Here is a 115,343-nt window from a genome sequence, read left to right as displayed (position 1 = left end):
ACACCCGCAAGCGGATCGGCATGGTGTTCCAGAAGCCGAACCCGTTCCCCGCCATGTCGATCGGGGAGAACGTGACCGCGGGGCTCAAGCTCACCGGCACCCGCGTACCCCGGGGAGCGAAGGCGGACCTGGTCGAGGAGTGCCTCACCCGCGCCGGGCTGTGGAACGAGGTCCGCGACCGGCTGCGCCAGCCGGGCGGGGCGCTGTCCGGCGGCCAGCAGCAGCGGCTGTGCATCGCGCGCTCGCTGGCCGTGCGCCCGGACGTGCTGCTGATGGACGAGCCGTGCTCGGCGCTGGACCCGACCTCGACCCGGCGGATCGAGGAGACCATCCACGACCTGCGCCGCGACGTGACGATCGTGATCGTCACGCACAACATGCAGCAGGCCGCGCGGGTCTCCCAGCACTGCGCGTTCTTCCTCGCCGAGCAGGGCACCCCCGGCCGGATCGTGGAGGCGGGCCCCACCAGGCTCATCTTCGAGAGCCCGACCGACGAGCGCACCAACGACTACGTGAACGGCCGCTTCGGCTGAGCGGCCGGCAGGGAATGCGGTGCCGGCGAGGCCGGTTGCACCCGGGCATGAAAGCCATTGGTGTCCATGAGTTCGGCGGTCCGGACGTGCTGACCGTCGTGGAGCTACCCGAGCCGCAGGCCGGACCGGGTGAGGTCCGCATCCGGGTGCACGCGGCCGCGGTGAACCCGACCGACGTCATGCTGCGCACCGGCGGCCACGCCGTCCGCCTGCGCGACCGGCCGCCGCCGTACGTGCCCGGGATGGACGCCGCCGGCGTGATCGACCAGCTCGGCCAGGGGGTCGACGACCGGCTGTCGGTCGGCCAACGGGTGGTCGCCATGGTGCTGTTCACCAGTCGCCACGGTGGTGCCTACGCCGAGTGGGTCGTGGTGCCCGCCGCCTCGGTGGTGCCGGCGCCGGCGGGGGTGGATCTCCCCGCCGCGTCCACCCTGCTGATGAACGCGCTGACCGCGCGCCTGGCACTGGACCAGCTCGCCGTGCCACCGGGCGGAACCCCCGCCAGCGGCCTGCGCCCCGGTACCGCAGCGAAGGGTCCCTTCGCTGCGTCCAGCGCAGTGAAGGAGCCCTTCGCTGCACTGGGGACCGGCACCGTCGCGGTGACCGGTGCCGCCGGCGCCGTCGGCGGGTACGCGGTCGAGTTGGCCAAGGCCGACGGACTGACCGTGATCGCCGACGCCGCGCCGGGCGACGTCGACCGGGTGCGCGGGTTCGGCGCCGACCACGTGGTCGCGCGGGGTGCCGAGGTCGCCGCGCGCATTCGCGAGCTGGCGCCCGAGGGGGTGCCCGGCCTGGTGGACGGCTCGCTGCAGACCACCGAGACGGTGCCGGCCATCGCCGACGGCGGTGCGCTGGCCCAGTTGCGTGGCTGGTCCGGGCCGGCCGAGCGCGGCATCCGGGTGTACCCGGTGATGGTCGCCGACGCGATGACCGACACCGATCGGCTGGACCTGTTGCGCCGTCAGGTCGAGGACGGCACGTTGTCGCTGCACGTGGCCGACGTGCTGCCGGCCGAGGAGGCGGCCAGGGCGCACCGCCTGCTGGCGGCCGGCGGGCTGCGTGGCCGGTTGGTGCTCGACTTCTCCTGACGGTCCTATGTGGACTCGATGCGGCCGGGTGGGTCGCTCTGCTCGGCCAGGTGTTTGCGCACCGCCGCCCAGCTCGTGTCCTCGATGTCCAGCGCGTGGCGTAGGTAGGCCAGCGTCACGTGCTGGATCATCGCGACCCGTGCCGGGCTCTCGTCGGTGGTCTCCCTGGCCTCGTAGCCGGGGATCCCGCCCAGGGAGTGCTCGCCGCCGAACACGGTGAGCAGGCTGGTGTCGCCGGGGCTGAGCACGTGCGGGTCGGTGAGCCAGTCCGGGCCGCGCACGGTCAGCGGGGAGTCGTCCCGGTCGCCGGCGACCACGATGGCCGGGGTGGTCAGGTGCGCGAAGCTGGGGTTCATGAACGGGAAGTGCTCGGCGGCGAACGGGGACAGGTCCGCGCCGCCCCGGCCGGCGGTGGCGAGCAGCACACCCGCCGTGACGCGCGGATCGGACAGGTCCTCACCTGGCTCGCCCGCCGGGTCGAGCACCCGCAGCCCGAGCAGGCTTCCCGCGCTCTGGCCACCGAAGGAGTGGCCGGCCGCGGCGACGCGGGACGGGTCGAGCCGGCCGGCGAGACCGGGCACGGCGGCGGCGAGCACGTCGAGGTGGTCCAGGACGCTGGTCAGGTCCGCGACCCGGTGGCGCCAGATCCGGGGCGTGCGGGGGTCGTCGGGCGGCAGGGCGAGCGTCCTGGAGTCGAGGTGGGTCGGTTGCGCCACCACGAACCCATGCGCGGCCCAGAAGTCGACCAGCGGGCCGTAGCCGTCCATGGACGAGCCGAAGCCGTGCGAGAAGACGACGACCGGGAGGTTGTGGCCGGTCGTCGGCGCGGTCACGCGCACGCGCAGGTCCGTGCCGCGGTCTCCGGCCGGCAGGACCACCGGCTTCACGGAGACGATCGTCGTCGCTGGTAGGTCGATACCCATTGCTGTGTTCATCGCGCGCTTCCTGACGGTTGCAAACGGGACACTGTCCCGTTTGACGATATGGGACACTGTCCCGGTTGGCAAACTCCGTGGTGAGAGGACGGACAGGTGACCGATCAGCGGCCAAAGCGGGCCGACGCGCGACGCAACGAGGAGGCCCTGCTCGACGCGGCGGCCGCGGTGTTCGTCGCCGCCGGGGTGGAGGCGCCGATCCGCGACATCGCGACGAAGGCCGGCGTCGGCACGGCCACCATCTACCGCCACTTCCCGACCAGGGCGGACCTGATCGTCGCCGTCTACCGCCACCAGGTCGAGGCGCTCGCCGAGGCTGGCCCGGCCCTGGTGGCCGCCACCGAGAGCCCGCACGCCGCGCTGGCGCGCTGGATCGACCTGTTCGTCGACTTCCTGGTCACCAAGCACGGGCTCGCTGCGGTGTTGCAGTCCGACGACCACTGCTTCGACCCGCTGCACTCCTACTTCCTCGAGCGGCTGGAGCCCGTCTGCGTGCACCTGCTCGACGCCGCGGTCGCGGCGGGGGAGATCCGCCCCGGCCAGGACGCCTACGAGCTGATGCGTGGCGTCGGCGGGCTGTGCGCGGGGGCGGGCAACAGCGCCCGTTACGACGCGCGCCGGCTGGTCGAGCTGCTCATCGCCGGCCTGCGCGTCCCGGGCTAATATGTTAACGGTACGGTGTCGTTAACAAATTGGTGGTGGTGAGATGTCGACCGACGTGGTGGTGGTCGGCGCCGGTCCGACCGGACTGGCGTTGGCCTGTGGCCTGCTGGCGCACGGGGTGTCGGTGCGGGTGGTGGACAAGGCCGACGGCCCGGCGGTGACCTCGCGGGCGAACTTCGTGCACGCGCGCGGCGCTGAGGTGCTCGACCGGTTGGGCGCGCTCGGCGACCTGCCGACGGAGTCGTTGCGCGCCATGCGGATCACGACCTACGCGGGCGACCGGGCGCTGGCCACGCTGTCCTTCGGCGACCCCGGCCTGCGGACCGCGGCGCCGCCGATGGTGATCTCGCAGGCCAGGGTCGAGGCGACGCTGCGCGACCGGCTGGCCAGCCTCGGCGGCACGATCGAGTGGGGCGCCGGACTGGTCGGCCTGCACCAGGACGACGCCGGGGTGCGCGCGGTGCTGGCCACCGGCGAGACCGTCCCCGCCCGCTGGCTGGCCGGCTGCGACGGCACCGGCAGCGCCACCCGCAAGCTCGCCGGCATCGGCTTTCCCGGCGTGCGGATCAGCGAGCGGTACCTGCTGGCCGACCTGCACATCGACTGGGACCTCGACCGCGTCGGCACCTCGGGCTGGGTCAGCCCGGCCGGGATGCTCGGCGTGATGCCGATGCCGGAGCCCGGCGGCGCGGAGGACCTGTGGCGGGTGATCGCGTACGACCCCGGCCAGTCCGCCGCCCGGCCGGGCGACGTGGAGGTCCTCGACCGCGTCCGCCAGATCCTGCCCGAACGCACCGGCCGCACCGACGCGCGGGTCCGGGACGCGGTCTGGACCTCGACGTTCACCGTGCACCGCAGGCTGGCCGACACCTACCGGCACGGCCGGGTGCTGTTGGCCGGCGACGCGGCCCATGTGCACGCGCCCTTCGGCGGGCAGGGCATGCTGACCGGGCTTGGCGACGCGGAGAACCTCGCCTGGAAGCTGGCGCTGGTGGTCCGCGGGTTCGTTGGGGAGTCGCTTGTGGACAGTTACCAGGCGGAGCGGCGGCCACTGGCCGCCGAGGTGCTGCGCGGCACCACCACGGTGACCAAGATCAACATCGCGGACAGTCCGGTCGGGCGGTTCCTGCGCGACCGGGTGATCGTGCCGCTGCTCAACCGCCCCGTGGTGCAGCGCTGGGCGACCTACTCGACGTCCCAGCTGTGGGTGAGCTACCGACGCGGCCCGCTGGGCGCCGGCCGCCTCGCCCGGCTGACCACCCGACCCCGCCAGGGCGACCGGGTCGCCGACCGGCCGGCCACCCGCGCGGACGGCACCCCGACCCGGCTGTACGCCGAACTCGACGGCCGGTTCGCCCTGCTGATCCCGCACGCCGGCGCGGACGACCACGTCCGGGTCGCCAAGGAGCGCCTCGGCGACCGCGTGGTCGCGCTCCCCGGCGACGCCCGGCCTGGCGAGGTCATGCTGGTCCGCCCGGACGCCCACCTGGCGTGGCGCGGCACCGACCCGGCGGGCCTGGACCGCTGGCTGACCGGCACGTTGCACGCCGGGGCGCCGCGATGACCGAATCCGCGTCCCGCGGCCGGGGCCGGCCGAGGGACCCGGCCGTCGAGGCGGCGATCCTGCGGGCCGCGTTCGACCTGTTCCTGGAGCGCGGCGCGGACGGCACGAGCATCGAGCAGGTCGCCAAGCGCGCCGGGGTCGGCAAGCTGACCGTCTACCGGCGGTGGGCGACCAAGGAGGAACTGCTGGCGGGCGCGATCGAGGTGGTGCTCCAGGAACGCGACTGGCCCGACACCGAGCAGATCGCGACCGGCACCCCGGCCGAGGTCGTCGAACGGTTCCTGCCGACCGCCGCCGAGGTCACCGCCAGCCCGCGGTTTCGCGCGCTGGTCTCCCGGGTGTACGGCTGCGCGGTCAGCCATCCCGCGCTGATGGCCACCTACTGGCGCCACTACATCCAGCCCCGGCGCGCGGCCACCTTCGTCATGCTCCGCCACGCCCAACAGGCCGGCACCGTGCCCGCCGACGCCGACCTCGACGTGGTGATCGACATGATCGCCGGCGCGGTGACCTACCGCGTCCTGCAACCGAATCCCCCCGATGTCGCCGAGATGCGCCGCTATCTGGAGGCCATCTACCGCCAGGCCGGGCTGCTCCCGCCCCGGTAGCCACCGGCTGGCAACGCGGTTCCCCGAGTCGGAGTCTTGAGGAGGGCAGGGATTTCCCGACTCTTGAGGAGATTTGGTGGGCCGACGGGGATTATGGCGTGGTGGGGCGGTGGCCGTGCTGGCGGCGGCGCTGGTCGCGGGGGTGGTCGCGAGTGTCGGGCCGACGGCGGTGGCCCAACAGGGCACCGACGCCGGCGGCGAGCCGGTCACGGTCACGCTGGTCAGCGGAGACCGGGTGCAGCTGTGGGGAACCGACCCGGCAGCGCCGCTGCGGGTCGAGCAGACCACGCGCGCCCATCCGGTGCCGTTCCAGGACTACTGGCACGACGGCGACCGGTACGTGCTGCCGGGCGACGCGGCCGAGCTGGTGCGCCGGGGCGTGCTGGACCGTGAGCTGTTCAACGTCACCGGGCTGATCCGGCAGCGCTACGACGACGCGCACACCGAGTCGGTGCCGCTGCTGGTCGAGTACGCGAACGCCCGCGCCAGGGCCGGTGCGGAGGTGCCGGCCGACACCTCGGTGCGCCGGGCACTGCCCGAGTTCCACCTGACCGCGCTCGACCAGCGCAAGGACCGCCCGCCGGCCCTGTTCGGCGACCTGACCGGCACCGCGCCCACCGCGCGCGGTGCCGCCGGGGTGCGCAAGGTCTGGCTGAACAAGCGGGTCCGGGCCACCCTGGACCAGAGCGTGCCGCAGGTCGGCGCGCCGACCGCGTGGGAACGCGGACTGACCGGCGCCGGGGTGCGGGTCGCGGTGCTGGACACCGGGATCGACACCGACCACCCCGATCTGACCGGCAAGGCCGTGCTCAGCAAGGACTTCACCGACTCCGGCGGAGTCGAGGACGGGCACGGGCACGGCACGCACGTCGCGTCGATCATCACCGGGACCGGGGCCGCCTCGGACGGCAAGTACCGCGGGGTGGCGCCCGACGTCGATCTCGCGGTCGGCAAGGTGCTCGACGACAGCGGCTGGGGCACCGACGACAGCGTGCTGGCCGGCATGCGCTGGGCGGCCGCCGAGTCCGGCGCCAAGGTCGTCAACATGAGCCTGGGCAGCGATCCCACCGACGGCCAGGACCCGATGTCGCTCGCGGTGAACACGCTCAGCCGCGAGTACGGCACGCTGTTCGTGATCGCCGCCGGCAACTACGGGAGCGACCGGACGGTCGGCTCCCCGGCGACCGCGGACGACGCGCTCGCCGTCGGCAGCGTGTCCAAGAGCGATGAGCCGAGCGGGTTTTCCAGTCGTGGTCCTCGGCTCGGGGACGGGGCGGCCAAGCCGGAGATCAGCGCGCCGGGTGGGGCCATCGTGGCGGCCAGGCCGGCTGGGGTGCCGCCGCTGGGCGAGCCGGTCGGCGAGGCCTACCAGCGACTTGACGGCACTTCGATGGCGACGCCGCATGTGGCGGGCGCGGCGGCGATCCTGGCCCAGCAGCACCCGGACTGGTCCGCGCCCGCGATGAAGTCGGCTCTGGTCAGCAGCGCGCAACAGGTGCCGGACGCCGGTGTCCACCAGGTCGGTGCCGGCCGGCTGGATCTGGCGCGGGCGACCGCGACCCCGGTGATCGCCACCGCCGCGGTGTCGGCCTACCTGCCGTGGCCCAACACCGGGTCACAGGAGCGCAGGACGGTCACCTGGACCAACTCCGGCGACGCGCCGGTCACCCTGTCGCTGCGCGCCGATCTCGTCGACGAGCGGGGACAGCCCGCGCCCAGCGGCCTGGTCACCCTCGCTGAGGACAGCGTGACCGTGCCGGCCGGGGGCAGTGTGCCGGTTGAGGTGCTTGTCACCGGGCAGGACCGGACCGGGACCTACTCCGGCGTGCTCGTCGCCAGTGCCGGCACGGTCCAGACCCGGACGGCGATCTCGGTGTACCAGCAGGAACAGCGGCACTCGTTCACACCGACCCTGCTGGACCGCAACGGCGCCGAGACCGCGCCGGACGGGCGATCGGCGGCCTACGTCTACGACCTGGAGTCCGGCGACACGTTCCTGGCCATGTCGGGGGAGACGATCACCCTGCCGCGCGGCCGGTACGCGGTGCACGCCTCGATCGCCACCACGGGGCCGGCCGGGTCGTCGTACGCGATGGTCAGCCATCCCGAGCTGACCCTGGACCGCGATGTCACGCAGGTGTTCGACGCCCGGATCGGCCAGCCCGTGACCGCCGAGCCCGACGACCCGGACGCTCGCGGCGGCACCCACGCGTTGTTCGCCATGTCCAGGGTCGAGGCCTGCGACTGCCTGTCCGCGCTCTACGTGGACGTCGACGCGCGGTTCGTGCCGGTGTACGCGGCGACCCTGCCGGGTACCGCCTCGGACGCCTACGCGCTCGGCCACGCCCGCCGGGCCACCCAACCCGCCCTGGAGATGGTGGCCGACGACGGGCAGCCCTTCGACGTCAACCTCCAGCTGCTGTTCGGCACGCCGCCGACCGAGCAGACCGAGCTGACCGTCGTCCACGGCGGCGCGGGCACCACCGAGGACCTCGCCACGATCGACGCCACCGGCAAGCTCGTGGTGATCGAGTTCGACCCGATGCTCGGCCGGGAGGAATGGCTGCGCCGGTCGGTCAACATCGCCGAGGCGGGCGGCAAGCTGGCCCTGTTCCGGTTCGTCGACGAGGGGGCCGAGCCGCTGCCGCCGGGCGACCCGGTCGATGGCGAGCAGGTGCCGGTGTTCTACGGCGACCACGACGCCACGGTGGACCGGTTGGCCGAGCTGGCCAGACGCGGCGAGACCACGGTCGACTACGCCAGCCGGGAGGCCACCGACCTGCGCTACGAGCTGATCCACGGGGTGGCGCGGCAGGTCAGCGCGCCGGTCACCTACCGGCCCAGGACCGAGGACCTGGCCACCATGCGCGCGGCCTACCACGACAACGCGCCGAACGTGGCCGGCTTCGCCGGGTTCGGCAAGCTGTTCGGCCGCTACCTCGGCACCGGGTGGATCGCGTTCACCGCCGCCCAACAGCAACGCGTGGAGTACTTCACGCCGACCGAGTGGGACCTGCTCTGGATCGGCGGCCCCAGCGAACTGTCCGACAGCGCGACGCTCGCCGCGAACCGGCCGCCGACGCCGATCGCGTGGAACAAGGCGGTGATCGGCCCGTCGTTGCGGGGCACCACGATCAACAACCTGGGCGAGCAGCCGCACCCGTGGTCCTGGCGCACCGACGGGCGGATCAGCGTCAAGGTGCCGATGTACGGCGACGCGGCCGGCCGGCCGAGGATGGTCGACGACTTCACCGACGCCACCGGATCGATCACCGTCTACCGGGACGGCGCGGAGCTGGGCACGGTCCCGGTGACCGAGTTCGCCGAGTTCGCGGTGCCCGCCGAGGAATCGGCCTACCGGGTGGTGGCCGAGGCCCGCCGGGACGACGCCGGCTGGCCACTGTCCACAGTGGTCACCGCGGAGTGGGCGTTCGCGTCGTCCTCGGCCGGTGAGGGCAGGGCGCTGCCCATGCTGACCGCCCGGTTCGACCCGGCGGTCGACCTGCGCAACCGGGCGCCGGGCGACCGGACGTTCTCCTTCCCGCTCACCGTGGACCGGCAGGACGGCCCGGCGGAGATCGACTCGGTGTCGGTGGAGGTGTCCTATGACGACGGTGGAACCTGGCAGCCGGCCGAGGTCCGCGCCGACGGGGACCGCTGGACGGTGACCGTGCGCCATCCGCTGGCGGGGCACGCTTCGCTGCGGGCCAATGTGTCCGATGTGGACGGAAACCGGTTGACCCAGACGATCGTCCGGGCGTACCAGATCGGCTGAGCACCCCGGCCCGGCGGCATCACCTGACGGGGGTGCCGCCGGGCCGCGTCCGACGGCATGATGGCCGGATGGCTATGTTGATCAGTCGACGCGTGGTGCTGGCCGCGGCCGCGACGGTGCCCGGCGTCGCCGCCCACGCCGACAGCCGCCACACTGACGGCGTGCGCTTCGACCTCAACGCGGTAACCCTCGACGGTGGCGAGCAGGTCACCTCGGTCACCATCGACACGTCCACGCTCGGGCCGGTCGACCCGGCGAGCCTGACGACCGGCACGTTCAGCGTGCGTGCCAGGGCCACCAGCCCGATCCCCGCCGGCGACGGGCTGCCCGGCTACGACCTCGACCGGCCGGTCACCGCCGCCTGGCTGGCCGGGGACGGCGACATCGTGCTCGACCTGAGCCACGGCGAGAGCCAATCCGGCGCCCGCACCGTCGACTTCCACGAGGGCAGCGGCCGCAACGTCCGACTCCAGCTCGACTACACCATCACCCAGCACGCCCCGATCGTCCTGCGCGACGGCCGGCCGGTCACCATCGCGGACTTCACCCAGGGCGGCGTGCGTAACCCCGAGGTCGACGTGTTCAGCCACCACGTGTCCGCCTCTGGCATGAACTACCGGCTGTACTCAACCCCGTCCTCGGGCCGGCGACCGCTGATCGTCTGGCTGCACGGCGGCGGTGAGGGCGGCTCCCTGCCGGACGACTACTACGACAACGAGACCCCGTTGCGCGGCAACCGCGGCGCCCTCGGCTTCGCCACCGGTGCGGCACAACGGATCTTCGGCGGCGCCCATGTCGTCGCCCCGCAGTGCGCCTCGGCCTGGGTGCTGGACGGTCCCGCGTTCGTCCCACTCGTCGAGGAGATCGTCCGCGAGGTCAGCCGGGACTGGGCCGTCGATCCCGGACGCGTGTATGTCGCGGGCTGCAGCAGCGGGGGCTACCTGGGCATCAAGCTGACCACGGTGTATCCCACGCTGTTCGCCGCGTCCGTGCCGATCTGCGGGGTGGTCGTCCCCTGGGAGCCGGGTGGCCAGCCGCTGGTTCCGGACGCGGACCTGGCCGCGATCAGCACGCCGACCTGGCTGGTCGCCGCGCGCGACGACACCGCGGTGGACCCGCTGGCCAACACCGTGCACGCGCACGAGCTCATCCCCGGTTCGGTGCTGACCCTCTACGACCAGGTCGTCTGGAACGGTCACCAGTTCCCCGGCCACTACTCCTGGATCTACGTTGCCCGCAACGACCCGAGCAACGACGGGACCAGCGTCTGGCAGTGGATGGCCGACTTTTCGCGCCCCGCGCCATAACCGTTCCCCGACGCCGTGCCCGGCAGGCATGATGGCTGGACAGCGTGGCTTTCCCCGACCTGCCCTCGTTCCGTCGTCGTGACGAAGGAGTTCGCATGGCTATGTCGATCAGTCGGCGCACCGTGTTGGCCGCCGGTGCGGGCGTGGCCGCCGGCGTGACGGTGCCCAGCGCCGCCGCGGGCGCCGACCGCACCGCCAGTGTGCGGTTCACCCTCACCGCGGTGACGCTCGACGGCGGTGAGCAGGTCACCTCGGTCACCCTGGACACGTCCCGGCTGGGCCGGATCGACCCGGCGAGCCTGACGACCGGCACGTTCAGCGTGCACGCCACGGCCACCAGCCCGATCCCCACCGGCGACCAGGTCGTCGGCTACGACCTCGACCGCCCGGTGACCGCCGCCCGCCTCGACGACCACGGTGACATCGTGCTCGACCTGAGCCACGGCGAGGGCCAACCCGGCGGTGGCACCCTCGGCTACGTCGTGAGCCGGGGCCGCAACGTCCAACTCGACCTCGTCTACACCATCACCCAGCACGCCCCGCTCACCCTGCGCGGCGGCCGGCCGGTCACCATCGGGCGGTTCACCCAGGGCAGGCTGGTGAACCCCGAGGTCGACGCCTTCAGCTACCACGTGTCCGCCTCGGCGATGAAGTACCGGCTGTACTCACCGACGTCCCCTGGCCGGCGTCCGCTGGTCGTCTGGCTGCACGGCGGCGGTGAGGGCGCGTCCCTGCCGGACGACTACTACGACAACGAGACCACGTTGCGCGCCAACCGCGGCGCCCTCGGCTTCGCCACCCGTGCGGCCCAACTAATCTTCGGCGGCGCGTACGTCGTCGCCCCGCAGAGCACGTCCGCCTGGATGCTGGACGGCCCCGCGTTCGCCCCGCTCATCCACGAGATCGTCCGCGAGGTCAGCCGCCGGCACGCCGTCGATCCCGCGCGGATCTACGTGGCGGGGTGCAGCAACGGCGGCTACATGGGCATCAAGCTGACCACGGTGTATCCCACGCTGTTCGCCGCGTCCGTGCCGATCTGCGGGGTCGTCGCGTCCAGGGCGCCGGGCACCCCGCCGCTGGTTCCCGACGACGAGTTGGTCGCCATCAGCACCCCCACCTGGCTGGTCGCCGCGCGCGACGACACCACGGTCGACCCGCAGGCCAACACCGTGCACGCGCACGACCTCATCCCCGGCGCGCTGCTGACGCTCTACGACCACGTCGTCTGGGACGGCTACCAGTTCCCCGGCCACTGGTCCTGGATCTACGTGGCCCGCAACGACCCGAGCAATGCCGGGACCACTGTCTGGCAGTGGCTGGCCGACCAACGTCGCTGATCCGAACTGGATATTCGTCACGATTGGTCTTCATCGGGACCATCCTCGGCTCCTTCAACGGTCGGCCGCCCTTCCTGGGCGGAGTGCGCGGGGGAGTGTCGCCGCGACCGCGAGACCGCCCGCGGCCATCACGGCGAACACCATGGACACCCCGTACCGGTTGGCCAGGACCTCGGCCGCGCCGAACAGCAGCGGGAAGACCGGGCCGGCACCCGCACCGGCGAGGGCGATCAGCACCAGCGCCTGCCACGCGGCTCCGGACGAGGCCGCCGCGAGCAGCGCGACGAGCATGCACGGTGCGCCAACCGCTCGAGGAGTCCGGCGAGGTCGCCGTGCGGTTGCTGCTCGAACACATCCGCGGGTCCGCTCCCGTCCGGACGACCATGCTCGAACTCGAACTGGTACGCCGCGGCTCGGCGTGAGGTTGTCGTTTCCGTTGCTTGACCCTGACACTGTGACAAGGTGTTTCCTTGGTTCCAGGAGGTGGTCCCGGTCAACACGACACAGACAGACACACCGGACACGCGCCTGGTCGCCGCGTTGGGTGCCCAGCGGTCATCGACCCGGCTCGCGGCGGTGATGGCGGCCGGCACGCATCCCGACCCGGCCCTGGCCGACGTGCTCGTCGCGCGGTGCGCGGTCGAGCCGGACTTCTACGTACGCGACATGCTGACCTGGGCGTTGACCAGGCTCCCGGCGGAGCTCACGGTGCCCAAGCTCGTCGTGGAACTCCAGGCCGAGCGCCCGCAGGCAAGAAGCCAGGCCCTGCACACGCTGTCCAAGATCGGCGACGGCAGCGCCTGGCCCGCGATCACCCGGTCCCTGCTGCACCACGCCGACGAGGAGGTCGCGCGCAGCGCCTGGCGGGCCGCCGTGGTCCTGGTGCCCGACGACAGTCGCCGGGAACTGGCCGAGGACCTGGCCGTACAGCTCGGCCGAGGCGACCGGAACCTGCGCCTGAGTCTCAGCCAGGCACTCGTCGCGCTCGGCGAGGTGTCCGCGGCCGCGCTGCGGCCGGCACTGGCGAGCAAGGACCCGGCGGTACGCGCGCACGCCACGGCCACCGAGGCGCTCCGGCGTGACCCCGACGCCGCGTTCGACCCGGCGGTCGACGAGGCCACCAGGGTCGTCGTGCTCGGTCGGGACGGGGGACAGTGACCAGGTGCTGATCGGCGAGGTGGCCCGGCGTTCCGGGGTGAGCACCCGGATGCTGCGGCACTACGACTCGCTCGGGCTGGTGCGCCCGACCGGGCGCACCGTCGGCGGCTACCGCGAGTACTCGGCCGAGGACATCCGCCGGATCTTCCACGTGGAGAGCCTGCGGTCCCTCGGCCTGTCGCTGCGCCAGATCGGCCGCGCGCTCGCCGATCAGGCGTTCGAGGCGTCCACCCTGGTCGGCGACCTCATCCGGCGGACCGAGGAGCGCCTGGCGTTGCAGCAGGAGCTGCTCGAGCGACTCCGCGCGGTCGACGCCATGGCGCCCGCCGGCTGGCCGGACGTGCTGCGCATCGTGGAGCTGCTGCACGGGCTCAACTCACCGAGCGCCGCGCGCCGGCAGCAGGCCGTGCTGGCCCCCGGCGAGGACGTGCCGGTGCCCACCGAGCTGCTGGCCGGCGCGGTCCTCGCCGAGGCCGATCCGCACGTCGCGGGCGCCCTGCGGTGGGCGCTCGCGCGCGCGGGCGGTGACGGGTTCGCGCGGCTGGCGGCCGGCGTGACCTCGGCGGACGTCGACATCCGGCGGCGCGCGGTGCTGGCGATCGCCGAGCTGTCCGGCGACGAGGCGACCTCGGTACTCACCCACGCGCTCACCGACGCCGACCCGACGGTGCGCCGGCACGCCGCGCTGGCCGCGGGCGCGCGGGGCGTGGTCGCGGCCGTACCGACGCTCGTCGGCATGGTGGTCGACGGCACGAACGACGTCGAGGCGGCCGAGGTGCTCGGCGCACTGGCGCTGGAGGCCGGCAACGCCGACCGGATCACCCGCGCGCTCGACGACGAGCTCGCCGCCCCCACCGCCGACACCGCGGTGCGGATCCGCCTGACGCAGGCGCTCGTCGAGCTGCCGGCGGCCGTGGCGCGCGACGCCCTGCGCCGGTTGACCACCGACGACGATCGCACGATCGCCGCCATCGCCTCGGCCCTGCTCGACGGTCGGTGACCGCTCAGGCAGGCGGGTTGGTGTACACGCGGCGGGGCACGACGAGCACAGCGGCGCGCCGCTCCTTGGCCATCACCCGGTCGTAGTTGTCGTAGTCCTCGTGCGTGCCGCCGGCGGCCTGGAAGATGTCGCGCAGCAGCAGCCGCACCGCGTCGGCGTCGAGTTCGGGGTGCGGGTCGTCCGGGCCGATGATCTCGGCGTCGCCCTCGACGGTGGCCCAGCGCCACTCCGCGCGGGCCACGACCGTGGTGCGGGGGTCGGCGCGCAGGTTGCCCAGTTTGCGGGCGCCGCCGACGGCAACGAGCCCGACGACCTGCCCGCCGCGCACGGGATGGGTCACCACACCGGCGTTGACCACCGATGACTGGATACCGCCATCGCCGCGCAGGGTGTTGAGCACACACAGGCCGTGATCCAGGGGCACCAGTTCGGCGAAAGCGGCGAGATCCGTCACGGTTCCCAGTTGTATCAGGTCATGGCTCCGCCGCGCCCCGGGGACGCGGCGGGCCACGGTGCGCTAGCCGGCCGGCTGGGCCTCGACCCTCGCGGACAGCCGCGACAACTCGGCCTGCTGTCCCGTCAGCTGGCCACTGAGCTTCGCGATGTACAGGTGCGCCTTCTCGAGTTCCTCGAGCAGGCCACGCATGAACGAGCCGTAGTCGACCAGCGGCTGGCCGCTCTCGTCCTGTTGGCGCCGGGGAATGCCGCGCAGCCGGCGCTCGCTCATCATCGCCTCGGCGTGTTCCTCGATGGACTCCAGCGGGTAGTCCGGTTCGAATACGTAGTCGGCGTGAATCTGCGTCGTGCGGTGGACGATCGCGCCGGTGCCGGTGATGCGCAGCACGGGCGTACCGGCGGGCAGGCTGTCCTCGTCGAAGATCTTGAGCAGGTCGTTGTCGCCGGGGCTCCACACGCACATCGTGTTGCCGTTCATGAAGATCCCGCCGGACTCGCCGCCCGGGGCGTCGGTGCCCTCGACCCACAGCCCGCTACGGTCGTTGTCCGGGTTGAAGTTCACCGCCTGCCCGAGTCTGCCTCTGTTGTCATGGTGAATAGAGAAATTGACAGCCATTGGAATGGCCTCCAGTCTGGAAAATGATGGTGATCTGGGCGCGAATTCCCAGAGCATCCCCGAAGGCTTCAGGGGATCGCATGATTCTCGGATGAGTCGAGTCCTGCCTCGAACAATTCTGCCACGATACGGGGATGCGGAGGGAGTTGTTTCGCTCGAACGGGTGATATGCCGACGCCCGGCGTCGCACCGGACGTCCCGGCGCCGACTACCTCATGGGTGCGGTGTCGCCGCCGAGCGCTCTTGACGGATTGTGGCCGCGTCGTGTTTGTTGTTGTTGGACTCCGTTCACCCCTGCGTCTGGAGTTGTCGACGATGACCGTTCCCGCCCGGTTCGTCGCGGTGGTCGCCACCGCCGTGCTGCTCGCCACCAGTGCCCCCGCCACCGCCGACACACCAGCCGAGGTGCCGGACTTCGACACGGCCGTCGCCGGCAACCCGATCTTCGACGGGTGGTACGCCGATCCGGACGTCGCGGTGTACGACGACACCTACTGGGTGTACCCGACCACGTCGAAGTCCTACGACGAACAGACCTACCTGGACGCGTTCTCCTCCACCGACCTGGTCAACTGGACCAGGCACGACCGGGTGCTCAGCACCGAGAACGTCTCCTGGGCGCGCCGGGCGCTGTGGGCGCCCGCGCCGATCGAGCGCGCCGGCAGGTACTACCTGTACTTCGCCGCCAACGACATCCAGGGCGACGACGAGCTCGGCGGGATCGGCGTCGCGGTCGCCGACCAGCCACAGGGTCCCTATCGCGACGCGCTCGGCCACCCGCTGATCGGCCAGTTCCACAACGGCGCCCAGCCGATCGACCAGGACGTGTTCATCGACGACGACGGTCAGGCCTACCTGTACTACGGCGGTTGGGGACACGCCAACGTGGTGCGGCTCAACGAGGACATGACCAGCCTCGGCACGTTCGCCGACGGCAGCACCTTCCGCGAGATCACCCCCGCCCCCGAGTACGTCGAGGGCTCGCAGATGTTCAAGCGCGCCGGCAGGTACTACCTGATGTGGTCGGAGGGCGGCTGGACCGGGCCGAACTACTCGGTCTCCTACGCGATCGCCGACTCGCCGACCGGGCCGTTCACCCGGCTGGACACGGTGCTCGCCCAGGACGCCGCGGTGGCCAGGGGATCGGGCCACAACGCGGTGATCAACGTGCCGGGCACCGACATCTGGTACATCATCTACCACCGCAGGCCGCTGAGCGAGACCGACGGCAACCACCGCCAGGTCGCCTACGACCGCCTGACGTTCACCGCCGACGGCACCATCGCCCCGGTGACCATGCGGGTCCAGGACAACTTCGCCGACGGCAACGCCTTCGGCTGGCGGACCCACGGCGGCGGCTGGTCGGTCGCCGGCCAGCAGTACGCCGCGACCAGGTCCTACGGCGGGAAAGCGTTGCTGGACACCAACTTCGGCGACCTCGTCCAGGACGTCGAGGTCACCGTCACCGGTGGCGGCGGGGACGCCGGGGTGGTGTTCCGGGTGACCGAACCCACCACCGGCACCGACGGCTACCGCGGCTACTACGCCGGCATCTCCCGCCAGGGCAGGGTGTTGCTCGGCCGCGCCGACCACGGCTGGACCCCGCTGGCCGCCGCGCCGCTGCCGGTGCGCGAGGGCCAGCGCTACCACCTGCGGGTCACCGCGTCGGGCGCGGACATCAAGGTGTACGTGGACGACCTGAGCACCCCGAAGCTGACCGCCACCGACGCCACCTATTCCGCTGGCGCCAACGGAGTCCGGGTCCACGACACCTCGGCGACCTTCGACGACCTCGCGGTCGCCCACGGCGGCTCAGCAGTCGTAGGTGACCGGATCCCGGCCGGCGAGCACGTTCCTGGTCGTCTCGTTGCCGGCGAGCACGTCCCTGGCCGTTGACCGGCTGAGGTTCCAGGCGTTCCAGTCGTCGGGGTCGACCCGCACGGCGACCGCCTGCAGCACACACCAGCGCGTCGTCTCCGGCAGCCGCGCGATGGCGGGCACCACGTCGGCGGAGAAGTAACCGAGATAGTCGACGTCCAGCGGCAGGCCGTGCTCGGCCCGGTCGATGTTGCGGTCGGCGACGAACCGTTCCGGGTTCAGCGCCACCAGCGCCAGCAGCGCGGCGGCCGCGGCGCCCACCAGTGCGCGGGGCAGCCAGGCCGGTCGCAGCCGCACCAGGGAGACCAGCACCAGCACGAACACCACACCCAGCCAGAGCTCGCAGGCCTCGACCAGCAGCCGCAGCACGGTGAACCCGTAGGCCTGCTGGTATGTCCACATGCGACTCAACGCGGACGCCACGAGCACCAGGCTGAGCACGCTCAGCGCGCCGAGCAACGCCCGCTGCCAGGTCCGGTCGGCCCGGGTGCTGGTCGGCGCCCACCGCAACGCGGCCCCCACCAGGGCGAGCGTCAGCACCGTGGCCGCGCTCAGCTGCCAGAACCCGCTGCGGGCGTACTCGGCGGCGGTGAGCCCACTGGTCCGCCGCAGGTACTCCTCGCCACCGAACAGGACGACCACGCGCACCGCGACGAACACCGCGAACAACGCCACCAGCACGCCAAGCGGCAACGCCCACTCCACGCGGTGGGCCAGCCGGCGCCGCGCCGTGGCCGCGTCCGCGGGCGCCAGCGGAGACGCCACCAGATAACACGCGCCGACCACGCCGAAACCGGCGACACCGAACACGAACCCCCAGCGGGTGAACGTCGACAGGTCCAGGTCGGGGGTCAGCCGCTCGACCAGGTGCGCGAACGTCGCGTCCGCGCCGCTCAACAGCGGCACGAACACCGCGAGCAGCACCAGCGACGCCAGCACGGAGCGCGAGAGCCGGCGCCGGGCGGCGCTGTCGCCGCGCTCTGGCCGCCACCGGACCGCGCGCATGACCCACGGCAGCGCGCGCAGCGCCGCGATCGGCACCGCGATCACCTCGTAGAGCACCGAACCGGCCGTCCGCCTGCCGACCGCGGCCAGCGACCCGGTCACGCAGGCGGCGAGCACACACAGCACGAACAGCCACTCGGCCGCGCGCACGGCCCCGGCCGCGAGCAACGCGAGCGAGGCGACTGTCCACACCGGACTCATCCGGGTGAAGTGCCGGGGCGTGTCGGCCGCCAGTGACCGGCGGTAGGTGTAGATCACGGCGGCCACCATGAGCAGCCCGGTCAGGAACATGCCGATGCCCGGCCGGTCCAGCGGCAGCAGCACGATGGCGCCGACCCCGGCGACGGCCGCGGCCGCCAGCATCGGCGGCGGCACCGGCACCACCGCCGAGTTCGGCAGCGGCCTCGGGCGTAGGAGCATGGGGGTGGCGGCCACCTCGGCCGCCGGTTTCGTCTCAGCCATAGCAGTCTCCAGACTGTTTTCGGGCAGGGCGGTGCCACCCGGGAACCCGGGTGACACGAAAGGACTTCAGGAAACCGGCAGGACCACGCGGATGCGGCAGCCTTCCGGTTCGCCGGGCGGCAGCTCCGCCGGCGGGACCACGCCGATCGCGCCGCCGTGCAGCTCGACCACCCACCGGGCGATGGCCAGGCCTAGCCCGGTGCCGCCACCGCCGGCGCGCTCGCCGCGGGTGAAGCGTTCGAAGACTCGCTCGCGCTCCTCTGCGGGGATGCCGGGGCCCTCGTCGCGGACCTCGATCACCACGTCGTCGCCCAGGTTCTCGGCGCGCACGTGCACCTTGCCGCCCGCGGGGCCGTGCCGGGCCGCGTTGTCGAGCAGGTTGAGCACGACCTGGTGCAGCCGGCCGCGATCGGCGACCACCTGCGCGCCGGACGGCTGGACGTCGGTGGTGAACCGGACACCCCGGCCGACGGCGGCGGCCATCACCTCGGCCTCGGCGGCGACCTCGTCGAGCAGCAGCTCGAGGTCGAACTCCTCCAGGTCGAGCGGGAACGCCCCGGCGTCTATCCGGGACAGGTCGAGCAGTTCGCTGACCAGCAGGCCAAGACGTTCGGTCTGGGCGAGCGCGGTCCGCAGCGTCGCCGGGTCCGGTTCGGCGACCCCGTCGACGAGGTTCTCCAGCACGCCGTTCAGCGCGGTGATCGGCGTGCGCAGCTCGTGGGAGACGTTCGCGATCAGCTCGCGGCGCTGCTGGTCGGCGGTGTCCAGGTCGGCGGCCATCTGGTTGAACGCGACCGCCAGCTCGCCCACCTCGTCGCGGGCGGTGGCCCGGACGCGGCGGGTGTAGTCGCCCCTGGCCATCGCGCGGGCCGCGGCGGTCATCTCGCGCAGCGGCCTGGTCATCCCGTGCGCCAGGATCTGCGAGGTGATCAGGGCGAGCGCGATCGCGGTGATCGTGGTGCGCGGCGGCAGCCAGCCGATCTGGTAGTTGAAGAAGGTGAACGCGACCCCGCCCGAGCAGACCAGCAGGATGGCGAGCTTCAGCTTGATCGACCGGATCGGGTCCAGCGGCCGCGGCAGCAGGTCGACCAGGTCACGGGCGTGGTCGCGGATGGTCACGGGCCGACCTCCAGCGCGTAGCCGATGCCGTGCACGGTGCGGATGAGGTCCGCGCCGAGCTTGCGGCGTAACGCCTTGACGTGGCTGTCCACCGCGCGGGTGCCCGAGGCGTTGCCGTGCACGTCCCAGTCCCACACCTCGCTGAGCAGCCGCTCCCGGTGCTGCACGGCCCTGGGCCGCCGCGCGAAGTGCACGAGCAGGTCGAACTCGATGGGCGTGAGCTGTGCCTGGACGCCGGCGCGCGCCACCCGCCGCTGGTCGAGGTCGATCTCCAGGTCGCCGAGCACGATCCGCGCCGTCGCGGTGTCCGCGCGCGCCACCCGGCGCAGCAGCGCGTGCACCCGCGCGGTCAGCACCCGCATCGAGAACGGCTTGGTGAGGTAGTCGTCCGCGCCCACCCCGAGGCCGACGAGCATGTCCGTCTCGTCGGCGCGCGCGGTGAGCATGAGGACGGGGACCGGCCGGCGGGCCTGGATCCGGCGACACACCTCGAGCCCGTCGAACCCGGGCAGCATGACGTCGAGGATCACCAGGTCGGGCTCGTAGTCGGTGTCGGTGGCCACCGCGGCCGGCCCGTCGTGCGCGACCTGGACGGCGAACCCCTCGGCGCGCAGCCGCGCCGTGATCGACTCGGCGATGGTGACGTCGTCCTCCACCACGAGGACGCGTCGTCCCGCTGCTTCCATGCGGCTGACTGTAGGCACCGTCCGTGGAGACCGTTGGGGTGAGTTGTGAAGATCCTGTGGAGCCCGCCGAACCGGCGTGCATCGCGGCGTGCGGTTCGGCGTCGCGTAGCCCGCAGTTCGGCTCTGCCGGCGAGCGTCAGCTCGCTGACCGGATAGTGCGTCGTCGAGTATTCGCGGAGCTGTTCCTGTGCCCTTAACGACCAGTCTCGCTTGCCGTCGTCGGCCCACTGGTCGAGCCGCAGGACCGTGCAGAAAGCCCGGACGGCGGACTTGTGTTTGCGAGTACGAAGGGCGCGGAGAAGCCTTTGGCGTGGAAATGTCTAAATCGGGAAGAGGGTAATCGATCGACACTTTCGGTGGATGCGGAAGCTCGAATCATTTGCGGGAGCAAATAGAAGGGAACCGTTGGGGCGGTTGAACACTCAGTTCCGCCGTATTCGTTTCGATTGGGGAGGGTTCTTTTATGTCGACGACCTCAGCCGCGGTCGTGCCGCCGGCGGTGCGCAACGCCACGCTCGCCGTCTGGGCGATTCTTGGACTGCTCGTGCTGCGCGTGATCCTGACTTTCGCGTTCCACGACGACTTGGTGGACGCCTACATCGGCGACCGGGTGATGGCGCGGGAACTGGCCGAGTACGCCGCGCCCGCGTACTCCGGGGTCGCGATCGCCGTCCTGGTCATCGGCGCCATTCTCGCCCTTGCCGCGATCAACCTCGGCCGGGCGGCCCAGTGGGCGCGGATCGTCGCGGTCGTCTTCGCCGGGCTGTGCCTGCTCGGGGTGGTGGCGTCGCTGGTCGCGCCGACGATCGCCGTACTGCTGATCATCAACGTGGTCGTCGGACTGCTCGCGGTCGGCTTCATCGTGCTGATCTTCTCCGGTGAGGCCAACCGGTTCTTCGCCAAGTAGCCGGCTCGGCCACGACCCACCCCTGACGAAAGTCGGGGGTGGTCGTGGCGGATCGGCTGATCTTTTCCCGGCCACCGGTTTCTAGCTTTGCCCCATGAAACGCACGCTGTGCTTGGTAATGGCGGTCCTGTTGGCCACGGCGCCGTCCGCGCGGGCCGCCGGGGAGCCGACCTCGACCGACCTCGACGCCTATCTCGAACAGGCCCTGGAGTCCACCGGCCTGCCGGGGATGTCGGTCGTCGTGACGCATGGGGACGAGGTGGTGCACGCCGCCGGCTACGGCCGCGACGCCAACGATGACCCGGTCACCGAGAACACGCCGATGCGCGTCGCGTCGGTGAGCAAGTCGTTCACCGCGATGGCCGTCATGCTGCTCGTCGAGGACGGCGCGATCGCGCTCGACGAGCCGGTCGCCGACCAGCTGCCGGAGTTCCGCCTGGCCGACGAGCGCGCCGACCGGATCACCGTGCGCCACCTGCTGAACCAGACCTCCGGCCTGTCCGACACCACGGTGGACATTCGCGCGGCCGAGTCCACCGAGACGCTCGTCGACTATGTGTCCACGTTGGACACCGGCGAGCTGGCCGCCGATCCAGGCGAGCGCTACGAGTACTGCAACGTCAACTACGACGTGGCCGCCCGGCTGGTCGAGGTCGTCAGCGGCCGTGGCTTCGACGACTTCCTCGCCGAGCGGGTGTTCGAGCCGTTGGGCATGACCGACAGCGCGGTCAGCGACCGGGTCGTGACCCCACGCGACGGGCTGAACTCGCTGTACGGGGTCTGGGTGTCCCGGCCGGAACTGCCGGGTCACCTCAACGGCGGCGGCGCGGGCGGGGTCATCACCACCGCCGCGGACCTGGGTCCCTGGCTGATCAGCCAGACCGGTCACGGCCGGCAGCTGGTGAGCCCGGCGGGCCTGGCGACCATGCACACCCCGTCGCCGGTGCGGGACTACGGCATGGGCTGGGGCGAGGAGACCGTCGGCGACACCCGGCTGCTCACCCACAGCGGCAACCTGTTCACTTACAGCGCAGTGCAGGCGATCACCCCGGACACCGGGTACGGCTTCGCCGTGCTGACCAACAGCGCCGCACTCTACGACGACACCTACGAGGTGCTGCGCGGGCTGGTCGCGCTGAGTGACGGCCTGACCCCCGAGGTGCCCGGCGGTGGCCGGCAACTGGTCGAACTGGTGCTCGGGCTGATCGCGCTGGCGGCGGTCGGGCTCGCGGTGCTCGGCGTGCTGCGCGCCCGTCGCTGGGCGCGCGGTCGGGCGGGCAGCGCCGGCTGGCGGATCGGGCTGCGGCTGGTTCCGGCGCTGCTGCCGGTCGTGGTGCTCGCCGTGTACCCGGACCTGGTCTCGCTGCTGATGCGGGGCCGGACGGTCACCTGGGAGCAGCTCACCTACTCCGCCGCGCCGCTGACGATCACCGTCGTGGTCGCCGCCGCGGCGGGCCTGACCAGCGTCGTGACCCGGCTGGTGTGCCTGCGGTCGGTAGTGTCGAGCGGATGAGGAACGGCGTGCTCCTGGCGGCGATCGCGGCGGGCGGCCTGCTCAACGGGCTGCACCTGGACGCGATCCCGGTGTGGCGGCAGCTGGTCTTCGTGGTGCTGGCCGTGGCGGCCTACCTGCACGGCCGGCACCTGCCGGTGGGCCGGGGCTGGCTGGTGCTGGCCGTGGTCGCGATCCCCGGGGTGGGGTACGCCGTGCTGGACTTCTGGACCGGGGTCGGCGCGCTGATGGTCTTCGGCCTGTTCGTGGTGCTGCCGTGGCTGGCCGGCCGCTTCCGGCGCCAGCAGGCCGAACTGGTCGCCGCCGGTCTCGCCCGGGTCGGCCAGCTCGAACGGGAGCGGGAGTTGATCGCCGACCACGTCACCCTGGGGGAACGTGCTCGCATCGCCTCGGACATGCACGACTCGCTCGGCCACGAGCTGGCGCTGATCGCGCTGCGGGCCGGTGCGCTGGAGCTGGCCACGGACATGACCGAGCGCAACCGGGAGGCCGCGGCGCAACTGCGCGCCTCCGCGACCACGGCGACCGACCAGCTGCGCCGCACCGTCGGCGTGCTGCGCACGACCACCTCGACCGCGCCCCCCGACGAGTCCGTCGAGGTGCTGGTGAACCGCGCGCGGGTGGCCGGCATGACCGTCGAGCTGCGGCAGAATTCGGCGGTGCTGGCGCCACTGGTGGACCGGGCCGTGCACCGCGTGGTGCAGGAGTCGCTGACCAACGCCGCCCGCCACGCGCCCGGCGCGGACGTGGGGGTCCACATCGACCAGACCCCCGAGGCGGTCACCGTCACGGTGACCAACTCCCCACCGCGCGGGGCCCCGGCCCCGCCGGGCGGCGGAAGCGGCCTGGCGGGTCTGCGGGAGCGGGTGCGGCTGCTGGGTGGCACCCTGCACGCGGGCCAGGACGACGGCGGGTTCACCGTGACGGCCCAGCTCCCGGCCAACCACGAGGAAGCGACCTGATGATCCGGATAGTGCTGGCCGACGACGAGGCGATGATCCGCGCGGGCGTGGCGTCGATCCTGGCCACCGACCCGGAGATCGAGGTGGTGGCCGAGGCCGCCGACGGACGCGAGGCCATCGAGCTGGCGCGCGCCCACCAGCCGGACATCGTGCTGCTGGACATTCGTATGCCGCGCCTCGACGGGTTGTCCGCCGCGGCCGAGCTGCACGCCGCGATGCCGCAGGTCGCGGTCATCATGCTCACCACCTTCGACGAGGACGAGTACGTGTCGACCGCGCTGGCGGCGGGTGCCAGTGGCTTCCTCTTGAAGGCCGCCGATCCCCGGGAGCTGATCCTCGGCGTGCGGGCGGTGGCCGACGGTGCGGCGTACCTGTCCCCTCGGATCGCGCGGAAGGTCATCACCCAGGTGGGTGGCGGCACTCTGGCCCGCGCGAGTACGGCCCGCAAGCAGGTGGCGTCGTTGACCCCGCGGGCGCGGGAGGTGCTGGCGCTGGTCGGCGGTGGACTGTCCAACCAGGACATCGGCCGTGAGTTGTTCCTGTCCGAGGGGACGGTCAAGGCGCACGTCAGCGCCATCCTGGCGCAACTGGACCTGACCAACCGCGTCCAGGCGGCGATCATCGCCTACGAGGCGGGCCTGATAAGCCGACATCGTTCCTGATTGCCGTGACCAACGTGCCCACGTCGACGCTCAGTGTCGGTCCAGTCAGGTTCTTGCTGTCGCGCAGGTACGCGCGGGTTGGGTGCACCTCCACACAACTGTCGTTCTCGTTGCTCCGCCGGGCCTTGCGCCAGGCGTCGTCGTGGTGGGGTCCGTCGCCGTTCATGTCGTCCTTTCGTACTCACTCACAATCTCAGCGATCAGCGCGCGTGACTTCGCGACACTGAGGGCAACTCGAGGGAGATCCTTCTCCGCCGCGTCTCGAAATCCCTGAACGTCGTCACCGCCGTCGTCATCGGAAAGGAACAACGACGAGCGGAGATGCTCCAGCAACACGCTCGGTGGGGTGTCCGGGAACTCGTACAACTCGAACGGTCCCGACAGTCCGTCGTGCGCGCCGTTCCCGATCGGCACGACCTGGATCGTCACGTTCTCGTGCTCGTCATCGACCTTGAGCACGAACCGAAGCTGATCGGCCATGACCTCGGGTCCGCCAACGCCCTGCCGCAGCGCCTGCTCGCCGATGAACGCGCGGTACTCGGGCGCGTTCCTCCGGGTCAAGGTCTCCCGACGGCCAACGCGCAGCTTCACCCGCGACTCGATCTCTGCGATCGAACGGTCACGGCGACCGATGAGCGCGCGTGCGTAATCACCCGATTGGAGCAACCCTGGAATGAACAGGGGTGCCCAGACGGCGAGTCTGTTACATGTCCGCTCGTATTCCAGGATCCCGGAGAGCGCTTGGGAAATTCCCGGGAGGCCCGTCGTCACCCAGTTTGGTTGACGTGCGTGACGGGCGATCTCCATGATCCGCGCGTACCGGCTGCCGGCGACCCCGAGCACCGTCAGCAGTCTCGCGACGTCCTCGGCCGCCGGGACCCGCTTGCCCGTCTCCCATTGGGACAGCGTGGAATGCGAAATGCCGAGCGACAACGCGACGCGACGCAGGCTACCCCGCAGTCGCGTACCGGGAAACGCGTCCTCGCGTGCCTTCCGGAGCGCACTCCCGAGAGCGCGCGAACCAGGAGTCATGGTCACAACCACCCACCAAACTTTAGACGTCAGGTTTCCGGACTGGTACAGGCACCCGATCGGGCCACTTGCGCAGCTACCCGTGACTGGTCACGATGTTCACGATAAACGTGACCGGATGCGCCGCAACGTCGGCAGCCAACCCCCGCGGATCAAGGAGAGCCATCGTGACCTACCTGAACACCGACCAGTACACGACTGTCGACCCCTCCTGTCCTATCCGGACAGAACTTCATGACCCGGACAACGTCGTCGAGGTCACCATCGGAGAGGACCGACGCAACGAGACCACTCTACGAGTCGTCCTCAGTGACCCCGACACCTGTCACCGCCTCGCGCAGGCGTTCCACGACGCAGGACGTCAGCTCGCCATGCATGTCCGCGGGTGAGAGCGCCAGGCGTCGGGCGGCCTTCGCTACTTCCCGTCACAATGTTCTCGATCAGGTGATTCCCTTTTGTGGCAAGGAAGAATCTCGCGATCGAGGGTAGAGTCGAACGCATGTTCACTTCCTTCGTTGCGGTCCCGCCAGGGGACTCCGCGCAAGCGGTGCCCCTGGCGATGGCGCATGGGATGCAGCAGGTCGCCTGGCAGGCAGAGGGGCACGCGCTGGAGCAGTTGGCTGTCTATGCCGCGAACGCGGACGAGGAGTTCGCGGCGTTGGAGGTGGCCGCGTTGTTAGGGATGTCGTTTCGGGCCGCGCAACGCCGACTCGACCTGGCGATCACCCTGGCCACCCGGCTCCCGTTGACCCTGGAGGCGGTGAAGCAGGGTCGAATCGACAGCTACCGGGCAAGCAGGATCGCCGACGCGGTCGCGCACCTGTCCGATCAGGACGCATCCATCGTCGAGGCGGAAGTGGTCGCTCAGGCGGAGAATCTCGCGCCGGCACCGTTGAATCGGTTACTGGGCAGGGTGATCCATCGGATCGACGCCGCCACCATCCAGCGTCGGCATGAGCAGCGGGTGGCCGAGCGGCGGGTTGACGCCTATCCGACCGAGGACGGGTGTGCCGCGTTCACCGTGCACGGTCCGGCTGATCGTGTTCACCTTGCTGATCTGCGGGTGAATGCCATCGCTCACCGTCTCCAGGAGACCGGCGCCGCCGGCGACCGCACTCTTGATCAGTTGCGTGCGGATGTCGCGTTGGATTTGTTGGCGGGCAGAGGTTTCAAGCACGCGAGGGTCACCGTGCAGCTCACGCTGTCGGTCGCGACCGCGCTCGGTGTCGGCACCGCGCCCGCTCAGTTGGCTGGTTATGGGGATCTTCCCGCGCAGCGGGCGTTGGTGCTCGCCGGTCAGAAGGACGCGACCTGGCGGCGTATTCTCACCGACCAGAAGACCGGACAAGCCGTCGATGTCGGCCGACGCCGTTACACCCCACCAACCGCGCTCCGCGACCAGGTACGGGCGGAGCTACCCACTTGCACGGCCCCCGGTTGCATCCGGCCGGCGTATGAGTGCGACCTCGATCATCGGCAGCCATTTCCTGACGGGCCAACCAATCGGGACAACCTCCACCCCGCGTGCAGGCGACATCATCGGGCCAAGACGCACGGCGGCTGGGAGGTCCTCGACCAGGACCGCACCCTGGTGTGGGTTTCTCCGGCGGGGTACCGGTATGCCCACCGTCCAGAACCCATCGCCGACCCGGACCCACCACCCAACACCGGCGCGGGACACCGCGAGACGTCAGTGATCGCTTCGCTGGCGGTAGGCCCCTGGCGTCTCGCCGAAGGTCCGGCGGAAGCCGTCGATGAAGGCGCTGGCCGAGGACCAGCCGCAGCGATGGGCGACCGTGGTGACCGAATGGTCGTCGGCCAGCAGCAACAGTGCGTGGTGCAGGCGCAACTGGGTGCGCCACTGGGGAAAGGTCATGCCGAGGTCAGCGCGGAACAGCCTGCTCAGGGTGCGTTCGCCCGCGCCGACCTGGCGGCCGAGCTCGCCGAGTGTGCGGCCGTCGGCGACATCGTCCCGCAGCAGCTCACACACCGCGCGCACGCGCGGGTCGGCCGGTGCGGGGAGTTGACTGGGCAGCTGACGAGACGCCCGCAACTGATCGAGCAACACCGCGCGCAGTCGGCGGCGCTCGACACCGTCATCGTCCAAGTCCTGCGTGCACGCGAGGATCAGCTCGCGCAGCAGCGGGCTGACGTTGAGCACCGTGGGCGCGGTCAGCCCCAGCGGGTTGGTCGTGGCGGGCAGGCCGAGCAGGTGGAGTTCCAGCGCGCCATGAGCGTGGTGAGCGTGCACGCATCCGGCCGGCACCCAGATCGCGCGGTTGCCCGGGGCGACCCATGTCCCGTCGTCCGTGGTCACGGTCAGCACGCCCGATCCGGCGTAGACGATCTGGTGGTCGTCATGGCGATGGGCGGTGATCCGCTCACCGGGGGCCAGCGACCGGGTGCTGGTGGGCGCTCGGGACAGGTGGCGGATTTCTGACATTAGTTGTCAGGATACTGGAAGCACGCCAGCTGTCGAGCGGGCACGATCAGGCGATGTCCGTTCGCGCCTCCCCGATCACGCTGCTGTCGGTCGGCCACGCCTGCGTTGATGTCTATCAGGGCGCGGTGGCCGCGCTGGTGCCGTTCTTCGTCATCGAGCGCGCGTACAGCTACGCCGCCGCCGCGGGCATCGTGCTGGCCGCGTCGCTGCTGTCCTCGGTCGTGCAGCCCCTGTTCGGCGCGCTCACCGACCGGTGGGCGATGCCCTGGCTGCTTCCGGTGAGCAGCGTCGTCGGTGGTGTCGGGGTCGCGCTCGCCGGGGTGAGCGACAGCTACGCGCTCACGCTGACCGTGGTCGCGGTGTCCGGGATCGGCGTCGCCGCGTTTCACCCGGAGGCCGCCCGGGTGGCCAGGGTCGCCGCCGGGCGCAGCCACCGGGCGATGAGCTGGTTCTCCCTTGGTGGCAATCTCGGCTTCGCCACCGCACCACTGCTCGTCGGCGCGGTCGTGGCCACCGGTGGGCTGGGTGCCTCGCCGTTGTTGGTGGTCCCGGCGCTGGTGGGGGCGGCGTTGTGCGCGGTGGCGCTGCGCTCGCTGACGGCCGCCGCCGCGGCGGCCCCGCCGGCGCCGGCGAACCTCGGCCGCGACGACCGCCGGTCGTTCCTCGTGCTGTCCGGGGCCGTGGTCTGCCGGTCGATCGTCTTCGTCGGGCTGGGTGCCTTCATCGCCCTGTACGCGACCCAGCGGGTCGGCGGCGGCGAGGCGACCGGCACGGCCGCGTTGTTCGTGCTGTACCTCGGCGGCGCGGTCGGCACTGTCGCCGGGGGCAGCCTCGCCACCCGGTTCGGCAGGCTCCCGGTGACGCGGTGGTCCTACGCCATGACCGTGGTCGCGGTCGCCGGGGTCGTCCTGGTTCCCGGGCCGTCGCTGTTCGTCTTCGTCGCGCTCGCCTCGGCGGGGCTCTATGTGCCGTTCTCGTTGCACATCACGCTGGGCCAGGACTATCTGCCCCGGCATGTCGGCACCGCCAGCGGGGTCACGTTGGGGCTGTCGGTGAGTGTCGGCGGCCTGGCCAGTCCCGGGATCGGGGCGTTGGCCGACGCCTTCTCCTTGCAGGTCGCGCTGGTGCCGCTGATCGTGCTGCCGGCGGTCGGCTGGCTGCTCATCCGCACGCTGCGCGAGCCCGGCGCTGACTAACAGAATTCCTGGACAGCTGTGCCCTTTGTTGATCCTCGTCTAAATTCACTGACGGGCCGCGGCTCGATGAAATGATTTACCGCATGAGTCTGTGCCGACCTGACCGCCTGCTACAGCAGGGAGAGGTCCACCACCTGAGCCATTCGTTCCCGGCCGGCGTCGCTCTGGTGCAGGTGGTCGCCGCTGTCGTAAGCCGTTAGCATTCGGCCGGGGTCGGCCGGGTCCCGCAGCGCGGCGTCGAAGTCGACGACCGCGTCGAACTCGCCGCTGGTGCGGATGAACTCGTTGACCTGCTGGCGGATCTGCTCCTTGCCGCCGGCACACGCGGACGCCCCGCCACAGGGGATGAGCGTCGCGCCGACGATCCGCACGCCGCGCGCGTGCGCCCGGTCGATGATCTCCCGGTAGGCGGCGATGAGTGGCGCGGCCTCGGTGACGCTGCGGGAGATGTCGGTGATGCCCTGCAACAGGAACACCGTGCGTACTCCCGGCTGGGCAAGCGCGTCCCCGTCGAGCCTGCTCAGCGTCCTGGGGCCGTAGTCGTCGAGCAGGATGCGGTTGCCGGACATGCCGGCGTTGAGCACCCCGAGCCGCTGGTCGGCCGGCAACTCCTGGAGCCGCCGCGACAGGTGATCCGGCCAGCGCCGGTTGGCATTGACCGAGGTCCCTCCGCCGTCGGTCATCGAGTCGCCGACCATGACGACCGACCCGGGACCGTCCGGGACCACCACGCTGATCCGGTCGAGCCAGTACCAACTGGTGATCGTGGTGTCGTAGGCACGACCGCCGTGCTCGCGGGCGTGGTCGCCCGGAGTGGACACAAAGGACTCCTGGGTGGCCCGCAGGTGTCCGTTGAGCTGCTCGTGGGTCTGGCTGGTGTACACGCTGACCACGACGTTCGTGGCGGCCGGCAGATGGCCGCGCACCGGGTCGCTCTCCGCCGTGCCGCCGACCGGGATGGTGACCGCCGGCCGTCCGCCGAACGTCAGTCGCCGGTTGGTGCCCGGCCGGATCTCGGCGCCGTCCCGCTGGAGTCCGAGATAGGCGCTGCGGAAGGTGACCGGCGCCGTTCCGTGCACATTGGACAGTCGAACGCGTGCGTCCCGGCCGCCGACACTGGTGTGCGCGATCATCCGGACGGTCTGGCCGGCGACCGTGGCGTCCAACCTGGACGGTGCGGCCATCCAGGTCCCGGTGCGATCCCTTTCGGTGGCCCTGCTGGTGAACCGGACCGCGTCGGCGCGGTGGTTGCCGGTGCCGGCGGAGGTCAGGGTGACCGACGCGTCGCCGGCAAGCGCCCAGTCGCCGAGCACCCGCCAGCCACCGCCGCCGGTGCGCTGGTCGATGACGACCTCGTCGCCGTCGACCGTGTAGTGCGCCGCCTCGGTGCTCGCCGGGTTGGTCGGGTACCAGACCGCGACCTCGTACCGTCCACGGGGGACGGATGCGTGCCAGGTCGCGGTGGCTCCGGCGGTGTCGCTGTACCGGGTGCCGCTGCCGTCGAAACCCGTGAGCGCGCTGGCTTTCCAGGTTCCGGTCTCGGTGTAGGACACCGGTGTCTGCTCGTTGGTCACCACCACCGTGCTCGGTCGCGCCGGTGCCTCGGCGGCGGCGGGCATGATGGCGGGCACGGTCGGGGCGAGGACGAGCAGCGCCATGGTCAGGACAAGCGGTCGTGCGCGCATCGGGCTTCCTTTCCCACCGATTCGGGTCAGTGGGTGAGGGGGATGGGGGTGGCGGTGTAGCCGAGGGCGGTGCTGATGGTGTCGGCCGTCTCGATGACGATCTGGGCCAGCTCGTCGCGGCGGGTGCCGAGGTCGAGCGCGGACAGGGAACCGGAGACCGACACGGCGGCGACCACCGCGCCCTCGCGGTCGCGGATCGGGGCGGCGATACACGCGCGACCGAGCGCCAGCTCCTCGATTTCGGTGGCGTAGCCCCGGGCCAGTGCCTGCGCCAGCTCCGCGTCCAACGCCCGCGAGCTGGTGACGGTCCTGGCGGTGAACGCGGTCAGCTCGCCGTCGCCGAGCAGCGCCCGCCGCTGTTCGGCCGAAAGGCCGAGCAGCAGGCATTTGCCCAACCCGGTGGCGTGCAACGGGTTCGACTGGCCGAGCAGGGTGAACGACCGGGGCGCGAGCCGACCCTCGGCGTTGATCAGGTAGACCAGCTGGTCGTCGTGGCGGCGGGCGACGTTGACCCCGAGCCCGAGCCGGGCGGCGAGATCCTGCGCGACCTGCCGCGCCTCCCGGTGGACCGGCGACTGGTTGGCCGCGGCGCCACCGACCCGCAGCGCGAGCGGGCCGAGCCGGTAGAGCGCGGTGCTGGGGTCGCGTTCGACGAAGTCGAGCGCCTCCAGAGTGGCGAGCAGCCGGGTCGCGGTGGACAGCCCGAGCCCGGCCGCGGTGGCCAGGTCCGACGCGCGGACCCTGGTGTGCCCCGCGTCGGCCAGGGCGCGCAGCAGCTGGGCCGCCCGCTCGACGGACTGGTTGTTCCCACTATCTGCCGGCATCGTTGCCCATTCTGCAAGTGCGGTTGCAATCTGGGCAGAGAGTAAGGCTGATCTTGCAAGAGGTCAATCAAAACTGGGGACGCGGCTGATAAAGGCCGAGGAGCGCGTGCGACGCCGCGTCCACGATCTCCTCGGCGCTGGCCCGCAGGGCACCGTCCAGCCAGGCGGTCACCAGCTCGGCCATACCGCCGATGAACAGCAGGCCGGCGGTCTCGTCGTCGGTCTCGGTCCGGTCGCCGGTGTCGAGCCATTCGCGTGCCTCGACCGCCGCCTGGTGGGCGAGGTGGCGCAGCAGTTCGGTCCGGCGCCGCCGCAGCTTGGGCACGGCGACCGACTCCACGATGGCCACCCGGCCCTTGCGCGGATCGTCGAGCAGCAGCTGGACGAACGCGGTGATCGACGCGCGCACCCGCGCTCGTGGATCGTCGCCCGCCCGGTCGGCGGCCCGCCTGCTGGTCTGTTCGATCTCGGCGGCGATGTCGTCGAGCACCGCCTCGAGCAGTTCGTCCAGGCCGGAGAAGCTCTCGTAGAAGTAGCGCTCGGACAGGCCGGCCTCGGTGCAGACCGCGGTCATCGTGGTCCGGGTGTCCTGGTCGGCCCACACCGCGAGCCCGGCCGCCAGCAGTTTGGCCCGGCGCGCGGCGGCCCGTTCGGCGGCGCTCACGCCCCGGTAGACCCCTGACTGCCCGGCCATGGGCCAACCATGCCACACCGGACTCGAGCACCAAGGTTGACAGGACGTCCTTCCTGATTCAGGCTGGGCGTGACCGCCGCCACACCAGCGCGAGGTGAGTTCATGACGGCCGAAACCCTCGAACCGCGCCCGCTGCCGACCCTGCGTCGCGACGACCGCGGCCTGCCCTATGTCGGCAAACTCCTCGAGTACGCCAAGGATCCGGTCGGCCTCTACCAGCGCCACTGGGAGCGCTACGGCCCGGTCGCCCCCTTCGCCTCGATCGGCACGAGAGCGGCGATGCTGCTCGGGCCAGACGCCGTCGGCGAGGCACTGCAGAACAAGGACAAGGCGTTCGCCAACGAGCCGGCCTGGTCCCAGCTCGTCGGGCCGTTCTTCAACCGCGGCCTCATGCTCATCGACTTCGACGAGCACCGGGGACACCGGCGGATCATGCAGGAGGCCTTCACCCGCCCCCGGCTCGCGGCCTACACCCGCGCGCTGCACCCGGCCATCGAGCAGGGCATGGCGCGCTGGGCGGCGGGGGAGGAGTTCCCGGCGTACTGGCGGCTCAAGCAGCTGACCCTGGACATCGCCGCCGACCTGTTCATGGGCGGCGCGCGCGACACCGGCCAGGCCGACATGGACCGGGTGAACAAGGCGTTCATCGCCTGCGTCCAGGCGGCCGCGGGGATCGTCCGCGCGAACGTGCCGTTCACCCGGTGGGGCCGGGCCTACCGCGGCCGCCGGCTGCTCGAGGATTTCCTGCGCCACTACCTGCCGGCCAAACGCGCGCACCAGACCGAGGACATCTTCTCGGTGCTCTGCCACATCGAGACCGACGAGGGCGACCGGTTCACCGACGACGACGTGGTCAACCACATGGTCTTCCTGATGATGGCCGCGCACGACACCTCGACCAGCACCACCACCACGATGCTGCAGTACCTCGGCCAGCACCCGGACTGGCAGGACCGCTGCCGGGCCGAGTCGCTGGCCATCGGCCCGACCCCGTCGATGGCCGAGCTGGAGAGCCTGGTGTCGCTGGATCTGGTGCAGCGCGAGGCGTTGCGGCTGCGCGCGCCGGTCCCGGTCGTGGTCCGGCAGACGGTCAAGGACACCGTCGTGCAGGGCGTCCGCATCCCGGCGGAGACCGCTGTCGCGCTGGGCATCCAGTTCACCCACCTGATGCCCGACTACTGGACCGACCCGCTGGCCTTCGACCCCGACCGGTTCGGGCAGGCGCGGCGCGAGGACAAGTCGCACCGGTTCGCCTGGGTGCCCTTCGGCGGCGGCGTGCACAAGTGCATCGGGCTGTACTTCGCCGGCCTGGAGGTCAAGGCGATCATGCATCGGCTGCTGCGTGACTACCACTGGCGCGTCGACCCGGCCTACCGGCCGCCGATGGACAACCATTCGCTGCCCTTCCCCAAGGACGGTCTGCCGATCACCCTGGTCAGGAACTGAGCATGAACTTCGACGACACTCCGGAAGAGGCCGCCTGGCGCGCGGAGGTGCGCTCGTTCCTCGAGCGGCACCGCGAAGACCTTGGCGCCACTGAGAAAGCTGTTGACCCGGCGAGAGCAAGGATCCGACAGTCCATTGTGTACGATGCCGGGTTCGTCGGTGTCACCTGGCCGGTGGAGGCGGGCGGCCGGGGCGGCACGCCGATGCAGCAGGCGATCGTCGACCAGGAGATGGCTCGGCTGGGGCTGCCCGCGCTGATCAACCTCATCGGCATCGGCATGTGCGGTCCGACCGTGATCGTGCACGGCGGCGACGACCAGAAACAGCGCTACCTCAAGCGGTTGCTGCGGGCCGACGACATCTGGTGCCAGCTGTTCAGCGAGCCGGCCGCGGGCAGCGACCTGGCCGGGCTGCGCACCAGGGCGGTGCGCGAGGGCGACACCTGGCGGGTCACCGGGCAGAAGGTGTGGACGACCCACGCCCAGCTGGCCGACTACGGCATTCTGCTCACCCGGACCGACCCGGACGTGCCCAAGCACCGAGGGCTGACCATGTTCGTGGTGGACATGAAGGCCGCCGGGGTGACCGTCCGGCCGTTGCGGCAGATGAGCGGTGGCACGGACTTCAACGAGGTCTTCTTCGACGACGTGGTCATCCCCGACGCCGAACGGCTCGGCGCGGTCGGCGACGGCTGGCGGGTGGCGCTGACCACGTTGATGAGCGAGCGGCTCTCCCTCGGTGGCGGCGGCTCCGAGATCGGCCCCCGGTTCGAGACGGTGGCCCGGCACGTCGCCGACCACCTCGACGCGCTGTCACCCGACCGGCAGGTGCTTGCCCGCCAGGAGCTCGGCCGGGCCTATGTGGCCGTGCTCGGTGCCCGCTACACCGGCTACCGCCAGCTCTCCAAGCTGAGCCGGGGCGAGCTGCCGGGTCCGGAGGCCTCGGCCGGGAAGCTGTCCGGCACCCGGTCGGCGCGGGCGCTGGCCGACCTGGCGGTGCGCGTGCTCGGCGACGACGCGGCCGTCGCGACCTCCCGCGAGGGCGGCGGGTTCTGGCAGGAGCTGCAGGCGGGGCTGCCCGGGATGGCGATCGCCGGCGGCACCGACCAGGTGCTGCGCAACATCATCGGCGAGCGCGTGCTCGGACTGCCCGCCGAGCCGCGCGCAGACAAGGGCGTCACGTTCGAGGAGAGCCTCGCCGCCGAGAGGACAGCCGAGAGGACAGCTGAGAGGACACGGTCGTGAACTTCGATCTCGATCAGGAGCACCTCGACCTGGCCGACGCGGCGCGGGACTTCCTGTCCGCCAGCGGGTTGCCGGCCGCGGCCAGGGCGATGCTGGACGGGCGGGCCGCGGTGGCGCCGGGGCGCGCGGAGCTGGTCAAGAGCGGCTTCGCGACCATCACGGTCCCCGAGCACGCCGGTGGGGGCGGCGGCAGCGTGCTGGACCTGGCCGTGGTGGCCGAGCAGGCCGGGCGGGTGCTCGCCGGCCCGTCGCTGGTGAGCTTCGCGCGGGCGGCCGTGCTGCTGGCCGACGACGCCCGGCTGGCCGACTTCGCCGGCGGTGAGCTGGCCGTCGCCGTCGTGGACGACACCGGAGACCACACCGGAGACCGCACCGGACCGGTGCTGGACGCGGTCGGCGCCGACACGTTCCTGGCCCTGCGCGACGGCGCCCTGGTGTGCGGCCAGGGCACGGTCACCGCCCGCGAGCCGATCGACCCGACCCGCGGCCTCGGTGACGTCACCCTCGGCGAGACCACCGAGCTGGTGGCCGACGCGACCGCGCGGTGGCGGCGCGGCGAGCAGGTCGGCCGGACGATCCTGGCCGCCGAGGGCCTCGGCGCGGCCGCCCGCATCCTGGACATCGGGGTGGCGTATGCCAGGCAGCGGTACGCCTTCGGCCGCGCGATCGGGTCCTACCAAGCGGTCAAGCACCTGCTCGTGGACGTCTACGTCGAGGTGGAGCAGCTGCGCTCGCTGGTCTGGTGGGCGGCCTGGGCCGCCGACCACGCGCCGGACGAGCTGCCGCTGGCCTCGGCGGCGGCCAAGGCGGCCGCGGCCGGCGCGCTGGAGCGGGCGGCGGAGTCGGTGGTCCAGGTGCACGGCGGCATCGGGTTCACCTGGGAGCACGACGCGCACCTGTACTGGCGCCGGGCCAAAGTGGACCGTTTCCTGCTCGGCGACGACATCGCGGCCTACGACGAGGTCGCACGGCTCGCGTTGGCGCGGGCGCGATGACCGGCCAGGGCGAGCACAATCTCGCCGTGCTGGCCGAGCAAGCCTTCGAGCGGCTCGGCGACTACGAGTCGCTGTTGTTCGAAGGCCGGTGGCTGACCTCGCGGGAGATCCACGAACGGGCGGCGGTGGTCGCCGGCGGACTGCGCGCCCACGGTGTCGCGCCGGGCGACCGGGTGGTGGTGCTGATGATGAACACCCCCGAGGTGTTCATCTCCTACCGGGCGATCTGGCGGGCGGGCGCGGTGGTCACCCCGGTGATCTTCCTGCAGACCGCGCCCGAGCTGCGGCACATCCTGACCGACTCCGGCGCCACGGCCGCGATCGTCAGCGCGGAGCTGGTGGCCCTGTTCCAGGGCGCGGCCGACGGCCTGGACATCACCACCTTCGTGGTCGGTGGCGAGGACGGCATCCCGTTCGCCGACCTGGAGCGCGGCGAGCCGGCCGGGATCGAGCCCCGCGCCGATGACGACCTCGCCGCCCTGCTCTACACCGGCGGCACCACCGGGCGGGCCAAGGGCGTCATGCTCAGCCATCGTGGGCTGTGGGAGTCCGGCCGGGGCCTCAGCCTGATCGCCAGGAACACCGACACCACCAGGACGCTGCTGCCGTTGCCGCTCTCGCACGCCTACGGGCTGATCGTCACCATCGGCGGCCTGCACGCCGAGCGGCGACCGGTGTCGGTGCTGCAGCGCTGGTTCGACCCGGTCAGCTGGTTGACCCTGGTCGCCGAGCACAAGCTGGAGAGCAGCCCGGTCGTGCCCGCCATGCTGCAGGCGCTGCTCGCCCAGCCGCTGGCCGACCACGACCTGTCCTCGCTGCGGACGTTCGGCTCCGGCGGCGCGACCCTGCCGGCGGCGGTGCGCACGAAGGTGGAGCAGGTGTTCGGGGTGACCGTGCTGCAGGGCTACGGCCTCACCGAGGCCAGCGCGGCGGTGACCGCGGAGTCGCTGGCCGACCACCGGCCGGGCAGCGTCGGCAAACCGTTGCCGCACGCCGAGGTGGCCGTCCTCGACCCCGACGGGAACGCGGTGCCGGCCGGTGTGGAGGGCGAGATCTGTGTGCGTGGCCCCGGCGTGATGCTCGGCTACTGGCACGCCCCCGAGCTGACCGCGCGGACCGTGCGCGACGGGTGGCTGCACACCGGCGACCTCGGCCGGCTGGACGAGGACGGCTTCCTGTATGTCGTGGACCGGTTGAAGGACCTGATCATTCGCGGTGGCTTCAACGTGTATCCGGTCGATGTCGAGGACGTGTTGCACGAGCATCCGGCGGTGCGGGTGGCCGCGTGTGTCGGGCGGCCGGATCCGGAGCGCGGCGAGGAGGTGGTCGCGGCCGTAGCGCTGGCCGCCGGCCAGCAGGTGACCGGTGTGGAACTGGTCGAGTTCGCCAAGCAGCGGTTGGCCAGGTACAAGTATCCGCGCGAGGTGCTCGTGGTGGACGCGGTGCCGCTGACCAGCGTCGGCAAGATCAACCGGAGGGCCGTGCGCGAGCTGTTCACCCGCTGATTCATCCGCTGAGGCGGGGTGTGCGCCGCATCAGGGCCAGGACGGCGGCGGCGAGCACGATGGCCGCGGGCAGCAGCATGCTCATGGCGCCGTCGGGGGAGACCACCAGCGCGACCAGCACCGCGCCGGCCACGGCCACGAGCAGGCGACTGCGCTCGTAGCGGGCCAGGACGAGCAGGCCGGCCGCGATGAGCACGGGTTCGAGCAGTCCCGGCGACCACGTGCCCAGGATCGTGCCGACGCCGGCGATCAGCGCGGCCGCGCTGACCGTCGCCGCGGTCCGGCTTCGCCGGTGGTAGGCCCACATTCCAGTCAGCGCGCCGAGTCCGAGTAACGGCAACCCGACCGCGGTGGTCAGCCCGCCCGGGTCGTCGGTCGTGTCGCTGATGGCGGTGATGACATAGCAGGCCGGCACCGCGATGGCGCCGCCCAACGCCAGCAGCACGTGCGCACGCACCGAGCCGCCATCCCGGCGGGCCTGCCGGGCGTACCAGGCCACCGTGCCGACCAGCGTCACCGTGATCAGCACCGCCCACGGCCAGTCCCGCAGCGGGGATCGCTCCCAGCCCGAGGGCAGCGGGGCGTTGAAGTAGGCCGTTGCCTGCATGGTGCCCTCGACAGTGTTCTCGCCAGTGCCCTCGACGGCGCCCTGGCCCGTTCTCGGTGGCGTCACGGGGTAGCCGACGTTCTCATGGGTGTCCAGGCTGTCCAGGACGAGCAGTGTGAGCAGCCCGAAACCCAGCAACACCAACGGAAACCAGTATCCGTACCGGTTCCCGGCCCGATCACCCATCCCGGAGAGGCTACACCGGGGAGTGCGCGGCGGACCGTCAGCCAACCGTCAGCCGCACGGGCGCCGAGTCGTCAGGCGCGGGCGGTGTGCTGAGGCTCCTTGACCCATAACCCTGGGAGCACACCGTCATGGCCGCACTGCTCTACCGGCTCGGCGCCCTGGCCTACCGGCGCCGCCGGATCGTCCTGGTGGTCTGGCTGGCCGTCCTCGTCGGGCTCGGCGCGCTCGCCGGTGCCGCGAGCGGCTCCTACGAGGACGACTTCACGATCCCCGGCTCGCGCGCCCAACAGGTCCTGGACACCGTCGACGCCCAGTTCCCCGCCGCGGCGGGCACCTCGGCGCAGGTGGTGTTCCGCGCACCATCGGGCCGGCCGATCGCCGACCACGAAGCCGTCATCGCGCGCACCGTCGCCGCCGCGGCGACCGTGCCGCAGGTGGCCGGCGTGCTGGACCCGTTCACCGCGCGCACGATCTCGCCGGACGGCAGCGCCGCCCTGGCCTACGTGAACTATCGCGAGGAGCGCGCCACCGTGGCCGACGCCTCCCTCGACGCGTTGGCCGCGACGTTCCAACCGGCCCGCGACGCCGGGCTGCGGGTGGAGCTGGGCGGCGAGGTCTACCGCGACCGCACCGCCGACAGCACCGACGACAGCGGCGGCGGGGCCGAGGCCGTGGGGTTGCTGATCGCGCTGGTCGTTCTGGTCATCACGTTCGGCTCGCTGGTGGCCGCCGGGCTGCCGCTGCTCACCGCGCTGCTCGGGGTCGGCGCCACGGTCGCCGGCCTGGCCACGGTCGCCGGCCTGCTGACCCTGCCGACGACCGCGCCCGCGATGGCGCTCATGCTCGGGCTGGCGGTCGGCATCGACTACGCGTTGTTCATCGTCGCGCGGCACCGCTCGCAGCTGGCCGCCGGCATGCCCGTCGCCGAGTCGGTCGCCAGCGCGATCGGCACGGCGGGCGCGGCCGTGGTGTTCGCCGGTCTCACCGTGGTCATCGCGCTGGCCGGGCTGGCCGTCGTGGGCATCCCGTTCCTGACCGCGATGGGCCTGGCCGCGGCCGCCGCGGTGGTCGTCGCGGTGCTGGTGGCGGTCACCCTGATCCCGGCGGTACTCGGCCTCGCCGGCCACCGGCTGCGCCCCAGGCCCGGCTCCCGGGCCGTGCGGCGCGAGGTGGGCGACCGGCCGACCATGGGCGCGCGCTGGGTCCGGCTGGTCACCCGCCGGCCGCTGGTCACCACCCTCGCCGTGGTCGCGGCACTGGCCGTGCTGGCGATCCCGGCGGCCGGCCTGCGGCTCGCGCTCACCGACAACGGCTCCGCCCCGGCGGCCAGCACCCAGCGCCAGGCCCACGACCTGACCGCCGAGGCGTTCGGCCCCGGCTTCAACGGCCCACTGCTGGTCCTGGCCGACCTGGCCGGCGAACCCGACCGCCAGGCCGCCGCCACGGCGCTGGCCGACCGGCTCGGCGCGGTGGCCGGCGTGGCCGCCACCGGGGTGCCGGAGCTGTCCGCCGACGGCCGATACGCGCTGATGACGGTGATCCCCGAGACCGGGCCGAGGGACGAGCGCACCCAGCAGGTGGTGGCCGACCTCGAGGCCGAGGGCGGGGCGTCGGTCGGGGTCACCGGCGTGACCGCCATCGGCATCGACATCTCCGAGCTGGTTGGCGCCGCGCTGGTGCCGTTCGCGCTGATCGTGGTCGGGCTCGCGTTCCTGTTGTTGCTGGTGGCCTTCCGGTCGCTGGTGGTGCCGGTGAAGGCGACCCTGGGGTTCCTGCTGTCGGTCGGCGCGACGCTGGGCGTGGTGGTCGCGGTGTTCCAGTGGGGCTGGCTCGCCGGGCTGGTCGGGGTGGAAAGCACCGGGCCGGTGATCAGCTTCCTGCCGGTCATCCTCATCGCGGTGCTGTTCGGCCTGGCGATGGACTACGAGGTCTTCCTGGTCAGCCGCATGCACGAGGAGTACACCACCAGCCGCGACCCGCACCGCGCGGTCAGCCACGGGTTCCAGGCCTCGGCCCGCGCGGTCGCGGCGGCGGCGCTGATCATGGTCGCGGTCTTCGCGAGCTTCGTCCCCGACGGCGACGCCACGTTGCGGCCCATCGCCTTCGCGCTCGCGGTCGGCGTGCTGCTGGACGCGTTCCTGGTCCGGATGACGCTCGTGCCGGCGGTGCTCGCGCTGACCAGGCACGGCGCCTGGTGGCTGCCGCGCTGGCTGGACCGGGTGCTGCCGAACGTGGACGTCGAGGGCAGGCGGGTGGCCGAGGTGATGGTGAGATAGCGGGCGTGGACAGCATTCTGGTCGTGGACGACGACCCCGGACTGCGGGAGCTGCTGTTGTCCGCGCTGCGGTTCGCCGGCTTCGCGGTCGAGGCGGTCGGCGACGTGCCGGCCGCGCTCACCGCGATCGCCGAACGCCCGCCCGACGCGATCGTGCTCGACGTGCTGCTGCCGGGCACGGACGGCTTCGACCTGGTACAGCTGTTGCGCGCCAAGGGAGTGCAGGTGCCGGTGATGTTCCTGACCGCCCGCGACGAGCTCGACGACCGGGTGCGCGGGCTGCGCATGGGCGGCGACGACTACCTGACCAAACCGTTCAACGTGGTGGAGGTCGCCGCCCGGCTGGAGGCGCTGCTGCGGCGGGCCCGCCAGGTGCCGCCGTCGGCGCCCGCGGGCGTGCTGCGCTGCGGCGACCTGGAGCTGGACGAGGATCGGCACCTGGTGACCAGGGGCGGGCGGGCGGTCGAGCTGTCGCCGACCGAGTTCCGGCTGTTGCGCTACCTGCTGGCCAACACCGGGCGGGTGGTGTCCAAGGCCCAGATCCTCGACCACGTCTGGCAGTACGACTTCGGCGGCGACGCGGGCGTGGTCGAGCGGTTCGTCTCCAACCTCCGCCGCAAGATCGACTTCGGGGGACCGTCGATGATCCACACCGTGCGGGGGTTCGGGTACAGCCTGCGGCCGGTGCGGTCGTGACCCGGTCCTCCCGGTGGCGGCTGGCCATGATCACGCTGCTCGCCGGCCCGGAGACCGCGATCGCCACCGAGGTGAGGAAGGCGTTCGACGCCCAGCGGCGGGCACAGGACCGGCTGCGCAGCTTCGTCGCCGACGCCAGCCATGAGCTGCGCACGCCGCTGGCGACCATGCACGGCTGGATCGACCTGTACGTCCAGGGTGGGCTGCGGGACCCCGACCAGCTCGACCACGCGATGGAACGGATGCAGACCGAGGTCGGCCGGATGCGCCTGCTGGTCGACGAGTTGGCGCTGCTGGCCCGCCTCGACGGAGCCCGGCCGCTTGACCGCGCGCCCGTGGACGTGGTGGCCCTGGCCGCCGAGGTGGTGGACGACGCCAGGGTGGTCAGCGCCGACCGGGCCATCGCGCTGCGCGGCGTGCCGACGGCGGTCGTCGACGGCGACGGCCCGCGCATCCAGCAGGTGCTGCGCAACCTCGTCGGCAACGCGGTGCAGCACACCGGCCCGGGCACCCCCGTCACGGTGACCGTCAGCGTCCCCGCCGGGGAGGTGGTGGTCGAGGTCCTGGACGAGGGCGCCGGGATCGCGCCGGAGCACCTGCCGTACGTGTTCGAGCGGTTCTACCGCGCCGACCCCAGCCGCGGCCGCGACAGCGGTGGCTCGTCGGGCCTCGGGCTGGCCATCGTCGAGGCGATCGTGACCGCGCACGGCGGCACGGCCGGCGTCACCTCAACGACCGGCGGCACCACCGTCCGGGTCACCTTCCCGGCCTGACCGACTGTCGCGCTACCCGGTGACCTTGACTCCCTGTGCGCGCTCCTTGGCCAGGCGAAGCTCCTCGGCCGACAGGCTGCGGTTGGTCTCGATCACCGCGACGGTCTCGGCACCCTCGTCGGCCAGGTCCCGGCCGCCGCGCGGGCAACCGGGACGAGGCCAGGCGCGCCCTGCGGGCGGCGCTCAACTGGGCGCCGGACTACGAGAAGGCGACCAGCCTGCTGCACGAGCTCGGTCAACGCCGGCTGCCGTGATCGGCTGTGCCCGAGGGCTCGGGGGCGAGCCGGCGGGAGAGGGCCGCGACGACGGCGAGCGCGGCGGCGGTCGCCCACAGCACCCCGGCCGTCCCGGCCCCGGCGGCGATCGCGCCGACCCCGCTGGGAATCACCACCTGGCCGAGGCGGTTTCCGGTCAGCCGCAACGACATCGCGCGACCGCGCAGACCGGCGGGCGCCGAGGAGGCCAGCCAGGCCATGGTGACCGGCTGTCCGACACCGAGCCCGAGCCCGAGCAGGACCACCAGACAGGCCAGCACGACCGGCGGGAGCGGCAACCCGATGGCGGCCATCGACAACGCCGACAGGATCGCCGTGCCGATCATCAGCCGGCGGCGGCCGAGCAGGGTGACCAGCCGGCCGAGAAAGAGCCGCGAGGTCATCGACGCGACCGCCCGCAGGGTCAGCAACAGGCCGACGAAGCCCGCCGCGAGCCCACGGTCGGCGCCGAGCGCGGGCAGGTAGACCAGCGTGATGTCGACCGCGGCGAGCACCACACAGCTGACCACCAGCGCGCGCGGCAACCCGGGCAGCCGGAGTAACGTCCGCATCCCGCCGGCGACCGGCGCCCGTGACGCCGCCGGCCGGGCCGGCGGCCGGATGGTCAGGGCGCTGAGCGTGAGCAACACCCCGATGCCGCCCGAGACGAGGAAAAGGGCGGTGGTGTCGGGCACCGCCTGCCGGCCACCGGCGACGATGATCAGCCCGGGGCCGATGGCCTGGCCGAGCGAGGCGGCGAAGGTGTAGTAGCCGAACGCGGCGTCGAACGTCCCGGCCGGCGCCGCGTTGGCGACCGCGGCCTGCTGGCCGACCACACAGAGCAGATGACCGGTGCCCAGCACGGCGACCCCGGCGACCAGACCGGCCGGGGACGAGCCGGCGAGCAGCAACACCGCGGCCGACGCGGTCAGCAGCACCGCCCCGGCGACCAGCACCCGCCGCTCGCCGAACCGGTCGGTCGCCTGCCCGGCGGGCACCGCGACCAGCAGCGGGACCACCGCGAACGAGGCGGCCAGCGCGCCGAGCCACTCGCCGGGCACGCCCAGCTCGATGGCCCGGTAGGTGACCGCCGGCCGCAGGACGAAGGTGACGACCGGGGTGAGGACCGAGTGGGCGAGCAGCCGGGCCGGCGGCCGACGCCCCGCATGACCTGGATCGGGCCACCTCACCGGTGCGGCCGAACCCACACCCGCAGGCCGCCGATCGGCTCGAAGCCGGTGCGCACCGCCGCCGCCAACGCGTCCCCGTGCTCGTACCCGACGACCGGCAGCCCAGGGTGATGCCGCGCGGCCAACCCCAGCACGCCCGGCCACGCCGCGTCCAGGTCACCGTCGGCGGCGAACACGTTGGACACCCCGACGACCGTCGACCCGCTGCTCAGCACGGCCCCGGCGACCACCCGCCCGTCCCGGTACCCGGCCACGACGAGCACCGAGGGCTCGTCGAGCAGCTGTCGGCGAAACGGCCCCGGCTCGTCGTCGGCGCCCCAGGCGTCCTGCCACGCGGCCAGCGCGACGTCGTCGCGGATCACCGACCACCGCACGCCCTCGGCGCCGGTCGGCAGGGCGCGCGCCCGCCGATGGATCCACTCCGCCTCCAACAGCACCTCGAACCCCGCCGGTGCCAGGTCGAGGCGGTGGAAGCTGTCCTTGACCGAACAGCCGGCCGCGGTGTCGATCCACGGCAGGACATCGGCCGGGGTGGCCGCCTCGGACAGCGTGACCGCGTCCGGGTAGTTGGCCGGGGTGCGCCGGGCGCAGGTCCAGGACGAGGCCCGGAACTCCCCGGTCACACCGTGTGTCCGGCAGACGATGTCGCACCAGCGCGCGTTGTCGCGGGCGGCGTCGTGGACGCGCCGATCCATGCGCCCAACTCTGCCATGCCACCCGATCAGCCAGATCCCCAACGTTCGCCGGCGCGCGGTGCTCTACCGTTGTCTCCGAGATTCAGTACCCGCGAATCGGGAATCCTCGCCGGTTGCCCGGCGTTCTAGTCGAGAACTACCTGACAACCTGGGAGGCCTGAGGTGGCGTTGGACCCGGAGGAGCTGGTCGAGGTCGACTCCGACGTCCCGGACCTGACCGGAGCGGTGTTCCTGCACCACTTCGACGGCTTCATGGACGCCGGTTCGGCCGGATCGACGCTCGTCGACCACCTGCTGGACAAGCACGAGCACCGCGTGGTCGCGCGGTTCGACATCGACGAGCTGATCGACTACCGGGCCCGCCGGCCCGCCATGACCTACGACACCGACCGCTGGGAGCACTACGCCGCCCCCGAGCTGGTCGTCCACCTGCTGCACGACACGATCGGCACCCCGTTCCTGCTGATGACCGGCCCGGAGCCGGACCGGCGGTGGGAAGCGGTCGCGGCGGCGGTGCGCGCGCTGGTCGAGCGGTGGGGCGTGCGGCTGACCGTCGGGTTCCACGGCATCCCGATGGGGGTACCGCACACCCGCAAGCTTCTGGTGATCTCGCACGCCACCCGGCCAGAGCTGATCACCGAGAAGTCCCCGTTCAGCCGCGTGCAGGTGCCTGGTCACCTGTCGGCGCTGCTGGAGATGCGTCTTGGCGAGGCGGGCCAGGACGCCATGGGCTTCGCCGCCTACGTGCCGCACTACCTCGCGCAGGGCACCTACCCGGCCGCGGCGGTCGGGCTGCTGGACGCGCTGACGAGGTCGACGGACCTGGCGATCGAGGGCAGCGCCCTGCACGAGTCGGCCAAGCGCACCGACGCGGAGATCGCGCGCCAGGTGGCCGAGTCGACGGAGGTCGCGGACATGGTCGCGGCGCTGGAGCGCCAGTACGACACGTTCAGCGAGGCGTCGGGCAACCTGCTGGTCGGCGAGGGCGAGCCGGTGCCGAGCGCGGACGAGCTGGCCGCCGAGTTCGAACGCTTCCTGGCCGACCAACAACCGGACAACTAACCCGCCCCCCAAACGCAGCGAAGGGCTCCTTCACTGCGGTGGGCGCAGCGAAGGGACCCTTCACTGCGGTGGGCGGGTGACTGTTGACAGTGTGGTCTAGACCACACACCATGGAACGCATGTCCGCACCCTGCAAGCGGCTGGTCGTCGGTGTGCTCGCACTGTTGCTGGTGCTCGGCGCCCAGTCCGTGCCCGCGACCGCCGCCCCGCCGACCTTCACCCACCCCGGCGTCCTCGTCAGCCGCCCGATGCTGGACTTCGTCCGCGACCGGGTCGACGCGAACGCCCAACCATGGGCCGCCGCCTACGACCAGGTGGCCGCCTCGAAGTACGCGTCGTTGTCGCGCACCCCCAAGCCCCGCGCGGTCGTCGAGTGCGGCTCGTACTCCAACCCCAACCACGGCTGCACCGACGAACGCGAGGACGCGATCGCCGCGTACACCCTCGCGCTGCTGTGGTACCTCACCGAGGACACCCGCTACGCCACCAAGGCCATCCAGCTCATGGACGCCTGGTCGAGCACGATCACCGACCACACCAACAGCAACGCGCCCCTACAGACCGCGTGGGCCGGGGTGTCCTGGGCGCAGGCGGCCGAACTGGTCAAGTACGCCTATGGCGACTGGCCCAACTCGGGCCGGTTCGCCACCATGCTGCGCGAGGTCTACCTGCCGGAGATCATCGACGGCCGGGCCACCAGCAACGGCAACTGGGAGCTGGTGATGATGGAGGCGAGCCTCGGCATCGCGGTGTTCCTCGAGGACCGCGCGGTGTACGACCGCGCGGTGGCCAAGTACCGCACGCGGGTGCCGGCGTTCGTGTACCTCGCGAGTGACGGCGCGTTGCCGCACGCGCCGCCCGACAGCGGCATCGACACCCGCGACGAGATCATCCGGTACTGGCAGAACCAGAGCACCTTCGCCGAGGGCCTCACCCAGGAGACCTGCCGGGACTTCACCCACACCGGCTACGGCATCGCGTCGATCGCGAACTTCGCCGAGACGACCAGGATCCAGGGCCAGAGCCTGTACCCGGAGATCCAGGACCGGCTGCGCACCGCGATCGGCTTCCAGTCCCGGTACGAGCTGGAGTCGCCGCCGTCGTGGCTGTGTGGCGGGACGGTGCACCGCGGTCTCGGCCCGGTGACCGAGGTCGGCTACAACCACCTCAACACCCGGCTGGGCGTCACCATGCCCAACAGCCGGATCTACACCGAGAGCCACCGTCCACAGGGGACGAACAACCTGTTCGTCGCGTGGCAGACGCTCACCCACGCGCGGAATCCGAACTAACCGGTCACATCACGGCCGCGGGACGGTTCATAGGGGTGACAACATCCCGATGAACCAATGGAGGACCCCGTGGCACCACGGATGGCCGACGCCAGCACCTACCTGCCCGAGATCGGCGAGCTGGCCGGCACGATGGTCCGGGCCGTCGGCAACGGCTCGGTGCCGGCGACCACGACCAGCCTGGTCTACCTGCGGGCCGGCCAGCTCGTCGGCAGCACCTACCAGGTGCTGCGGCACTCGGTCGACCTGCGCCAGACCGGCGAGTCCGAGACCAGGATCGCCGCCGTGGCGACCTGGTGGGACGCGCCGTGCTTCACCGACGCCGAGCGGGCCGCGCTGACGTTGACCGACGCCGTCTTCCAGCCCGCCGCGCGCGGTGCCGAACGGGTGCCGGACGACCTGTACGCCGAGATCGCCAAGCACTACGACGACAAGGCGATGGCCACCCTGATGCTGGTGCTCGCCACGGCCGGCTTCTGGATGAACATCGCGCTGGTCTCCGCGCCCGCGCCGGTCTGACCAGCGGCGTGGGGATGCCCTCGGGCATCCCCACGCCCTCACACCGGTGGCACGAGGGTGAAGTAGCGGTCGACCGCGTCGCCGGTCACGACGTCGAGCCGGTCGGCCGGGATCCGCTGCCAGAGGAACAACATCAGGTCCGAGGCCGTGCCGGCCAACTCCACGTCGCCGGGGCCCTCGGCGAGCCGGACGTCCTCGCCGTCGAAGCACACGGTCCACTCGCCGGGACCGTCGGTCCGGCGGAACCGGAACCGCTCACCGGCGCCGGGCGGGGCCGATCTGCTGGCCCGCCGGAACGGCGCCATGACCGTGAAGGTCTGCTCGACCGCGTCCGCGGCCAGCGCGCCGTCGATCGGCCGGGCGGGCCCGATCGCGTTCTCGGCGTCCCAGCGGTGCACGGCGGCCTCGATGGTCTGCATCCGCAGCCAGAACCCTGTGGTCCGCTCCCGCGACCAGGTCCACACCGGATCGTCCGGCGCGCGCGTGCCGAACAGCGCCGCCAGCGCGGCCGCCCCGGCGGCGAACCAGTCGACCAGGCTCGCCGGCACCGGCGCGCGGTTCGGCGCGTGCTCGGGCAGCGGCCAGTCGTGGGTGTCGGCCGGCAGGTCCAGATACGCGCGGTCGGCGGGGTCCGGCGGCGTCGTCAGCCGGTCGGCGACGACGTGGATCACGAACCGGTGCACCGTGGCCAGATGCACGACCAGGTCGGACACCGACCAGCCGGCACAGGAAGGGACCAGCGGCGCGTCGCCGGACACCTGCCGGGCCGCCTCCTCGAAGGCCTGGATCTCCCGATGAAAGTGCGTCAGGTGGTCCACGGGCTCACTGTGCCACTCATCCGGTTGGCCCGCGCGGGCAACCACATCCGGGTCTGGTGCGTATGCCTCGGGAACTGTCCTTCTCATCTGGGGGAGTGATGTGCTGTGAGCAGACCGTTGACCAGACTCGGCGTGGCACTGACCGCGGCGGTACTCGGGCTGGGTATGGCGACCACCGGGGCGGTCGCCGAGGCCGGCGCGCCGTCCATTCGCGACGTGCGGATGACGACCACGTTCGACAAGCCGTCCTACGACACCGGCGAGACCATCACCATGACGGTGACGGTCACCAACACCGGCGCCCGACCGGTGACCCTGGACGCGTACTTCTTCTCGAGCCCGCCCGACGCGATCGCCGTGGACTACCCGAACCCCTTCGAATCCGCCAGCCCGTTCACCCTCGACGCCGGTGCGAGCCGCACCCACGAGCTGACCGGCACGATGGGCAACCCGGACGTGACCACCGCGACGCTGCACGCCTGGCTGTCGGACCCGTCCGGCACCGCCCAGCCGTTCGAGTTCACGGTGCCGGTCACGCCGACCTTCGGCCACGCCGCCGGCATCGTGTGGGTGGACCGCGACCACAACGAGGCCTATGACGCCGGCGAAGGTCAGGGCGGCGTCGTCGTGACCTTCGCCGGCGCGACCGGGGAGACGGTCACGACGACGGCCGCCGACGGCCGGTTCGCCATCGACCGGCTGGCTGGCGGGCGGTACTTCGTCAGCGGCCGGGACGCCGACGGCCTGACGATCGCCTACCGCACCGTCACGGTCAGCGGCGCCGGCGTGGACGACCTGTCGTTCCGCGCCTACGAGCCACTCACGGAGCTGACCGCCGACCTGGAGTTCACCAGGGAGACCTACGCGCGGGACGAGGCGCCCGTCGTCACGGTGAGCCTCACCAACGACACCGACCACGCCCTGGTCGGCATCGTCGCGAACTGCGACCGCGGCGACTTCGGCACGAGCCTGGACGGCCGGAGCCCGGGTTGGGGCGCGCTCATCGGCGACGGCGTGACCATCGCGGCGAACTCGACGCTGGTCCTCGAGGTCACCGAACCCATGCCCGCCGCCGCCTACGAGCACGGCTTCGTCGCGGTGGGGTGCGACTTCGGCTACCGGGATGTCGAGGACTTCGAGCACATGCCGAGCGACAACGACCGCGCGCTGGTGCCGGGCCAGGTCGGTGACGCCGGCGGCCACGTCGTGCACGAGGACACCGGCATCGCGCTGGTGCGGCTGGTGCTGGTCCCGGAGACCGGCGGCTGCCCGACCGCCGAGACGACCACCGACGCGGCCGGCGAGTTCGCGTTCCACCAGGTGCCGGTCGGTGAGTACGACCTGTACCTGTTCCCGCCGGCGGGCTGGCACGTCACCGGCAACCCCACCCACCTCGGTGTGGTCGGCAACGAGCCCGCGACCCTCTACATCGACCTCACACCGGGCGACCAGCCACCACCGACCCTGCCCGACTGCCCGGCACACCGGTAGCCACCCCGGTCAGGTCACGTGCGCGGGGTGCGTGACCTGACCGTCGTGGTGTGGCAGCTCGACCCGCACCGTGAGCCCGCCGTCGAGGTTGCCGCGCGCCGTGACGGTGCCGCGGTGGGCGCGCACCACCGACCGCACGATCGCCAGGCCCAGCCCGTGCCCCGACCGGTCACTGTTGAGCCGCGATTCCCGCGCCCGGTAGAACGGCTCGAACAGCCGGTCGGTGGTGTCCGGCTCGACCAGCGGGCCGGTGTTGCGGATCTCCATCGCCACGGCCGCCGCGTCCCGCGCGACCACGACATCGACCCGTCCACTGGGAACGTTGTAGGTGAGGGCGTTGTCGAGCAGGTTGAGGACGAGCTGGCGCAGCAGCGGCGCGTTGCCGGCGACCCAGCATTCCTGCTGGTGCTCGACGTGCAGGTGGACCTCCTTCGCCCGCGCCACGGGTTGGCGTTCGGCCGCGGCGGGCCCCACGAGCGCGGCGAGGTCGACCGGTTCGGTGTCGGGCCGGGTGTGCTCGGCGGCGGCGAGCTGGAGCAGCGCGGTGACGATGGCGATGTTGCGTTCGTTCGTCTCCACCAGCATCGGGGCGAGTTCGGCGATCTCGGCCGGCGAGCTCTCGTCCGTCAACACCTGGAGGATGCTCCTGGTGGTCGCCAGGGGCGTGAGCAGTTCGTGGGAGGCGTTCGCGGCGAAGCGCTGGTGGGCGGCCAGCAGCCGTTGGAGCTCGGTGAGCATCGCGTCGAAGGTGTCGGCCAGGTCCTTGAGCTCGTCGGCCGGCCCGGTCGCGTTGATGCGGTGGGCCAGGTCGCCGGTGCCCGCGATGGCCGCGGCCCGGTTGACCGCACGCAGCGGTGCGAGCAGCCGCCGGATCACCACCCGCCCGACGACCAGGCCGACCGCGATCACCACCAGCATCCCGACGATCGAGGTCAGCAGCGTCATCCGCCAGATGTCCTGTTGGGACCGCAGGACGACGGCGCCGGACCGCGCGCTCGCCGTCGGCGGCGAGGTCGCCGGCAGCGGACCGCCGGTGTGCTCCACCGCCGGCACCGCGACAAGCTCGTAGTGGGGCACGAACCGCATCCCGAGGTAGACGATGGCCACCATCAGCGCGCCGGACACCGCGAGGGCGACCACGAAGCCAAGGAACAGGCGTGACCGAAGGCTGAGCGGCCTGCTCACGACGGGACGCGCAGGCAGTACCCGGCGCTGATCGCGGTGTGCACGACCTGCGGGTCGCCCAGCTTCCTGCGCAGCGTGTGGATGACCAGGCGGACCGCGTTGGTGAACGGGTCGGCGTTGTCGTCCCACGCCTTCTCCAGCAGGTACTCAGTGGACACCACGCCACCGTCGGCGCGCAGCAGCAGCTCCAGCACGGCCATCTCCTTGGGGGCCAGCGCGAGCGGGCGGCCGCCTCGGGTGACGTGGCGCCGGTGGGTGTCGAAGGAGATGTCGGCGAAGGTCAACACCGGGGCGTGCGCCTGGCGGTTGCGGCGGTGCACCGCGCGGAGCCGGGCGACCAACTCGGGGAAGTGGAACGGCTTGGCCAGATAGTCGTCGGCGCCGAGGCCGAGGCCCTCGACCCGGTCGTCGGCCAGACCGGCCGCGGTGAGCATCACGATGCGGCAGTCGGGTTTGCGCACGACCAGCTGCCGGCACACCTCGTCGCCGTGGATCTCCGGCAGGTCGCGGTCGAGCACCACCGCGTCGTAGTCGTTGACCGTCAGCCGTTCCAGCGCGGTCGCGCCGTCGTGCACGACGTCCGCGGAGATCGCCGCGCGCCGCAGCCCGAGCTGGAGGACACGCGCCAGGTGTTTCTCGTCCTCCACCACGAGCACCCGCATGACCGGCAACGGTAACAAGGGCCGTGTTTGCACCGTGTTTGCGAATGTCCCGCAAACATCCCGATCTCTAGCGTGTGCCACATCGAATTTCCGCCCCACCCAAGGAGAACTGGTGTTCAGTAACCGCCATCGCACGTTGATCCCGGTCCTGGCGCTGGTCGGCGCGGTCGCGCTGCCCGGCCAGGCACAGGCGGTCGTCGGCGGCACCGAGGTCGATGAGCCGCTGCCCTGGATCGCGTCGGTGCAACAGCCGGGAGGCGCGCACTCCTGCACCGCGAGCCTGGTCGCCCCGCAGTGGGTGCTGATGGCCTTCCACTGCACGCTGGCCGGTCCCGAACTCCAGGTGCGGATCGGCAGCCTGGACCGGACGCGGGGTGGTGAGCTGGTCGCCGCCGCCGAGCTGCATCCGCACCCCACGGCCTGGTACGACCAGGACACCCACGCGTTCGGCGGCGTCGACCTGGCGCTGGTCAAGCTGGACCACCCGGTCACGGCCCAACCGGTCGGCCTGGCAGCCGAATCGCCGGCGGCCGGTTCCCCCCTGCGATCACTCGGCTGGGGCTACACCTGCGACGAAGGCTGCCCACTGCCCGAGCGGCTGCACGAGTTCGCCCTGCCGGTCGACCCGGACACCTGCGACCGCGAGGACCGGGAACTGCTCTGCGTCCGGGACCAGGACCGAGGCGCGTCCGCAGGCGACTCCGGCGGCCCCGCCCTGACCGAGACCCCGACCGGCTGGCAACTGACCGGAGTGACCTCCGGCGGCGGCCGCAACGTCGACACCGGCGAACGGATCTCGGTCTACCAGGACCTCAGCGCCAGCCTGAACTGGCTGCACACCACGGTGATCAGCCGGCCGGGTGCGGCTGCGGCAGCCGGACATAGCCGTCGGTGAAGGTCTTGCCGGGGTACCAGGAGGTCGTGCCGATGCGGGAGAACTCGGGGATCTCCTGTAGATGACGCAGCATCCGGCGGCGTTGCCGGCGGTCGGGGAGCGGCCGGTACATCGTGCGCAGGTTCTCCCGCACGTGCGCGGGATCGGTGGTCGCGGGGATGACACAGGTGACCGCGGGGTGTGCGGCCACATAGGACAGAAAGTACTGTGCCCAGGACGCACACCCCTGCTCCCGCGCGAACTCGGGCACCGGGCGGTCGCCGACCGCCTGGTGGAGACGGCCTTTCTCGAGCGGCATGTTGACCATGACGGCGACGCCGTTGTCCGCGGCCAGCGACAGCAGACCGTCCTCAGCGGACCGTTCGAACATGGAGTAGCGGATCTGGATGACGTCGATGGCCCCGTTCTCGATGAACGGGCGCATCCCCGCGTACTGGTAAGGCTCATGGGAGGTCAGCCCGACATGGCGAATCAACCCCTCGCTCCTGAGCCGGTTCAGGACGGGCAGGATCATGCCGACGTTGGTCATGCTGTGGATGCCGACCACGTCGATGTGCTTGCGGTGCAGGCGTTCCAGCGACCGCGTGCACTGCGCCACCGCGTGGCTGTCGTCGAACAGGTAGTCGCCGCAGTTCCAGCTCTTGTCGGTGAGTACCACCTTGTCGGTGAGGCCGAGCGCCCGCAGGTGCTGGCCGACGGTGGTTTCCGACGCGCCGTAGAGCGCGGAGGTGTCGACGACCCGGCCGCCGTTGTCGTAGAAGGCCCTGAGCACCTCGGGGATGAACGTCTGGTCGGCCTCCGGACGCCGGTCGAAGGTCATGAACGTGCCCAGCCCGATCACCGGGACCTGTCTGCCCGAGTCCGGCAGGGGACGGGTGACCGGGCCGCTGCCACGCGCGGCGAACGCCGGCGCGGCGATTCCCGCGGTGAGCGCGGTGGCGCCCGCGGCGCCGAGCACGGTGCGGCGGGACAGCCCGCTCCGGGCGGATGTGGTGTCCTCAGCTGACATCGCGTTGTCCATGGGCCAGCAGCCTCGGGCCGACACCCTGGTCACGTCTATCACGTTCGGGGCGCCTGACAGATTCGGGACTGGTCCCGAAGGGTCCGAATACGCTGCGCGCATGGCCGATGACTTCGAGCCCGCGGTGCGCCTGGTCGACCAGGCGCTGCGCGAGTGGATCGCGGGTTCACCGACGTCCCGGCTCGACCAACTCCTGCGCGTCGAGCCAGCTGACGTCGGCGTGCCGGACGAGTTGCTCGCCCAGTACGGCCGCGACCTGCCCGACGATCGCAGCCTGAACAAGGCCATGCGCGACGCGGCCCACAACGCGCGCGCCGACTGGCGGGCGGCGGCGTCGACCTTCTGCGCCGAGATGGTGACCCAGCCCGACTACGACGTGCCCTATGTCTGGCTCGCGGGCTTCCTGAAAGAGCGCGGCGAGCCCGAGCTCGCGGTGGCCCTGCTCAGGTATGCGGCGACCAGGTGCCGACGCAAGTCCATCGTGCTGTCGGAGGCGGGCGGCGCGCTGCTGTCCGCCACCAGGCCACGAGAGTCGGTGCACGTGTACGCGCAGGCCATCGCGGCGATGCGCCAGCCGCCTCGGCCCGGCGAGTTCGAGCAGCAGCAGGCGTTCCTGTGCATGGCCGAGCTGCTCGACGTGTTCGAGGACGGCCCTGGCTGGCGCTGGACACGACGGAGAATCCAGGAAACCGTCCTCGACCCGGAGTTCGCGCGCTCCGTTCGGGACGCCGCCTTCCAGCTGTCGACCGCGGAACGCGAGCAGCTCTGCCACGAGGCTCCGCTGATCAGCCGCCGGCTCAGGACGTTGTTCCCCCGTAAGCCAATGGCCGTCGTGCTGGAGATGAGTCGGCCGGTCAGGTGGCTGCGTGATCGCCGGGAGTGGCGCGGCCGGCAACTGATGGTCCGGGCCTTTGCGGCGCGGACCGCGGCCACGCGGGACGCCAACCTGCGGGCCGGTCGGCACGGCGGCGGCGACCGGCAGGGCTGACCTCACCCGCGTCGGGCGGCCCGCCGGTAGGCGTGTGGGGTGTCGCCGACGACGCGGCGGAACACCGAGGTCAGGTGACTCTGGCTGGACATCCCGACGGTGTCCGCGACCTCCGCGATGGGCACCGCCGACCTGGCGAGCAGTTCGGCGGCGCGCTCGACCCGCCGCTGGAGCACGTACTGGTGCGGGGTCATCCCGGTCGCCTGTTTGAACGCGCGGCCGAACTGGTGGGGCGCCAGCCCGGCGACGCCGGCCAGCCGGGTCAGGCGCAGGTCACCGCCGAGGTCGTCACCGATGTGCGCGAGCACCCGGCGCAACCGCCCGCCGGTCAGGGTGGGCGGCCGCGCCGGCCGGTGCGGCGCCACGCTGGAGTAGCGGCGTAGCAGGTGCAACGCGAGCGTCGTGGCGACCCCGTCGACGAACAACTGGCCCGCGACGCCGCGGGTGGCCGCCTCCGCGCGCAGGGCGAGCGCGAGTTGGTGAACCAGCGGGTCGGGCCTGTTGGTGAACCCGGCGAACTCGACGGCGTCGCCGATCCCGGTCGGCATGCGGCCGGGATCGAGCAGGATCGTCGCGTAGTCGAGTACGCCGTCACCGTGCCGGGCCTGCCGGCGCTGGTTGGCCGGGATGAACGTGACCGCGCCGGGGAAGTCGGCGCCCGTGTACCGCTGACCGTCCTCGAGCCACGCCTCGGTGTGGCTGGTCACGCCGCCGAACGTGACGAACAGCAGGTGCTCGGGCAGGTGGCACACGGCCTCGGTGGCCGGGCCGCCGCGCCACCTGGCCAGCTCCAAGCTCATGCCCGGCCAGCGGTACCGGCGGCGCTGCAGGTAACGACCACCCGGCTCCCGTACGGCTGTCATGCCGCCAGTCTGCTGGATCGCCGGTGGGGATCCTGTGAGTCCACAGTGTACTCGCGATTACCGGGCCGCCGACGGGGAAACCCAAGCACAGCGGAAGGGGTGGTCGGATGTGTCGGCTGTTCGGGTTGTCGGCGTCACCTCGGCGGGTGCGCGCGACGTTCTGGCTGTTGGACGCGCCGGACAGCCTGGCGGAGCAGAGCAGGCGCGAGCCGGACGGGACCGGACTGGGCGTGTTCGACCGCGACGGCACACCCCAGGTGGACAAGCAGCCGCTGGCGGCCTACGTCGACCAGCGGTTCGCCCGTGAGGCCAAGGAACGGGAGTCGACGACCTTCATCGCGCACATCCGCTACGCCTCCACCGGCGGCCTCGATGTGCGCAACACGCACCCGTTCACGCAACACGGCCGGTTGTTCGCCCACAACGGGGTGCTCGGGGACCTTCCCGGGCTGGCGGCCGAACTCGGCGACCACCGCGACCTGGTGACCGGTGACACCGACTCGGAGCGGCTGTTCGCGTTGATCACCAAGCGGATCGACGCGCACCACGGGGACGTCGACGCCGGGATCACCGCCGCGGTGCGGTGGGTGGCCGACACCCTGCCCCTGTACGCGATCAACCTGGTCCTGACCACGTCGACCGACCTCTGGGCGCTGCGCTACCCGGACACGCACGACCTGTTCGTGCTCCAGCGCGCCGCCGGCGGCCCGCACGGGGACCGGCACCTGGAGCACGCGAGCGCCGCGGGACGCATCCGCGCCCGGGGCGCGCTGGCCGACCACCCGGCGGTGGTGGTGGCCAGCGAGCGAATGGACGAGGATCCGGGCTGGCAGCAGCTGCGCTCCGGTGAACTGCTGCACGTGGACCAGCGGCAACGGCTGACCAGGCGGAGGGTCCTGGACCACCCGCCGCGCCAGCTGCTCACGCTCGACCAGCTCGGCGCGCACGCCGCCGCCTCGCAGACGGGCGCCTGACCCAGCCTGACCCAGCAGGGTCAGATCGCGAGCAGCCGGTCGAGTGTCGACCGGTACCGGCGGAGCGCGACCCGCAGGTCCTCGGTGTCGTCGCCAGGATCCGGTACGCGCCCGCGTTCGGCGACGGCCTCGGACAGTGTCGTCATCGCCTCGCCGAGCAGCTGCTTGGCGTCCCGCACGGCCCGCGCCGGGTCGTCGACGAAGTCGGCCTGCAGCTCACGCAACCGCCCGCGGAAACGCTCCACGTCCTGGCCGTTCAACAGTTCCGCCGGCGGCGCGGAGTCCACGTCGGCGGCCGGCGTGCGGTCCGGCAGGGCGTCGGGGCTGTCGGCCGGCGTCAGGTGCGCCGGTGCGCCGGATCTTGGCTGTTCGGTCGCCGCCGTGTCAGGTGGCGGCGGCACCAGCACCGCGTCCGCCGGCCGCGCCGGCTCGGTACCCTGCTCCGGAATCCGTACCGTGCCGGCTGATCGCGTCGGCTCATCGGGTCGCATGGTCATACCTCCGCTGTTCGGCAGCGCCCGTCCCGATGAGCGCGTTGAAGATCTCCCGGTAGCCGACCAGCGCCCGCCGAAGCTCCTCTGTGGACGCTGCGGATTTCTGGTGCCTGGCCAGGATTTCGTGTCCCTCGCGATAGTGTTCGACCGCGTCCGCGTTGGCGACCGACAGGTCCTCTGCCTGCCGCTCGAACTCGCCGACGGGATAGCCGCGGTCGTGCATCACGGCCTGTACCAACGATTCCGCCTCGACGACCGCGCCGCCTGGCCGGTCGACGAACCGTTCCTGCACCCGGGTCCACCGATCGGTGAACCGCGCCCGCAGCTCGTCGGACAGCGGACGCAGGTCGAACTCGGCGTGCCGCCTGCGCCGCTCGGCCAGCTCACGCTCGGCCTCCCGGCGGTTGCCCGCCTCGCTGACCCGGCGGTCGTACTCCGGACCGAACCGGTTGCGCAGACCCCGGCTGCGCAGCCGTTCGCCGACGAACCACCCCACCGCGAGCACCACGGCGAGCAGCACGACGACGAGCACGATGATCGCTCCTGTCGACATGACGCACTCCTTTCTCGGACGTACCGAGAGATGCCCGCCGACAGCCCACGGAAACCCGGGTTACTGCGACGGGCCCAACGAGAGCGGCCGATCGGCCCAGCCGTGTCAGGAAACGCCGGGGCCATACGTCAGGAGGGTGACGACGGGAAGGGGACAGATCATGCTGGCGGTGCGCTACCACTCCTACGGCGGCCCAGAGGTCCTGGTCCACGAGGAGGTCGACCGGCCGGTGGCGGGGCCGGGGCAGGTGGTGGTGCGGGTGGCCGGCACCGCGTTCAACCCCACCGACGCCGGGATCCGTGCCGGTCTGCTGCGGGACGTGCTTCCGTTGGCGCTGCCGCACATTCCGAACACCGACGTGGCCGGGGTGATCGCCGAGGTCGGCGAGGGCGTCACCGGCTGGCGCGCCGGTGACGCGGTGATCGGGTACCTGCCGGGAACCGAGCCCGGCGCGGCCGCCGAGTACGTCGCCGCGCCAGCGGCCGCCCTGGCCGCGGCCCCGCACTCGGTCGAGCTGGCCGACGCCTCGGCGCTGCCCCTGCCAGGGCTGACGGCGTGGCAGGCGCTGTTCGAGCACGCCGAGCTGCTGCCAGGGCAGCGTGTCCTGATCACGGGTGCCGGCGGCGCGGTCGGCGGGTACGCCGTCCAGCTCGCCGCGCGGGCCGGTGCCACCGTGACCGCGACCGCCGGTCCACGCAGCCGCGACCGCGTCCTGGCCAACGGCGCGGACCGGATCGTCGACTACACCGCGGTTCCGGTCCAGCGAGCGGTGGCCGGGGCGCGGTTCGACGTGGTGCTGAACCTGGCGCCAATCGGCCCGGAGGAGATCCCGCGGCTGATGGACCTGGTCGTCGACGGCGGCGTGTTCGTCAGCATCACCACGCCCGGCCTGGCGGCCGGCGAGCGCGGAGTGCGTTCCGTACAGGCCTTCGTGCACAGTGACGCCACCCAGCTCGCCGGGCTGGCCGCCCTGGTCGACGCCGGCGAGCTGCGGATCGACGTGGCCGAGCGGCTGCCGCTGACCGACACCGCCGCGATCCACGCCAGGTTCGCCGCCCAGCTCGTCGAACAGGTCGAGCTGGTCGCCCGCGTCGACGACGGCGTTCGCGGAGCGCGGGCGACCGAGCTGGCCAGGCGACTGCGGGCCGACACCGACACCGACACCGGCGTCGGCGGTCGGCTGGCCGGCAAGACCGTCTTCACCCCGACCTGACCGGGACTGTCAGGCGACCTCGAGATAGTCCAGTTCCGCCCACCGGCTGAGGAACTGGAGCCGGACGGTGTTGAACCCGGCCGCCAGGTTCACGTCGACCGACACCTGGGTCCAGTTGTCCCAGCCGCGGTTGGGATAGCTGACCACCTGTGCCGCGCCGCCGTTCACCGTGAGCGTGTGCTGCGCGTCGCCGTAGCCCGCCGCGTATCCGATGTGGACGGTGTAGGTCCCCTGCACCGGCGCGAACACCGAGGTGTCGGCCCAGCTGTCGGCGTAGTCGATGCCGGCGGCCACCGCGCCCTGGGACGCGCCGGCCGCGCCGCTGCGGACGTAGGCGTGGTTCAGTGTGCCTCGCTCGACCTCGTAACGGACCCGGCTGCCCCGCACCACCGGCAGGTCGCCCGCCCAGCCCAGCGGTGCGGTGTACATGCCCCGGCCGCCGCCGGACAGGTGGCCGTGGAAGAAGATCCGGTCGCCGACGACGTCCGCGCCGCCAGGTCCGTTGACGGCGTTGTCCAGTGACGCCGTGGTGATCAGCGGCCGGTACGCGCGGGTGTACGGGCCGGTGAGCGTGCCGGCCACCGCGTAGCTGGTGTGGTAGTTGCCGGTGGTGTACACGCCGGCGGAGTAGAACAGCACGTACTGCGTCGGCCGCCGCACCAGCACCGGCGCCTCGATCACGCCCTGGTCCTCCGGGCGGTTGTTGCGCAACAGCTCCACCCGGTTGCCGGTGAACGTCACGCCGTCGGCGGCGGTCGGCTGCAGCCAGATGATCGTCGGCTGGCCGATCGCGTTCCCGTCGTTCTTGTACAGCAGGTACCGCGCGCCGTTCCCGTCGACGAAGCTGGACGGGTCGATGTCGCCGCCCTCGCCCGCGTTGCACACCAGCGGTTGACCGGAGGTCGGCGTGAACGGCCCGGCGGGCCCGTCCGCGAGTGCCGCGCCGAGGCACATCCGTCCGGTCGCGACACTCGGGCCGGTGAAGTACATGAGGTACCGGCCATCCGCGCGCCGCGACACGTCCGGCGCCCAGAAGCCGCCGGTGCCCGCCCAGGCCGGCTTCTGCGGAAGGGCGTCGCCGCGGATGGTCCACGGGCCGGTCGGCGCGGGCGCGGTGGCGTACGGCACGCGGCCGGGGGAGGAGCTGGTCGAGTAGGCGTAGTAGGTTCCGCCGACCTGGAGTACCTCCGGGTCGGGGAAGTCCCGGTTGATCACGGTCGATGGCGGCACCGTCGCCGCGGCCGCCGGTGCGGCCAGCCCGCAGGCCACCGCGATCGCCGTGAGCACTGGAATTGTCCGTGACAGTCGCATGTCCTCACCCACGGTGGGATCAGTAGGAACAGGTGTTGAGCATGCTCTGCAGCGCGCTCTTCTCCGCCGACTGCAGGGACAGGCCCCAGCGGTACTTGCTGTGGATCCAGAACTTCGAGTAACCGCAGTAGGCACTGGTACGCGGCGGTTTCCAGGACGCCGGGTCGCGGTCGCCCTTCGAGCTGTTCACCTCGGTGGTGACCGCGATCAGCTGCGGCCCGTCGAGGTCGTTGGCGAAGGCCTCCCGGCGGGAGGTGGTCCACCCGCTCGCGCCGGAACGCCAGGCCTCGGCCAGCGCCACCACGTGGTCGATGCCGATCTGCGACGGCGCGGACCGGGTGACGCCGTCGAAGTAGCTGTACCAACTGCCGGACGTGGGATAGCAGTCGGTGCCGACGCCGACGTTCGTGCCGTCGCGGCGGAGCACCATCTCCCGGGTGTTGCAGTTGCCGGAAACGGTGTGCCAGTGCGGAAAGAGGTCGCGCGAGTAGCCGGTCATCGAGCCCTCGGCGGCGACTCGCAGTGCATTGAGTTCGGACTGGACCTGGGCCTTGGCCGGGACGTCCGGCGGAAACGCGTTGGCGTTCGGTGCGGTGGCGATCGCCGACGCGGCAAGGAGGATCACCGCGGCGATCAGGACGATCAGACCGCGGACCGGGCGAGTGAGCTGCAGGGTGGTGAACACGTGCGCCCTCCGTTATTCAGCTGTAGGACGATTCCACCGTGGTACGGCGGAGTTACGCCCATCCGAACCGATCGTGACATGCCGTCGACGGATGCGGAACGGTTACCAGGCAACAACGGTTACCAGAATGGCGCGGCGGTGCGGCCAGGACGCCCGAGCGAGGAGCAGCGAACCGCACCCGCGCCTCGGCCGCGAGCGGTGCTCACCGCCCGCCATCGCTTCCACGAGAACCTGTACGCCCAGTAGATGACCGTGTACCGGTCCGGCTACCGCATCCGGGCGCTGGAGGCGTTCCACACGTTGCGGCGCAACATGATCAGCGAGTTCGGGCTCGAGCCGTCGCGGAAGTCGACGTCATACCAGGCCGCGCTCCCCTCGATCCCGCGCTGGACGAGGTGGCGGTGATCCCGCCGCGCCAACGGTCCTCAACGGACCTCCCGGGGATGCCGTCGGCGGTGCCTCAGGTGGCCGGAGGGATGTTGTGGTTGAGGCGGAAGAGGTTCGCCGGGTCGTAGGTGGCCTTGAGCTCGGTGAGCCGTTGGTAGTCCTTGGCGTCGTAGGCCGAGCGCACCTCGTTGCCGGCGTTCTCGCCGTTCATGAAGTTCAGCAGCCGGCCGCCGGTGCTCCACGGCGCCAACGCCTCGAACACCCGCCGGTGCGCCGGCCGGATGTCGGCGATGTCGGCCCGCTCCAACCGGGAGACCGCGTTGAACAGGTACCGCGCGTCGCGGTTGCCGACGGCGTTGGGCACGGCGGGCGGTTCGGCGAGCTTGCCGCCGAGGTGGCGCAGTTCGACGATGTGCGGCAACGAGGTCCGGGGCGGGGCGAGGTCGAGCAGCGCGCGCACCGCGGTCTCGTCGAGCTCGCCGAGCAGGGCGGTGCCGGCCTCGATGGTGCCGCCGACCGGCGGGTCGCTGTAGATGGTCCCGGACTCGGTGTAGGGCAGCACGCCGAGGGTGTCGTCCTCGGGACCAAGCGCCCGCAGCGGGCCTACCAGCGCGTCGCCCGCCTCGAGCGTGGCGACGGTGTATGCGACCCGGATCTGCACGATCTGCCGGCCACGCATGGACTCCGGCAGGGCCGGCACGTCCGGAAAGGACACCTGGGTGATCGACGAGCTGACCTCGTCCGGCACGGTCGCGGTCCAGCGCAGGTAGGCGGTGAAGATCTCCTCGGCCCGTTCGCCGGGGAACTGCAGCCGGCCGCCGTAGAGCTCGCTGACCGGCACCAGGTCCAGCTCGATGCCGGTCACCACGCCGAAGTTGTCGCGGCTGCCGCGCAGCGCCCAGAACAGGTCCGGCTCGGCGGTCGCGCTGACCTGCCGCAGCTGTCCGTCGGCGGTGACCACGTCGATGGCACGCACGTGGTCGGCGGCGTACCCGTAGCGGCGGGCCAGCAGGCTGAGCCCGCCGGCGAGCGTGTAGGCGACCACGCCGAGCCCGGGGTAGGAGCCGGACAGCGGCGCCAGGCCGGCGGGCACCGTCTCGTGGATCACCTGGTCCCACCGCGTGCCGGCGGCCACCCACACGGTGCGCGCCTCGGCGTTGAGCCGGACACCGGTCAGCCGGGAGGTGTTGATCAGCACCCCACCCTCGCCCGCGATGCCGAACAGTGCGTGCCCGGTGCCCTGCACGGCCACCGGCAGGCCGTGCTCGCGCGCGAAGGTCACCGCCGTCCGCACGTCGGCGGCGCCGGTCGCGCCGACGATCACGTCGGGCCGGTGCGAGCGGGCGGTCTGGTACCCCGCGCGCTCCGCGTCGTACCGCTCGTCGCCGGGGACGAGCACCGGCCCCCTCACCTGCCTGGCCAGGGCCTCGATCTCGGTGGCGTCAACACCGGCGGTGGTGCCGGTCCGCGGGGTGATAGCGTTCATGATCCTTCCCCAGGGGTGGTTGTCCTCATCCCAACGAGGTACAGTCAGTCGATGTTGAGATGAGCAGGTAGCCTTATTATCAGGTGACCTTACCAGTTTGCGTGCCGCAGCTGTCAAGGAGCCTGATGAACTGGCCGTGCCGGAAAGGTCCCCGGAATGACGACCCGATCCGGGAAGCGGGACAACGAAGAACACCGGAAGCTGCCACTTCCCGTCCTGCTCGCGCAGGCCAAGGTCCTCATGGTCGAGCAGCTCCACGAGCGGCTCGCCGAGGAGGGTTTCGACGGGATTCTGTACTGGCACGGCTCGGTGTTCCGCTGCATCGACGCGGAGGGCTCCCGGCTGACCGCGCTCGCCGAACGCTCCGGGCTGACCAAACAGGCCATCGGTGAGGTGGTCGTCGAGCTCGAGCGCCACGGCTACGTCGAGCGCACGGCCGACCCGGACGACCGCCGGGCGAAGATCATCCGGCTGACCGACCGGGGCGTCAAGGGGCAGGCCGCCGCCGCCGAGATCCTCGATGCCATCGAGCGGCGCTGGGATCGCCAGCTCGGCCAGGACCGGATCGCCACGCTGCGTCGGACGCTGGAAGAGGTCATCGCGTTCGAGGGTTGGCGTACCTGAGCCTTGGCGCTGTCGAGGGGACGTTCCGGTGCGCCCCGGTTCGCCATCACGATCACCGTCGCGACGACGATGGTCAACGGTCCGCTGGGACCGGTGTGGCTGGCCGGGTCGCCGCCGGTTCTCGACCGGCCTCGCCGCAACCCTCGAAAGTCTGAAAATCACGAGAACAATGAGGAACTGGTGAAATATAGACAAAGCGCTGGGTCGTCTGAGATGGTGCGATAGGACGAACCCCACGGCTAGGAGCGCTGCCATGGCACGACGATCGAAGCGGCTGCTGGTGGCGATCCTCGCCGCGGTGGTGCCGGCCATCGGCGCTGCCGGGCTGCCCGCGCTGGCCGAATCCGGCTCGCGGCAGGTCAGCTACCACGGTTACCAGGTCGACGTGCCGACCTCGTGGCGCGTGGTGGACCTGGACGCCGACCCCGGCGCCTGCGTCCGGTTCGACACGCCCTCGGTCTACCTCGGCACGCCCGGCGAGACCTCCGACTGTCCGGCCGACATCTCCGGCGGGCGCACGGCGGGACTGGTGATCTCCCCGCTGGACGCGAAGTCCGCGGCCACGACCACCGCCGACACCGCGACGGCCACGACCGGGACCGCGGCCGCGGCGCCGTCGGTCAACCACCGCATCCAGGTGGCCGTGGAGGACGCCGGGGTGCTGGTGTCGGCCGCGCACAACTCGCGGACCGAGGACGACGTGCGCGCCGTGCTGGCCTCCGCGCGGCTTGGCGACGGTGCCAGTCCGGCGACGCTGGCCTCCTTCGGCTCCCGGCAGGCTACGGCGGCGGCGCCGATCGTGGCTCCCGGAACGTTGAACGACAACGCCTTCGACACCTGCACCGCCCAAAGCCAGTCCACAATGGACGCGTGGCGGGCGTCGCCGTTCCGGGCCGTCGGCATCTACACCAGCGGGGTCAACCGCGCGTGCGGCCAGAACCTGCTGACCCCGGAATGGGTGAGCACCCAGTTCGCCAACGGTTGGCAGTTCATCGTCATCCACCATGGGCTGGAAGCGCCATGCAACCCGCGCTACGACGAGGTGTTCTCGACCGATCCGGTCACCGCCAAACAGCAGGGCGTGGCGGAGGCCGACGCCGCGGTCGCGGCGGCGACCGCGCTTGGCTTCGGCGCGGGCAGTGCCATCTACGTGGACATCGAGGCCTACGACGGCTGCACCGATTCGGTGATGTCGTTCGTGTCCGGCTGGGCGGAGGGGTTGCGGGCCGCCGGCTGGTTGTCCGGCATGTACTCCAGCGGGGCCTCGGGCGTGGCCGACCTGTGCGCCAACTACCTCAACGACCAGTACACGATGCCCGACCACCTCTGGTTCGCCTGGTGGAACGGTCAGGCCAACACCGATTCCGGCCAGTACTGCTCGAACGACTACTTCACCGGCGGCCGCCGGCTCCACCAGTACACCGGGGACACCCCCGAAACCCACGGTGGCGTCACGGTCAACATCGACCGGGACTTCCTGGACGTGACCGCGCCTGCCTGAGCGACGACGTTCCGACGACGTTCCGACGACGACGCGCTGCCACAGTCGCTTCCGTTGGGCGGTAACAGAGTCGTAGACGTTCGTTTGCCGGAGGGGTGGTCATGTCCAGATGTGTGGTGCTGTTCTCCGCTGTCGCGCTGGCGTTGTCGTCGGTGGCGTTGTCGGCGGCCGCGCTCGCGCCGGCCGCGGCGGAGCCGCCGGTGATCTCGGCGGAGGTGGCCGACACCCCGCAGACCTCGGCGGGTTTCATCAAGACACCGCGAAAGACGAAGACGCCGGAGCCCGGGACCGAGCAGGGCCAGCCAGGCGCCGCGTAACAGTTTCCTAAGGCCCGCAACGGGATCCGGGATCATCGGCTGAGCCTCCCAACACTGTCATGACCGGCAGCTGTTGGGAGGACCGATGAAACAGTGGGGCTTCGAACTCGACGATCGCGAGGACGACGAACCCGATGCCCGCGCCGCCGCCACCGGGCGGGCCGCGGCCGAGGAACTGACCGGGCAGGATCGCGACCAGGTCGTCACGGTGACGGTGACCGACCTGGCCGACGTGGTGTCGGTCGCGCTGGCCGCCGGCTGGAAGGCGAAGGTCGACCCGCGCTCGCTTGAGCGCCACGTGACCGAGGCCGTCACCGCGGCGACCGCACGCGCGCTCGCCGCACGAGTCGAGTCGCCCGCGCCACCCGCGCCGAGCACCCGCACGGCCGAGCACGGCCCGCTGACCAGAGCCGACCTGAGGCGGCTCATCGACGCCGCCACGGCCGACACCCGCCAACTGGCGCGGCACACGGCGCGTGTCACCCAAGAAGTCACGCAGAGCAGCCGTGGTCGCCACGTCCGGGTGACGGGAGTCGGGCGGCAGGTGCGGTCGGTCGCGATGGACTCGCACTGGGCGTGGCGCGTGCCCGATGGGGAGATCGTCAGCGAGCTCACCGACGCGCTGCGGGCGTTCGGCGCGCGGGCACCGCGCGCCGGCGACCGGCCGCGCGGCTCCGCGCTCGACGAACTGACCGCGCTGGTCGCGGACCCGGCGCGGACGCTCCGCCGCCTCGGCATGCCGATCGACTGAGGCGGAAGGGAGACCACCATGGAAGACGGCTACGCGACCAGGACCGAGGCGATCACCGCCGACGCGACGATCTGGCGCACCGCGGCGGCCGATCTCGAGGCGCCGAGGACCACGGTGGGGTCGCTGACCCTGACCATCGAGGACTTCGGTTTCATCGTCGACGGGCAGGGCTTCGGCGGCGCGTACGAACAACTGCGGCAGCGCATCGAGACCCTGCTCGACGGCGGACAGCGGTCCTACGACAACTTCTCGACCACGCTGGACTCCGTCGCCATGGCCTACGACACCCAGGAGCTGACCAACCTGGACGAGCTGTCGGGCGCCGCCGCGGACCTGGAGGGGCCATGAGCGAGGTCATCGCGCAGGTCCAGGAGCGGGTCGGCGAGCTGGAACGGGGGATCACCGGGTTCTTCGACACCGTCAACGGCCTGCTGTCGTGGGTGCCGGAGCCGTTCGTGTACCTGATCAACCCGATCGAGCTGGCCATGGACGGCCTGAACGCCGACCTGAGCGGGTTCTGGGACGAGCTGAATTCCCACGTGACCACCGCGACGGGTGACCCCGCCCGGCTACGCGAGGTCGCGAACGAATGGGCGATGAGCGTCGCCAACAAGCTGCAGCCGATCGTGGACGCCGTGGAGGCCGGCAACCTCACCACCGCGTTCACCTGGAGCGGCACCGGCGCGGAGGCGTACCGGGCGCTCATCCCGGACCAGGGCGAAAGCCTGGCGGGCGTCGCGGAAGCCGCCCGCGACCTGCAGTCCAGCGTGCACTCCCTGGCCGACGGCATCGAGACGTTCTGGCTGGCGATCCTCGCCGCGGTGGTGTCCCTCATCGGCGGGGTCGTGGTCGCCGCGGTCGAGGCGGCGACGGTGGTGATGGCTCCGGCCGCGATCGCGACCGTCGCGGTCGCGGTCGGTCTCACCGTCGGGCTCCTCGTGGCCGCCGCCACGGCGCTGGTCGCGCTGGTCCAGAACGTGAACACCGCCATTCGGGCCCTGCAGAGCCAACTCGACCAGTTTCCCCCGTTCTGGGACGGCGGCGCGGAGGCCAACCTCGCGGAGGCCCGCGACGAGGACAACTGGCGCCCCATCGACAACGACACTGACTCCGACTCTGACACTGACTCCGGCGCTGACGGGGGTGGCGGCGCGGGTGGTTCCGGCCGGGCTGACGGCCTCGGCGGCGGGGGTGGTGGTTCCGGCGAGGCCACCGGCGGTGGCTCCGCTGATGGCTCCAGCGGCGAATCCGGCAGTGGTTCCGGCGGTGGCTCGGGCGGTGGCTCAGCCGGCGGTGCCGACAGCGGGTCCGGTGCGGACTCCGGACAGTCCGGTGGTGGTTCCGGGTCGGTCGGCGGTCCCGGCGCGGGATCGGCTGGTAGCGGCGCCGGCGGCAGCTCCGGTGGCTCGGGATCGGCCGGCGGCGGCTCCGGCGGCGTCGGCAGCGCGGGGTCGGGTGCCGGTGCCACCGGCGGCTCCGGCGGCGTGGGCACTCCGAACTCGGGCGAGCACGCCCCAGGCGGCGGCTCCGGCTCGGGCGGCGCGTCCGGCAGCGTGTCCGGCAGCGTGTCCGGCGGCGGCTCGAGCGGTGGCGGATCGACGTCCTCGGCGGGCATGGCGCCGCCGATGTCCGGTGAGGGCCCGGCGGCCGGTGCATCGGTGGGCGCGGGCCGCACCGGTGCCTCGATGATGCCACTGACCGCGACCGCCGCCGCACCGGCCGTGGGCACGACGGCCCCGGGCAACGCGGGCTTCCTGCCGCCAACCGGCTTCGCGGGCGCCGCCGGCCGCGGCAACGGCGACGACCAGCGCAAGAACCCCTACTCGATCATGCAGGCCCTGGACCCGGACCTGGAACCGGGCTTCGACGACGACGCGGAGGTCGTCGACCCACGGACTGGCCTCACCGTGGCCCCGCCGACCATCGGCGGCAAGCCGGACGAGTGCTAGTACGAGCCCGGCCAGATCCGAAGGCCCGGTGCTCGGTATCAGGCGGGCGCTTTCGTCCTCCTGTGTCAACAAGGCGGGAGGTGAAACCGAATGTCCAGCGCCGTGCGGCGAACGAGTGCGGCCGCGGCGATCGCCGTCGGCCTGCTGGCCGGGTGCGCCGAGGACCCCGTTCCCGGCGGTGTCGAGGTCTCCATCCCACCCTCGGAACGGGTGACCGACGTGGCGGCCATCGCGCTCACCGAGGAGCAGGCCGAGCGGATCCGGGACGCGTGCGGTGACGCGACCGACCTCCCCGAGCCGGGCTCGCCGTGCTGGGACGCCGTCGAGGACGTCGAACCCCCGACCCAGACCGAGCCCCCGGCCGACGACCCACCGCCGGACTGTTCGGCGAGGCTGTGCCTGCTCGGCACGCTGACCGACGAGCCGGACGTGGTGACCATCCGCGTCCAGGATCCCCGGCCGGGCAGTCCGGTCTGCCAGGGAAGCCGGGTGTGCAGCGGTTTCGAGGTGCCCGCCCCGCTCGGGGCGCGCGTGGTCGAGCGGGGTTCGCCGCCCACGCGGGAACAACCGCCCGCTCCAGAGTGGACAGAGCAGACGGAGCCGGTGGAGCCGACGGAGCCGACAGTGCCAGCGGCGCCGACGGATCCCGGCGGATCCGGGACCGTGCCGGCCGATCCGGTGGAACCGACCGAGGAACCCACCGAGGAACCCACCGAAGAACCCACCGACATTCCACCGTCCACATGAGTCAGACCGGGTCGGCGGACAACCGGTGGCGCGTGGTGGTCGACATCCTCGCGCTCGTCGGTCCGGTCACGCTGCTGTCCGGGATCCTGTACTACTTCGGCTACGTCAGCGCCCGGAGCTTCTACGCCTACTTCGGTATCAGCCTCAGCATCCTGGAGTTCTCGCCGGCCAGCTACCTGGTGCGCAGCGCCGACACGTTCTTCCGGCCGGTCGCCACGGTGCTGGTGGTCATCCTCGCGGTGTACGGCGGCCACCGGCTGCTCGCGCACTACCTCGGCCGGGCCGGTCCACGCCGCGTCCGGCTGATCTGCCTGGCGGTGCTCGCCGTCGGGGTCGCGCTCGGCGCGCTCGGCGTCGCGGGACTGTACGGCTGGGCGCTCGGGCTGGTGTCGCCGCTCTCCCTGGCCTGCGGCGGTCTGCTCGTCGAGTACGCGCTGCTGCTCCTCGCCCGACACGGCAAACCGGTGGGACAGGTCGCGCACCTTGTCGGCTCCGGGGTGTACCTGCGCAGGGGGCTGCTCGCCGCGCTCGTGCTCACCGCGGTCTTCTGGGCGGTCACCACGCTGGCCCAACGCCGGGGCGCGGACAACGCGGAGCTGACCGAGCTGACGCTGGTCCTGCAGCCGCAGGCCGTGGTCTACAGCGACCGGGACCTGCACCTGCCCGGCCCCGGTGTCGGCCGCACGGTCCTGGACGACGGCGCCGGCTCGTACCGGTTCCGGTACAACGGGTTGCGCCCGCTGCTGCACGCCAACGACCGCTGGTTCCTGCTACCCGTGCACTGGCGCCACGACAACGGCTCCACCGTGATCGTGCTGCCCGACGAGCCCGGTCGGGTGCGCGTGGACCTGGCGCCCTGACCGGCCGCGGACCCGATCAGGGCAGGCCGGCGTGCGGGACCTCGACCTCGATGGCGAGCAGTTCGGCCTCGCGGGCCGCGCGCCGCTCGTGTTCGGCGAAGGAGGGCGCGGCGCAGGCGAACAGGGTGCGGCCGTCCGGCCCGCCGAGCATGCAGGCGAACACGCCCATCGGGGTGCGGAGCTCCTCGAGGATCTCGCCGCCCTCGCGGACGCGGAGCAACCTGGCGTGCAACGCGTCGGCGACCCAGATGGCGCCATCGGCGTCCGCGCAGATGCCGTCCGGCGCGACCGCGAGCCGCGCCAGCGTGGTCTCGACGTCGTCGGTCGCCGGCGGCTCGCCGAACTGCGCCCACACCCGGCGGCCGGTCAGGCCGCCGTCCGCGCCGATGTCGAAGGCGGTCAGCCGGCCGGCGAAGGTCTCGGCGACGACCAGGACACCGCCGGGCAGGATCACCATGCCGTTGGGGAACATGAGGCCGTCGGCCACCGAGGTCACCGTGCCGTCGGGATCGACGCGGCAGAGCACGGTGTCGCGCAGCGGGGCGCCGCCCATCAGGTCGAAGCCGAAGTTGCCGACGTAGGCACGCCCGCGCTCGTCCACGACCATGTCGTTGAGCACGGCGGGCACGGCGGCGGACAGGTCGGCGTGCTCGGTCAGCCCTCCGGCGTCGTCGCGCACCAGGATGCGCTGGTCGCGCATGGAGATGATCAGCGCGCGCCCGTCGGGCAGGAAGCCGAGCCCGGACGGCTGGCCGGGCACCTCGGCCAGCACCTCGGTGGCGCCGTGGCCGTCGGTGGCGAGGACCTGGCTGGTGTAGAAGTCCGAGACCCACAGGCGCCCGTCATGCCATCGGGGGCATTCCAGGAACGAGCGACCGTCGAGCACGACCGTCATGTGCCGGCTGGCCGGCTGGGGTGCCATCGCCATTGACCTCACCTCGCCCACGCATGGTCACGGCGGGCCGGGTTCGTGTCAAGGCAGGCCGGTGCTTGTGCCCGACTGTGGCCTGTGGCACAGTCAAATGTCACCGAGTGCCGCATGGATGGCATCCAGTGTCATTGGAGACTTCTGGTGAACCAGCAGCGAAACGTGCCGGATGAGGACGCCCTGCACGCCATGACCAGCCGCAAGGCCGCGTTCCGCCTCCTGCCGATCCTGTGTCTCGTCTACTTCATGGCCTTCGTCGACCGCACCAACGTCGGTCTCGCCAAGACCTCGCTGGAAGCCGACATCGGCATCAGCGCCGCGGCCTACGGGGTCGGCGCCGGCATCTTCTTCCTGAGCTACGCGTTCCTCGAGGTGCCGAGCAACCTGATCATGCATCGGGTCGGGCCCCGGCGGTGGATCACCCGCATCGCGGTGACCTGGGGAGCGCTCTGCAGCTGCATGATGTTCGTGCAGGACGAGTTCTCCTTCTACGTCGTCCGCTTCCTGCTCGGCGCGGCCGAGGCCGGGCTGTACCCGGCGCTGATGTACATCGTCACCGTCTGGTTCTCCCAGAAGCAGCGGGTGACGATCGTCGGGATCATCTACCTCGCCGTGTGCGCCGGCCTCACCCTCGGCGGCCCGCTCGGGGGCGCACTGATGGAGCTGGGCGGGGTGGGCGGCCTGTTCGGCTGGCAGTGGATGTTCCTCGTCGAAGGGGCGATCACCGTGGTGGTCGCGTTCTTCGTGTGGCGCCTGGTGCCCGACCGGCCGGCGGACGCGCCGTGGCTGACCGAGCGGGAGGCCGAGGTGCTGGCCGAGCGCGCGGTGGTGCGCACGGCACCGGCCCACAGCGCGCTGAAGGGCAACCTCAAGGTGGCCTTCGGCAGGCCGTTCATCCTCGCGCTGTCCGCGGTCTACTTCGCCAACCAGGTCAACAGTGTGGCGATCCAGTACAACTTCCCGTCGATCGTGGAGAGCCTGAACGTCGAGGGGTCCTTCGTGATCGGTGTGGTGAGCGGCAGCGTCGGCATCGGCGCGTTCATCGGGGTGCTGCTCATCCCGTGGATCCAACGCAAGGTCCGCGACGAGCTGCGGGTGCTGATGTACGCGACGGTCGCGACCGCGGTGGTGGCGGTCGCCTACGCCTTCGCCGAGGGCGCGGTGCTGCGCATCCTGCTGATCGACCTCGCCATGCTGCTGCTGATCGGGATCCTGCCGCTGTACTGGTCGGTCGCGATGGCGCGGATGTCGGGCCTGATGGCCGCGGCCGGCCTGGCGTTCATCAACATGGTCGGCCTGCTCGGCGGCTTCGTCGGTCCCTACCTGTACGGGTTCGCCGAGAGCCGGGGGAGCGAGTCGGCCGGCTTCGCGGTGCTCGTCGGGGCCGCGGTGGTCGGGGTGCTGCTGGTGCCGGTGCTGTGGCGGACCGTGCGCGCCGAGGACCGGCGCTCCGGCCCCACGGTGTCGCTGGCCGGGGTGGAGGGAAGGGAATGACTGTGCGGAAACGACTTGTCGCCGTCCTGCTGGGGGTCGTGACGCTGGCCATCTCGGTCACCGTGGCGCCGGCCGCGAGCGCGCACGACGCGCCGACCCTGCGGCGAACGAGCCTCGGGCTCGTCGAGGGCACCGACGAGAGCCGGACGTCGGGAACCGTGTCCTGGCGCGGCATCCCGTACGCGCAACCGCCCGTCGGCCGGTTGCGGTGGCGCGCGCCGGTGACCCACCGGCCGTGGCACGGTGTGCGTGCCGCACACGAGTTCGGCGACGGTTGTGTCCAAGAAGGACGGTTCTTCAGCCCGGCGCCGAGCGGGCCGCACTACGGGCTGGACATCCGCGACGGGCTGAAGAAACCCGTCGGGGCCGAGGACTGCCTGACGCTCAACGTGTTCCGCCCGGCGGACAGGCGAAAGAACCTGCCGGTGATCGTGTTCGTCTACGGCGGCAGCAACATGGTCGGCTACTCGGCCGACCCGATGTACGACGGCCGGGCACTGGCCCGCAGGACCGGCGCGGTCGTGGTCACGGTCAACTACCGGGTCGGCGTGTTCGGCTGGTTCGGCCTGCCCGGACTGGACACCGGACCCGGCGCGTCGGGCAATTTCGGGACCCTGGACCAGATCGAGGCATTGCGGTTCGTCAACCGCAACGCGCGGGCGTTCGGCGGCGACCCGGGGAACGTGACCGTGATGGGGGAGTCCGCCGGCGCGGTCAACGTGTGGGCACTGCTGGTCTCCCCGTTGACCAAGGGGCTGCTGCACAGGGCGATCCCGCTCAGCGGGGGCTGGAAGTTCGAGACGCCGGCGGCGGCGCGCACCTACGCCGACACGTTCGTGACCGAGGCGATCGGCACCGGTGAGAACGCGGTGCGCCGGCTGCGCGCGCTGCCCGCCGAGGACCTCATCCGCGCCCAGGTCCGCCTCGGTCCCCAGATCGGCGACCCGCCTCGGGTGCTCTCCGACGGCGCGGTGCTGCCAGAGGACTACCACGCGGCCATCGCGGCGGGTCGCTACCGCGACGTCCCGGTGCTCGCGGGCAACACCGAGGAGGAGGGAAAACTCTTCGGTGCGGCCATCGGCGCCCACCGACCGACCGACTACGACCGCTTCACCTGGCAGTACCGGTTCGACCCCGACCGGCCGTCGGAGTTGACCGTCCGCGATCTGATCGTCGACCGCTACCTGCCGGTTGACGGTCCCGGCGGGTGGAACGAGGCGGCCGACCAGCTGAGCGACAGCATCTTCATGGGGATCGTCGAGGACTCGATGAACACGTTGCGCGCGGCCGGAAACGACCGGCTCTTCTACTACCAGTTCGGCTGGAACCAGCAGCCGGCGCCGTTCGACCAGGTGTATGGCGCGGCGCACGCCCTCGACCTGCCGTTCCTGTTCCGCTCCTTCGACGACGGAGTGTTCGCGTACTCGTTCAGCCGCCGCAACGAGCCCGGCCGGCTCGCGCTGTCGGACCTGATGATCGACAGCGTGCGCGCGTTCGTGCACACCGGGAGCCCGCAGCACGCCGGGCTGGGCGCGCGCTGGGACCAGTGGCCGGCCAGCATGGTCCTCGACGCCGGGAACACCCACGCGACCGCCCGGCCGGGCTCGTTCGCCGGCTGACTCCCGCGCCCCGTCCGAGGTCATAGACTTGCGAAGGCCCGGACGGGCGTCGAGGAGGGGAGGCGGAGCCGTGTCGGTCGACCGGGCGTTGGAGACGAAGTACCGCATCGCGGAAACGGCGATGGCCCTGTTCCTGGAGCAGGGCTACGAGAGCGTCACCGTGGAGGCCGTCGCCGACGCGTCCCAGGTGTCCCGGCGGACGGTGTTCCGCCACTTCGACGGCAAGGACGAGCTGGCCTTCCCGGACCACTCCGCCCGCCTGGAACTGTTGTCCCGCAACCTGGTGCCGCCCACCGGGAGCCGCACCCCGGTGGACGTGGTGATCGCCGCGACCGAGGCGGTGCTGCGGGACTTCCTCAGCCGGCCGGAGCTGGTGCTGCGGCGCTACCGGCTGACCAGGCTGGTGCCGGAGCTGCGCAAGCGCGAGGTGCTCGAGCACGAGCGCTATGTCGCGCTGACGCGGGCCTATCTGCGCGACCACCTGCCGGCGGAGAGCCAACCGTTCCTGCCGATGGCGCTCGCCGCGCTGATCGACGCCATGCACCGCTCGGCACTGGGCAACTTCGCCCGCGCCGACGGCACGACCGACGCGATCGCCGAGCTCGAGGCCGGGATGGAGTGGATCCGCGGGGTGCTGGCCGTGGACCCGGCCACCGGCTGTCCGCTGCTGCTGGCCGTCCTGCCGGACACCGCGGCCGTGCGGCAGTCGCTGACCGCGCTGCGGGACGAGGCCAAGGACCTGTTCTGAGCGCGGGTCACCACCAGCCGAACGCGGCCCACGCCAGCGGCGGCGCGACCACGATCGACACCAGGCCGTAGGTCAGCAGCTGGCGGAACAGCCGGGGCCGGGCCGCCGGCTCGGCGGCGCCCAGGATCAGCCCGCCGGTGATGCCAAGCGGGTTGATGTCCACGAGCACCGAGGCCAGCGCGAGCGCGAGCACGGCGCCGACGGGGGAGACGCCCTCGGCCACCAGCGGCGGCAGCAGCGGCATGGTCGTCACGAACACCGCGATCGAGCTGGCGGCGAACGAGGTGACCCCGGCGATGTAGCACAGCACCAGCAGGCTCAGGCTCGGCGAGCCTTCGACCCGGAGCAGCTCGCTGATCTCGGTGAACGCCCCCAGGTGCTGCATCAGCCCGACATAGGTCAGCAGCCCGCCGATCAGCAGGACCACGCCCCACGGGACCTTCGCGATCACCGCACCCGGCGCCAGCCGCAGCACCAGCTGCAACAGCACGGCCGCGGTCAACCCGAGGTATCCCACGTTCAGGTCGAACCCGACCGAGAGCACGACGACGGCGAGCATGCACACCAGCGTCAGCGTGCGGGCGCCGGCGCCCGCGGTCGGTGTGTCCTCGTCGGTGCGCACCTGGCCGGTCGCCGGGGTGGTCACCCGGCCGCGCGGTATCGCGCCGGTACGGATCCCGATGGCCAGGCAGACCGCGCACACGACCACCCCGGTCAGCAGCCCGCCGAGCAGGTAGGTCATCGGCGCGGAGGCGGGCAGCTCGATGCCGAGCTTGTCGCTCTGCCCCTTGGCGGACACGCCGTAGACGGCCAGCGGGGACAGCAGCCCGCTGATGATGCCGGTGATGCCCAGGACGGCGGCGACCAGCGGTGAGTACCGGTAGCGGGCGGCCAGGCCGAGCGCGATGGGGGCCACGATCGCGGTCGCGGCGGCGGGCAGCGTGCCGACCGCGGTGAGCACCGCGCCGATGACGAACGGCACCAGCGGCACGAGTGGCGCCCGGCCGCCGACCAGCCGCAGTAACCGGTCGAGCAGCCAGTCGAGCGTGCCGTTGAGGTGGGCGACCGCGAACAGGGCGGTCACCCCGACGATGAGCACGAAGAAGTCGGCCGGGAAGAACCCGGTCACCTCCTCGGCGGGCACCCCGGCGGCCAGCCCGAGCAGGAACGCGGCCGCGAGCGCGGCGCTGCCCAGGTCGAATCTCGGTAGCAGGGTCGCCCCGAACAGGGCGACCAGGATGATGATGGACGCGACGGCCATGTCAGACCACTCCCTTGTGGCGCAACTCGTCGACCTCGTGGCCGGCCAGCCCGGCGACCTCGGCCAGTACGTCGGCCGTGTGTTCACCGAGGGTTGGCGCACCGACGCCGACGACACTGTCGAAACCGGAGAATCGGCCGGCGGGCGCCTGCATGAGCCGCCCGCCGACCGTCGTGACCGACCCCCGCGCGCGGATGTGCGGGTCGGCGCACACGTCGGCCGCGGAGTTCACCGGGCCGGCGGCCACCCCGGCGGCGACCAGCGTGGCCATCAGCGGCTCGAGGTCGCGGGCTTCGACGAACGCGGCCACCCTGGCCTCGATCTCCGCGCGGTGCTCGAGCCGGGCGGTCATGGTGTCGTGCACGGCGAGGTCGGGCGCGTCCATCACCTCGACCAGCCGTCGCCACATCTGCTGGGTCGAGGCCGGCAGGGCCAGCCACCGGCCGTCGCGGGTGCGGTAGAGGCTGTTGGGGCTGATGTGCGGGTTCTGGTTGCCCTGGCGCTCGCGGGAGGTGCCGGTGGCGCCGTACTCGACGACGAAGTCCTCCATCATCCGCAACAACGGCTCGTAGAGCGGGATGTCGGCCAGTTGGGCCTCGCCGGTGCGGTCGCGCTGGCGCAACGCGAGCAGCGTGGCGAACGCGGCGTACATGCCGGTGACACCGTCGGCGATGGGGTAGCCGGCGAACACCGGCGGGCCGTCGGGGTCCCCGGTGCGGTGGGTGAGCCCGGCGAAGGCCTCGGCGACGCGGGCGAAGCCGGGGCGGTCGGCGTAGGGCCCGGTGCGGCCGTAGGCGCTCACGTGCACCATGACCAGGTCGGGCCGGTAGGCGCGCAGGTCGTCGAAGTCGACCCCGAACCGGCGCAGCGTGGCCGGCCGGAAGTTGGTCACCACCACGTCCGCGCCGGCGGCCAGCCGCCCGACCAGGTGCGCGGCCTCGGGATGGTGCAGGTCGACGGTGACGCTGCGCTTGTTGCGCCCGACCAGCGCCCAGGCGGTGGACACCCCGTCCTCCAGCGGCGGGTAGTGCCTGGCCGGGTCGCCGCCGTCGGGGTGCTCGATCTTGACCACCTCGGCGCCGAACTCGCCGAGCAGCGACGAGGTCAGCGGCCCGGCCAGGATCGTGGACATGTCCAGGACGCGCACGCCGCTCAGTGGTCCGTCGGTCACCAGGACTGCTCCTTTTCACACCGTCGTGAGGGTCTTCGCAGGTCACCACACCATGCCGGGCCGGTGCCCGCCCTGGGAACGCGCTGATGCGCCTCACCGGTGAAAGGTTCTGCCTCTATAGTGGCCGGATGCGCGTTGAGCGGGCGCGGTACTTCCTGATCGCGGTCGAGACCGGGTCGCTGCGGTCGGCCGCCGTCCGGTGCGGGGTGAGCCAGCCGACCATCGGTCAGCAGATCGCGCTGCTCGAGGAGGAGCTCGACGTGGTGCTGATGACCCGCAGCCGGCGCGGGGTCTGGCCGACGCCGGCCGGGCAGGCGATGCTGGAGCCGTTGCGGCGGTTGGTGGCCGCCGAGGACGCGGTGCGCGAGTCGGCCATGGAGTCCGGCGGCGCCTACGTCGGCGGGGTGCACATCGGCGGCGTGTCGGTGGCCGCGGAGACGATCATCGCGCCGGTCGTCGGCCAACTGCGCGAGCATCGTCCCGGGCTGCGGTTCACCGTGCGCGAGGACGCGTCGGCCGGCATCGAGGCCGCGGTGGCGGCCGGTGAGCTGGACTTCGGGGTGATCACGGTGCCCATGCACCCGGCGCCGGCCGGGCTGGCGCGGGTGTCGCTGATCTCCGCGCCGGTCGGGGTCCTGGCCCGAGGCGATCACCCGCTGGCCGGTCGGGAGCACGTGCACTGGGCGGACCTGCGGGGCTGGCCGATCGTGACGATGCGCGCGGGGACGGTGCTGTGGGAGGTGTTGCACCGGCACGTCGACCGGCCGGATGTCGTCGTGCAGGCCATGTCGGCCAGGACGCTGAAGGTGATGGTGGGGCAGGGGGCCGGGCTCGGGCTGCTCGGCGGGTTCGACACCTCGGCGGACATCCCGGACGTGGTCTGGTTGCCGGTGCGCGACGCGAGCCCGTTGCGGCTGTGTCTGGTGCAGCGCAAGGACAGCAGGCCGTCGCGGGCCGCGCTGATCGTCCGCGGGCTGATCCGGCTGCGGGCCGACGAGCTCGCCGAGCGGATGCCGGCGGCCTCCCGGTCGGGGGCGCGATCGACCGCCGCGCCGGGGAACCCGGTTGAGTGACCGGCGGTGGGTCGAGCACCATCTCCGGGATGAACACCGAACTCCGGCCCGCCGAACTGTCCTGGGACGAGGTCGACCCCCGGCGGCACGCGTTCGACCCTGACGCCGCGCTCGCCGTGATCTCCGCGCTCGAACCCGCCGGCCGGGTGCCGACCCGACCCGCCGGGCACGCCGGCGACTCGGACGTCATCCGGTGGTCCTACAACGAAGGCGCTGCCTGGACCACCGCGATGACCAGGGCCATGGTGGCGCGGTACGGCCGATGGGTGGTCGGCTGGCGGTGGGCGCACGACGAGGGTGAGATCGCCGGCGGCCCGGTGGGCGCGTGGTGCTGCCCGCGCGACTCGATGACCGTCCCCGAGGAGACCCTGGCCAGGGTCGCCGCGGCGCTGTGTGACTGGCGCGGGTGGTTGGTGGACCTGGCCGAGTGGTTCGACCGGTTCCCGCTCACCGATCTGCCGGCGGCGGATCGCGAGGACGCCTGGGAGCGCGCCACGGTCCACCTGGTCACCCAGGTCGTGGACCGGACGGGTTCCGGTGACGCCTGGTACACCCACTGCGAGCAGGTGCTCACCTGGTTCCTGACTCGCTGGGAGGTGCCACCGGACCGCGCGCGGGCGCGGATCGAGCGGGCGATCGGGGGCCGGTTCCAGAGCTGGATCCAGCCTGACCGGGAGCTTGTGCGTGACGTGGCCGAGCGGCTGGCCGGCGCGCTCGAGACCGACCAGGCGTGACCGCGCCACCGGACCACCTGCGGACCTGGCTCACCGTCCGGGATGCCGTGCCATGGCGGGAGGTCCGCCCCTGTGACGAGAGCCCGTTCGTCCCGGTTCGCGACGGCGCGCTGCACCACATCCGGACCGTCGACCACGGCCGCGATCCGGCGCGCGCGGCGGCGCTGCGTTCGGCGCTCACGCACGCGCGTGCCTGCGCAGCCGAGGGGACGCCGTTGCGGTTCGCGCTGCTCAGCGCCTGGCAGTGCCGGGTCCTCGGGGTGGCGGCGGCCCCGTTCCGCGGGTATCCCGCGTTCGCGAAAGGGGGCCGCGAGCGCTACGGCATCGACTCGGACACCCCGCACCGGTTCGACCGCTGTCTGCGCCAGGTCGCTGACCCGGCACTCGCGCTGCCGGCGCGCGCCGCCCGGGTGTACCTCGATGTCTGTTTCTTCCACCCGTTCGTGGACGGCAACGCCCGCGCGGCCTACCTGGCGTTGGACTTCGTCCTGGCCGGCGCCGGGATCGTCCTGGACCAGGTCGGCCCGGTCCGGCTGGTCAGCCGACGCGCCGACGACGCCGCCGGCGCGCTCGCGTTGGCCGACCTGGTGTCCACGCTGATCGCCGGCGCACGCCGGCGCGCGGCGCACGCTACGCCTTGACCACCCGTGCGGCCGCGATCACGATCGCCCACAACGGACTCGTGGTGATGTCGTAGTAGACGCGCCGGCTGCCGGACTCCCGGTGTTCGGTCAGCATGCCAAGGTGCACGAAGCGGCGAAGCTCGGTGCCGGCGGCGCTCTGGGGGATCACGGTGAGCGGCGGCTCGGACTGGTAGAAGCGTCGGCCGCCGCGCTGGTGGATCCACAACGCCACCCGTAGCCGGCACGGCCGGCCGAACAGCAGCCGACCCACCTCGTCGACCTCCATGCCGCCAACCTCCTGCTATAGAATATGAACTATAAGCATGTCCGATATTATCGCTCGGACGTGATCATGTCCAGTGGGCACCCGAAACCTGGGCACCCGGAACTCGACACCAGTCAGCGAGTGCCGGCGCACACGATGTACGCGTTGGCCGAAGCTGTTCATCGTGTCGACGAGCATCGTCGAGCAGGTCGCGTTCGGCAGTTGGGCGGCGGTCGTCGACACGGTGCCCGCCGCGGCGGTGACGAACAGCCGGTCCACCGCGTTCGAGCCGACCGCAGCGAAGGGTCCCTTCACTGCATCAGGCGCAGCGAAGGGACCCTTCGCCGCATCAGACGGGGGGACCCACCACCCGGGTGAGTGTGTCGGCGACGGTCTGGACGGCCGGGCGGGTGCTGCCCGGCGGGTCGTGCGGGGCCAGCCAGTAGACCGGGCCGTTCGGGGTGACGCTGGGCGGCAGGGCGACGGTGGTGCCGCTCGGCAGCCTGCTCACCGCCGCCGGCAGCCTGGGGGTGGCCGCCCTTTCCGGCTCCAGCAACAGGATGCTTCGCCGGTCGTGCGTACCGGGCAGGCCGACGATCGGGCACGACAGGCGCATCGCGTGCAACTCGGCGAGCAGCGCGGTCGCCACGTCGGTCGGCATCAGCAGGCCCCAGGTGTCGTCGTCGAGGTCCAGCAGGAGCTGGTGGCCGCGCACGGTCGTGGTCCAGCCGCGTTCGAGCTGGTACTCCCGGCTGGCGTACCGGAGGTCCGCACCGGTGTCGTCGACGAGGGTCAGGTGAGTGGCGGCCACGTCGGGCAACGCTGGCGTCATCATGTGCTGTGCCACCTTCGAATCGGAGGTTCCTCACTGGAAACACGGGGCCGGGACGTCGCGGGGTTCAGTTGGCGGTCAGCCGTCGCGCCTGCGCCTGCCGGACGCGCCGGCCAACACCGGGCCGGCGACCAGCAGGGCCACCGCGGCGACTCCGCCGGCGAACCACAGCGCGCGGTTGGCCGGGGCCTCGTCCGGCACCTCGGGCACCGGCACCACCAGGTGCTCGACCTCGGCCGCGGTCGGCGGATCGGTGTTGAGCACCGTGGTGACGGCCGCGAGCGGGTCGACGACGCCGTAGCCGACGAGCTTGTTCGGCAGCGGTCCGCCCGGCTGGTCCGCGGTGGCGAGCAGGCGCCCGGCGACCTGGCGCGCGGACAGCCCCGGGTGGTAGGCGCGGACCAGTGCGGCGGCGCCGGCCACGTAGGCGACCGCCAGTTCGCCGCCCGACCCGGTGCGCTGCCCCGTGCCGCGCGGCGCGATGCTGACCAGGTCCTGCGCCGGCGCCGCCAGCGCGGGCGCGGCCCCGTAGACCGGGTCCCGGACCGGACCGTCCTGGCCGACCGGCGCGACCGCGAGCACTCCGGGCAGCCGGGCGGGGAAGGCCAGCTGGCCGTTCTTCGACACCCAGGCCGAGGCCACCACCAGCACGTCGCGGTCGGCGGCGTAGGCCACCGCCGAGGTCAGCTCCGGCACGCCCAGCGTGGCCACCAGTCCCACGGCCACCACCCCCGCGCCGGCGTCGACGGCGGCCCGGATGCCGCTCGCGATGTCACGCGCGAACGCGGCGTGGTCGATGATCTTGGTCGGGTCGTCGGTCACCCGCACCGGGAACACCCGCGCGCCGGGCGCCATCCCGGTGAGCGGGCTGTCGCCCTGTCTGGCCGCGATGAGGCCGGCGATGAACGTGCCCCGGCCGTAGCAGTCGCCGTCGCCGCGGCCGTCGGCCAGGTCGGTGCCGGGCAGCACCGCGCCGGCCAACAGCGGCGCCTCGGCGCTGACGCCCGTGTCGACCACGCCGACGATGCCGTCGCCGGTCGTCAGCCGCCACACCCGGTCCGCGGCGATCCGTTGCTGGGCCCACGACTCCTGGTCGATGGCCGTGTTCGCCGGGGGCGTGCACTGCCCGACCGGCTGCGCGCCGGCCGGCACGGGCGCCGGCACCGCGCCCAGGACCAGCGCCGCCCCGACAGCGGCCAACCGGTGTCTCATGTCGGCTCCTCGGTCCAGGCGATCTGTAGGCCGATCGCCTCGCGGCGGGTGACCAGCGCGGCGCGGCCTGGCGGTAGCTGCCGGCCGCGCACACCGTTGAGCAGCGGCATCTCGTTGGGCGGCATGGACAGCGCCAGCTCGGGGGTGTTGGACTCCTGCAGCCTGCGGAGCACCGCCTCCATGCCGCTGCGGCTGGACCCGGCGGCCGCGCGGGCGAGCACCACGTGCAGGCCGATGTCGCCGGCCTGTGGCAGCAGCTCCACCAACGACTCGAGTGGCCCACCGAGCCCGCCGAGCAGCAGGTCGTAGTCGTCGACCACGACGAAGATCTCCGGGCCCTGCCACCAGTCCCGCTGACGCAGCCGGCTGGGGGAGATGTCCGCGGCGGGCACCCTGGCCATCAGCTCCTCGGCCGCCTCCCGGACGAGCCGCTCGGCCGCGGGCGCGGACACCGCCATGCCCCGCCGGTAGCTGTCCGGCACGATCTCCAGCAGCGTCCGGCGCGGGTCGATGACCAGGATCTGCGCCTCCTGCGGGGTGTAGACCGTGGTGATCGCCGTGATGATCAGGCGCAGCGCGGCGGTCTTGCCGCTGCCGGTGTCGCCGACCACCGTGAGGTGCGGGCGGTCGCCGAAGTCGTGCCACACCGGCCGCAGGTCCAGCTCGCCGGCGCCAAGCGCCAGCCGGGGGCCCTTCTCCGGCGCCGGCAGGTCCTCGGCCGGCAGCACCGAGGGCAGCATCCGCACCGTGGGCGCGGGCGGCCCCTGCCAGTGCTCCCGGACCGCCGACACCAGGTCCCTGGTGGCCTCGGCCAGGTCGGTCGTGCCGGCGACGCCGTCGAGCCGGGGCACCCCGGCGAGGAAGTGCATCTGGTCGGGCGTCAGGCCCCGGCCCGGTGTCTGGGGTACCTCGCCCGCCTTGCGCATGTTGATCAGCGAGTCGATCGCGTCGCCGAGCCGCAGCTCCAGCCGGGTGCCGAGCTGGTCGCGCAGCTGGCTGTGCACGTCGGACCACCGGTTGGTGGTCAGGATCAGGTGCACCCCATAGGACAGGCTGCGTTGGGCCAGCTCCCGGATCGCCAGGTCGTGCTGGTCGAACTCGGTGCGCAGCGAGCCCCAGCCGTCGACGACCAGGAACACGTCACCGTGTGGGTCGTCGACGAACTCACCGGCCGCGCGGCGCTCCCGGTAGGCGGCCATGTTCTCCACCCCGTGCTCGGTGAACACCCGCTCGCGCCTGGCCAGCAGGGACCGCACCTCGGCGACGGTGCGGGCCACCCGCTCCTGGTGCAGCCGTCCGGCGACCCCGCCGACGTGCGGCAGCCCGTCCACGGCCGCGAGCGTGCCGCCGCCGAAGTCCAGGCAGTAGAACTGCACCTCCGCCGGGGTGTGGGTGAGCGCGAGCGCGGCGATCATGGTGCGCAGCAGGGTGCTCTTCCCCGACTGCGGTGCGCCCGCGATGCCGACGTGCCCGCCCGCGGCGGACAGGTCCACCAGGTACAGGTCGCGCAGCTGGTCGAAGGGCTTGTCCACCACGCCGACCGGCACCACCAGCGTGCCGCGCGGGCGCCAGCCGACGGCGCGCAGCCCATGCGGCGGCTCCGGCAGGACCGGCGGCAGCAGCTGGTCCAGCGCGGGCGGGTTGGCCAGCGGCGGCAACCACACCTGGTGTGCCGGCGGTCCGTGCCCGATCATGCGATCCACCGCCACGGCGAGCACCGACTCGCCGGTCTCCTCGTCCTCGGCCGGCACGACCGGTGCCGAGGGCGGCGCGGCCGGGGCGGCCAGCCGGGTGACGCCGAAGGGCACGACCTGTTTGCGGACCTCCTCCTGGCGTTGTTCGCGGGTGCGCCGGTGGTGCGGACCGGAGACGTAGGCGGCCTTGAACCGGATGAGGGTGGCCACGTCGGTGCGGATGAAGCCGTTGCCGGGCGCGCTGGGCAGCTGGTAGGCGTCCGGCACGCCGATGACCGAGCGGCTCTCCATCGCCGAGAAGGTCCGCAGGCCGATCCGGTAGGACAGGTGGCTCTCCAGCTTGTGCATCCGGCCGTCGTCGACGCGCTGGCTGGCCAGCAGCAGGTGCACGCCCAGCGAGCGGCCCAACCTGCCGATCATGACGAACAGCTCGGCGAACTCCGGGTTGGAGGTGAGCAGCTCGCTGAACTCGTCGACGATCACGAACAGCGTCGGCAGCGGGTCCAGGCTGGCGCCGGCGAGCCTGGCCTTCTCGTAGTCCAGCAACGAGCTGTGGTTGCCCGCGGCGCGCAGCAGCTCCTGGCGGCGGGTCAGCTCCCCGTGCAGCGCGTCCTGCATGCGGGTGACCAGTGGGGCCTCGTCGGCCAGGTTCGTGATCACCGCGGAGGTGTGCGGCAGCCGGTCCAGACCGAGGAAGGTGGCGCCGCCCTTGAAGTCCACCAGGACGAAGTTGAGGATCTCCGAGGAGTGCGTCATCGCCATGCCGAGGACCAGCGTGCGCAGCAGCTCGCTCTTGCCGGAGCCGGTGGCGCCGATCAGCAGCCCGTGCGGGCCCATGCCGCCCTGCGCGGACTCCTTGATGTCCAGCTCGATGGGCGTGCCGTCCTCGGCGATGCCAAGGGGGATGCGGAACCTGTTGCGCGCCAGTCCGGTGCGCGTCAGCGACGCCGGCTGCCAGGTGTCCAGGTCGGTGACGCCGAGCAGCCGGGGCAGGTCGAAGTCGGCGACCATCGGCTCGGCGATCTCGGTGGTGCCGCCGAGCCGGTAGGGGGAGATGACCCGCGCCAGCGCGGCGGTGCGCGGCAGGCTGAGCAGGTCGGGGGCGCACAGCTCGGTGCGCACGTCCTGGCCGGTGCGGTCGGTGCGCACCATCTCGACCCGCTCGGTGGTGACATCCAGGCGCAGCGCGGCCTTGCTCGCCAGGCCTGCCAACGCCGAGGAGACGTCCAGCACGATCGAGTTGCGGTAGCCGGTGCCGGCCAGCCGGGACTCTCCCGGCACGGCGACGCCGTCCAGCACGATCACCACGTACGGTTCCTCCCGGCTGGGCGTGGCGGCGGCCTCGAAGCGACCCCGTTCGCCGAGCTCGGCGTCCAGCAGGTCGGTGAGCGCGTCCACGCCGTCGGCCAGCAGCCGCACCTGGCCTGCGCCGTCCTGCTCCACCGGGTGCTGGGCGTGCGGCAGCCACTTCACCCAGTCCCACAGCTGGACCCGGCCGGGATCGGCGCACACCGCGATCCGCAGGTCCTCCGGGGAGTGCAGGGTGACCAGCTGGGCCAGTACCGACCGGGTCACCGCGCGGATCGCGTCCTGGTCGCCGGTGAACCGCACCTTGGCGAACCCCCGCAGGAACAGCGCGGTCGGCAGGTTCGACACCGTCGTGTAGGCGTTGATGAACCGGCGCAGCGCGCGGGCGGTCAACGGCTCGAGGTCCGCGATCGGCTTGCTGGACGGTGGGGTGATCCGCAGTGCCAGCCGCTGCTGGCCGGTGCCCAGCCGGATCTCGGCGAAGTCGGCGTGCGCGGCGCGGCGTTCCCACAGCCGGCCGGTCATCGCGATCGACCACAGCCCGGCCGGGTCCGGGTGCCGCCAGGCGAGTGCCTCCCGCTGCTGGGCCGCCGCCGCGCGCACCTGGCCACGGACCTGGCCGAGGTAACGCAGGTAGTCGCGCCGCTCGCCGCGCAGCCGCTGGCGGCGGTCGGTGCCGCCGCGGGCCATCTGGGTGACGAACATCAGCACGGCCATCAGGCCCATCAGCCCGAACATGCCAAGACCGAGCCACGGGTTCGTGCGGCCCATGTACACCAGCATGAACACCCCGCTGCCGAGCATCATCGGCAGCATCATGAGCGAGGAGAGGAAGTCCCGGCCGCCCGCGACCTCCGGCAGCGACGGCGGCTCCTGAAGGGACAGTTCCCCACTCGGCATCTCCGGCGGCTTCTCCCGGCCGGGGCGGCGGAACAGCGTCGTCGTCATGATGTCGTCGATGTCGTCGTCATCGCGGTCGGCTCCTCGTGGATCACGCCGTACTGGCTGGCTGACCACTACACGCGCGGGGGCGGTCGATGTGTTCATTCCGGACATGACGCGCGGTCGCTGAACCCTGCGCGCCACCACCGCCGTGTACGGGTCATGGCGGTGACGAACTCGACCCCCGCGCCGGCGGCGACCGGTGGCTCCGGTGAGATGTGCCGGCTCACCATCTGTGGGCCGGCGTCCAGGGTGGAGCTGGCCGTGCCAGCGCACGTGCCGATCACCGACCTGATGCCGACGGTGCTCGGCCACCTCGACCCGGCGCTGGCCACGACCGGACTCGGCCAGGACGGCTGGGTGCTGCAGCGGCTCGGCGAGTCCCCGTTGAACGAGGACCAGGGCACCGCGGCCGCCGGGCTCTACGACGGTGACGTGCTCCACCTGCGGCCGCGCGACGACCAGCTGCCGGTGGCCGACTTCGACGATCTCGTCGACGGTGTCCACACCGGACTGTCCGCCCGCACCGACCGGTGGCGGCCAGCACTGACGCGGCGGGCCTGCCTGACCGTGGCCGCGCTGTGTGGCCTGCTGGCGTTGCTGGTCATCACGTTCAGCGGCATCGGCTCGGTGATCGCGGTGAGCGCGGGCATGGTGTGCCTGATCCTCATCGGGGGCGCGGACCTGTTGGTGCGGCTCATCGACAGCGACAGCACCCGGCCGGCGGTCACCCTCGCCGGCGTCGGGGTGGTCGCGGCCGGGGTCGCCGGTGGCGCGCTGCCATCGGGTGCCGTCGAGCCGGACTGGTTCGGCGCGCCGAGCATCCTCACCGCCGGCACCGGCGTCGCGGTGGCCGCGGTGCTGGCGCGGATCGCGCCCGGGCTGGCCAAGCCCGGGTTCCTCGCGGTGGCCTGCGGTGGCGCCGTGGTCGCGCTGGCCGGTCTGTTGTCGGTCCTCACCGGACTGGGCGGGCCGGCAACCTCGGCGATCCTGGTGACCGTCCTGTTGGTGTTCACCCGGGCGACGCCGCAGCTGTCCGCGTGGCTCGGCGGGCTGGCCGCGCAGCCGGTGCCGATCACCAAGGAGGAGTTCCAGCAGGGACTCGATCCGTTGCCCAGCAAGGATGTTCTCGACCGGGCGACGCTGGCCGACCAGCACCTCACCGCGTTTCTCGTGGTGATCGGCTCGATCGCCACCGGCGCGTTGCTGGTCATCGTGACGGCGCCGAGATGGGACACGGTGACGCTGACCTTCCTGGTCGCCGGGATGCTGCTGTTCCAGGCCCGCGAGCTGGTGGCGATCTGGCACCGGCTGGCCACCCTGGTGCCGGCCGCCACCGCGCTGGTGGCGCTGCTGCTCGGCTGGACCGCGGGCATCCCGCTGCTCGGCCAACTCTGTGTCCTACTTGGACTGCTGGGTTTCGCCGGGCTCGCGGTGGCCGGCGCCCAGGTGTTGCCGGGCAGGCGGCTCGTGCCGCGCTGGGGCCGGTGGGGCGACATCCTCCACTGGCTCTGCGCGCTCGCCGTGATGTCGATCGTGTTGTCGGTGACCGGGTTCCTCAGCTGGGCCAGTTCGTGGCTGTGACTGATCTCCAGATATAGAAGGGAGGACGGCGATGTACGGCAGACGCGACCAGGTTGACGCGCACTCGTTCCTGGTCGGCAGGCTCGTGGCCGCGGTGTTGCGGGTCGAGCCGGACGCACCGGACCGGCCGCTGCGTCGCACCTCCGTCGGCATGCTGGGCGGCATCGCGATCGCCCTGCTGGTGGTCGCCGTGATCGTGATCATCGACCTGTTCACCGACCTCGGCGAGCAGGACGCCTGGCGGGAACCGGGAACCCTGGTCGTGGCCGAGGAGTCCGGGAACAGGTACCTGATGGTCGACGGTCTGCTGCGGCCGGTGCACAACTACTCCTCCGCGCGCCTGCTGGTCGGTGGCGACCCTCCGGTCGAGACGGTCGACACCGCCGACCTCGACGACGTGCCGAAGGGGTCGCCGATCGGCATCCTGGGCGCACCCGACCAGCTGCCGTCGGCGTCCACCGCGCCCCAACCGTGGACCGTGTGCGCCGGGGGCGGCGAGGACGGCCCGGCCGTGGCGGTGACCGTGGGCGACCTGCCGGGCGTGCGCCTCGCGCGGCCGGAGGAGGCACTGTTGGTGCGGGCAGGCGACGAGCGCTACCTCGCCTGGCGCGGCAGCCGGTCGCGGATCACGGCCGACTGGGTGCCCCGGGCGCTCGGACTGGACCCGGCCGCGGCCGTGCCGGTCGACTCGGCGTGGCTCAACAGCCTCCCCGCCGGTCCCGACCTCGGGCAGGCGCCGTTGGCCAGAACCGGCGCCGGCCCGGTCATCGACGGCTACCCGACCACGGCCGGTCAGCTGGTCGCGGTGCCGGAAGCGGTGGGGGACAACCTGTTCGCGGCCGCGCGGGGCGGGTTGATCCCGGTGACCCCCGCCGTCGCGGCTCTGCTGCGCAGCGACCCCGGCGTGGTGCAGCCGCCCCAGCTGACCACCACGCCGGCGGAACTGGCCAACCAGAAGGTGTTGCCAGCACCGGTGTGGCAGGCGGAGCTGCCGCCGCGCCCACCGACCCCGGTGGACACCGGGACCCAGGCGGCATGTGTGCGGTGGGACGGAAAGGAGGCGATGCTCGCGGTCGCGCCGCCGCCGGTCGGCCCCGGCCAGAGCGGCGACCAGGCGGCGTTCACCAGGGACGGCCGGGTCGCGGACCGGATCGAGGTCGCGCCGGGCGCCGGGTTGCTGGCGCGTACCCGGCCGGCACCGGATGTGCCCGGCGCCGGCAGCTACCTGATCACCGAGGCGGGCGCGAAGTTCCCCGTGCTGAGTTCGGAGGCCGCGGACGCGCTCGGGTTCTCGGTGAAGTCGGCACGGCTGGTGCCGGCGGAGCTGCTGGCGCTGCTGCCGACCGGGCCGGCGCTCGATGTCATCGAATAACGCGGAAACAGAGGAGAGAAACGCACATGAGTCCAGCACCATCGGGCGCACCGACCGGTCTGTCCAAGTTCTACGGGTTCACCGACGCGACGATGACCGCCGTCATCACCTCGGTCAACGAGGCGCTCGGCCGGATGGGCACGGTCAACGGCAACGTGGCGCAGGTCGGCGGCCTGCTGCCGACGGTCAACCAGTCGACGTCCGGTATCGCGCTCGCGGCCAGGATCAATGACTGGTCAACCGAGTACCTGAAGATCAAGACCCTGCTGGAGGCGTTGCGCGACAAGGCGGACACCGTCCGGAGGAAGAACGTCGACACCAGTTACGAGACCAGCCAGGCCAGCCAGACCGGCCAGGGCTGAGCGGGAGGGACACCCAGATGACGTCGTTCGACATCAACCACAACGGTTACCTCGAGGTCAACGAACAGCTCTACCAGGCGGTTGCCCAGCTCGGGCAGATCCTCGACGACCTCAGCACGTCGTTGGCCCGGATTCCCGAGGCGGTGCGGGGCAACGCGGAGGAGATCTGGTCGATGGAGCAGCGGGAATGGAACAAGTCCTACGAACAGATGCGGAACCGGCTCAACCTGAACACGCTGGCGTCGATCAACACGCACGAGATCTTCAAGGAAGGCGACATCCAGGCCACCAGGATCATGCTCCAGTGAGTCCACAGTAGACATTCAGGTCCCGTCCCGGTGTCCGCGGGTGAGCCCCCGGGCGCCGGGACGCCCAGCCCCGCACGAAGGAGTTGCTGATGTCCGACGACCTGTCGTCGCCGCATCGGATGAAGAAGCCGCCGCAGGTGTCCTCGGACAGCGGCTCGGCGACCCCGCTGACGCCGATGGCGCCCCTCCTCCCCAGGGCGCCGGATGCTGAGCACGACAGTGGTGAGCGGCCGGACGTGCAGGTGTATCTGGCGAGCGAGCACGAACCGGCGCAGGGCTTCGGCGGTGAGTCGGTGGTCATCTCGATGCCCGACAGCACGCCGGCCGACGGTGTCGGCGGGCTGACCGTGACGATCACCAGGGGATCGGCGGACGGCGGGCCCGCGGTGCCGCTGAGCGAGCCAGTTCTGATGCACAGGGGTGTCCCGCTGGAGGAGGTCGCGGCGGGGGACGGTGTTCCGCTGCTCCCGGCGGAGGAACCGGTGGTCGGCGAGCCGTCGCTGCGCCACCTGACCGAGCCGAAGTCGGACCCCGTGGGGCGCGGCGATGAGGCCCCGCGCCCCAAGGACTGCGGATGCGACTGCGACTGCTCGTGCGGCGCGGCCGAGGACTCGGCGGCCGACGGGGCCGGCAGCGCGGTGCCGGCCGGCGGCCACAGTGACGATCCCGGCGACGATCCCGGTGACGCTGCTGACGCTGAGGATGCCGGCTGGCAACCTGGCGACGACGCGGACGCCGCGCCGGCCGCGGACCACGGCCAGAACCCGGCCGACCACGACAACGACAGTGACTGTGGGGACAAACCCGGCGACGAGCACGGCGGCGGCGCCGGTGACTCCATATCGGACACACCCGCCGTGCCGTCCCAGGTGGGTGGCGAGAGCGCTCCGCAGGAGGATCCGCCGCCCCTGGTGTCGGGCCGCAGGGAGCGGGCGCCCGACGCGCCGATCAACACGGCGGGCCAGGACACGCCAGGAGAGCCCGCCGGCGACAAGATGATGAGGAGGCTCGCGTATCCGCCAGAGGGGTATCCGACCGCGGAGCAGCCTGCCGGCGACAAGATGATCAGCAGACTCGCGTATCCGCCAGGCGGGTATCCGACCGCGGAGCAGCCCGCTGGCGAGAAGATGATGAGGAAGCTCGCGTATCCCCCAGGGGGGTATCCGACCGGTGGTGTGCCACCGGTCGTGCCACCACCGGACTCCGCGCCTCCGGGTGAGGGCGTGGCGGGCCAGGCCGCCCACGCCGTCGAGGACGAACCGGCCGAGGGGCAGGGCGGCGACCAGGCTTCCGGTGGGCAAGGCACTGGTGATCAACCCGCCGGTGGGGAGGGCTCCGGTGACCACAGTGTTGGCGGGCAAAGCCCCGGTGGGGAAGGCGCGGGCGGACAGGGGGCCGGTGGGGAAGACGCTGGCGAGGACGGTGCGGGTGGGCAAGGGGCTGGTGGAGAAGGCGCGGGTGGGCAGGGCGCAGGCGGGACGGCCGACCCGAACGCGCCGCTGCCCCCGTTGTCCGGCTCCGACGGCGGCAACCTCACGTTCGACGAGGCCAGCTACAAGAAGCTGATCAGCGAGATGGACGGCATCGAGCTGAGCCTGATCGACGACGCCGTGTCCACCAACGACGCAGTCATCACCGAGAAATGGCTGGCGCTGCCGGCGAACCAGACCTGGGAACCGGCGATCGACGTGAACACCTGGACCGCCGCGTTCGGCGCGAAGGTCGTGTCCTTCAACGAGAACCTCCGGGCCACGTTCTCCACGTTCACCGTCGGGCTGACCGCGGCGATGGAGATCTTCGACGAGACCGATGACCTCGCGTTGTACCCCTTCTCCGGTTTCGTCAGCCAGTACCCGGATCTCAACATCGGCGGCGGGCAGGTCATGGGCACCGGCGGTGCGCCGCCAGGCTTCGGCATCGGCGGCATCGGCGGCAACGGCGGAGTTGGCGGCGTCGCGGGCGGTGGCGACGCGGGCGGTGGCGCGGAAAGTCAGTAACCGCGGCAGGTAGGTCGGCACGAAAGGAGTGGGCATGCCCGACGATTCCACCGAGCCCGGCAACATCCAGGGCCGGGACTACGGTCGTGCGACCTACGAGGAGGTCCTCTTCGCGGTCACCGGCATGGGGGTCGACCTGCACCGGATCGCGGATCGCGGTCGAGGCGGTGGGGAGGGCGGCGGCTGGTTCCAGGTGCAGGGGGGCGGCAAGAAGGACGTCACGGACGGGTCCGCGCCTGCCGACGCGGCGTCGGCCACCGCGGGGAACTATCACGCCTTCGGCCAGTGGTGGTACGGAGTCAACTACAACGCCCCGTTGTTCGCCGACTGGAACACCGGTTTCCTGGACATGACGGGCCACATGTCGGGGCTCAGCGCCGGCAAGCTCGGGTTGATGGACGTGCCGCGGCTGCACGCCGCCAAGGCGGTGCTCGACAAGTACGTCAAGTGGCTCGACACCAACGGAAACGTCGTCCACAACTGGGTGACCAGTTTGGACAGTGACGACTCCGCGTTCCGTGGCCGCGCCGCGTATGCCGTTCAGGGCAACCTGAAGCGCATCGACTTCATGCTCAACGACCTCGAGACCCAGATCACCCGGCGCAGTCCAACGCCGTCCCAGGCGCTGGGTGACATGGCCGACACGCTCGGCCAGTTCGGCAAGTCGATGTCGGCCATCTGGTTTCTGCACCTGCTGCAGGTTGGCGGTGCGGTGAACCGGGCCACGACGTTCGTCACCGACGCCGCGCGCAACTACATCCGGGGGATGGGGCTCGTCCTCGGCAGGGAGAACTACAACCTGGATCGAATCGGCGGCGACAACGGCAAGGTCTACATCGACCACGTGCTCAGCAACTTCAACTCCGCCACCCAGGAGGGGCCGCTCTACCGCAACTACGCCTACGTCCTTGGCGACGAGTGGGCGGTCGACGCCCTGATCGAGAAGTACGTGCCGTTCACGCAGGCCACGCCGCCGGAGGGGATGCCGCACATCAGTGGCGATCTGCGCAGTCAGTCGACCTGGGACGACATCAACATGAAGGTGAGCAGCTACGTCGACAGTCAGCTGACCGGCCTTGACAGCTGGGCCCGGATTTTCCTCACCGGCCTGGAACAGTCCTATGTGGCCGGTAGGAAGGCGCTCACCCCGTTCGTGGACAACAAACCGCCGAACCTGGGGACCGCCCCGGGAGGCGGCGGTGGCGGAACCCTGCCGCCGCCCGGTGGTACCGGTGGTGGCCTCGAGCTGCCCCCGGGTCCTGGTGGTACCGGTGGTGACCTCGAGCTGCCACCCGGCCTTGGCGGTGACGGCGGCGGTGGCGAACTGCCGCCAACCGGCGGCGGGAGCACACCACCGGCCGGCGGCGGCATCGAGTTGCCGCCCGACTTCGGCAGTGGCGGCGATCTCGGTGGTGACCTCGGTGGTGACCTCGGTGGAACTGGTGGCGGCGCAGGCGGTGTCGGCGGCGGTGCGCCACCGCCGGGCGGCGACTTCGGCCTTCCCGGCGGCGGGGACGCGAACAACCTGTCGTCCAACGGCGGCATCGAGTTGCCACCAGAAGGTGGCCTCGGTGACCCGAACGACCCGTTCGGCGGCGGCACGTCCCTCGGCACACCACCGCCCGGCAGCGGTGGTGGCGACCAGTTCGGGACGCCGCCACCGCCGTTCATCGGGCCGGTGGGCGCCACCGGCAACGGCACCGGCGGCTCCGGGTCGAACAGGTCGCCCAACCTCGAACTGCCGTTCCCCGGCGGAAGCGACAGCGGCATCGATGGCGGCATCGATGGGACTGGCGACGGGACTGGCAACGGGACTGGCGACGGGACTGGCGATGGCTGGGCGCCACCCGGCTTCGACGAGGACATCGAGTTGCCCCAGCTGAACCAGAACACCCCGGACCTGCCGGGTGCCTCGGACGACGGCGCTGGCGGCATGTCCGAACCCACCCCGCCACCCGGCCTCGACCTGGACGGCCTGGCCGGCGGCAACGGCGGGCTGGAACTGCCCGGTGGCGGCGCGGGTGGCGGTGCGGGTGGCGGTGGTGGCCTGGAGTCGCCTGGCGGTGGTGGCGCAGGCGGTGGCGGTGGCGGTGGCGGTGGGCTGGAGTTGCCTGGCGGCCTTGGCGCCGGCGGCGGTGGTGGCGGGCTGGAACCGCCCGGCGGCGGTGGCGCAGGCGGTGGGTTCGGAATGCCGGGAGGCCAGCAGGCGGTCGCCGGGGGCGGCGGTGGTGAGGGCTGGGCCGAGTGGTCCGGCAACTTCGGCGCCGACAGTGGCGGTGGGGACCCGAAACTGGCCGGCGACAACAACCAGTTCGGCGGCATGCCGCCGATGATGCCCCCGATGATGCCGCCGATGGGCGGCATGGGCGGCCCTGGCGGCGCAGGCGGCAAGGGGGACCGGGAACGCGAGACCTGGCTGTCGGAGGACGAGAAGGTCTGGGGCGCGGCCAGCCTGGCGGGCAGCGGCGTGATTGGCAGGCCGACCGACGGCGAACGGATCGTCGACGAGCCGATGGCACCCACCCACGTCCACGTGCGCAACACCGCGCCACGCGGCCGCGCGCCGGACCGCGCACAGCGGCCGGCCGAGGAGTCCACATCGGCCAGTGAGGCCACCGGCCCGCCGGCACAGACCTGACCGGACCGAGAAAGGGTGATGGTGATGTTGTCGTCCATGCACAACGACCTCGCGCAGATCTTCGGGGATCTGCAGAAACAGCGCGCGGACCTGACCGAGGCGATGGCGCGGATGCAGTCGGTCACCGGGACCGCCACGACCAGGGACCGGATGCTGAAGGCCACAGTGGACGGTCGCGGCCGGCTGACCGAGCTGGTGCTGCGCGGGGACCGCTGGCGGGAGCTGTCGGCAAAGGAGCTCAGCGCGAAGATCGTGGACGTCGTGACGCGCGCACAGGACAAGGCGACCAGCGGCATCACCGACGTGGTGGCCGGCATGGCCCCGGAGGGTCTTGACGTCCGCAAGCTCATGGAGCAGGGGGGCGATCCGGACGCGCTACCGGACTTCGACGGCGACTGGGAGTCGGCCGGGGACGCGGCGGAGCGGACGTCGTGAGTGAGAACCACTTCGCCGCCGACCCGGACGAGGTGTCCCACGGCGGGCGGGCCTTCGGCGAGCTCGGCCTGGAGATCGCGGGGATCGACCGCGACCTCAACGCGGCCGTGATGTCCTACGGACAGCGGGGTTCTGGCGAGATGGGCGAGGCACTCGAGGCGAACTACCGGCCGGGCGAGGAGGTCGCGGTGCAGTTCCTCGAGCTGTTCCACAACCTGTTCATCGAGAAGGGCAACCGCCTCTGGCAGACCGGTCGCTCGCTGTCCGACACCGACGAGGAGGCCACGTTCGTGGCCAACCGCCCAGACTCCCCTGACCAAGGCTAGGCACGCCGATGGCGATCATGATCCAGGATCCGTTCCTGCGGAAGCTTTTTCTGATCGCCACCGGCGATGAGTTCCCGGACCTCAACGAGTCGTGGATGCGGGCACTGGCCGACGAGTACGACGCGGCGGCCACGCGACTGGACGCGGTCGCGCCGCGCCTGCGGTCCCTGATCGCCACCGTACGCAAGGACTTCCGGGGCCAGGCCGCGGACGCGTTCGTCGACGTGATGTCGCCCTACGTCGAGGGCCCCAACTACCTCGGCGGGGGCGCGACGCACTTCCGCGACATGGCCAAGGTGTTGCGCAGCCTGGCGCTGGACGTCGAGTACATGAAGCTCGTCGTCATCATCCAGCTCGCGATGCTGGCGATGGAGTTCGCCTTCGCCGTGGCCTGGCAGTACTGGGTCGGCCCGTCGGCGTGGCAGTGGTTCTACGGCCGGGCGGCCATTCGCGGCTCGCTGATGCAGGCCATGAAGCGGGCCGTCATGTCCCGGTTCCCGAGGCTGGCCAGGGTGGCGTGGAAGGGCCGCTACGTCCTGATCGCGCTCGTCGCGAACTACGGCAACCAGCTCGGTGTCGTGGTCGGCGCGCAGGCCATCCAGATGCACGTCCTGAACACCCGCGAGGACGGCGACTGGAACGAGAAGTACATGAGCGACGCCGCCGTCGTCGCGACGGTGGGTCTGTTCATGGCGCCGGTCACCGGTCTGGCGGGCAACTGGCTGGGTGGCGCGCTGGCCAAGCTGCTCGACAACACGATGGGCCCGGCCAAGTGGCACAAGAACTTCGGCAAGAACGTCGGCGACGTCGTCGGCGAGGGCGTCCATGAGGGCGTGCTCACCGAGACGATCGCGCACCTGATCCTGACCGGCGAGCTGAAGTTCAACCCCTACGGGATCACCGCCGGGATGACCTCGGCGGTCGCGCGCATCATGGGCGCGTCCCTCGGCACCCTGATCAACCGGATCGAGAACGCCAACCGCATCAACGCCATCCCGGTGTACGAGCCGGAGACCAGGCCCGACGATATGGACGACGGGACGAACGAGAGTGGCCCCGACGGTGCCGGCCAGGGCTCGCCGCCGGTCCCCGCGCCCTATCCCCGGGTTTCGGGCGTGCAGGGGGCGGGTCCGGCCGCGGCGGGCCATGGCGGTCCGGCGAGCCCGGCGCCCTCCTCCCGGGCGGGTGGCGAGCAGGGTGGCGGCCAGGGCGGTCAGTCCCGCTCGGCGCCGAACCCGAACGTGACCGGCGAGCAGACCGCCGGCCTCGACGATGGCCGGAACAGTCCGCCGGTGCCCGCGCCCTACCCCCGCGTCACCGGGGAACAGGGTGTCACCGGTCCCGCCGGCACGCCGTCGACGGACCCGGCCACGGCACCGCCGTCGGACCGACCGCAGGCCCAGCGGCAACCGGACACCAACGGGAACCCGGCGCCGACCAACCCGCCGGCGGGGGAGGGCGCCCAGCCGGTACCACCGGGCCAGCCCGGTGGTACCGAGCCGGCCGCCAGCCCAACCCAACCCGATCCCGCACCCACCGATCCCGCAGTTACTGATCCCGCAGTTACCGATCCCTCACCGACCCGGCCCGGCGGCGGCACGGACCTCACCGCGCCCCCAGCGAACCCAGCGGACCTCACCACGCCGGCCCCGCGGCCGGAGTCCATATCGGACACCAACTCGGAGATCAGCTCGGATGACGATGGGCGCTGGTCCCCGGCGTCCCCGGACGACCACCGCGGGTACCCGGACACCCCCGACAGCACACGGCCCAGCAGCCCGGTCCCCAGCGAGAAGATCACCGAGCAGACAGTCCCGGGCGCGCACCGGCCCGCCGACCTGCACACCGGCCTGGTCACCGACCGGACCGCGAACCCCGAACCCGGCAGCAGCGCCGGAACCACGACCCAACCCGCCACCCCGACGCCCACACCGACGCCCACACCGGCGCCCGCACAACAGCCGCCAGGCCAGCAGACACCACCGCAGCCGGCCTCCCCCCAACCGGGACAGCCAGCCCAGCCGGGCCAGTCCGCCACACCGCCCGCCACACCGGGCCGGACCACGCCATCCGCGACTCCGACAGCGACTCCGACAGCGACTCCGCCAGCGACTCCGCCAGCGACTCCGCCAGCAGCCCACCCCCTGCCGTCGACCGCCCCGGGCGCGCCCGGCGCCCGTCGCGGAACCGGCAAGGCCCCGGCCAGCGCGACGACACCCACCGCACGCGCCCCGGAAATGCCGGCGGCCCCGCCGGCCGAAGCGACCGCCACCGCCCAACCGGGGCTGCCCGGCCGCACCCCGCAGCGCCCAACACCCCCCAGCCGACCGGCGACCACCAGGCAGACCACCGCGGACGCCGTCCGCACCAGGGCCGCCGAGATCGGACACCTCGGCGACAAGAACCGGCCCGTGGCGGAAGCCGAGATCGCGCTGATCTTCGACGTCGCCCGGCTGCGTGCCCAACACCTGTACGAGGACCTGGTGGTGGTCCTCGCGGACATCGTGTCGAGCGGCCAGCAGAAGCTGCGCGAGCGAGCCGCGACCTTCGCGGACAACCTGGGTCTGCAGAACCCGCACTGGCGTACTCGCCTCCTGGGCGGCGCGCCGCAGCGCCAGGCCGACCCGCGACCCAGGTGGACCGAGGCGCGCCTGGCACAGGAGGAACAGCGGGCAAGGCAGACGCTCGCCGGACTCGATCCCGAGGATCTGACCAGGCGGCTGGGCACCGCGACGGTGATCATGACCGTGTCCCTCACCGGAAACCTGCCCGCGGCCCGGCTGGAGGTCATTCGCTGGGTGATCGCGGGCATGCTGCACCGCCCGCGCGGCGTCGCGGACACGATGACCGCCGCCGCGGAGCTGGCCAGCGACCTCGACGCGCAGGCGACGCCGCAGGACGTGCACAAGCTCCTGGCGGGCGTGCACGGCCAGGAGATCGGTCAGGAACCGCTCGACCGGGCGACCAACGCGGTGGTGATCCACCACGACCATGGCCGGCTCGCCGCGATCGGTCTCTCGGTCGACGACATCGCGCGCGTCGTGGCCTCCCTCTCGCCGCTCAGCGACGGCGTGTCCCAGCAGGCCATCTCCCTGGCCATCGGCCAGGCCGCCGGCACCCTGAGCGAGCAGGGGGAACTGCTGGCCGCCGCCCGCCGAACCATGCGCGACGCCACCGGCGGCCGCCGGAGCGCACCCGAGTCGACCTCGTTCGAGGTGGGGGGCCGGCGGGTCGCCGACCAGGGCGCCTACGAGTACCTGGCGTCCTACCGCAGAATGCTGGGGGATGCCGGGGTGAAGCCACTTCCCCCGGTCAACTTCGTGGTGCCCGGCCTGGTCGGCTTCGGCCGCGACGGGCTGGACACGGTCGTCGCCGGGCTCAGGAACAGTACGACGCCGGCGGTGTCGACCGCGCTGGTGATCGAGTACCGTGCCGACGGCGAGCCGGGGCGGGTGCTGACCGTCGTACCGGGTCCCGACGGCCGCCACGAGGTCCGTGGCCCGACCGGTCGTTCGCTGTCGCGGGACGAGGAAGAGGCGCTGTTTCCCCCGCCGCGTGCCGGCGAGGCCGCGGGCTCGACAGCGGACGGCCCGGGGTACCTGTTCGCCGTCGGCTTCGACCGGGACGGCTCGGTCATCGTCGGCAATCCGCCGGCCACGGGCAGCGGGGACGGAATCCTGGCCGGGGGCGCGAGCCACCCCGAGGGCTACCTGTTGCCCCCACCCTCGCCGGGTCCCGCGCCCGACCCGTGGGAGCGGCTGAACCTCGACGCCGCGCACCAGGCGGCCGAACGTGATGTCAGGAACCTCCGCAGGACCCGAAAGCTGTCCGAGCAGCGGTTCGGCGAGCTGTGGGCCCTGGCTGGGGCGATTCTGGCGGAGACGCACAGCTCCCGGCTGACGGACGCCCACAGGCGCGCGTTGACCTACATGATGACGTTCCGGCTGATCTCGGCCGATGCCCATTACGTGTTCACCCAGGCTCTGGACCTGGCCGGCCAGCTGGACACGGCGCGGGAGGACCGGAACTGGCGGCCGGTCCCGCCTGGCCGGGGCGATCGCTCGGCGGAGGTGGCCGCGGCGCTGGCGAACACGCCGTGGACGGCGGCCCGCGTCCAGATCCAGGCGGCGATCCTGTGGCCCGAGGTGTCCAGCAGGCTCCCGGACGACAGGTACCAGGAGGTGTCGCGGCAGGCGGACGTCGTCGTGGAGAACAGTCACGACCCGCGGAAGTTCGCCGACCGTGTTCCCGTCTTCGAGGCACTGCGTGAGCTGATCATCCACCGGCTGGAGTTGTCACCGGACGGGGTGGCGGAGGCCTACGGGCTGTCCCTGGCCATCGCGGAGCCCATAGGCACGGCTCGTCCCGACGGGGCGTGGCTGCCGTCCCAACTGATGGTCGAGCGGGGCCTGGCCAAGGACCTCCCCTCGGCGTTGTCGGCCGCGGACCTGACGCCCGACCGGGTCGGTCTCGAGGCGGGCTACGCGCGGGCGGCGCTGCGGCGGCTCCCGGAGCGGGATCCCGCCACACGGAATCTGGCCGAGGCGGTGTACGCGCGGAGCCACCCGCCCGACCGGCGTTGGGACATCGGGCCGGACCCGGCGGCGCTGGCCGTGGACATCATCGAGCACCTGTTGGTGACCACGCCGGGAACCGTCGCGGACAAGGTGGCCGCCATGCGACCGGTCGCCGACAGGATCGCGACGGTCCTCGGCATCATCCCGGAAGCGGCACCGGCGGCCGCATCCCGAGCCGGTGGCAGGACCGCGGATCCGGACGAGATCACCGCCGCCCCACCACCCGCGCCGGACCCCGAACGCCCCGTCGGTCCGGAGTACGACCTGGTGGAGAAGCACTTCACCACGAGCGTCCTGCGGGCGCGAGGACTGTACGAGTCGGTCGCCGACGCCCTCAGGGAGAAGCGGCGCGCGGGTGACCTGGACGCGCTCGCGATGAGCATCGCGCGCGGCCTGGACGCCCGCGCCCCGGAACGGGCGACCACGGCCGAGCCGCAGGTGAGTCCCGGGCAGGTGATCGCCGCGGCGGAACGCCTGCGGGAGTCGATCAGGGAGGGCCGCACACCGCCGGTCGGACCGGAGGTCATGGCGCGGGCCGACCAGATCGTCGCCGAGACGAACCTCGCCGAGGAGCTCGCGGAACGGGACTTCCTCGAGGACGTGGTCCTGCTGGTCGCGCACGAGCCCGACGACAAGGCCCGGTACGCACAGGACATCGGGTTCGTCCTCGGCACGGTGCGACCAAGGTGGCTCGCCCTCAACCACGGCCTGGGTGGCGGCGGCGTGACACCGGGTCGCGAGTCGAGCCAACCGGCCACCGCCTCGTCCGCGAACGCGACGCCGACCGAACACAGCCGGGCCTACTGGCGCGGCAAACTGCAGAAGCCGCCGCCCGGCCGGCGCGCGTCGACACCGGACACCCCCGAGACGCCAGGCGAACGGCCGGCCTCGCCGGCCGAGAGCACCGAGAACCCTGCCGGCCCACCCACGCACGACGAGTGGTCCGGCAGGCCGAACGGGAACCTCATCCAGCTGGTGTTCGACGCGGCCGCCGACACCGGATCGGCACGCGAGGCGACGGCCATCGAGTCGAGCCGGGCACGGGAGGACTACCGCAACGCCGAGAGCACGCTGGCGGAGGCGGTCGAGTCCGCCCGCGTCGCGCGCGGCGCGGTCCTGGGCACCGGCGACGCGCTGGAGCGCGCGCGGCAGCGCGCGAAGCAGCTCGGGACCCGGCTCGCGGCGGCGAAGGCGGACCGCGACCGGTTCGCCGCCGCCCCCGGCATCGCCGACGCCACCGAGCTGCCGGCCAGCCCGCCGGGCACCGTCCCGGCCGAGGAGACCGCACCAGGTCCTCGGCGGCCGAACAAACTCCGCAAGCGCGGCCAGCGGCCCGCGCCGACCGAGGCCGCGCGCACCGAACCGGACCAGCAGGTCGTCGACCCGCTGGTCGCCGCGGACAACCGGGTCACGGAGCTGACCGCCGCCCTGGCCGCGGCCAGGGAGTACACCGAGAACGCGGAACTGTCGGCCGACACCGCCCGCGAGGCCGATGAGCGGGCCACCGCGGCGACCGCGCTGGCCGAACAGGCCTTCGCGGAGGTGAAGACCGCCTACGACGCCACCGTGACGAGCACCGAATCGGCCGACGACGCCGTGCGCGCGGCACAGGCCGCCGTCGACGAGGCCACGACCAAGGCGCGTGCGCTGTTGGCGGGGCGCGACCAGTTGCCGGCACCGGCGGACGACGAGTCGGGCCGGGTCACCGCGCTCGTGTCGGACATCGACCGCCAGGTGGCACAGCTCGCCCGCGACCGGTTCCGGGCGGCACACGAGGCCAGGGAACAGGCTCAGGCCGCGCTCGCGCTGGCACGGACCCGGGCGGGCGAGGCGAAGGCCGCGGCCGGCGAGGTGGGCAAGGCCAACGCCGCCACGAAGAAGGCGGCCGCGCAGGGTCGGGTCGAGGCCGGCCTCACCCTGCTGTCCATCGCGATGTCCACCGCGGCGCCGCCGCTGCTCACCATCGAGGGCCTCGGCGCGATCCACGAGGCCACCAACCAGCAGGGAGCCCGGGTCGCCCGCGCGATCGCCGGGCTCGACCGCCACCAACTGGCCAGCATCCTCAACAACGGGAAGCTCACGCTCGACGGCTCGACCGCCGAGATCTCGTTCTCGCACGGGTTTCACCGGCCGGCCGACAGCCGGACCAGACAGCCGGCACCGACCTCGCTGCCGCCGGTCGTGTACCGGCGCCACGGCGCCGAGAGCTGGCGTCCGCAGGCCTCCGTCGCGACGCGCACCACGCCGGCGCGGATCCCGATGAGCTCGCTCGAGTCGCTCGCCGGCCTGGACCCGACCGGGATCCTCCGCGTCGGCTACTTCGTCGGCGGCACGGGCAAGAGCTCGGCGCGCACCGACGCGGTGCCCTCACAGTCCACAGAGGACGCGACCGGCGACCGGCCGGCGATCGCGACCACGTTGTCCATCACCCTGGACGGCGCCGACCAGCCGGCGGTACTGATCGACGTCGGCCTGCGGGTCACCGAGGTGGTCCGGGAGGAGGCCGATCCGGCGACGCTGGTGGCCGAGCTGACCGAGTCGCAGGCCAAGGCGCTGCGTGACTACGGGCACGCCCCCGGCATCCGCCAGGGACACCGGATCGACTACGTCGGCTACGGCACGGCGGAGTCGCGGACCAAGCTGAAGTACAGCGGCGCCGGCACGAAGACCGGCGGTGGCGAGCTCACCACCGGCGCCGGTGCCTTCGGCGGCGCCGAGCATGAGGGAACGTCCTGGTACCGCTGGTTCCTCGGCCTGTTCGCCGAGCTCACCAGCGGGTTCACCCAGGGCCCCTACGGGGTCGTCGAATGGGAGCAGAACCGGACCGCCATCTACACCCCGCTGGTCTACCGGATCGGCGGCCAGGCCGACGCGGGCGAGTACGTGGCGGTCCCGGTGCACGTGGCCCGCCAGGCCAGGTTGCCGCTGCCGGAGCACTTCACCCAACGGCCGGAGCCGGTGCCGGCCACCGGTGCGCGGCGTTGGGTCACCGGTATCGACGAGATCGTGGACGTGCCCGGCGCCGAGGAGATCGCCGCCATGGTGTCGAGCGGCCTGTCCGACCAGGGCAAGGAGGCGGTGGCCGCGCACTTCCAGCGCCCGGACGCCCCGCTCAGGGAGGCGGATCCACGGCGGCGCGCGGTGCACAACGCGTTGTCCGGCGCGGGACACGAGATCGCCTGGACCGAGAGCGGCCGCCTGCACACCATGACGATCTACGCCGACGAGGAGACGCCGACCGAGTCCGTGCCCTCCGGACAGACCAAGGGCCGCACGGAGGACAAGACCATCAGCCACGCCGGTACCGCCTACACGCTCGGCCGCTCGGCCAAGTTCGCCGTCGGGGCCAACCTCCGCGGGTCCGCCAAGGACGCCCCCGACGGCGGGGCCGGCACGTCGTCCTACGACATGCCGAACGTGAGCGTCGGCGCCACCTACGACAACACCGGGGGCGGGAAACCGCGGCTGGTCACCAAGCAGGGCAAGGTCGTGTGGACCAAGGACCACCGGGACTACACCGCGACCCTCGTGGTGCGCGCCATCCACCGGTCCGAGGAACTGCCGGGCGCGGTGCGGCAGCTGCTCCTCGGCGGCACGATGACCTCGACCTTCGGCCCGCCGTCCGCGACCAGGCGGACCGAGCCCGCGCGGGCGGCGATCGACGAGGCCTTCGCCAGCACGGGCGACTCGCCGGACGTCGTGATCTGGCAGTCGAATCCGAACAGCTCCTTCGCCAGTGTGGTCACCGGCCGGGTGGTCGACGCCGTCGTGATGTCCACGACCAGGGACAAGCTCGACTGGGCCGGCCGGCAACCGCGCGAGAGCGAGCTGCGCGCCGGTGTGTACCTCACGCCGCCACCGCTGCCAGACGGCGCCCGGTCGATCCCGTGGCAGCTGTTCGGCCGGCACCACGAGATCGAGGACGTGAGCCAGTCGCCGCTGTATCGCGACGCCATGGAGATCGCGCTCGCCAAGGCGGTGTTGCCGCGCCTGGAAGCCGACGATGGCGGGCCGCACCGGTCGTCGCCACCGTTCGGCGGCACCTGGTCATCGCCCGGCAGCTGGACCTTCGAGGAGACCGGGCCGGACGGCACCACCTCGTACCTGGTCAAGGGCGCGCCCATCACCCGGTGGAGCGACGCCGCCCGGGACACCGTCAACGACTTCCTGAGCATGATCGGCATGCGTCGGCTCGCCGGCTTCGGGCTGGCCGGCCAGCGGGCGTCGACCCAGGAGATGGTCGCCGACGGCCGGCTGACCGATCTCACCGCCAGCGGCGCCGGGTCGATGGAGTTCGTCTCGGCGCACGTCGACCACGTCGCCCCCCACGGCACCATCAAGTTCCAGAGCAACGAGAACGCCCAGTTCCTGTCCAACAGCGTCGCGGCCAGGAACCGGGGCGCGTTCGGCAGGCTCCTGCTGTCGGTCACGCCGTGGCGGGACTCGGGGGCGGGCGCGCTGCTGCGACTCGCGTTCGGTCTCGGTCGCGGCCGGGAGCACAGCGGTACCGGGGAGACCGGGGCGGGCACCAAGCAGTCGACGGAGTACAACGGCCCGGTCGCCTACCTCCGGCTGGACACGCGCACGATCCTCATCGCCGAGATGGCCATCGGCAACCGGTTCTGGGACACGACCTTCGACGATCTCCCGGTCACCGTGGACATGCCGCACGGCGCGGTGGTCAAGGTCACCGCGCAGGCCGCGGCCGACATCTATCAGTGGCTCGGCAAGCCGTTGCCGCCCGAACTGGTGGTCGCGCTCGAGGGGGTGCGGGAGAAGAACCGGCGGCTGGCCCCGGCGCTGCTGCCACCCGACGACGGCTACCGGTCGCACAACGGATCCGGGCCGGTCGACGCCCAACTGCACGGCCAGGACCCGCTGGGCGGCGTTCGGCGCCAGCTCGACCAGTTCGGCATGGCGACCGAGCTGCGCGACCGGGTGCTCGCCGAGCTCACCCGCCGCCTCGCGGGCCCGCACGCCCTGGTGGACCTGCGCAACGCGCTGTTCGCCAGGGACCAGGCACACGGCTCGCTGGTGCGCGAGGTGTTGTCCAGTCCGCTCGTCGACGAGGTGGTCGACATTCGGGTGATGACCAGCCGCGCCGACCGGACACCGCCGGCGGACACGCCGCGCGCCACGGTGACCCACCCCGACGGCATGCTCACCATCAACTACCACACCGATCTGCGGCAGAACCTGACGACGACCACCACCACGGCGGAGGGCTACCTGGAGGTCGGCGGCGGCGACCGTCCCGGCTGGTCGAAGTCCGCCGACGCGGGCGAGCCGAAGGGCGCGGCCGGTACGCGGTTGGGCGGCAGCGCCGCGGCCGTCGAGCAGACGGTCGATCCCGGCAGCGGCATCGTGAAAGTGACCTCGCAGTTCAAGTACTCGCACACCGCGGCAGCGGAACTGGAGGTCGACCACCACCTCCAGATCACCTACCACCGCGAGCCGAGCCACTCCGCCAGGGTGGCCACCATCGGCACGGTCAACGCGGGCGACTGGCGGCCACGGACCGCCGCCCCGATCACGGTCCCCGGCACGGTCACCCTGGCCGGCCCGAGCGAGGAGCTCCTGCCGCCGCTGACCCGGCCGGCGGTGGCGCCGACCTTCGAGGTGCTCGACGAGTGGCCGTCGGACCTCAGCCCGGACTTCACACCGGAGGACGGGATCTTCCCCGCGGTCTCCGGCGAGGGCGCCATCGAGGCGAACCGCCTCGGCATGTACGCGATGAACTCCCGCAAGCCCGTTCCGCTCGGCACCCTGACCCCGGAGTACGTGCGCGACCTCGCCGAGGCGAGGTCGGAGTACTCCAGGCAGGGCAGCGTCGGCGACTACGAACTGCACAACCTCTCGTCCGGCACCTCACTGTTCGGCGGCGCGCACGCCATCTTCACCGGTGAGTCCTACGCCACCGGGGGCACCGCGGCGGCCCGCGGCCGGCAGAACAAGCATCTCGCGTACGACAGCGGGTTCGAGCTCAAGCGGCTGGTCGGCGTGTACGACCGGCGGACCGCCAGGCTGTTGCGGCCGCCGCCGGGTTCGCTGGAAGGCCTGCACCTGAAGAAGGTGTCCGAGCTGTTCGGCCGGAACAAGGGCCTGGTCACTGGCCTCGGCGCGGGCGCGGTGGGCGTCGGTGCCGGTGCGAACCCGAGCGGTGAGGGCACCACGCGCGCCGAGCCGTCCGTGCTGGCCTCGTCCACCAGGGACGCCAGCCGGGCCGATGGCGGCCGGGAGATCGAGGTCACCAGCTCCAAGTACACCGGCGACTTCTACCCGTATCTGGCCGACGCGGACTTCTACCAGCACTTCTCGTGGCCCAAGTCCAACGCCGTGGCCGGCGCCATGTCGCGTCCGGACCGGGTGCTGCGGGTGCACACGACCGCGGACCACGTGGTCTGGGTGCACCGGGACCTCGCGTTCCGCGAGTGGGGCCTGACGCTCGCCGATGTGCTGGAGTTGAGGGGCATCCTGCCCCCGGACGGTCTGGAATGGCACCGGACGCCCAACGGCCTGCGGGTCACGGTCGCCGGCCGGCCGGACTTCGGGCCGGCACCGGAGGCGGCCACCCCCACCACCACCCCCATCACCACCCCCATCACCGACGACGCCAGGGGCCGGGAGCTGAACATCGGGCCAGGCGTACCGGTGGACAAGATCGTGTCGCTGGTTCGCTCGCTCGACCAGGACCTGCGCCCGGTGACCTACACGGCGGCCGCGGCCGGCGTCGTCGACAGCGTGCGCACCGCACTGGTCGCGGCCGACAGGTTCGCCAGGGACGTCGACCGGATCCGCGCACGGGCCAACCGCGTCCTGGCGGAAAACCGGGACCAGGGCGTGCGGGACGAGGGCGTGCGGGACGCGGTCATCGACATCCTGGACGACACCGTCGATCCGGCCGCGCCCGGCATGGCCCGGCTCGCCGGCGACCGGGCCACCATGGCGAACATCCGCGTGGTCGTCGAGGACGAGTACGTCACCGACGGCGCCGAGGCCGCCAGGGACATGGCGGCCGACATCGCCACGCGGCTCGGGATCGCGAAGCCAGCGCGGTCCGACGCGGTCGACGAGATCACGCCCGCGCCGCCCGTGCGGCCGGCGGACACCGGGGTGCGGGTGCCGAGCCCGGTGTCCGACGAGCAGCGGATCGCGTCGGTGGACGACATCCTGCGGGTCGCGGCCGGCCTGACCCCGGACCCGGCGGCGCGGGCCGCGGCGCGGGAGATCGTGTCCAGGACCAACATCGGCACGCTCCGGGAATCGCCGGAGCTGCTCGAGGCCATCGTGCGGATCGTCGCCGGGTCACCGCTGATCGGCGTCGCGAAGGAGCGGTACGCGTGGTCGCTCGGCGTCATCGCCGGCACCGCGATCCCCGAGTCCCAGCTGCCCCGCCTGCGCGGCGGCGCACCGTCACCGGAGGCAGTGGGTGCTACGGGGGACCGGACCGATCCGCGGACCACTGATCCGGTTGTCGAGCCGGGCGATCGGTTGCCCGGCGGCCACGAGGTCGATTCGGCTTCGGTGAGCTCGGCGGCGCGGTTGGCGGACCTGTTCGCCGGCCTGCGGTCGATGACGTTCGCGCATCCTGAGTACGGCGAGCTGGATGTGCCGACCGACTATGTCCGGACTGGCGATGAACAGGTGGGGCTTGGCGACCCGGTTCGGCCGCAGCTGTACGCGCGGTGGTTGGCGGAGTCCGGTGCGACAGTGCGGAAGCTCTTCGTCTCGCGGGCGGAGTACCCGTTGCTGGCTCGGCCGTCATTCGGCGCCGTGTTCGGTGCTGGGGAGCCGGTGCACGTGTGGGAGTACGGGACCGCGGTGGTCCTGTACGACGGGCCGAACGGTCCTGAGTGGATAGTGATGGATCCGGTGCTGGCCGACGGGCCGCAGACCGTCAACGAACTGCTCGCGTCGTTGGGTGTGCCGGCCGGGGACGAGGGCGGTGCGCTCGTGGTCGCGGCGTTGGCGGACGTGCAGCAGGGTCTGCTGGACAGCGGGTTGACGTGGACGGCACGTCATGACGGGGTGCCGGTGCCGGTGGGGAAGGCCGCGGTGGTGCTCACCGATCCGCATGCCTTCACGTTCCCCGCGCCGGGCCTGGAGCTGCCGCGAGACATGGCGGAGACGGATCGGTTGGCCAGTGAGCGGTTCGACGAGTTGGCCGTGGAATCGGTGCGAGCGACGCTTCGCGCCAACGAGCGGGTGGATCGGGCCCTGGTCGAGCTGCACGGGCTGATGCGCCCGCCGAACGGTGTCGGCGTGCTCCCGCCCGCGCGGGCGTGGGACAGGTTGGTGGGGATCTCCGCGTGGGAGTCGTTGGCCGCGGTGGGCGCGCTCGAGCGCCAGCCGGCGGTGCGGGACTCGCTTCGGGCGGCGTTCCCCGACAGCGTCGGCGAACTCGCGCGACTGTTCCCCTCCGCTCCCACCGACCAGCTGGTGTTGGCTGCCGACGGGATCATCGCGGAGGTGTTCCGGGAGCCGGAACTACGCCAGCGCGGGCTGTTCGAGCGGGTACGGAACCCGATCGTCGGTCTGCTGCACGGGGTGGGTGCGGCGACCGGGGACCTTGCCGGCGCCCACCGGCACGGCGCGGACCAGGCGATCGCGATCGCGCGGGGACTGGACCTGCTCACTCCCGAACGGCGACAGCTGTTCGCGGCACCCACCGCCGCGAACCCCCTGCCCGAGGGTGCGCCGCTCGCTTCCCGCGCCGACATCATCGCCGCGGCGGCGGCCTCCAGGGCCCGCTTCGCGCAGCCCATGCACCCCGGTAACTGGTGGGCGGCCGCCAGCATGGTCGACGAGGTCAACACCGACGAGCTGGCGCGCGACAGCGAGCTCTACCAGGCCATCGTGTACCTCACCGCCGACACCCTCGGCAACGAGACCCACCGGTACCAGTACGCCCGACAACTCGGCACGATCGCCGGCACCGTCAGTCCAGAATGGACCGCCAGACTGGGTCGTGGCGGCGCGCCGGGAGGGTCGGACACGGCCTCGAACGAGGACGACGCGCCCCAGCAGGACGCGAGAAGGCCATCGGCCGGCGGGGCGGCTGGTGATCAGCGTGGCGCAGAGGCAGCCTACGCACGGGCAGCCGCGGGGTTCGAGACTCGGTTGGCGCGCTATTCGTTGCTGCGAACCGGAGTGGCGGCGCAGTTCGACGTGCTGTCCCGACTGGTGTGGGGGAGCCTGGACGCGCAGGTGCCGAATCGGGTGCGCCTCATGCGTGAGCCGGACGGCCCTCGAGAGCATGTCCTGATGTTCGCGGAACTGGCCGCGGGCGGGCACCTGGAGGCGGTGTTGCCGGGAGCCTCCGTGGTGCCGGCGGAGTTTCGGCAACTGATCGACCTGGAGCGCAACCAGCTGGTAGAGGTGGATCCCGCGTCGGTTGAGCGGAATCCACCTGATGAGTTCCACCGGCAGCTGGACTGGCGGCCGTTGCGGCAGGAGTTGGGGGTCGACAGCCCGGCGCGCCGGGCGGCGGCGCGCGCCGGGGCGCTGGTGGGGTCCGGCACCTCCCTGCAGGCATACCTCGTGCTGCGGGTGGCGTGGCTGGCCAACCACCATTGGCAGGCCGACCTGGATCTGCCACTGGTTCGGTTGGGGTTGATCGGCACGTTGATCGGCTCTGGCCAGAACACGTTCCATGAGGTGATGCGGGCCGCGGAGTTCGTTGATCCGAGCCTGGAGTACGTGAACGGCCTGGGCCGTTATCGCCGGATCGCGCCGCTCACCGAGGAGGAGCTGCGCGCGGAGGTCGCGGAGTCCGGACGGTTCCCCGACCAGTTCGCGGACGGTGCTGACCACCGGCCGACGAACGCGGAGAGCGCGGCCGCAGGCGACAACGAGCACGTGCCGCCGGTGGCTGGGTTGGCGGGTGAGCGGCTTGTCGCGCGCGTCACCTACGCGCGGGCGGCCGTTGAGTTCGAGACCCGGTTGGCGCGCTACTCGTTGCGGTGGCCCGGCGTGGCCGGGCAGTTCGAACTGCTGTCGAACCTGGTGTGGGAGAGCCTGCCGACGGAGGTCGTCGCTCGGGTGTCGCGTCCTCGATCGATGAGCGACACCGGTGTGCACGACGTTGTCACGCATACTGACCTACTGGTCAATCTGATCGTGGACGGGGAACTGGAAGGGCTTTTCCCCGGGATCTCGAATGTTCCCGAGGAGCTGCGCGGCCCGACTGACCCCGAGGTGGACGCACTCGATGCCGGCGCCGTTCTCGGTCACCTCGGGTCGCGGCCTCCCCGGCAGGAGTTGGCGATCGCCAGTGCGCTGCGTGGGCACGCGGAGCGCACCGGGGCGCTGGTGCGAACCGGTACGTCGTTGGCCACGTATTTCCTGTTGCGGTTGGCGGAGTCGGCCAACCAGCGGTGGGACGCGTTGTTGGTCAACGACCGTCTGCGTGCGCTCGTGGCCGCACGAGGTTGGGGCACCGGAGTCGACCTGCCGTTGGTTCGGCTGGGGTTGATCGGTGCGTTGGTCGGTACTGGCGCGAACACGTTCGACGAGGTGATGCGGACCGCCGAACTGGTTGATCCCGGCTTGGAGTACGTGAACAACCTGGGCCGCTATCGCCGGATCGCGCCGCTCACCGAGGAGGAGCTGCGCGCGAATGTCGCGGTGTTCGAGCAGTTCCCGGACGAGTTCGCGGACAACGAGGTCCACTGGGCGCGGGCGCGGGACGCGTTCGCTCCTGGGCTGAACCCTGGCCAGTTGCTGCAGGTGAACAGCGGAATTCCCTCGATGACGGTGAGTGAGCTGCGCGATGAGGTCAGCGGGCTTGACCACGGGATGAGGCTCTTCGAGCTGGCGCGGGGTGTTCCTGACTTCCCGTGGGAGTTCTATGTGGCGGAGCGGGTCGACGCCGCCGCCACGGGACTGGCCGAGGTCATCGCCCGTGTTCTTCGCGGTGGCCATAACTCGTATGCGTTGCTGGCGGGCTATTTCGACGATGAGGCCATCGGTTTCAGCGTGATCAATGATCGCGGTGAGCCGATTCTCGTGCGTGCGGTGATCACCGAGCTGGGCACCGAAGCGCCGGCGGAGTACCGGACACCGGAGGTGGATGTCTTCGGGTTCGTGCTCACGGCAGGCGGTGCGGGGTTCGTCGAGTTCGACGGTGCGGCCGCGGCGACTGCCGACGGTGTGGACATGGATGCCCCCGATGTCACCGCCGCGGTGGCGCTCTTCGAGCTGCTGCGGGGTCGTCTCGGGAATGTCGACGGCGGCGCCGGGCACAACCGGTTGGAGCTGATCGGAGCCGGAGCGGCTGGTTGGGACGAGATGATCGACCAGGTGGCGGTCGCCGGTGATGACGCGGGCGGGGTGATGGTGGTCCGGCCTCGCGACGGCGCGGACCAGACGGTGTTGAACCTCGTGAACCAGGGCGGCGAGGTAGTTGTCCTTGAGGCGAGCATGCAGGTGACCAGGCCGTTGACCCCGGATGCGTTGCCTGGTCTCGGGATGGTCTTCACGGCCGCCTTCGATCCGGACAACGATCTCATCACCGCCGCGTCCGCCGACCTCCCGGCCGCGTGGGGCGAGACCGACCGCGGCGACACCGGGCTTGCGGACGAGTTCGTCGGCGGTTCGCCCGCGAGGTCGGACGTGTCCGAGTCGCCAGGTCCGTCGAGTTCGGTCAACCAGTCGACCAGCCTTCCGGTGACGGTTGAGCAGTGGCGTGCGGTCGCGGACGGTTTCGACGACGCGCTGACGTTCCTCGGGTTGGATCGAGGCGTGCTCGGCACCGCGTCGGACGTGTTGGGGGAGTTCGCTGTTGATGAGCTGACCGGCGCCGAGACGATCGATCGGCTGACTCGGGGCGGTCACGGCTCGCACGCGGTGCTGGCCGACCGGCTCGACGGTCGGGCGGCCGCGTTCAACGCGTTCAATGCGTTCAACGTGGTCAACCACCGAGGCGAACTGACGCTCGTGCGCGCCGTGATCAACGAGCTCCTGCCGGCGGCCGGGCATCCGGCCCGCGCCACGGCAGGCGACGTGCTCGGGTTCGTGGTCGACACCGCGGGCGACCAGCTGGTCCGGTCCGAACCCGTCGACACGATCGGCCGGGTCACCGGATTCGACGACGCACGCGGCCTCCATGCCCTTTTCCACGACCGTCACGGCGACCACCCCGTGGCGGCGACCGAGAACCTCCGGGTGAGGCCGATCGGCCACGGTGCGGCCGGCTTCGACGCGGCGATCGACCTGGTGGCCGAGGCCGGTCAGCACGCGAGTGCGGTGGTGATCGTCGGGACGACCGGCGACGCGGAGCCGACCGCGTACCAGCTGGTCAACCTCGACGGCGAGGTGATGATCGTGCGAGCCGAGATCATGAGCATGCGGGCGACCACGGACGAGGTCGGCTCTCCCGACATCCTGGGCGGTCCCCGGCCGTTTCACGGGGTGGTCCTCGACGCGCACGGTGCCACCATCGGCGCCGCCCGGTCGACAGCCGCCCCGACCGAGGCCGGCGACAGTGACCGCACCGATGGCTCGTCCGAGTCGAGGTCGCCCCGGCGGGACGTGTTCGACGCGGGTGCCCCGTCGACGAGGTCCGCTGGTTCCTCGGTCGCCGGTGGGGAGTTGTTGCTGCCGGTGGCGTTCCGTCCGGGCGCCGGGCCGAGTTCGAACGAGACCTCGGCACGCTCGGCGTCGGATTCCGACCTTTCGTCCGAGGAACTGCTGATCGGCGTGAGTCCGGAGCTGCTGCGGCCCGACCGAGGTGGCGTCGGGGCGCCGTGGTCGTCATGGATGCCGTCCGGGGAGGTGTCGGGGCGCAGTTCGTTCGACACGGCGTTGAGTGATCCGTTCGATCTGGAGCGGGACCTGCGGTTGGTGGAGAACGCCGGTGGCAGACGGGTGTCGGCGGAAGATGAGTCGTCCGGGGCACGGTTCGGGGAGGTGCCGATCGGTCTGAGCGCGGAGCTTCTGCCTGACCCGGTTGGGGTCTCGTCCGAGGAGCTGTCGGCAGGCCGGAGCTCGCCGGGGTCGGCGTTGAGTGATCCGTTCGATCTGGAGCGGGACCTGCGGTTGGTGGAGAACGCCGGTGGCAGACGGGTGTCGGCGGGAGATGAGTCGTCTGCGGCACGGTCCGGGGAAGCGCCGAACAGCCCCGTTCCCGAGCTGCCGCGGCAACCGGCGACTGGGCCGGTGACGGCGGCGTTCCACAGGGGAACAACGCTGACGGCGGCGGGCGAGGCGGCGGTACGGACGTTGGCGGTGCGACTGTTCGACGACATGGTCGCCAACGACGCGGCGCCCGAGGTGACGATCACGGGATACGGCAACTCGTTGACCCATGGCGATCGGACCGGGGAGGCCAGAGCCAGGACGGTCGCCCGGCTGTTGGTGTCCACTGTGGCCGGTGAGTACAGCAGGCGGTTGCGTGCGGGGGTTCGGCCGGCTGAACTCGCGGCGGTGCGGTTCCTGCGGCCGAGAGTGCTGCCGGGTAGGCGCGGCCTCCGGTGGTTGAACCCGTTGGCCGGCAAGGACGCGGCGCGGCGGGGCAGAGCCGTGGTGATCGAGGTGGCCGCGGCCGCGGATGTGCGGCGCGGCCGGGAGACAGTGGTCCTGGAGGGGCCGGTGGTGCCGGTGGCGCCGAGGGAGCCACAGCCGCCGATGGTGCGGCCGGTGCCCGATCCGGTGGCGCCACCACCGGAGTCCGCGCTGGCCGAGTTGACGCGGGTGGCGCCGCGAGGCGCCACCCGCCCGCACCCGCATACCTTCGCCGGCCTGATCAATGCCTGGCGTGGTGGCGCGGAACCGTTCGAGCGCAACGGAATGGACGCGGCGCTGGCGTTCCTGTCCACCTTCCATGGCGAGCCGCGCGTCGCGGGTGGCCCGGTCGGCGTGACGCCTGCGCCGGTGGCCGTGTTGCGGTCGGCCGAGCTGGAGTTCATGGGCACCGGTGAGGCGGCCGTCGCGCGGGTGGTTCGCCGGGTCGCGGCACACGGCTCGTCCGGGCTGCTGTTCGGCTACCTGCCGCGGCGGCGGGGAGTGGCGTGGGCGGTGGTCCGGTTCGACGGTGAGGTGTACTTCGTGGACGCCGTGGCGGGCACCGTGGTGCCCGCCACGGGCGGCGCGCTGCCCGAGCTGGCGCGGGTGTTCGCGACGGTGGTCGACCCGCGGAACAACATCGTCACCGACGAGTCGGGATCGGCCTACGGGTTCCGGCCGGACTCCGGCGAGTCGGCGACCTCCCAGGAGTCGGCGCTCGACCAGGAGCCCGGGCCCACCACGCCGACCCGGCGGCTGACACCGCGATACCGGCCTACGTCGGCGGACCTGCCGATCGTGTTCAGTCCCGACCGGCAGCCCACCGCCCCGCCACCGGCGCGCGACGCTGCCCCCGGGTCGCCGTGGGGCGGGTCGGACTCGGACTACGAGCGTGGGCCGGCGTCGGTCGGCTCGGCGGGCGCGGCCACCCTCGGCGAACTGGTCGGCCAGGTCGACGGTCTCGCCGAGGCGATCGACCTCGTCGTGGACCACCACCCGCGCCAGGACGTGCGGGCACTGCTCCTGGCCAGCCAGCTGGAGCAGGTCGGTGCCGGGGAGGTGGCGCTCGACGACGTCCGCGAGCGCGTGACCAGAGGTGGCGACGGCTCGTCCGCGGTGATCGTCGGCGACCTGTACGGCCGGCAGGTCTCCTTCGACGTGGTCAACGACAACGGCGCCGTGTCGGTCGTGCGCGCCGGGGCCGACGCGGCGCCGCTGACGCCGGCCGCCCTGGCGGTGCTCGGCACGGTGGGCGCGGTCGCGGTCGGCCCGGACGGCAACCGCATCGCCACCGCGCAACTCATCCCGGTGTTCACCCCGACCGACCTGCCGGCCGCCACCGAGAGTTCCGTGTGGACGGACGAGTCCGTGCACACGGACACACCGTTGCCGACGCCGTCGGCGCGCACGGTGGGTTCTCCGGCCGCGTTCGTCGGCCCGGCGGGTGATCCGGCGGGTGGTCCGGCGGCGAACGATGGCATGCTGCCGGGCGGCGACGTCCGTGGCGTGCGCGGAGCGCTGGCGTTCGAGTCGACCTGGCGTGGCGTGGCGCGGACGGCCGCGTCGATCACCCCCACCGATCCCGGAGTCGTGCGCCAGGCGCCGCAGTTCGTCGACCGGGGACCCCGGGCGATCACGCGGGTGGTCGACGGCCTGACCGGGCACGGGGCGAGTGCGGTGGTGTTCGTCCGTCCCGCGGCCGGGACACCGGGCCGGGCGGTGAACATCGTGCGCTCCGGCGACGACGTGCTGATCGGTGACGTCGTCGATGGCACGACGGCGCCCGCGACCCAGGAGGAGCTCGGCGCACTGGCCGGTGCGGCCGACAGGGTGTACGCGCACGTGTTCTCTCCGGGCGGCGACTTCGTCAGCGTGCTCCCGACGCACCCGCCGGTCGCGCCGGGACCGGACGCGGACGCGTACGACCTGGCCGAGTACCAGCGGGCGCGGCAGGCGGTCGACCTGCTGGCCGGGCTGGTGGCCGGTGGCGAGGTTCCCGTGCCGGGGACCGGGGCCCGGCTGGTCCAGTGGTGGGGCGGGCTGGTGCTCGCCGGCTCGGCGCTCACGGCCGAGCGGGTCGCGGAGCTCGCCTCGGCGCTGTACCGGGACGTGCTCTGGTACTTCATCGGGCCGGAGGGCGAGGAGCCGAGGTGGGTGCTGTTCGCGCCCGTCGGTCGTCCGCTGCCGGTGCGGGTCGAGGACCTGCCGCCGGAGGCACAGGAGGCGGTGCGCGGCGCGCGCCCGGCCGACGACCAGGAAGCCGGGAGTACCGCGCCCTCGGCGAAGTGAACTCTGCCGCCGGCGCGAACCGTGGTGGTGGTGAGAGGAGCGTGAGCCGTGGGCGAGGTGATCACCGTCGAGCGGGCGCGGCATGCGCTGGTCGTGCGCCGCGCGGGCGCCGACGACGATGCTGTCGCGCTGGCCGAGGCCCTGCCGAGGGAGCGGTACCGGACCGCCGTCGTGGTCGGTGGCTCCGCGCTCGACGCCGTCGCCCGGCTGGATCCGTGGGTGGTCGCCGACATCGCCGACGCCGCGCACGGCGGGGTGCGACTCGTCGCGCCGTTCCTCGGGGCGATGGGGCCGGACGGGACCCTGCCGCCCGCGCGGCGGCTCGCCGACCGGCTCCGGGCCGAGGTGATCGCCGCGGACGGCACGCCGATCGCGCTCGCCGACGGCAGCCTGTTCGTCATCGAGCCCGGCGCGGGCTGGGTTTCCTACCGGCCGGACAGGCCGCGCAGGCGAACCGGACCACGGCACCCGTCGCCGTGGTGGCAGGAGCGGCTACCGGCCGGACCGGACGCGCGGGTGACCCAGATCCCGGCTGGTCTGTGGGTGCGCGGGCCGGCCGCGCCCGGTCGGCTGGACGACCCGCTGTACCTGGCGGTGCCCGACCGCGACCGGATGTATGTCGTGGTCGGCGCGCCCGGCGAGGAGCCGCCGGACGTCGAGTCGGTGGTCGAGGTGCTGCGCGAGCTGCCCGGCGAGGAGCGGGATCGGGCCGTGCTCGCCGGCTACGGTGGCAACGACGTGACCGAGGCGGTCGCCGACGTGCTCGGCGCGCCGATCCGGCTGTCGCACGGTGTGCCGAGCGGGTCGGGCCGCCCGGTACTCGTGGACGCCACGGGCGTGGCCACCTGGCGACCGTTCGCGGTGGAGAGCGTGCACCGGCCGGGCGCCCCGCCGCTGCTGGACCGCTGGGTCGCCCCGGCGCCCACGTTGGGCATGGTCGAGCCGGCCTCCTACCGGTTGGCCGACGGCTGGCGGGTGGACGTGCTGGCGCGCGGCCTACTCGTCCGGCCGGCGGACCTGGCGCCCGACCCGGCGTGGGCCACCAGCCCTGGGCCGGCGGCGGATCTGGTTCTCGCCGCGGCCGGCCCGGTGCCCGAGCCGGTGCTCGCGGCGCTCGACGGCATGGTCCGCGAACTGCCCGCCGACGCCCGCGACCACCTGCGGGTGGTGCCGGTCACCGCCGAGGCCGCCACGGCCGCGGCCGGGTGGGCCGTGGCCGCCGGGTCGATCACCCCCTTTCGGCTCGGCCGCCTCGATGCCGACGGCCCGCCGGTCGAGGGCGAGCCGCCCACCGGCGCGGTGGTGGTGAGCGCGGAGGGCCGGGTGCTGCCGGCCGAACCGATTCTCACGGTGCCGCCCACCGGGCCGCCGGCGGAGAACGCCCACGGCCGGCCCGACCCGGCGCCCCCGCTGCCCGCCCTCGCCT

Annotated in this window: 90 protein-coding genes and 2 pseudogenes (1 of these 92 running past the window's edge); 59 read left to right on the top strand and 33 right to left on the bottom strand. The window is 72.1% G+C overall.

From position 1 onward, the window contains the following. Positions 1–533, top strand: the 3' portion of a protein-coding gene (locus tag ACYVIP_RS25645; RefSeq protein ID WP_460400687.1) for a phosphate ABC transporter ATP-binding protein. 322 nt of this gene lie to the left of the window's left edge; only the last 533 of its 855 coding nucleotides appear in the window; its start codon lies off the left edge, out of view; it ends in the stop codon at positions 531–533. Positions 534–580: 47 nt separating this feature from the next. After that, positions 581–1,621: an alcohol dehydrogenase catalytic domain-containing protein gene (locus ACYVIP_RS25640; protein ID WP_460400685.1), complete on the top strand. Its 1,041-nt coding sequence runs from the start codon at positions 581–583 to the stop codon at positions 1,619–1,621. A gap of 5 nt (positions 1,622–1,626) precedes the next feature. Here the strand turns inward: ACYVIP_RS25640 and ACYVIP_RS25635 are convergent, their stop codons facing one another. Beyond that, positions 1,627–2,544, bottom strand: a complete 918-nt coding sequence (locus tag ACYVIP_RS25635; RefSeq protein WP_460400705.1) for an alpha/beta hydrolase family protein — start codon at positions 2,542–2,544, stop codon at positions 1,627–1,629. A gap of 108 nt (positions 2,545–2,652) precedes the next feature. Here ACYVIP_RS25635 and ACYVIP_RS25630 point away from each other — a divergent pair, with 108 nt between their 5' ends. The 6 genes from ACYVIP_RS25630 to ACYVIP_RS25605 all read left to right on the top strand — a co-directional run bounded on the left by ACYVIP_RS25630 (position 2,653) and on the right by ACYVIP_RS25605 (position 11,810). Further along, positions 2,653–3,219, top strand: a complete 567-nt coding sequence (locus ACYVIP_RS25630) for a TetR/AcrR family transcriptional regulator (protein ID WP_460400683.1) — start codon at positions 2,653–2,655, stop codon at positions 3,217–3,219. Between the two features lie 43 nt (positions 3,220–3,262). Then, positions 3,263–4,783 (top strand): FAD-dependent monooxygenase, encoded by a 1,521-nt coding sequence (locus ACYVIP_RS25625; RefSeq protein ID WP_460400681.1) that lies wholly within the window; start codon positions 3,263–3,265, stop codon positions 4,781–4,783. Then, a complete protein-coding gene (locus tag ACYVIP_RS25620) occupies positions 4,780–5,391 on the top strand; it encodes a TetR/AcrR family transcriptional regulator (protein WP_460400679.1) in 612 nt (203 codons plus the stop codon). Before ACYVIP_RS25625 ends, ACYVIP_RS25620 begins: the two co-directional genes overlap by 4 nt. Positions 5,392–5,467: 76 nt before the next feature. Then, a complete protein-coding gene (locus ACYVIP_RS25615) occupies positions 5,468–9,166 on the top strand; it encodes a S8 family serine peptidase (protein ID WP_460400677.1) in 3,699 nt (1,232 codons plus the stop codon). A gap of 68 nt (positions 9,167–9,234) precedes the next feature. Then, positions 9,235–10,473, top strand: coding sequence for a prolyl oligopeptidase family serine peptidase (locus ACYVIP_RS25610; protein ID WP_460400675.1), 1,239 nt, complete (start codon positions 9,235–9,237; stop codon positions 10,471–10,473). Between the two features lie 95 nt (positions 10,474–10,568). Continuing rightward, positions 10,569–11,810, top strand: coding sequence for a prolyl oligopeptidase family serine peptidase (locus ACYVIP_RS25605; RefSeq protein ID WP_460400673.1), 1,242 nt, complete (start codon positions 10,569–10,571; stop codon positions 11,808–11,810). Between the two features lie 54 nt (positions 11,811–11,864). On the opposite strand, the gene ACYVIP_RS25600 is transcribed toward ACYVIP_RS25605, so the two are convergent. After that, a complete protein-coding gene (locus ACYVIP_RS25600) occupies positions 11,865–12,101 on the bottom strand; it encodes a hypothetical protein (RefSeq protein WP_460400671.1) in 237 nt (78 codons plus the stop codon). Between the two features lie 5 nt (positions 12,102–12,106). Here ACYVIP_RS25600 and ACYVIP_RS25595 point away from each other — a divergent pair, with 5 nt between their 5' ends. From ACYVIP_RS25595 to ACYVIP_RS25585, 3 genes are all read left to right on the top strand, one after another. After that, on the top strand, positions 12,107–12,232 hold the full coding sequence (locus ACYVIP_RS25595; RefSeq protein WP_460400669.1) for a hypothetical protein: 126 nt from the start codon (positions 12,107–12,109) through the stop codon (positions 12,230–12,232). A gap of 61 nt (positions 12,233–12,293) precedes the next feature. Further along, the gene (locus ACYVIP_RS25590) at positions 12,294–12,968 is read left to right on the top strand and encodes a HEAT repeat domain-containing protein (RefSeq protein ID WP_460400703.1); all 675 of its coding nucleotides are present in this window, start codon (positions 12,294–12,296) and stop codon (positions 12,966–12,968) included. A gap of 4 nt (positions 12,969–12,972) precedes the next feature. Next, on the top strand, positions 12,973–13,968 hold the full coding sequence (locus ACYVIP_RS25585) for a MerR family transcriptional regulator (protein WP_460400667.1): 996 nt from the start codon (positions 12,973–12,975) through the stop codon (positions 13,966–13,968). Positions 13,969–13,972: 4 nt separating this feature from the next. Here ACYVIP_RS25585 and ACYVIP_RS25580 read toward each other — a convergent pair whose 3' ends face one another. After that, on the bottom strand, positions 13,973–14,422 hold the full coding sequence (locus ACYVIP_RS25580; RefSeq protein WP_460400665.1) for a TIGR03618 family F420-dependent PPOX class oxidoreductase: 450 nt from the start codon (positions 14,420–14,422) through the stop codon (positions 13,973–13,975). Between the two features lie 63 nt (positions 14,423–14,485). Next, positions 14,486–14,986: a hypothetical protein gene (locus ACYVIP_RS25575; RefSeq protein ID WP_460400663.1), complete on the bottom strand. Its 501-nt coding sequence runs from the start codon at positions 14,984–14,986 to the stop codon at positions 14,486–14,488. A gap of 369 nt (positions 14,987–15,355) precedes the next feature. Here ACYVIP_RS25575 and ACYVIP_RS25570 point away from each other — a divergent pair, with 369 nt between their 5' ends. After that, positions 15,356–16,936 (top strand): family 43 glycosylhydrolase, encoded by a 1,581-nt coding sequence (locus ACYVIP_RS25570; protein WP_460400661.1) that lies wholly within the window; start codon positions 15,356–15,358, stop codon positions 16,934–16,936. Here ACYVIP_RS25570 and ACYVIP_RS25565 read toward each other — a convergent pair. The 3 genes from ACYVIP_RS25565 to ACYVIP_RS25555 all read right to left on the bottom strand — a co-directional run bounded on the left by ACYVIP_RS25565 (position 16,853) and on the right by ACYVIP_RS25555 (position 20,190). Then, positions 16,853–18,385, bottom strand: a complete 1,533-nt coding sequence (locus ACYVIP_RS25565; RefSeq protein ID WP_460400659.1) for a DUF4153 domain-containing protein — start codon at positions 18,383–18,385, stop codon at positions 16,853–16,855. The genes ACYVIP_RS25570 and ACYVIP_RS25565 overlap by 84 nt on opposite strands. A gap of 66 nt (positions 18,386–18,451) precedes the next feature. Beyond that, positions 18,452–19,504 carry a HAMP domain-containing sensor histidine kinase gene (locus ACYVIP_RS25560; RefSeq protein ID WP_460400657.1) on the bottom strand — a complete coding sequence of 351 codons (1,053 nt, stop codon included), beginning with the start codon at positions 19,502–19,504 and terminating at the stop codon, positions 18,452–18,454. Further along, positions 19,501–20,190, bottom strand: coding sequence for a response regulator transcription factor (locus ACYVIP_RS25555; protein ID WP_460400655.1), 690 nt, complete (start codon positions 20,188–20,190; stop codon positions 19,501–19,503). Before ACYVIP_RS25555 ends, ACYVIP_RS25560 begins: the two co-directional genes overlap by 4 nt. A 463-nt stretch (positions 20,191–20,653) precedes the next feature. Here ACYVIP_RS25555 and ACYVIP_RS25550 point away from each other — a divergent pair, with 463 nt between their 5' ends. The 4 genes from ACYVIP_RS25550 to ACYVIP_RS25535 all read left to right on the top strand — a co-directional run bounded on the left by ACYVIP_RS25550 (position 20,654) and on the right by ACYVIP_RS25535 (position 24,234). Next, complete coding sequence (locus tag ACYVIP_RS25550; RefSeq protein ID WP_460400653.1) at positions 20,654–21,097, top strand: hypothetical protein; 444 nt, start codon at positions 20,654–20,656, stop codon at positions 21,095–21,097. Positions 21,098–21,191: 94 nt separating this feature from the next. Beyond that, positions 21,192–22,610: a serine hydrolase domain-containing protein gene (locus ACYVIP_RS25545; RefSeq protein ID WP_460400651.1), complete on the top strand. Its 1,419-nt coding sequence runs from the start codon at positions 21,192–21,194 to the stop codon at positions 22,608–22,610. After that, entirely contained in the window at positions 22,607–23,572 is a 966-nt protein-coding gene (locus tag ACYVIP_RS25540) for a sensor histidine kinase (protein WP_460400649.1), read from the top strand. Before ACYVIP_RS25545 ends, ACYVIP_RS25540 begins: the two co-directional genes overlap by 4 nt. Beyond that, positions 23,572–24,234, top strand: coding sequence for a response regulator (locus ACYVIP_RS25535; protein WP_460400647.1), 663 nt, complete (start codon positions 23,572–23,574; stop codon positions 24,232–24,234). The genes ACYVIP_RS25540 and ACYVIP_RS25535 overlap by 1 nt, the downstream gene beginning before the upstream one ends. On the opposite strand, the gene ACYVIP_RS25530 is transcribed toward ACYVIP_RS25535, so the two are convergent. Both ACYVIP_RS25530 and ACYVIP_RS25525 read right to left on the bottom strand, forming a co-directional pair. Beyond that, positions 24,191–24,400, bottom strand: coding sequence for a DUF397 domain-containing protein (locus ACYVIP_RS25530; protein WP_460400645.1), 210 nt, complete (start codon positions 24,398–24,400; stop codon positions 24,191–24,193). The genes ACYVIP_RS25535 and ACYVIP_RS25530 overlap by 44 nt on opposite strands. Next, complete coding sequence (locus ACYVIP_RS25525; RefSeq protein ID WP_460400643.1) at positions 24,397–25,278, bottom strand: helix-turn-helix domain-containing protein; 882 nt, start codon at positions 25,276–25,278, stop codon at positions 24,397–24,399. The genes ACYVIP_RS25530 and ACYVIP_RS25525 overlap by 4 nt, the downstream gene beginning before the upstream one ends. Positions 25,279–25,433: 155 nt before the next feature. On the opposite strand from ACYVIP_RS25525, the gene ACYVIP_RS25520 reads away from it, so the two are divergent. Together ACYVIP_RS25520 and ACYVIP_RS25515 are read left to right on the top strand one after the other, a co-directional pair. Further along, positions 25,434–25,655, top strand: a complete 222-nt coding sequence (locus ACYVIP_RS25520) for a hypothetical protein (RefSeq protein WP_460400641.1) — start codon at positions 25,434–25,436, stop codon at positions 25,653–25,655. Positions 25,656–25,765: 110 nt separating this feature from the next. After that, positions 25,766–26,665 (top strand): annotated as a pseudogene (locus tag ACYVIP_RS25515) (DUF222 domain-containing protein); the annotation flags it as partial. A 291-nt stretch (positions 26,666–26,956) separates the two neighbouring features. On the opposite strand, the gene ACYVIP_RS25510 reads toward ACYVIP_RS25515, so the two are convergent. Beyond that, positions 26,957–27,709 carry an AraC family transcriptional regulator gene (locus tag ACYVIP_RS25510; protein ID WP_460400701.1) on the bottom strand — a complete coding sequence of 251 codons (753 nt, stop codon included), beginning with the start codon at positions 27,707–27,709 and terminating at the stop codon, positions 26,957–26,959. 53 nt (positions 27,710–27,762) lie between these two features. Between ACYVIP_RS25510 and ACYVIP_RS25505 the strand changes: the two genes are divergently transcribed. Continuing rightward, a complete protein-coding gene (locus tag ACYVIP_RS25505) occupies positions 27,763–28,905 on the top strand; it encodes an MFS transporter (RefSeq protein WP_460400639.1) in 1,143 nt (380 codons plus the stop codon). Between the two features lie 110 nt (positions 28,906–29,015). Here ACYVIP_RS25505 and ACYVIP_RS25500 read toward each other — a convergent pair whose 3' ends face one another. The 3 genes from ACYVIP_RS25500 to ACYVIP_RS25490 all read right to left on the bottom strand — a co-directional run bounded on the left by ACYVIP_RS25500 (position 29,016) and on the right by ACYVIP_RS25490 (position 32,108). Continuing rightward, positions 29,016–30,590, bottom strand: coding sequence for a GDSL-type esterase/lipase family protein (locus ACYVIP_RS25500; RefSeq protein ID WP_460400637.1), 1,575 nt, complete (start codon positions 30,588–30,590; stop codon positions 29,016–29,018). Between the two features lie 26 nt (positions 30,591–30,616). Next, a complete protein-coding gene (locus ACYVIP_RS25495) occupies positions 30,617–31,414 on the bottom strand; it encodes an IclR family transcriptional regulator (protein WP_460400635.1) in 798 nt (265 codons plus the stop codon). A 67-nt stretch (positions 31,415–31,481) separates the two neighbouring features. Next, on the bottom strand, positions 31,482–32,108 hold the full coding sequence (locus tag ACYVIP_RS25490) for a TetR/AcrR family transcriptional regulator (RefSeq protein ID WP_460400633.1): 627 nt from the start codon (positions 32,106–32,108) through the stop codon (positions 31,482–31,484). A 102-nt stretch (positions 32,109–32,210) separates the two neighbouring features. On the opposite strand from ACYVIP_RS25490, the gene ACYVIP_RS25485 reads away from it, so the two are divergent. From ACYVIP_RS25485 to ACYVIP_RS25470, 4 genes are read left to right on the top strand one after another with little or no spacing between them, the layout of a single operon-like run. Then, the gene (locus ACYVIP_RS25485) at positions 32,211–33,554 is read left to right on the top strand and encodes a cytochrome P450 (RefSeq protein ID WP_460400631.1); all 1,344 of its coding nucleotides are present in this window, start codon (positions 32,211–32,213) and stop codon (positions 33,552–33,554) included. 2 nt (positions 33,555–33,556) lie between these two features. After that, complete coding sequence (locus ACYVIP_RS25480; protein ID WP_460400629.1) at positions 33,557–34,798, top strand: acyl-CoA dehydrogenase family protein; 1,242 nt, start codon at positions 33,557–33,559, stop codon at positions 34,796–34,798. After that, positions 34,795–35,793, top strand: coding sequence for an acyl-CoA dehydrogenase family protein (locus tag ACYVIP_RS25475; RefSeq protein ID WP_460400627.1), 999 nt, complete (start codon positions 34,795–34,797; stop codon positions 35,791–35,793). Before ACYVIP_RS25480 ends, ACYVIP_RS25475 begins: the two co-directional genes overlap by 4 nt. Further along, the gene (locus tag ACYVIP_RS25470; RefSeq protein ID WP_460400625.1) at positions 35,790–37,298 is read left to right on the top strand and encodes a class I adenylate-forming enzyme family protein; all 1,509 of its coding nucleotides are present in this window, start codon (positions 35,790–35,792) and stop codon (positions 37,296–37,298) included. The genes ACYVIP_RS25475 and ACYVIP_RS25470 overlap by 4 nt, the downstream gene beginning before the upstream one ends. Position 37,299: 1 nt before the next feature. Here the strand turns inward: ACYVIP_RS25470 and ACYVIP_RS25465 are convergent, their stop codons facing one another. Continuing rightward, positions 37,300–38,091, bottom strand: a complete 792-nt coding sequence (locus tag ACYVIP_RS25465) for a hypothetical protein (RefSeq protein ID WP_460400623.1) — start codon at positions 38,089–38,091, stop codon at positions 37,300–37,302. A 128-nt stretch (positions 38,092–38,219) separates the two neighbouring features. On the opposite strand from ACYVIP_RS25465, the gene ACYVIP_RS25460 reads away from it, so the two are divergent. From ACYVIP_RS25460 to ACYVIP_RS25450, 3 genes are read left to right on the top strand one after another with little or no spacing between them, the layout of a single operon-like run. Next, positions 38,220–40,367, top strand: a complete 2,148-nt coding sequence (locus ACYVIP_RS25460) for an MMPL family transporter (protein ID WP_460400621.1) — start codon at positions 38,220–38,222, stop codon at positions 40,365–40,367. Positions 40,368–40,372: 5 nt separating this feature from the next. Continuing rightward, positions 40,373–41,062, top strand: coding sequence for a response regulator transcription factor (locus tag ACYVIP_RS25455; protein ID WP_460400619.1), 690 nt, complete (start codon positions 40,373–40,375; stop codon positions 41,060–41,062). Continuing rightward, positions 41,059–41,835 carry a sensor histidine kinase gene (locus ACYVIP_RS25450; RefSeq protein WP_460400617.1) on the top strand — a complete coding sequence of 259 codons (777 nt, stop codon included), beginning with the start codon at positions 41,059–41,061 and terminating at the stop codon, positions 41,833–41,835. Before ACYVIP_RS25455 ends, ACYVIP_RS25450 begins: the two co-directional genes overlap by 4 nt. A 235-nt stretch (positions 41,836–42,070) precedes the next feature. Here ACYVIP_RS25450 and ACYVIP_RS25445 read toward each other — a convergent pair whose 3' ends face one another. Together ACYVIP_RS25445 and ACYVIP_RS25440 are read right to left on the bottom strand one after the other, a co-directional pair. After that, positions 42,071–43,279, bottom strand: coding sequence for an MFS transporter (locus tag ACYVIP_RS25445; RefSeq protein WP_460400615.1), 1,209 nt, complete (start codon positions 43,277–43,279; stop codon positions 42,071–42,073). Continuing rightward, on the bottom strand, positions 43,276–43,974 hold the full coding sequence (locus ACYVIP_RS25440) for a hypothetical protein (protein ID WP_460400613.1): 699 nt from the start codon (positions 43,972–43,974) through the stop codon (positions 43,276–43,278). Before ACYVIP_RS25440 ends, ACYVIP_RS25445 begins: the two co-directional genes overlap by 4 nt. 162 nt (positions 43,975–44,136) lie before the next feature. Here ACYVIP_RS25440 and ACYVIP_RS25435 point away from each other — a divergent pair, with 162 nt between their 5' ends. The 3 genes from ACYVIP_RS25435 to ACYVIP_RS25425 all read left to right on the top strand — a co-directional run bounded on the left by ACYVIP_RS25435 (position 44,137) and on the right by ACYVIP_RS25425 (position 46,847). Next, the gene (locus ACYVIP_RS25435) at positions 44,137–45,036 is read left to right on the top strand and encodes a proteasome assembly chaperone family protein (RefSeq protein WP_460400611.1); all 900 of its coding nucleotides are present in this window, start codon (positions 44,137–44,139) and stop codon (positions 45,034–45,036) included. Positions 45,037–45,155: 119 nt separating this feature from the next. Then, the gene (locus ACYVIP_RS25430; protein WP_460400609.1) at positions 45,156–46,328 is read left to right on the top strand and encodes an alginate lyase family protein; all 1,173 of its coding nucleotides are present in this window, start codon (positions 45,156–45,158) and stop codon (positions 46,326–46,328) included. Positions 46,329–46,397: 69 nt separating this feature from the next. Continuing rightward, complete coding sequence (locus ACYVIP_RS25425) at positions 46,398–46,847, top strand: carboxymuconolactone decarboxylase family protein (RefSeq protein WP_460400607.1); 450 nt, start codon at positions 46,398–46,400, stop codon at positions 46,845–46,847. 38 nt (positions 46,848–46,885) lie between these two features. Here the strand turns inward: ACYVIP_RS25425 and ACYVIP_RS25420 are convergent, their stop codons facing one another. Continuing rightward, on the bottom strand, positions 46,886–47,665 hold the full coding sequence (locus ACYVIP_RS25420) for a maleylpyruvate isomerase family mycothiol-dependent enzyme (RefSeq protein ID WP_460400605.1): 780 nt from the start codon (positions 47,663–47,665) through the stop codon (positions 46,886–46,888). 105 nt (positions 47,666–47,770) lie between these two features. Between ACYVIP_RS25420 and ACYVIP_RS25415 the strand changes: the two genes are divergently transcribed. Further along, positions 47,771–49,156, top strand: a complete 1,386-nt coding sequence (locus tag ACYVIP_RS25415; RefSeq protein ID WP_460400603.1) for a hypothetical protein — start codon at positions 47,771–47,773, stop codon at positions 49,154–49,156. A gap of 9 nt (positions 49,157–49,165) precedes the next feature. Here the strand turns inward: ACYVIP_RS25415 and ACYVIP_RS25410 are convergent, their stop codons facing one another. After that, positions 49,166–50,341: a sensor histidine kinase gene (locus tag ACYVIP_RS25410; protein ID WP_460400601.1), complete on the bottom strand. Its 1,176-nt coding sequence runs from the start codon at positions 50,339–50,341 to the stop codon at positions 49,166–49,168. Then, positions 50,338–51,003, bottom strand: a complete 666-nt coding sequence (locus tag ACYVIP_RS25405) for a response regulator transcription factor (protein WP_460400599.1) — start codon at positions 51,001–51,003, stop codon at positions 50,338–50,340. The genes ACYVIP_RS25410 and ACYVIP_RS25405 overlap by 4 nt, the downstream gene beginning before the upstream one ends. 112 nt (positions 51,004–51,115) lie before the next feature. Here ACYVIP_RS25405 and ACYVIP_RS25400 point away from each other — a divergent pair, with 112 nt between their 5' ends. Then, positions 51,116–51,898, top strand: coding sequence for a S1 family peptidase (locus ACYVIP_RS25400; protein WP_460400597.1), 783 nt, complete (start codon positions 51,116–51,118; stop codon positions 51,896–51,898). Here ACYVIP_RS25400 and ACYVIP_RS25395 read toward each other — a convergent pair. Next, positions 51,852–52,907, bottom strand: a complete 1,056-nt coding sequence (locus tag ACYVIP_RS25395) for an aldo/keto reductase (RefSeq protein ID WP_460400595.1) — start codon at positions 52,905–52,907, stop codon at positions 51,852–51,854. The genes ACYVIP_RS25400 and ACYVIP_RS25395 overlap by 47 nt on opposite strands. Before the next feature lie 112 nt (positions 52,908–53,019). On the opposite strand from ACYVIP_RS25395, the gene ACYVIP_RS25390 reads away from it, so the two are divergent. Then, entirely contained in the window at positions 53,020–53,907 is an 888-nt protein-coding gene (locus ACYVIP_RS25390) for a hypothetical protein (RefSeq protein ID WP_460400593.1), read from the top strand. A 2-nt stretch (positions 53,908–53,909) separates the two neighbouring features. Here the strand turns inward: ACYVIP_RS25390 and ACYVIP_RS25385 are convergent, their stop codons facing one another. Continuing rightward, positions 53,910–54,770 (bottom strand): helix-turn-helix domain-containing protein, encoded by an 861-nt coding sequence (locus ACYVIP_RS25385; protein WP_460400591.1) that lies wholly within the window; start codon positions 54,768–54,770, stop codon positions 53,910–53,912. Positions 54,771–54,877: 107 nt separating this feature from the next. Here ACYVIP_RS25385 and ACYVIP_RS25380 point away from each other — a divergent pair, with 107 nt between their 5' ends. Beyond that, a complete protein-coding gene (locus ACYVIP_RS25380) occupies positions 54,878–55,744 on the top strand; it encodes a class II glutamine amidotransferase (protein ID WP_460400589.1) in 867 nt (288 codons plus the stop codon). Between the two features lie 20 nt (positions 55,745–55,764). Here the strand turns inward: ACYVIP_RS25380 and ACYVIP_RS25375 are convergent, their stop codons facing one another. Both ACYVIP_RS25375 and ACYVIP_RS25370 read right to left on the bottom strand, forming a co-directional pair. Continuing rightward, positions 55,765–56,235: a hypothetical protein gene (locus ACYVIP_RS25375; RefSeq protein WP_460400587.1), complete on the bottom strand. Its 471-nt coding sequence runs from the start codon at positions 56,233–56,235 to the stop codon at positions 55,765–55,767. Beyond that, the gene (locus ACYVIP_RS25370) at positions 56,222–56,791 is read right to left on the bottom strand and encodes a hypothetical protein (protein ID WP_460400585.1); all 570 of its coding nucleotides are present in this window, start codon (positions 56,789–56,791) and stop codon (positions 56,222–56,224) included. The genes ACYVIP_RS25375 and ACYVIP_RS25370 overlap by 14 nt, the downstream gene beginning before the upstream one ends. Positions 56,792–56,951: 160 nt before the next feature. On the opposite strand from ACYVIP_RS25370, the gene ACYVIP_RS25365 reads away from it, so the two are divergent. Then, complete coding sequence (locus ACYVIP_RS25365) at positions 56,952–58,004, top strand: NADP-dependent oxidoreductase (protein ID WP_460400699.1); 1,053 nt, start codon at positions 56,952–56,954, stop codon at positions 58,002–58,004. Between the two features lie 9 nt (positions 58,005–58,013). Here ACYVIP_RS25365 and ACYVIP_RS25360 read toward each other — a convergent pair whose 3' ends face one another. Together ACYVIP_RS25360 and ACYVIP_RS25355 are read right to left on the bottom strand one after the other, a co-directional pair. After that, positions 58,014–59,291, bottom strand: coding sequence for a family 43 glycosylhydrolase (locus tag ACYVIP_RS25360; protein ID WP_460400583.1), 1,278 nt, complete (start codon positions 59,289–59,291; stop codon positions 58,014–58,016). A 43-nt stretch (positions 59,292–59,334) separates the two neighbouring features. Beyond that, positions 59,335–60,000 (bottom strand): GmrSD restriction endonuclease domain-containing protein, encoded by a 666-nt coding sequence (locus tag ACYVIP_RS25355; protein ID WP_460400581.1) that lies wholly within the window; start codon positions 59,998–60,000, stop codon positions 59,335–59,337. A gap of 246 nt (positions 60,001–60,246) precedes the next feature. On the opposite strand from ACYVIP_RS25355, the gene ACYVIP_RS25350 reads away from it, so the two are divergent. Continuing rightward, positions 60,247–60,405 (top strand): BTAD domain-containing putative transcriptional regulator, encoded by a 159-nt coding sequence (locus ACYVIP_RS25350; protein ID WP_460400579.1) that lies wholly within the window; start codon positions 60,247–60,249, stop codon positions 60,403–60,405. A 55-nt stretch (positions 60,406–60,460) separates the two neighbouring features. Here ACYVIP_RS25350 and ACYVIP_RS25345 read toward each other — a convergent pair whose 3' ends face one another. Further along, entirely contained in the window at positions 60,461–61,873 is a 1,413-nt protein-coding gene (locus tag ACYVIP_RS25345; RefSeq protein WP_460400577.1) for an FAD-binding oxidoreductase, read from the bottom strand. 156 nt (positions 61,874–62,029) lie between these two features. Here ACYVIP_RS25345 and ACYVIP_RS25340 point away from each other — a divergent pair, with 156 nt between their 5' ends. The 8 genes from ACYVIP_RS25340 to ACYVIP_RS25305 all read left to right on the top strand — a co-directional run bounded on the left by ACYVIP_RS25340 (position 62,030) and on the right by ACYVIP_RS25305 (position 68,622). Beyond that, a complete protein-coding gene (locus tag ACYVIP_RS25340; RefSeq protein WP_460400575.1) occupies positions 62,030–62,497 on the top strand; it encodes a MarR family winged helix-turn-helix transcriptional regulator in 468 nt (155 codons plus the stop codon). A gap of 253 nt (positions 62,498–62,750) precedes the next feature. Beyond that, positions 62,751–63,998: a DUF1906 domain-containing protein gene (locus tag ACYVIP_RS25335; RefSeq protein ID WP_460400573.1), complete on the top strand. Its 1,248-nt coding sequence runs from the start codon at positions 62,751–62,753 to the stop codon at positions 63,996–63,998. A 101-nt stretch (positions 63,999–64,099) separates the two neighbouring features. Next, positions 64,100–64,315 carry a hypothetical protein gene (locus ACYVIP_RS25330; RefSeq protein WP_460400571.1) on the top strand — a complete coding sequence of 72 codons (216 nt, stop codon included), beginning with the start codon at positions 64,100–64,102 and terminating at the stop codon, positions 64,313–64,315. Between the two features lie 85 nt (positions 64,316–64,400). After that, positions 64,401–65,066: a hypothetical protein gene (locus tag ACYVIP_RS25325; protein ID WP_460400569.1), complete on the top strand. Its 666-nt coding sequence runs from the start codon at positions 64,401–64,403 to the stop codon at positions 65,064–65,066. 18 nt (positions 65,067–65,084) lie between these two features. Further along, complete coding sequence (locus ACYVIP_RS25320; RefSeq protein WP_460400567.1) at positions 65,085–65,414, top strand: hypothetical protein; 330 nt, start codon at positions 65,085–65,087, stop codon at positions 65,412–65,414. Continuing rightward, the gene (locus tag ACYVIP_RS25315; protein WP_460400565.1) at positions 65,411–67,015 is read left to right on the top strand and encodes a WXG100 family type VII secretion target; all 1,605 of its coding nucleotides are present in this window, start codon (positions 65,411–65,413) and stop codon (positions 67,013–67,015) included. Before ACYVIP_RS25320 ends, ACYVIP_RS25315 begins: the two co-directional genes overlap by 4 nt. Positions 67,016–67,105: 90 nt before the next feature. Then, entirely contained in the window at positions 67,106–67,762 is a 657-nt protein-coding gene (locus ACYVIP_RS25310) for a hypothetical protein (RefSeq protein ID WP_460400563.1), read from the top strand. Next, positions 67,759–68,622 (top strand): hypothetical protein, encoded by an 864-nt coding sequence (locus tag ACYVIP_RS25305; protein WP_460400561.1) that lies wholly within the window; start codon positions 67,759–67,761, stop codon positions 68,620–68,622. Before ACYVIP_RS25310 ends, ACYVIP_RS25305 begins: the two co-directional genes overlap by 4 nt. A 16-nt stretch (positions 68,623–68,638) precedes the next feature. Here the strand turns inward: ACYVIP_RS25305 and ACYVIP_RS25300 are convergent, their stop codons facing one another. Then, complete coding sequence (locus tag ACYVIP_RS25300) at positions 68,639–69,550, bottom strand: SMP-30/gluconolactonase/LRE family protein (RefSeq protein WP_460400559.1); 912 nt, start codon at positions 69,548–69,550, stop codon at positions 68,639–68,641. A 144-nt stretch (positions 69,551–69,694) separates the two neighbouring features. Between ACYVIP_RS25300 and ACYVIP_RS25295 the strand changes: the two genes are divergently transcribed. The 3 genes from ACYVIP_RS25295 (at position 69,695) to ACYVIP_RS25285 (ending at position 73,411) form a co-directional block, all read left to right on the top strand. Beyond that, positions 69,695–71,044: an MFS transporter gene (locus ACYVIP_RS25295; RefSeq protein WP_460400557.1), complete on the top strand. Its 1,350-nt coding sequence runs from the start codon at positions 69,695–69,697 to the stop codon at positions 71,042–71,044. 2 nt (positions 71,045–71,046) lie between these two features. Continuing rightward, positions 71,047–72,663, top strand: coding sequence for a carboxylesterase/lipase family protein (locus ACYVIP_RS25290; protein WP_460400555.1), 1,617 nt, complete (start codon positions 71,047–71,049; stop codon positions 72,661–72,663). Between the two features lie 70 nt (positions 72,664–72,733). After that, positions 72,734–73,411, top strand: coding sequence for a TetR/AcrR family transcriptional regulator (locus tag ACYVIP_RS25285; protein WP_460400553.1), 678 nt, complete (start codon positions 72,734–72,736; stop codon positions 73,409–73,411). A 7-nt stretch (positions 73,412–73,418) separates the two neighbouring features. On the opposite strand, the gene ACYVIP_RS25280 is transcribed toward ACYVIP_RS25285, so the two are convergent. After that, on the bottom strand, positions 73,419–74,672 hold the full coding sequence (locus ACYVIP_RS25280) for an SLC13 family permease (RefSeq protein ID WP_460400551.1): 1,254 nt from the start codon (positions 74,670–74,672) through the stop codon (positions 73,419–73,421). 1 nt (position 74,673) lies between these two features. Next, positions 74,674–75,843, bottom strand: a complete 1,170-nt coding sequence (locus ACYVIP_RS25275; RefSeq protein WP_460400549.1) for a CaiB/BaiF CoA transferase family protein — start codon at positions 75,841–75,843, stop codon at positions 74,674–74,676. A gap of 128 nt (positions 75,844–75,971) precedes the next feature. On the opposite strand from ACYVIP_RS25275, the gene ACYVIP_RS25270 reads away from it, so the two are divergent. The 3 genes from ACYVIP_RS25270 to ACYVIP_RS25260 are packed head-to-tail and all read left to right on the top strand — an operon-like array spanning position 75,972 to position 78,291. Continuing rightward, a complete protein-coding gene (locus tag ACYVIP_RS25270) occupies positions 75,972–76,916 on the top strand; it encodes a LysR family transcriptional regulator (protein WP_460400547.1) in 945 nt (314 codons plus the stop codon). A 29-nt stretch (positions 76,917–76,945) separates the two neighbouring features. Beyond that, positions 76,946–77,650 carry a hypothetical protein gene (locus ACYVIP_RS25265; protein ID WP_460400545.1) on the top strand — a complete coding sequence of 235 codons (705 nt, stop codon included), beginning with the start codon at positions 76,946–76,948 and terminating at the stop codon, positions 77,648–77,650. Next, complete coding sequence (locus ACYVIP_RS25260) at positions 77,647–78,291, top strand: Fic family protein (protein WP_460400543.1); 645 nt, start codon at positions 77,647–77,649, stop codon at positions 78,289–78,291. The genes ACYVIP_RS25265 and ACYVIP_RS25260 overlap by 4 nt, the downstream gene beginning before the upstream one ends. On the opposite strand, the gene ACYVIP_RS25255 is transcribed toward ACYVIP_RS25260, so the two are convergent. From ACYVIP_RS25255 to eccCa, 4 genes are all read right to left on the bottom strand, one after another. After that, positions 78,281–78,559, bottom strand: coding sequence for a hypothetical protein (locus ACYVIP_RS25255; protein WP_460400541.1), 279 nt, complete (start codon positions 78,557–78,559; stop codon positions 78,281–78,283). The genes ACYVIP_RS25260 and ACYVIP_RS25255 overlap by 11 nt on opposite strands. Before the next feature lie 328 nt (positions 78,560–78,887). After that, a complete protein-coding gene (locus ACYVIP_RS25250) occupies positions 78,888–79,373 on the bottom strand; it encodes a hypothetical protein (protein WP_460400539.1) in 486 nt (161 codons plus the stop codon). Between the two features lie 75 nt (positions 79,374–79,448). Next, positions 79,449–80,582, bottom strand: a complete 1,134-nt coding sequence (locus ACYVIP_RS25245) for a S8 family serine peptidase (RefSeq protein WP_460400537.1) — start codon at positions 80,580–80,582, stop codon at positions 79,449–79,451. Next, entirely contained in the window at positions 80,579–84,532 is a 3,954-nt protein-coding gene (gene eccCa, locus ACYVIP_RS25240) for a type VII secretion protein EccCa (RefSeq protein WP_460400535.1), read from the bottom strand. Before eccCa ends, ACYVIP_RS25245 begins: the two co-directional genes overlap by 4 nt. A gap of 162 nt (positions 84,533–84,694) precedes the next feature. Between eccCa and eccD the strand changes: the two genes are divergently transcribed. The 10 genes and pseudogenes from eccD to ACYVIP_RS25190 all read left to right on the top strand — a co-directional run. Next, positions 84,695–86,110 carry a type VII secretion integral membrane protein EccD gene (eccD, locus tag ACYVIP_RS25235; protein ID WP_460400533.1) on the top strand — a complete coding sequence of 472 codons (1,416 nt, stop codon included), beginning with the start codon at positions 84,695–84,697 and terminating at the stop codon, positions 86,108–86,110. Positions 86,111–86,141: 31 nt separating this feature from the next. Next, positions 86,142–87,482 (top strand): type VII secretion protein EccB, encoded by a 1,341-nt coding sequence (eccB, locus tag ACYVIP_RS25230; protein ID WP_460400531.1) that lies wholly within the window; start codon positions 86,142–86,144, stop codon positions 87,480–87,482. A gap of 26 nt (positions 87,483–87,508) precedes the next feature. After that, a complete protein-coding gene (locus tag ACYVIP_RS25225) occupies positions 87,509–87,844 on the top strand; it encodes a hypothetical protein (protein ID WP_460400529.1) in 336 nt (111 codons plus the stop codon). 17 nt (positions 87,845–87,861) lie between these two features. Further along, the gene (locus tag ACYVIP_RS25220; RefSeq protein ID WP_460400527.1) at positions 87,862–88,152 is read left to right on the top strand and encodes a WXG100 family type VII secretion target; all 291 of its coding nucleotides are present in this window, start codon (positions 87,862–87,864) and stop codon (positions 88,150–88,152) included. An 89-nt stretch (positions 88,153–88,241) separates the two neighbouring features. Beyond that, positions 88,242–90,149, top strand: coding sequence for a hypothetical protein (locus ACYVIP_RS25215; RefSeq protein ID WP_460400525.1), 1,908 nt, complete (start codon positions 88,242–88,244; stop codon positions 90,147–90,149). Between the two features lie 34 nt (positions 90,150–90,183). Next, positions 90,184–92,787 carry a hypothetical protein gene (locus tag ACYVIP_RS25210; RefSeq protein WP_460400523.1) on the top strand — a complete coding sequence of 868 codons (2,604 nt, stop codon included), beginning with the start codon at positions 90,184–90,186 and terminating at the stop codon, positions 92,785–92,787. 24 nt (positions 92,788–92,811) lie between these two features. Further along, complete coding sequence (locus tag ACYVIP_RS25205) at positions 92,812–93,222, top strand: YbaB/EbfC family nucleoid-associated protein (RefSeq protein WP_460400521.1); 411 nt, start codon at positions 92,812–92,814, stop codon at positions 93,220–93,222. Beyond that, positions 93,219–93,548 (top strand): hypothetical protein, encoded by a 330-nt coding sequence (locus ACYVIP_RS25200; RefSeq protein WP_460400519.1) that lies wholly within the window; start codon positions 93,219–93,221, stop codon positions 93,546–93,548. Before ACYVIP_RS25205 ends, ACYVIP_RS25200 begins: the two co-directional genes overlap by 4 nt. Positions 93,549–93,556: 8 nt before the next feature. Beyond that, positions 93,557–113,917, top strand: coding sequence for a WXG100-like domain-containing protein (locus ACYVIP_RS25195; protein ID WP_460400517.1), 20,361 nt, complete (start codon positions 93,557–93,559; stop codon positions 113,915–113,917). Positions 113,918–113,965: 48 nt separating this feature from the next. After that, positions 113,966–115,343: pseudogene (locus tag ACYVIP_RS25190) on the top strand (hypothetical protein); the annotation flags it as partial.

The sequence above is a fragment of the Actinophytocola sediminis genome, from assembly GCF_054779715.1.
The sequence above is the reverse complement of the archived record's forward strand: the minus strand, read 5'-3'. Positions and strand labels throughout refer to the sequence as shown.

Bases quoted from the DNA above. Each gene is read 5' to 3' on its own strand.
- ACYVIP_RS25550 (WP_460400653.1), top strand. From the start codon at position 20,654: ATGTCGACGACCTCAGCCGCGGTCGTGCCGCCGGCGGTGCGCAACGCC.
- ACYVIP_RS25600 (WP_460400671.1), bottom strand. From the start codon at position 12,101: ATGCTCGTCGCGCTGCTCGCGGCGGCCTCGTCCGGAGCCGCGTGGCAG.
- ACYVIP_RS25255 (WP_460400541.1), bottom strand. From the start codon at position 78,559: ATGGAGGTCGACGAGGTGGGTCGGCTGCTGTTCGGCCGGCCGTGCCGG.
- ACYVIP_RS25460 (WP_460400621.1), top strand. From the start codon at position 38,220: ATGGCCGCACTGCTCTACCGGCTCGGCGCCCTGGCCTACCGGCGCCGC.
- ACYVIP_RS25500 (WP_460400637.1), bottom strand. From the start codon at position 30,590: ATGCGCGCACGACCGCTTGTCCTGACCATGGCGCTGCTCGTCCTCGCC.
- ACYVIP_RS25385 (WP_460400591.1), bottom strand. From the start codon at position 54,770: ATGACAGCCGTACGGGAGCCGGGTGGTCGTTACCTGCAGCGCCGCCGG.
- ACYVIP_RS25215 (WP_460400525.1), top strand. From the start codon at position 88,242: ATGTCCGACGACCTGTCGTCGCCGCATCGGATGAAGAAGCCGCCGCAG.
- ACYVIP_RS25365 (WP_460400699.1), top strand. From the start codon at position 56,952: ATGCTGGCGGTGCGCTACCACTCCTACGGCGGCCCAGAGGTCCTGGTC.
- ACYVIP_RS25375 (WP_460400587.1), bottom strand. From the start codon at position 56,235: ATGCGACCCGATGAGCCGACGCGATCAGCCGGCACGGTACGGATTCCG.
- ACYVIP_RS25340 (WP_460400575.1), top strand. From the start codon at position 62,030: ATGACGACCCGATCCGGGAAGCGGGACAACGAAGAACACCGGAAGCTG.
- ACYVIP_RS25530 (WP_460400645.1), bottom strand. From the start codon at position 24,400: ATGAACGGCGACGGACCCCACCACGACGACGCCTGGCGCAAGGCCCGG.
- ACYVIP_RS25205 (WP_460400521.1), top strand. From the start codon at position 92,812: ATGTTGTCGTCCATGCACAACGACCTCGCGCAGATCTTCGGGGATCTG.
- ACYVIP_RS25570 (WP_460400661.1), top strand. From the start codon at position 15,356: ATGACCGTTCCCGCCCGGTTCGTCGCGGTGGTCGCCACCGCCGTGCTG.
- ACYVIP_RS25405 (WP_460400599.1), bottom strand. From the start codon at position 51,003: ATGCGGGTGCTCGTGGTGGAGGACGAGAAACACCTGGCGCGTGTCCTC.
- ACYVIP_RS25350 (WP_460400579.1), top strand. From the start codon at position 60,247: ATGACCGTGTACCGGTCCGGCTACCGCATCCGGGCGCTGGAGGCGTTC.
- ACYVIP_RS25300 (WP_460400559.1), bottom strand. From the start codon at position 69,550: ATGGCGATGGCACCCCAGCCGGCCAGCCGGCACATGACGGTCGTGCTC.
- ACYVIP_RS25245 (WP_460400537.1), bottom strand. From the start codon at position 80,582: ATGAGACACCGGTTGGCCGCTGTCGGGGCGGCGCTGGTCCTGGGCGCG.
- ACYVIP_RS25635 (WP_460400705.1), bottom strand. From the start codon at position 2,544: ATGGGTATCGACCTACCAGCGACGACGATCGTCTCCGTGAAGCCGGTG.
- ACYVIP_RS25540 (WP_460400649.1), top strand. From the start codon at position 22,607: ATGAGGAACGGCGTGCTCCTGGCGGCGATCGCGGCGGGCGGCCTGCTC.
- ACYVIP_RS25605 (WP_460400673.1), top strand. From the start codon at position 10,569: ATGGCTATGTCGATCAGTCGGCGCACCGTGTTGGCCGCCGGTGCGGGC.
- ACYVIP_RS25390 (WP_460400593.1), top strand. From the start codon at position 53,020: ATGGCCGATGACTTCGAGCCCGCGGTGCGCCTGGTCGACCAGGCGCTG.
- ACYVIP_RS25310 (WP_460400563.1), top strand. From the start codon at position 67,106: ATGTCCAGCGCCGTGCGGCGAACGAGTGCGGCCGCGGCGATCGCCGTC.
- ACYVIP_RS25325 (WP_460400569.1), top strand. From the start codon at position 64,401: ATGAAACAGTGGGGCTTCGAACTCGACGATCGCGAGGACGACGAACCC.
- ACYVIP_RS25195 (WP_460400517.1), top strand. From the start codon at position 93,557: ATGGCGATCATGATCCAGGATCCGTTCCTGCGGAAGCTTTTTCTGATC.
- ACYVIP_RS25625 (WP_460400681.1), top strand. From the start codon at position 3,263: ATGTCGACCGACGTGGTGGTGGTCGGCGCCGGTCCGACCGGACTGGCG.
- ACYVIP_RS25440 (WP_460400613.1), bottom strand. From the start codon at position 43,974: ATGGATCGGCGCGTCCACGACGCCGCCCGCGACAACGCGCGCTGGTGC.
- ACYVIP_RS25220 (WP_460400527.1), top strand. From the start codon at position 87,862: ATGACGTCGTTCGACATCAACCACAACGGTTACCTCGAGGTCAACGAA.
- ACYVIP_RS25480 (WP_460400629.1), top strand. From the start codon at position 33,557: ATGAACTTCGACGACACTCCGGAAGAGGCCGCCTGGCGCGCGGAGGTG.
- ACYVIP_RS25510 (WP_460400701.1), bottom strand. From the start codon at position 27,709: ATGTCAGAAATCCGCCACCTGTCCCGAGCGCCCACCAGCACCCGGTCG.
- ACYVIP_RS25335 (WP_460400573.1), top strand. From the start codon at position 62,751: ATGGCACGACGATCGAAGCGGCTGCTGGTGGCGATCCTCGCCGCGGTG.
- ACYVIP_RS25320 (WP_460400567.1), top strand. From the start codon at position 65,085: ATGGAAGACGGCTACGCGACCAGGACCGAGGCGATCACCGCCGACGCG.
- ACYVIP_RS25315 (WP_460400565.1), top strand. From the start codon at position 65,411: ATGAGCGAGGTCATCGCGCAGGTCCAGGAGCGGGTCGGCGAGCTGGAA.
- ACYVIP_RS25210 (WP_460400523.1), top strand. From the start codon at position 90,184: ATGCCCGACGATTCCACCGAGCCCGGCAACATCCAGGGCCGGGACTAC.
- ACYVIP_RS25565 (WP_460400659.1), bottom strand. From the start codon at position 18,385: ATGGCTGAGACGAAACCGGCGGCCGAGGTGGCCGCCACCCCCATGCTC.
- ACYVIP_RS25305 (WP_460400561.1), top strand. From the start codon at position 67,759: ATGAGTCAGACCGGGTCGGCGGACAACCGGTGGCGCGTGGTGGTCGAC.
- ACYVIP_RS25395 (WP_460400595.1), bottom strand. From the start codon at position 52,907: ATGTCAGCTGAGGACACCACATCCGCCCGGAGCGGGCTGTCCCGCCGC.
- ACYVIP_RS25225 (WP_460400529.1), top strand. From the start codon at position 87,509: ATGAGTCCAGCACCATCGGGCGCACCGACCGGTCTGTCCAAGTTCTAC.
- ACYVIP_RS25610 (WP_460400675.1), top strand. From the start codon at position 9,235: ATGGCTATGTTGATCAGTCGACGCGTGGTGCTGGCCGCGGCCGCGACG.
- ACYVIP_RS25265 (WP_460400545.1), top strand. From the start codon at position 76,946: ATGAACACCGAACTCCGGCCCGCCGAACTGTCCTGGGACGAGGTCGAC.
- ACYVIP_RS25270 (WP_460400547.1), top strand. From the start codon at position 75,972: ATGCGCGTTGAGCGGGCGCGGTACTTCCTGATCGCGGTCGAGACCGGG.
- ACYVIP_RS25490 (WP_460400633.1), bottom strand. From the start codon at position 32,108: ATGGCCGGGCAGTCAGGGGTCTACCGGGGCGTGAGCGCCGCCGAACGG.
- eccCa (WP_460400535.1), bottom strand. From the start codon at position 84,532: ATGACGACGACGCTGTTCCGCCGCCCCGGCCGGGAGAAGCCGCCGGAG.
- ACYVIP_RS25430 (WP_460400609.1), top strand. From the start codon at position 45,156: ATGTCCGCACCCTGCAAGCGGCTGGTCGTCGGTGTGCTCGCACTGTTG.
- ACYVIP_RS25250 (WP_460400539.1), bottom strand. From the start codon at position 79,373: ATGATGACGCCAGCGTTGCCCGACGTGGCCGCCACTCACCTGACCCTC.
- ACYVIP_RS25370 (WP_460400585.1), bottom strand. From the start codon at position 56,791: ATGTCGACAGGAGCGATCATCGTGCTCGTCGTCGTGCTGCTCGCCGTG.
- ACYVIP_RS25620 (WP_460400679.1), top strand. From the start codon at position 4,780: ATGACCGAATCCGCGTCCCGCGGCCGGGGCCGGCCGAGGGACCCGGCC.
- ACYVIP_RS25280 (WP_460400551.1), bottom strand. From the start codon at position 74,672: ATGGCCGTCGCGTCCATCATCATCCTGGTCGCCCTGTTCGGGGCGACC.
- ACYVIP_RS25465 (WP_460400623.1), bottom strand. From the start codon at position 38,091: ATGGGTGATCGGGCCGGGAACCGGTACGGATACTGGTTTCCGTTGGTG.
- ACYVIP_RS25495 (WP_460400635.1), bottom strand. From the start codon at position 31,414: ATGCCGGCAGATAGTGGGAACAACCAGTCCGTCGAGCGGGCGGCCCAG.
- ACYVIP_RS25330 (WP_460400571.1), top strand. From the start codon at position 64,100: ATGTCCAGATGTGTGGTGCTGTTCTCCGCTGTCGCGCTGGCGTTGTCG.
- ACYVIP_RS25485 (WP_460400631.1), top strand. From the start codon at position 32,211: ATGACGGCCGAAACCCTCGAACCGCGCCCGCTGCCGACCCTGCGTCGC.
- ACYVIP_RS25380 (WP_460400589.1), top strand. From the start codon at position 54,878: ATGTGTCGGCTGTTCGGGTTGTCGGCGTCACCTCGGCGGGTGCGCGCG.
- ACYVIP_RS25545 (WP_460400651.1), top strand. From the start codon at position 21,192: ATGAAACGCACGCTGTGCTTGGTAATGGCGGTCCTGTTGGCCACGGCG.
- ACYVIP_RS25345 (WP_460400577.1), bottom strand. From the start codon at position 61,873: ATGAACGCTATCACCCCGCGGACCGGCACCACCGCCGGTGTTGACGCC.
- ACYVIP_RS25535 (WP_460400647.1), top strand. From the start codon at position 23,572: ATGATCCGGATAGTGCTGGCCGACGACGAGGCGATGATCCGCGCGGGC.
- ACYVIP_RS25505 (WP_460400639.1), top strand. From the start codon at position 27,763: ATGTCCGTTCGCGCCTCCCCGATCACGCTGCTGTCGGTCGGCCACGCC.
- ACYVIP_RS25555 (WP_460400655.1), bottom strand. From the start codon at position 20,190: ATGGAAGCAGCGGGACGACGCGTCCTCGTGGTGGAGGACGACGTCACC.
- ACYVIP_RS25470 (WP_460400625.1), top strand. From the start codon at position 35,790: ATGACCGGCCAGGGCGAGCACAATCTCGCCGTGCTGGCCGAGCAAGCC.
- eccB (WP_460400531.1), top strand. From the start codon at position 86,142: ATGTACGGCAGACGCGACCAGGTTGACGCGCACTCGTTCCTGGTCGGC.
- ACYVIP_RS25640 (WP_460400685.1), top strand. From the start codon at position 581: ATGAAAGCCATTGGTGTCCATGAGTTCGGCGGTCCGGACGTGCTGACC.